Source organism: Pseudomonas gessardii (assembly GCF_001983165.1).
In the GTDB taxonomy this organism is placed as follows: domain Bacteria; phylum Pseudomonadota; class Gammaproteobacteria; order Pseudomonadales; family Pseudomonadaceae; genus Aquipseudomonas; species Aquipseudomonas gessardii.
This window is the reverse complement of record NZ_MNPU01000016.1, coordinates 1-114,672: the sequence shown is the minus strand read 5'-3', so window position 1 is coordinate 114,672 and position 114,672 is coordinate 1. Positions and strand designations below refer to the sequence as shown.

Sequence of the window (114,672 nt, the reverse complement as noted above, 5' to 3'; positions counted from 1 at the left end):
AGACCAACTGCGGGCGCTCGCGGGCGAACAACTCCACCGCTTCCTGGCCGTGACTGGCGGTGATCACCCGATGGCCCTGGCGCCGCACGATGCTCGATAGCAGCAGCAGATCGGCGGCGCTGTCTTCGGCGATCAGCACAGTCAGGGTTTCAAGAGCCTGGGCGCTCAAGTGATATCGAACAGCTTTTCGAAGTTGGAGATAGCGAGGATCTTGCGCACGTCAGAGCTGCTGTTGATCACACGCACATCGCCGCCCTCGCCACCGGCATGGTCACGCAGTAACAGCAGCATGCCCAGGGCAGAACTGTCGAGGTAGGTGGCCTCTTTCAGGTCCACGATGTAGGTCTCGGGGACCTTGTAGAACCGTTCGTAGGCATCGCGAAAAGCCTGGTGACTGCCGAAATCGAACCGGCCTTTGACGGCAATCGTCAACTGCTTCCCATCCAGGGACACTTCTGAGGTGACTGACATACGACTGCTTCCTTGTCGTGGGATGTGCAACAAGGTTTAGCAGCAGATCAGGGCACAGGCAAACTCACCCCGGCTCCTGCGGGCGTGATGAGAGGTGTGGCTAGGATTGATCCTGGCGCGGCAGGCGCTGGGACAGTTCATCGAGCAGCTTTTGCTCGCGCTTGTCTTCCAGCGCCCGAGCCTCGTCGATGTAGCGCTGCACCAGCTTGCGCAGGCCTTCGACCCGGGCGTAGGCCTGTTGCCAGCCTTCGCGGGCCTTGTCGAGGTTGTTCTGGTGCCAGACCAGACTCTGGCGCTGCTGGCCGACGGCGCTTTCCAGTTGGTTGAGAAAGTGCTGATAGTTCATCAGCCATTGCCCGGAGACGCCCTGACTACCGCGATCGATCCATTGTTGCTGGTATTCGCCCCGAAAGCGCTCCAGGTCGCCCAGCTTGCTCTCGGCCAGGCGCACCTGGCCCTGGAAATGCCCCAGGCGTTGGGCGGCGGTGCGCTCGGCACTTTCGGCCATCTCCACCACGGGAGCAAGGCGCGCGGCGCGACTGTTGGCCATGGCCGCTTAACCGCCAGGCGCAGGCGCAAACACCGACGCCAGGTGTGCTTCGCTTTCAACCATGCTGATGTTGTCGTTCAGCCCCTGGCGCAGGTAGCTCACCAGTTGCGGTTGCAGGGCAATCGCCAGGTCGGTCTCACGGTCACCACCGGCCACATAGGCGCCGACGCTGATCAGGTCGCGGCTCTGCTGGTAGCGCGACCACAACTGCTTGAACTGCTGGGCGCGAGTCATATGCTCGGCGCTGACCACCGACGGCATCACCCGGCTGATGGACGCCTCGATATCGATGGCCGGATAGTGCCCTTCCTCGGCCAGGCGCCGCGACAGCACGATATGCCCATCGAGCACGCCCCGCGCCGAGTCGGCAATCGGGTCCTGCTGGTCATCGCCTTCGGACAGCACGGTGTAGAACGCAGTGATCGAGCCACCACCGGCCTCGGCATTCCCCGCGCGCTCCACCAGCTTGGGCAGCTTGGCGAACACCGACGGCGGATAGCCCTTGGTCGCTGGCGGCTCGCCAATGGCCAGGGCGATTTCCCGCTGGGCCTGGGCGAAACGCGTGAGGGAGTCCATCAGCAACAGGACGTTCTTGCCCTTGTCGCGAAAATATTCGGCAATCCGCGTGCAGTACATGGCGGCGCGCAGGCGCATCAGCGGCGCATCATCCGCCGGGGACGCCACCACCACCGAGCGTTTGAGGCCTTCTTCACCAAGGATATGCTCGATGAACTCCTTCACCTCACGGCCCCGCTCACCGATCAGCCCGACCACGATGATGTCGGCCTCGGTAAAGCGCGTCATCATGCCCAGCAGCACACTCTTGCCCACGCCGGTACCGGCAAACAGGCCCAGGCGCTGGCCGCGGCCGACCGTCAATAATCCGTTGATACAGCGAATGCCCACGTCCAGCGGCTGGCTGATGGGGTTGCGCTTGAGCGGGTTGATGGTCGGGCCGTCCATCGGTACCCAGTCCTCGGCCTTCATCCCGCCTTTGCCGTCCAGCGCACGACCGGCGCCGTCCAGCACGCGACCGAGCATGCTCATGCCCATCGGCAGGCGCCCGGTGTCGGCCAGCGGTACGACCCGCGCGCCCGGCGCAATGCCGGCGAGGCTGCCCACCGGCATCAGGAAGATCTTACTGCCGGAAAAGCCCATGACTTCCGCCTCCACCTGCACCGGGTGGTAGCTGTCATCGTTGATCACCAGGCAGCGGCTGCCCATGGCGGCGCGCAGGCCTTCGGCTTCAAGGGTCAGGCCGACCATGCGCAGCAGGCGACCCTCAAGGATGGGCTGGCCGGGCAATTCGGTGGCTTCGATATAACCGCCCAGGCGCTTGGCGAAACTGGTGCGGTCAAGGCGCATCAGGCGCGTCCAGGTCGATGTTCAGGTCAGGCGCCGCCGGGTGCAGGGCCTGTTCGTGCAACTGGTCGAACAGCTTGGCCATGATCTGCGCGATACGTGTCTCGACCGTGGCATCGATGCGGCTGTGTTCGGTCTCGACCCGGCAACCACCGGGCTGCAATGCGGCATCCTCGACAATCCGCCAGGTTTCCTCATGGCGCTCGCGCAGGGCTTTGACCTGCTCGAAATCCTGGGGGTTGATGTACAGCCGCACATTGCCCACGCCCAGGGGCAGCAGCTTGAGGGCTTCGCGCATCACGCTTTCGATATGGCTGGAGTCCAGCACCAGTTCACGCTGGATAACCTGGCGAGTGATGTGTTCCACCAGGCCGACCATGGCTTTTTCCAACTGCGAGTCCTGCTCGGCAATCGGCGCAAACAGGTTGCCCATCAGGCGTTCGAGGCTGGCCAGCTTTACCTGGAGGGCCGCGTCGGCTTCCTGGCGGACCTTGAGGGTGGTGCTATGGAAACCCTCTTTTTCGCCGGTGGCAAAGCCTTCGTTGTATGCCTCCTGGCGGATGCTTTCGAGCTCTTCGAGGGTCAGTGGCTGGACTTCTTCCAGCGGCACTTCTTCCATTTCCACCGGCACTTCTTGCACCGGCTCGGGTTCGGGTTCGGGCTTGTGCGGATCGAAGCTGGGCAGCGACCAGACGTCGAACCCGCCGACGTCCCGGGCGCGAATCAGGTCGCTGGGCGTCTCATCATTGTTCGACATGCGCTGGGCCTTAGATCATTTCTTCGCCGCCCTTCCCGCCGAGGACGATTTCTCCGGCTTCGGCCATACGGCGGGCAATGGTGAGGATTTCTTTCTGTGCAGTTTCCACGTCGCTGACGCGCACCGGGCCCTTGGCTTCGAGGTCGTCGCGCAACAGTTCGGAGGCGCGCTTGGACATGTTCTTGAAGATTTTCTCCTTGACGCCTTCATCCGACCCCTTGAGGGCCAGCACCAGCACATCGGAGGACACTTCGCGCAGCAATGCCTGGATGCCACGGTCGTCGACATCGGAGAGGTTGTTGAACACGAACATCAGGTCTTCGATCTGTACCGACAGGGTATCGTCGATCTCGCGGATCGAGTCCATCAACTGACCTTCCACCGAACTGTCGAGGAAGTTCATGATGTCGGCCGCGCGCTTGATACCCCCCAGGGTGGTGCGTGCCGCGTTGGAGTTGCCGGAGAACTGCTTCTCCAGGATCGTGTTCAGCTCTTTCAGGGCCGCCGGTTGCACGGTGTTCAACGACGAGACACGCAGGATGATATCCAGGCGCACTTTATGATCGAAATGGCCAAGCACTTCGCCGGCCTGGTCCGGGTCCAGATAGGCCACGACAATCGCCTGGATCTGCGGGTGCTCGTAACGGATCACGTCCGCCACCGCCCGCGGCTCCATCCATTTGAGGCTGTCCAGGCCGCTGGTGTTGCCGCCCAGCAGGATACGGTCGATCAAGCCGTTGGCTTTGTCTTCGCCCAGGGCCGAGGTGAGCATCTTGCGGATGTAGCTGTCGGAGCCGACGCCCAGGCTGGTCTGGTCGCCGACGATCTCGACGAACTCGCTCATCACCTGCTCGACTTGCTCGCGGTGCACATTGCGCATCTGCGCCATGGCCACGCCGACCCGTTGCACTTCCTTGGGGCCCATATGGCGCAGCACTTGGGCCGCGTCGGTCTCACCCAGGGACAGCAACAGCACGGCGGCTTTGTCGACCCGGGTCAGCTTGGCAACAGAGGCTCGATTATCACTCATCTGCGTTGATCCACTCTTTCACGACCTGGGCCACACGGCCCGGGTCTTCTGCCACCAGACTTTTGATTGCATTCAACTGCGCGTCATACCCTTCGCTCGGGCTTGGCAGCAGAATGCTCTGCGGCCCGCCGAGGCTGACGCGGTCGTTGGCCAGTTCGCCATCCAGGCCGCCCATGCCACCCAACTCCACATCACCGAACGGCGCCAGTTGCTTCTTGCCGTGGCCGGTAATGTTGTTGAGCACAGGGCGCAGCACGCCAAACACCAGCACCAGGATGAACAACACCCCCAGCACTTGCTTGACGATGTCCCAGAACCAGGGTTGAGAGTAGAACGGAATATCGGCAATCACCTCACCGCGCTCCAGGGAGAACGGCATGTTGATCACGCTGACGCTGTCGCCACGGCTGGCATCGAAGCCTACGGCGTCCTGCACCAGGCGGGTGAAACGTGCCAATTCATCGGCACTCCACGGGGCCCGGGTGGTTTCACCGTTGGCGGCGTTGATCTTGACCTGGTCGTCCACCACCACCGACACCGACAGGCGGTTCAAGCGCCCTTGCTGTTGCTTGGTGTGGCTGATGGAGCGGTCCAGCTCGAAGTTCTTCGTGGACTGCTGGCGCTTGTCGGCCGGGTACGGCGCAAGCATCGGCTGGCCGGTGGCCGGGTCCATGATCTGCTGGCCGTTGGCATCCAGCAGCGGCTGACCTGGTTGCACGGCGCCGGCGGTCGCGGCGGCGCCACCGGTGGTTTGCGGGGCGCTGGCCGGCGCTGGCGGCTGGTTGCTCAGGGCGCCAGGCACCCCTTGCGGGCCATTGGCGGCGGTGCGTTGTTCGCTGGTCGATTGCTCGCTGCGCAGGGCCGGCTGGTCGGGGTTGAACTGTTCGGACGTCGACTCGACGGCGCTGAAGTCCACGTCGGCAGACACTTCAGCCTTGTAGCGGTCGTTGCCCAGTACCGGTTGCAGGATGTTGTGTACGCGCTGGGTCAGCATGCTTTCCATGCGGCGGCTGTAGTCGAACTGCTTGCCGGCCATGGTCAGTGCGGAGTTTTCCGCCTGGTCGGAGAGCAGGTTGCCCTTCTGGTCGACCACGGTAATTTGCGACTTGCTCAACTCAGGAACGCTGGTCGCCACCAGATTGACGATGGCCAGGACCTGACCCGGCTCCAGGGAACGCCCGGCAAACAACTCGACCAATACCGAAGCGCTGGGCTTGCGCTCGTCGCGCACAAATACCGAGCTTTTCGGGATGGCCAGGTGCACACGGGCACCCTTGACGTTGTTCAAGCTGGCGATGGTGCGCGCCAGCTCGCCTTCCAGGCCGCGACGGTAGCGGGTGGCTTCCATGAACTGGCTGGTGCCCAGGCCCTGGTCTTTATCGAGGATCTCAAAACCAATGTTGCCGTCGGTAGGCGCCACGCCGGCGCCGGCCAGCTTCAAGCGCGCACGGGCGACATCGTCAGCCTTGACCAGCAAGGCGCCGGAGTTGGGCTCGACGGTGTAGGCGATATCGGCGGCGGCCAGGGTTTCCATGACCTGCTTGGCGTCCATCCCCGCCAGGCTGCCATAGAGTGGCCGGTAATCGGGCTGCTGGGACCACAACACCACGGCAAAACCAATCGCCACGCTGGCAGCCAGGCCGACCATCAGGCCCACCTGACGCAACATGGTCATTTCGGAGAGGTTTTCCAGGAACGACAGGCCAAACAGCGGCGGCTTGCCGTCTGCCTTGGCGGGTGCGTTATCCACGACTGCTTCTGCCATGACTTAAATCTCGTCCTTAAACCGGCATCTGCATGATGTCTTGATAAGCCTGAACCAGCTTGTTACGCACCTGGGTCAAGGCCTGGAAGGAAACGCTGGCTTTCTGCGAAGCGATCATCACGTCGGTGAGGTCCACGCCGCTCTTGCCGATTTCAAAGGCGCTCGCCAGTTGGCTGGAGGCCTGCTGGGTATCGCTGACTTTGTTGATGGCTTGACCGAGCATGTCGGCAAAGCTGCTTTGGCCCAATTCCGGCACGTGCGCGACGGATTTCGGCTGGGACATGGCGTCCATTTGCATGGAACGCATATCCAACATCAACCGATTGAACTCAACACCTTGGCTCATGAACTTCTCTCTCCGACGACCCGCAATTTTTTGACACTACGCAGCGGTTAGTACGGGTGGTAGCAACAAGGGTGCCAGCTCCATGGCAAGTCGTAAGAAAAGCCGACAAACCTTGTCAGCTGATGTGTATCTCAGCTGGCGAAAAGGAACGCTTCCACGTCCATCCCGGCATCGCGCATTTGCGCCAGCTTGTAGCGCAGGGTGCGCGGGCTGATACCCAGGCGCTCGGCCGCCTCTTTGCGGCGGCCACGCTCGGCACGCAGGGTGTCGATGATCATCTGGAATTCGCGGCGACGCAGGTCGTCGCCCAGGCCGCCAGCGGCCTCGGCCGGGGCACTTTCCAGCGGGGCCGGGGCCAGGCTCGGGGTCGGCGCAGTACCCGCGCCGACCGCCAGGCAGAAGTCCTGGGGCTGGATCAGGCCGCCCTGCTGCAAAATCAGCGCGCGCTGGATCGCATTGTCCAGCTCGCGCACGTTGCCAGGCCATGGGTAGCTGATCAGACACGCCTGGGCTTCGGCCGACAGGCGCGCCTGGGCGTGCTTCATTTTATTGACGTGCTTGCTCAGCAGGCGCTCGGCCAGCGGCACGATATCGGCCGGGCGTTCACGCAGCGGGCGCCAGGCCAACGGGAAGACCGAGAGCCGGTAGAACAGATCTTCACGAAAACGCCCCGCCGCCACTTCGCCGGCGAGGTCGCGGTTGGTGGTGGCGACCACGCGGATATCCAGCTGGATCGGCTTGCGCGCGCCGACCCGCTCCACTTCACGCTCCTGCAGCACCCGCAGCAGTTTGGCTTGCAGACCCAGGGGCATTTCCGAAATTTCGTCGAGCAGGATGGTACCGCCGTCGGCCTGCTCGAACTTGCCCGCCTGGGCCGCGATGGCGCCGGTGAAGGAGCCCTTTTCGTGGCCGAACAGCGTGGCTTCGAGCATGTTGTCGGGGATCGCCGCGCAATTGATCGCGATAAAGGGCTGCTGGGCGCGCCCTGATTGCTGGTGGATATAGCGCGCCAGCACTTCTTTGCCGGTGCCCGACTCGCCGGAAATCAACACGGTGGAGTCACTGCGCGCCACGCGGGCCGCGAGCTCCAGCAATTGTGCGCTGGCCGGCTCAAAAGCAATCGGGCCGTCTGCCTCGCCGGCTGGAATCACCCCCAGGGCATGCCGCGCCACCAGTTCGATCAACGCCTTGGGCTCGAACGGTTTGACCAGGTAATCCGCCGCGCCCTGGCGCATGGCATCCACTGCGCGCTCGACGGCGCCATGGGCGGTCATCAGCAGCACCGGCAACTGCGGCTGGCGTGCGCGCAGCAGCGCGAGCAACTGATGGCCGTCCATGCCAGGCATGTTCACGTCGCTGACCACCAGGCTGAAGGCTTCTTGCTCCACCGCCGCCAAGGCGTCCTCGGCAGAACCGACCGCCCGATAGTCATGGCCCGCCAGCAGCAGCGTGTCAGCCAATGCCTCACGCAGGGCACGATCGTCTTCCACCAACAGAACCTTGATAGCCATAGCCTTTTACTCCGCGCTTGCCGCGCATGAAAACAGCGGCAAGGTCATCAATGCACAAGTGCCACGCCCCAAGCGGGAACGCAGTTGCAATTCTCCCTGATGGGCGCGCGCCACGGCCTTGACCACCGTCAGGCCGAGGCCCGTACCGTTGGTCTTGGTGGTGAAAAACGGTTCGCCCAGGCGCTGCAGCACTTGCGGCTCGATACCGCTGCCGCTGTCGCTGATGCACAGGCGCAGGGTTTGCGCACGGGCGTACACATGCACCTTGAGCCGCGCACCGGGGCCGCTGGCCTGGGTCGCGTTTTCGATCAGGTTGAGCAGCGCGCCCACCAGGGTGTCGCGGTTGCACAGCAATTCGCCTTGGTGGCTGTCGCACTGCCAGCGCACATTGGCGTCCTGCACATGGGTGGCGGCCGCCGCTTGCAACGCCTGCATCAGGCCGGACGGCGTGATGCGGTCGGTCAGCGGCAATTCGCCGCGGGCAAACACCAGCATGTCGCGCACCTGGTGCTCCAACTCATGCAAGCGCTCCTTGAGGCGTCCGGCAAAACGCTGGTGGGTGTCGGCGGGCAATTGCTCATCAGTCAAATGACTGGCGTAGATCAACGCTGCCGACAACGGCGTGCGGATCTGATGCGCCAAAGAAGCGACCATCCTACCCAGCGACGACAAGCGCTCATGGCGCGCCAGTTGGTCTTGCAGGTGACGGGTTTCAGTCAGATCGTTGAGCAGCACCAGTTGACCGGGCTCCGCGTCGAGGGAGCGAGTGGCGATGGACAAGCGGCGCCCATCCTTGAGGGAGATTTCATGGCCGTCATCTTCACGCGGCGCGAAGCAGCGGCTGATCACATGGCGCCACAGTTCGCCCTCCAACGGCAGCCCGAGCAGGTCGCAGGCGGCCGGGTTGGCTTCGCGCACACGGCCCTGGTCGTCGATGACGATCACACCGCCAGGCAACAGATCGAGCAGGTTCTGCAGACGGTTGGCCAGGCGCTCTTTCTCGGCCAGCTCTTCCATGCGCTGGGCACTGACCACCGCCAACTCGCCCTTGAGCTCGGAGACCCGCGCTTCCAGCAGGCTGTAGGAGTCAGTCAACTGGCTGGACATCTGACTGAACAGCGAGAACGCCTGCTCAAGGCCATGCCGGCTGAGCTGTTCGGCGGACGGGACAGGCCCCTGGAGTTCAGGGGCCAAAGGTAGTTGGGCGGCGTGGGGCATCATGCTCTCTCGCTTGGCTGACCGTCAGTTAAACGGAACGTTGCGAGGGCTGTAGCAATACCCGTGCCTAAAAAAATACGCTTATTTTTCAGTTAGTTGAAAAACAGGCGTCAATCATCTGCCTGTTCATCACCGTCTCGGCGGCTCATCCCGTACTTGCGCATCTTTTCCACCAGGGTGGTTCGACGGATACGCAGGCGCTCGGCCGCACGGGCGACGATGCCGTTGGCGTCGTCCAGGGCCTGCTGGATCAACCCTTGCTCGAGGTTGCCGAGGTAGTCTTTGAGGTCCAGGCCTTCCGGCGGCAGCATCGCGTTGGCACCGAAGTCCGGGGTATGGCCGTTGAAGGCAATCCGCTCTTCCATGTCGCTGCGCAGGCTGTCCACCAGATGCTCGTCTTCTTCGTCGACGTAGCGGAATTTCTTCGGCAGCTCGACCACGCCGATCACACCGTAGGGATGCATGATCGCCATGCGCTCCACCAGGTTGGCCAGCTCGCGGACGTTGCCCGGCCAGCCGTGACGACACAGGGACATGATCGCTGCCGAATTGAAGCGGATCGAACCGCGCTTTTCGTGCTCCATGCGCGAGATCAGTTCGTTCATCAGCAGCGGGATGTCTTCCACGCGCTCACGCAGCGGGGCCATCTCGATCGGGAACACGTTGAGGCGGTAATAGAGGTCTTCGCGGAAGCTGCCGACCTCGATCATGCTTTCGAGGTTCTTGTGGGTGGCCGCAATGATCCGCACGTCAACGCTCTGGGTCTTGTTGCTGCCCACGCGTTCGAAGGTGCGCTCCTGCAACACGCGCAACAGCTTGACCTGCATCGGCAGCGGCATGTCGCCGATTTCGTCGAGGAACAGGGTGCCGCCGTTGGCCAGCTCGAAACGCCCGGCACGGCTGGTGATCGCCCCGGTAAAGGCGCCCTTCTCGTGGCCGAACAGTTCGCTTTCGAGCAGCTCTGCCGGGATCGCCCCGCAATTGACCGGCACAAAGGGCCCGTCGCGGCGCTTGGAGTGATAGTGCAGGTTGCGCGCGACCACTTCCTTGCCGGTGCCCGACTCGCCGAGGATCAGCACACTGGCGTCGGTATCGGCCACTTGCTGCATCATCTGGCGCACGTGCTGGATCGCCCGGCTGGTGCCGACGAGGCTGCGGAACAGGTTGGGTTCGCGGTGACGACCGCGCTCACGGGCCTGGTCGTACATCTCGCGATAGACCTGGGCGCGGTGCAGGGAGTCGAGCAATTTGCTGTAGCTGGGCGGCATTTCCAGGGCGGACAACACCCGGCGGCGCTGATCTTCCGGCAGGTCGAGCGAAGAAATATCGCCCATCAGCAACACCGGAAGGAACTCATCCCAGGTTGACAGTGTCTTTAACAAGCCCAGAACTGCGCCAGGAGCGTTTACCGTCCCGATCAGTACACAAATGATTTCACGGCTCGAGGACAACGAGCTGACCGCCTGCTGCCAATCATGGCTACCGCAGGGCAGATTTTCTTCGCCAAGAAAATTTAAAATCACCGCTAAATCGCGGCGGCGGACGCTATCGTCATCAATCAGCAGAATTTTGGTTTCACGCCACATGCAATAGCAACTTCCCTAGTAAAACGCTCTGCCCAGAGTGCGGGCTATCTAGATGCCTGTAAGACTTCTTACCTTACTAGACGTCTGAAATCTGAAAACAGCACTAGTTAAGTCAAAAATGCTGGCACAGTCAAATATATGACGCGCCGGTCGGATTAACTGCGCCCGTTCAACCGAACAGATGGTAAACCTTTGACGCACTTTTCGCTTGGTTGATCTGCGACATCTCTTCGAAAATCGCCTGGCGCTCGCCCGTCGTCACTTCGAGCAATTGCTGATAAACCACCAGCAGGCTCTCCAACTTTTCACGCAACGCATCTTCATCCACCGGCGCCTCATTGAGCACCTGCTCGATCACGTCGCGACAGCCCATATCGAGTTCGCCAATGGCATCCCAGTTACGGTCTGCCAACGCGCCCATCAGCGCCTCACGGGTTTCATCAATGCGTTGCAGTGCATGGCTCATGACATATTCCTCAAGGCCGTCAGGCCCTTCTCTGCTGCGCCTTATTCGGTGACAGCTTGTGGCGCGGCGATAGCATCCCAGCCTTCTTTCACGGTAATCAGCAAACGAGCGACTTCGTCGATCATGTCGGCATCGTTGTGCAGGTTCGCTTCCATCAGACGGTTGGTCATGTATGCATACAGGCTTTCCAACTGCTGGACATAAGCCGGGTTATCGCTCTTTTGCGCATCCAGGCCGTCACGCAAGCCGATCACGATGTCGATGGCCTTGCCGAGCATCAAGCCCTTCTGGGCGATGTCGCCACGCGCCAGTGCGCCCTTGGCTTGGGCCATACGGTCAAGCCCGCCCTCCATCAGCATCTGCACCAGACGATGTGGGCTGGCTTCGGAGATCTGAGCATGGGAATTGACCTTCTGATATTGGCGAAGGGCTCTCATGGGATTCATGTTTCTACCTCGTGACAGGCGACAGCAAAAAGGATTTCAGTAACCAATATGTCGACTGGGTCGCAAAAAGCTTTAGCCCCAGTCATCCCGCGATAAAAAAGCCAGGCAGGTTGCCTGGCCCTTTCTATCACATAGGGATCAACTATCGGACTTGACGTTGTTCAACGCATTGAGCGTGGTCATGACACTGGTGCTTTGCTGGCGCAATTGAGCGACCAGAGTATCCATGGCGTTGTATTTGGCCGACAGGCTATTGGTGAGCAGAGTCATGCGCTCATCCAGGGAAGACTGTTGCTTGGTCAGGTCCTTCAACGTGTCGGACAGCGTGGTGGAACGCGTCGCCAGAATACCGGTGCTCGCCTTGGCGTAATCATCAGTGGCGTTTTTCATGCGCGCCAATATGCCCTTGTCACCGGTAAACATGCTGTTGATATCGGCCGAGTTGGTTTTGACCGCGGCATCCCACTTCTTGTCATTGATCGACAGCAGACCGGTGGAGGAGTCGGTGGTGACACCAAACTGAGCAAGGGACTTGAATGTGCCGGTACCCGACAGGGCGTTGAACTCATTACGGATCGCGCTTTGCAGCGAACGCATAGTCGAGTCACTGGTCAGTGCCGCCGCAGTGATGGAGCCGTCAGCGTTGGTCGTTACCTTTGTCTCGGCGTTCATCGCAGTGATCAAGGCGTTGTAGGTGTCGACAAACCCCTTCACGCCCGACTTGAGCGCGGTGTTGTTGGTACTGACCGTAATGAGCGTGGCGCTTCTCTCGGGGTTGGTGCTGGTATCGCCAGCCGTCTTGAGCGCCGAGACCGATACCAGCTTGATATCTACACCACTGAGGGCGCCGGTAATCGTGTTGGACTTGGAGACCGCAGCAATACCGTCGATGCTGTATTTCGCATCCTGAGGCGTGTCGACCACCGTGGCGCCGACATCCAGCCCGGACGTACCCGATAGCGTCAAGTCGGAGCCTACGCCCATCGTGGTGGACGTCAGAATCAAACGCGAGCCATTGGAGTCGGTCAGGATGTTGGCGCTGAGCCCGGAGGTTGAAAACTGCGTGTTGATCGAATCACGCACCTGCTGCAGCGTCGCGCCGGAAGGAATGCTTACATCGTAGTTCTTGCCGGACTGACTGATGGTCAGCGTGGTGGGCTTGTCCGTGGTATTCACCACGGTCGACGTGCCACCCGCGAACGTTGCGCTCGACAACTTCGACGGTTGGGCCAATTGGTTGACCACCAGACGGAAGCTGCCATTGGAAGCCGTGTTACTGGCGGTCATGGTGGCGACTTTTTCATCCGAAGACGAACCGGTGAGACCGGTGAAACTGCTGCCTGCGGACATACTGTCCAGCGCGCCGCGAAAGGCATCCAGCGCCGCCTGAATCTTGCCGATCGAAGACAGCGTGGTGGTCGCCTTCTGGGACGCGGTATTGATCTGCGTTTGCTTGGGCACCTTCTCGGCGTTGACCAAGGATGTCACGATCGATTGCGTATCGATGTTTGAACCGATACCACTTACCGTTGAACCCGCCATCATCTATCTCCTGTTCGGTGGCTGCCGTTATCTTGACTGGTTACGCTTCAAGTCATGACAGCAACAAGTTTCATGCCAGCTCAGGCCTTGTCGTCAAACAATACGTGACTTGCGCTGGATAGGCTCTGAGCCAGTTTCAATGCCGTTTCCGACGGAATCTGGCGAATCACTTCACCATTGTCGGTATTGATGACCTTGACCACCACGCGATGGGTGGAGTCATCAATGGAAAAATCCAGGCTGCGCTGGGCAGCTTGTACGAATTCGCGAATATCGGTTACCGCTTTTTCCAGGTCCGCACGCTCAGGCTGCTTGCCTATGGCCGGGGTTTCCTGGACTTTGGTGGCGCTTTTGTCGGTCGCCACTTGAGCAGGTGCGCTTTGAGGTGCAACCGGCGGATAAGACTGGTTCAGCTTTACACTCAGGTCCATGTCCAATCTCCTCGAAACCGAAAAACGGAAGGGCACGTAAACGCGCCCTTCCGTTAGTTACCAAGCGCGCTGATTACTGAAGCAGTTTCAGTACAGCGGATGGCAGTTGGTTAGCCTGCGACAGGATCGCAGTGGAAGCCGACTGCAGGGTTTGTTGCTTGGTCAGTTCGGCGGTTTCGGAAGCGAAGTCGACGTCCTGAACGATGGAACGTGCAGCGGTGGAGTTCTTCTGAATGTTCTGCAGGTTGTCTGCAGTGGTAGTCAGACGGTTCTGGGTAGCACCCAGGCCCGAACGAACGCTGTCGATGGTGCCGATAGCCTTGTCGATTACAGCCAGGGCGTTCTGGGCAGAAGAGGCGTCGGTCACGGTGGTGTCAGAGATGTTGGTCTTCTCTGCCACAACGCTGGCTTTACCGAACAGACCAGTTACACCATCAGCAGTACCGGCAGCCAGGGAGTAGCCTTTAGCCGAATCAAGCGATACTTGACCGGTAACGGTAGATGCTACGGTAGTAGACAGATCGGTGAACTTCTCAGCAGGTGGAGTAGCGGCATCGAATGTGTACTCGCCCTTGCCGTTTTTGGCGTTAACCGAAACAGCGTCAGCGCCGGTACCAGCACCAAATACCAGGTTCTCGCCAGAGTCGGACTTGATTTCCAGGGTGTCGTTAACTTCATCGTAGTTGACGCTGATACCCAGTTTAGCGGAGTTGGATTTCAGCTGGTCAGCCAGGCCGGCGTTATTAGTAACACCGATGAAGCTTACTTCTTTGCCATCACCAACGGTGAGCTTGAAGTTGGCAGAAGCAGGAGGTGTAGCACCAGTGGTCTTAGTGGTATCAACCTTCAGTTTGACTTCGGTGCTGGCGCTTGCAGTCAGGCCACCGATCGAACCATTGAGCTGGGCAGCGATGCTTTTTGCAGAAGCGCCTTCAAGGTAGCTTACGGTTTTGGTCTGGCCGTTACCTGTTACAGTAATGTCGCCTGCAGCCAAACCTTTCTCGGTGATAGCAACGTCAGTACTTTTAACCTGCTGCGAACCAATTTTGTTGGCAGCAACGTTTTCCAGGCTCAGGTTGATGGTTTCGTTGGCGTTGGCGCCAACCTGGATAGCTTTGGTACCGTACGAACCGTCCAGCAACTTCTGGCCACCGAAGGTGGTGGTGTTGGAGATACGGGTCAGTTCCGAAGTCAGAGCCTGGTATTCGTCGTTGTTCGACTTACGGTCGTCAGCGCTGAGGGAGCCAGTAGCGGAAGACAGAGCCAGGGTACGCATTTTTTGCAGGATGTCGGTCGAAGCCTGCATCGCGCCTTCAGCGGTCTGAGCGATGGAGATACCGTCGTTCACGTTCTTGACTGCTTGGCCCAGGCCGTTGATTTGGCTGGTCAGGCGGTTGGCGATCTGCAGGCCAGCAGCGTCGTCTTTAGCGCTGTTGATACGCAGGCCGGAAGACAGGCGCTGCATGGAAGTTGCCAGGGCGCCGCCGGCTTTGTTCAGGTTGCCCTGAGTAGTGATCGAAGCAATGTTGGTGTTTACTGTTAAAGCCATGACGAAATCCTCGTTGGATGGATACTGCGGCTTCCGGCCCTGGCAACCGCCGGGTGTGGCCTGAGAACCTACGTAATAGTTATCGTCGTGGTCGCCGGTTGCTTGAGGATTTTTTTTGATTTTTTTAATGGCGCCGTGCCACCCCTTGGATTTCAAGGGTTTGCGGCACCGTAAAGGCTTGTTTTTTTGGGGAGAGAGGCAGAAGGTCGCCGCGCAGTCCAACGCGAGGGCAAGCACGCTCTCCACAATGCAAAACGCCGGTGATCGTTCGATCATCGGCGTTTTGTTTTGCTGGCTATCGAAGCGTCACGGGCGATAGAGAATCGCCGACCCCCAAGACAGCCCCACACCGAAGCCGCTGATGGCCACACGAGTCCAGGCGGTGCCCATCACGTGCTTTTCCAGTAGCAACGGAATGCTCGACGACACGGTGTTGCCGGTCTCGACCATGTCCTTGAGAAACTTGTCCACCGGCGCGTCTTCGAAACGACGGGCCACGGCATCGACAATCGCCGCACTGCCCTGGTGGATGCAAAACGCATCGATATCGTCGGCGTTGAGATCCGACTCATTGAGCAGTTCGTGCAAATGCGCCGGCACCTTGAGCAAGGCGAAGTTGAACACCTGACGACCGTTCATAAAGAACACACCGTTGCTGACCTTCAGGTGCGGCGCGCCGGAACCATCGGTGCCAAACTTGGATTTACCCAGCAACCACGATGCGTCCTCACCCATCCAGGTGGCTGTGGCGGCGTCGCCGAACAGCATAGTGGTGTTGCGGTCTTCCGGATCGACGATCTTTGAATACGGGTCGGCGGTGACCAGCAGACCGTTCTTCAGGCCGGTGGCTTCCATGAAGCCCTTCATCGCGTAGATGCCGTAGACGTAACCGGAACACCCCAGAGAAATATCGAACGCCGCCACATGGGTAGGCAGACCCAGTTTGTCCTGGACGATCGCAGCGGTGTGGGGCAAACCCTCTTCATCGCCGTTCTGGGTGACGACGATCAGCGCGTCGATGGATTCGCGCTTCAAGTCCGGGTTGTTGGCAAACAAAGCGTTGACCGCCTCGACACACAAATCGGAAGTTTCCTGCGCGGCTTCCTTGCGCGGCAGGAACGCCGAACCGATCTTGCCAATGATGAATTCTTCATCCTTGGCGAATTTGGCACCCTGGGCGTAGTTATCGATCCCGTCTGCCGGCACGTAACTGGCGATGCTTTTTATGCCAATCATTGTGGCTTCCCAATACTAAATAGCTGGAGAACACCCTGCGGACAATGCCCGGGGCGCTGACAATAAAGGGGGTAACCCCATAAAAATCTCGCTGAAAGCCGCCTCGCAAGGACCCTGTGACGACTTATCCTTTTCACACGATACAGTGAAGATGCGCTTTATGACTCACAGGTCACCTAATTTTGTGTGCTTTGTGCAAAACCTTCAAACAATTAAGCCTCAGAAACGATAACGGCCCAGCCTGTTTCCAGGATGGGCCGCTTGACACCAGGCTGCTTACATCTTGTTGAACAGGCTCAACTGTGAAACTTTCACGAACGCCAGCTGTGAGGCTTCCAGCATGGTTTGCTGCAAGGTCAGGTTGATCGCCGCCTCGCCCATGTCGATGTTTGCCAGGGCGCTCATGGTGCTGGTGTTGGCCAGACCGACACTGGTGTTTTCGCTCTCCTGCACTTCCAGAGCGTTCTGCCGCGCACCGATGGAGCCTCGCACATTGTCGACTTGGGTAAGCGAGTTGGTAAGGTTGCTGACCGCGGCATTCAGCGCGTCCTGAAGCTTGCCCCGTGCGCCCGGGATACCGTCCGCCGGCTGCTCCAAGGCCTGGCGCAGCTGACTCAGGGTGTCAAGGGCATTCTGGGTTTTCTGGGTCGTATTGCCGACCGAAAACTGATCGCCGACTTGTGGAGTGCCGCTCAGTTCAAAAGTGACCCCCGCCGAGGTGATCGTATTCGGCGTGGTGCTGCTGTCGATCACACCATTGTCGACAATCGGCTTGCTGTTGGCGGTATACGGCTGGGCGTACACCTTGTAAGCCGTCGGGTCGGTGTCGTCGAACTTGATCAATATCCCGCTGTTGCCCGGAAAGGTGCTGGCATAGTCGGCTGAACTGCTGACCTGGGCATTGGTCAATTGCGCCGTCGATGTGTTGCTCGCGGTTCGGGCAACATTGAACGAGTCCGGCTTGGTGGTCAGGTTGAACTCGCGCCCCTTGACCAGCGCATCGGCGTCAGGCCCGGTGGCGGTGTTGGTGAGGTCGACCGTGATATCGAACTTGACCCCGCGCAGGTTGACGCTGGCGCTGCCCTCCTTGGTGGAATCGAACGTCCCGTTACCTGCAATTTCCGAGGTGATGTCGTTGTTGTTTTTATCCGTCACGACGTACTGGGTGCTGCTGGTGAAGGTCAGCTTGTACGGCTGGCCATCGGAAAACTGCTTGGTGTAATCGGTGCCCGAGGTCACGAGGCCGGCCGAGAGGGCGACCTTGTTGTCATCGACCAGCGGCGGAGAAATCGCAGGCGGCACAGGCGCAACTGTCGGCGCGATATAGGTCGACTGGGTACGGCTGGTGTTGACCGCACCTTCCAGGATGCTCTTGGCCGTATCGCCGGCACTGACGTTCAGTGTTTCGGACACCTGCAGGCTCAGGGCATTTTCGTCACCCTGGTAGCTGTAAGTGCCATCGCTGTTGCGCGAATACGGTGGCGTCTGGGTCTTGGAACCGGAGAACAAATAGTTGCCTGCCGCATCCTTGCTGTTGAGCAGCCCCATTAATTGCTCCTCAAGAGCGCCGACCTCGACCGCGATGGACTTGCGGTCGGCATCACTGGTCACACCACCGGCGCGCAACGCCAACTGACTGCCGGCCTGCACCGCCGCACTGATCGATTGCAGGATGCTTTCTTCGTTGGTCAGCGAGCTTTTCAGGCTGGTGATGTTGCCACTGTACTGGGACAGCATGTCTTTCTGCTGTTGCAGCATCAGCAAACGCTGAGCGGCCACAGGATCATCGGCGGCGGTCTGCACACGCACACCGGAACTGGCCTGCTGCTGGGCCTGTACCACGCTGGAATAGTTGCTCTGATACTTGCTGGAGCTGGTGTCGAAATATTGCTGTGTAGAAATGCGCATCGGCCCAGACTCCCTTAAAGACTATTGATCAGCGTACTGAAGGTTTCTTGCGCAGCCTTGATGATCTGCGACGACGCAGTGTAGTACTGCTGGAACTTGATCATGTCGCCCGCCTCTTCATCCAGGTTGACCTGGGACACCGAGTTGCGCGCGTTCTTGTTGGCCGTCAACAGCGCGTTGGTGGCCGTGGTGTCGGTCGTGGCCGCTGCGGCCTTGGCGCCGACGGTCGAGACCAGCTTGCTGTTGGCCCCGACCAGGCTGGTGCCGCCCGTGCCGTCTGAAGCCACGCCCACGGTTGCCTTGGTCTGCAGGCTCAGCAGTTGCTGGGCGTTACGGTTGTCGGACACGCCGGTGGCATTGAACGAAAACGAGGTGCTGTCGCCATCGGATGGCGAACCCGCCACCGTGGTGTCGAAACTGAAGCTCTTGGCCGGAACCACCAGCGCACCGCTGGCATCGCGCATCGGCACATTGATGGTGATCTTGTTGTCCTGCCCCGGGATGATGCTGCCGGAACCGAGCGACTCACCCTTGGCATTATTGAGGGTGTAGGTCTGGGTACCATCGGCCGCTGGCGCGCCAAACACCATTTTCACCGGCAAGGAGTTCTGAATCCCGGCACGCAGTTGGGCGGTGTCGGCGCCGCCCTGGATATCGATGGGCACCGTCAAGGTTGGCGGCGTGAACGTACCGGTCCCCTGATTGGTCTTGCCGGCTTCGCCCTGCAATGGCGCGGCGAAGGCGACCTTGCTCGGGTCGGCGAGCACGGTGCCGATCTCTTTGGCGCCGTTGGCGGTCGGGCTGACCTTGAAGCTGTCCCCTGCCTGCATCGGGCCGCCAGTGAGGGCCAGGGTGAAACCGTCGATCACCGACGGCGGCGTGGCCGTGATGTCGAAGGCGCCCATGGCCTTGCCGTCGGAACGCAGCACGGTCACTTTGCTCGGGTCGGTGGCGTCGCTGAAGGTCACCTTGTAATCGAAGCTGGTCAGTTGGCTGCTGTCCTCGATCGTCACCCCCAAGCTGCCGGAGCCCTGGTTGCCTTGCGCGGCCAGGCTGCGCAGCGCGACGGAAGCTGCACTGTTGATGTCCTTGAACATCGAGGCACCGAACTCGCCGTTCAGGTCGATACCCTGACCCAGCTGGCTGTTGATCGTGTCGGCGGTGACAATGGCAATGCGCCCCAAATCGTTGATCGCCGGCATCAATACATCGCTGCGATAACGCAACAGCCCACCGATGCTGCCACCGCTGACCACATTGCCGATGTCCACCGCGGTGTTGCCGGGCATGTTGATCTGGATGGTGTACTGGCTGGTGTCGGCCTTGCTCGGCACAGCGGAAATAGTGTTGGACTGATCCCCCAGCACCAGGGATTGACCAGTACCGGTGCTGACGCTGAACACGCCGTTTTTCTCGACGGCGGTCACACCGATCAACTCGTTGAGCGAGCGCACGGCTTCGGCACGCGAGTCCAGCAGGTTGGCCGGGGTGGTGTTGGTGGAACCCTGCACCTGGGCAATCTGCTTGTTGAGGGACGCAATCGACGAGGTCAGTTGGTTGACCTGATCACTCATGGAGGTCAACTGGCTGTTGATGGTTTCTTTCTGCTGGCTCAACTGCGTGGAGATCGCATTGAACCGGTTACTCAACGTCTGGGCGCTGGTGAGCAGGATCTGGCGAGCCGACGTGTCGCTCGGCGTGGCCGACGCGGTCTGCACGGCGGCGAAAAACGAACTGAGTACAGCCGACATGCCGGTGGTCTTATCCGACAGAGTCTTGTCGACGGCGCTGACCTGGTCCAGATACGCCGCCGCATCGCTGTTGAGCGAGGTGCTGTTCTGGTAAGCCGTGTCCAGGTACTCGTTGTACACCCGGCGCACGTCGGCCAGGGTCGTGCCGCTGCCGATGAACACGCCGCCGTACTGGTTCGACGCGTTCGCGCTCTGAGTGGTCTGCTGACGCGAGTAGCCTGCGGTATTGGCGTTGGCGATGTTGTTACTTAAGACCGACAACGATCCTTGAGCGGCGTTTAGCCCCGACATCCCGATATTGAGCAAACTCATGGTTCAGACCTTATAAATGAGTGGTCGCGCCCGCGACAGCGTAGTTCTGGTAACTGTTCATCGTTTTTGCGATCTGCGAAATCTTGCTGGCGTAATCCGGATCGGTGGCATACCCGGCTTTTTGCAACTCGCGCACAAACTGTTCCGGGTTGTCGGCTGACTTCACAACTTCTTTATAGCGATCATTGCTTTGCAACAACGTCACCAGGTCATGGAAGCTGTCCTGGTAGGAATCGTAGGAACGGAACTGCGCCGTTTCCTTGACCATCGCGCCATCGCGAAACTCGCTGGTGATCGCGCGGGCCTGGCCGCCCTGCCAGCTCTGGCCGGCCTTGATACCGAACAGGTTGTGGCTGCTGCTGCCGTCGTCGGCGCGCATCACCGACTTGCCCCAACCGGTTTCCAGGGCGGCCTGGGCCACCAGGTACTTCGGATCGACACCAATACGCGCCGCGGCAGCCTTGGCCATCGGCAACATGGTGGCGACAAATTCGTCCTGGGAACTGAAGGCTTTCTTCGCCGGGGCCAACGGCGGCTGGGCCACGGCGCGGCCGTAGACCTGCATGCGGCCGCTGGGCACGGCAAAACTGCGTGCACTGCTGTTGATCACGTTGTCATCGGCGACGCTGTTACGCAGTGGCGCGCGATTGGCATCGATCGCGACCGGCGCGCTCGGCACGATGCCGGCGAGCAGTCGATCGGTCAGTTTGCTCGGCAAGGCGAGACGGCGCTGGTTCATCAGAGCCACGTCGTTGGTGTGAGCGCTGGCGCCTTCGGGGACTGCCACGCGGTAGGCCCACAGCGGGCGCTGGCCATTGGAGCGGCCCAGCGGCCCGGTCGCCTGGGTGCCGGCGGCGATTTCCGTCGGTACGTCGACTTTCTTCACCGGCTCAGCCGCCGCCGGGCCCTGCAAGGTGGCCGCCTGGGCGTCCACCGGCTTGTTCTTCTGCATCTGACGCATCAGCACGTCGGCCAGGCCGATACCACCGCCTTCGCGGGACATCGAGACAGCCAACTGCTGGTCGTACATTTCCTGGTACTGCTTGGCGGCCGGAGTGTTCAGCGGATTGCCCTTACCCAGGGCGTCGGTGGCCGAGCGCATCGACTTGAGCATCTCGCTGAGGAACAGCGACTCGAACTCCTGCGCCACTTTGCGCATGTTGCCGTCGCTGTTCTTGTCGGCGCCGACCTTGAGCTGGTTAAGCCGGTTCAGGTCGGAATAAGACCCCGAGTCCGCCGTGCTGCTGATCCCGCTGTTGCGCATATCCATGGCCATGGCCTCAGATCACAATCAGGTCGGCTTGCAAGGCGCCGGCCTGTTTCAAAGCTTCGAGGATCGCCATCAAGTCGCCGGGCGCCGCGCCCACCTGGTTCACCGCGCGGACAATCTCGTCCAGGGTGGTGCCGGGGCCGAACTTGAACATTGGCTTGGCTTCTTGCTGGGCGTTCACCCGCGAGCGCGGTACCACGGCGGTCTGGCCATTGGACAATGGCCCAGGCTGGCTGACGATCGGGTCTTCGGTAATGGTCACGGTCAGGCTGCCGTGGGTCACCGCGGCCGGCGACACTTTGACGTTCTGGCCGATCACGATAGTGCCGGTGCGCGAGTTGATAATGACTTTGGCCACTGCCTGGCCGGGGTCGACCTCGAGGTTTTCCAGGATCGACAGGTAATCCACGCGCTGGCTTGGGTCCAGCGGCGCGGTGACCCGGACCGAGCCACCGTCGATAGCCTGGGCGACGCCAGGGCCGAGCATGTCGTTGATCTTGTCGACCACACGCTTGGCGGTGGTGAAGTCGGAACGGTTGAGGTTCAGGGTCAGGCTGTTGCCCTGGTTGAAGCCGCTGGGCACGGTGCGTTCAACCGTGGCGCCGCCAGGGATGCGTCCGGCCGATGGCACGTTCACCGTAATCTTCGAACCGTCGCGGCCTTCAGCGTCAAACCCGCCCACCACCAGGTTGCCCTGGGCGATGGCGTAGACGTTGCCGTCAATACCTTTGAGCGGCGTCATCAACAGGGTACCGCCGCGCAGGCTTTTCGAGTTACCGATGGACGACACGGTAATGTCCACCACCTGACCCGGCTTGGAGAACGCCGGCAAGTCGGCACTGATGGACACGGCCGCGACGTTTTTCAGCTGCACGGTGCCCGAGCCCGACGGCACCTTGATGCCGAACTGCGAGAGCATGTTGTTGAAGGTCTGCAGGGTGAACGGGGTCTGGGTGGTCTGGTCACCCGTACCGTTAAGCCCGACCACCAGGCCGTAGCCGATCAACTGGTTAGAACGCACGCCGGAAATGCTGGCGATGTCTTTCAGGCGTTCAGCCTGGGCGACTGCGCTCAGGGACAGCAACAGTGCCGCCGCCATCAGCTGTTTGAATTTCAAAGTGGCCACCTAGAAAGGGAACAGCGGGCTAAGGAAGAAACGGTCGAACCAGCCCGGCTGACTCGCATCAGCAAACGAACCCGTACCCGAGTAGGTAATGCGCGCATCGGCAATACGCGTCGAAGGCACCGTGTTGTCGGTGGCAATGTCATCGGCACGGACCATGCCGGCGATGCGTACCAGCTCGTCACCACTGTTGAGGGTCATCCACTTCTCACCGCGCACGGCGATGATGCCGTTGGGTAATACATCGGCCACCGTCACGGTGATCGAACCGGTCAGGCTGTTGTTCTGCCCAGCGGAGCTCTTGCCGTTGGTGGCGCGGTCACCGCTGTAGCCTGCGCTCAAACTCAAGTCGCCACTGCCCAAGGGGTTGTTGGTGTTCGGCACGGCACCAAACAACGAGGTCAGGCCAATGCCGGTCTTGCTGGTCTTGTCCACCTGGGAGTTGGCGTTCTTGCTGGCCGTGGTCTTCTCGTTGAGGGTGATGGTGATGATGTCACCGACCCGGAACGCCTTGCGGTCGCTGTACAGGTTCTGTTCGAAACCGGCCTGGTAGATCGAGCCATTGTTGGCCGCCGCCGGCAGCGGCGTGCGTGGCAACACCGGCGCGTAGTACGGGTCATTGGGTTTTGGCGTCGGGGCGACACAGCCCGCGAGCACGGCAATCCCACTCAATGCCAGAACGGAAACATAGCGATTCATGACCCTAACCTCACGGTGTTGCAGGCGCCCTCAGGAGCGCCCCATAGACTTGATTACAGATTCTGCGTAACGAACGAAAGCATCTGGTCGGCGGTGGAAATCACCTTGGAGTTCATCTCGTAGGCGCGCTGAGTGGTGATCATGTTGACCATTTCTTCCACGGTGCTGACGTTGGAGGTTTCCAGGGTGCTTTGCAGGGTGGTGCCAAACCCGTTGAGACCCGGGGTGCCGACTTGCGGCGCGCCGCTGGCGGCGGTTTCCAGGAACAGGTTGTTGCCGGTGGCTTGCAGGCCTGCCGGATTGATGAAGTCGGCGGTCTGCAGGTTACCGATCACTTGGGAGGCCGGGTTGCCGGCAATGGTGATGGATACGGTACCGTCGGCGCCGACCGTAAAGGTCTGGGCATCGTTGGGCACGACAATCGCCGGCTCCAGGGCAAAGCCGTTGGCCGTCACGACCTGGCCGTTGGAGTCCAGGTGGAAAGTACCGTCACGGGTGTAGGAAGTAGTGCCATCCGGTTGCAGGATCTGGAAGAAGCCACGGCCGTTGATCGCCATGTCCAGCGGCTGTCCGGTCTGTTGCAGGTTGCCGGCGGTGAAGTTCTTCTGGGTACCGACGATGGACACACCGGTACCCACTTGCAGGCCCGACGGCAACTCGCTGTCCTGGGTCGACTGGGCACCCGGCTGACGCTTGATCTGATAGAGCAGGTCCTGGAACTCGGCGCGATCACGTTTGAAGCCCGTGGTCGAAACGTTCGCCAGGTTGTTGGAAATAACGGTCAGGTTGGTGTCCTGGGCGGACAGACCGGTTTTGGCAACCCATAGAGCCGGAAGCATGCTGTTCTCCTTCGTGCGCCTGTTTGTTGGCGCCGCGTTACGAAATTGGTAATCAGTGGTGCTGCAATCAGCTCATCTGCATGACGCGGGTCATGGCCTGGTCGTCTTCTTTGGCGCTGTTCATCATTTTCACGTGCAGCTCGAACTGCTTGGACAGGGCCAGCACGGCGGTCATTTCTTCGACGGCGTTGACGTTGCTCGACTGCAGGAAGCCCGAGTTCACCTTGACGCTGGCATCGGCCACTGCCGGCTGGCCGTCCTTGGTGTGGATCGCGCCGTCCAGGCCCTTGGTCATGTTGGCCAGGTCCGGCTTGACCAGCTTGATACGGTCCACTACAGCCATCACCCGCGGGCCTTCACCCATGGCGCGGATACTGATGGTGCCGTCTTCGCCGACCTCGACCTTCTGCTCGGGCGGCACCGAAATCGGCCCGCCATTGCCCATGATCGGCATGCCGTTGCCGGCCCGCAGCACGCCGAGTGCATCGATATTCATGCTGGCGGTGCGCACGTAGGCTTCGCCGCCATCTGGGGTTTGCACCGCGATCCAGCCATCACCACCGACGGCAACGTCCAGGTCACGACCGGTCTCGACCATCGAGCCAGGGGAAAAATCAGTGCCTGGGCGCTCGGTCAGGGCAAAGGCCCGCGCCGGAAAGCTGTCACCAAACACCGGCATCGAGCGGGCCTGTTCCAGGTCACGCTGAAAACCGTTGGTGGAAATGTTCGCCAGGTTGTTGGCATGGGCCTTTTGCGCCAGCGCATTCTGGCTGGCGCCGGTCATTGCCACATAAAGGTACTTGTCCACGCTCATTCCTCTTACTGACGGACGCTTGCCGCCCACCGATGTACTGAGGAGTCTTTAGCAATTTGCGCACCAACTTTTTAAAAGTGGGGGAAAGCCAGGTGGGGCAAGGGGTTGCGTAGGATTGAAGGTGGATGAGGGGATGGCAGGGAGTCGGAAAAACGGCGGAGTTCTGCCGCTTGCGGCAAGCACCGGTCTTGGCCTTGACACAGGTCCATTGTGGGAGCGGGCTTGCTTGCTCCCACATTTTTACCGTGTTGGGCCAGGGGCTTATTTGTCGGCCTTGAGCACTTCGTAATCACGCAACTTATTGGCGATAGTGGTGTGGGACACCCCCAGGCGCTTGCCCAGCAGCCGACTGCTGGGGTGCTCGGCATACAAACTCTCCAGCACCGCCTTTTCAAACCGCCCGACAATCTCTTCCAAGCCGCCCTCCAGGGAAAAATCACCCAGCGGCTGGCGCACGCCGTAATCCGGCAAGCGAATATGCTCAGCCTTGACCGTGCCACCCTCACACAGCGACACCGCCTGGAACAGCACGTTTTCCAACTGCCGCACATTGCCCGGCCAATGGTAGTGACTGAGCCGTTCCATGGCCGCCGGTGCCAGCTTGGGCAACGGGCAACCAATCAAGCGGCTGGCCTGGTCGATAAAGTGCTCGACCAGCGGCGGCAAACCGTCGAGGCACTCGCGCAGCGGCGGGATATGCAACGACAACACATTGAGCCGGTGATACAGGTCCTGACGAAACTCCCCGCGGGCACACAGTTCCGACAAGTCCACCTGGGTCGCGCAGATCACCCGCACATCCAAGTAGACCTCTTCATCGCTGCCTACGCGACGAAAGCAACCGTCCTGCAGAAAGCGCAGCAACTTGACCTGCAACCGCGCGCTCATTTCGCCCACGCCATCGAGAAACAACGTACCGCCCGCCGTCAGCTCCAACAGCCCCAGCTTGCCCTCCGCCCGTGCCCCTTCAAACGCGCCTGGACCATAGCCAAACAGCTCGGTCTCGGCCATCGACTCCGGCAGCCCCGCGCAGTTGAGCGCCATCAGCGGCGACTGCCCGCGCGGGCTGGCCAGGTGACAGGCGCGCGCCAGCAGCTCCTTGCCGGTGCCGGTCTCGCCTTCTATTAATAGGGGCGCATCGAGGGGCGCCATACGCCGCGCTTCACGCACCACAGCAGCCATGACTCTGGAGCTTTGGAAAATGCTGTCAAAGCCCCGCAGCTCCTGCTTGCGCACATTGTAGATCCGCTCACCGACGCGGTCGGCACGGTGCAGGGTCAGCACGGCGCCGGCCATGGCTTCGCTGTCGTCATGCTCGGAAGATTGCAACGGGGCGATGTCGGCCAGGAACACATCGCCCTTGACCTTGACCCGCAAGCCATTGATCCGCGACTTGCTCGCGCGCACCAGCTCCGGCAGGTCGAAATCCTCGGCGTAGCGCGACAAGGGAATGCCTGGCACTTCGTCCACCCGCACCCCGAGCAACTGCGCCGCCGCGCGGTTGGCCGCGACAATCGAGCCGCCCATGTCGATGGACAGCACCGGGAACTCCAACGCCCCGAGCAAGGCGTTGAGTTCCATATGCCGACGCTCGCTGGGCATCAGCCCTACCCGCTTGACGCCAAACACTCCGGCAATCGCCTCGAACTGCGGGCGCAAGGCCTGGAACTGCATGTTCACCAGGTTCGGGCAATACAGGTAAATGGCATTGCCGTGCTCACCGCCAACCTCGCCCTTGGCCACGTTGACGCCGTATTCCACCAACAGGTTGAGGATGTCCCGCAGGATGCCGATGCGGTTCTGGCAATGCACTTTAATACGCATGTAAAGGCCCGGTTTGTTGTAGGAGGGCTGATCGGGCTGCGTCTTTTTGTCGCCGGACGCAGATAGTCGTCAAGATTATGTGACAGCCAACCGCCTTTTCAAACCCGAAAATCCCAATGCCAGGTGCGCAACGGCCAAATCGTAACGAATACTTTACGAAAAATACCGATTTTTCCTACATCCATCCCTTAGAACCAGGTGGAATCCACGGCCAGGCGGAGTATCAATAAGCCCATAGCAGGACATAACAAGAACGAATGCCTAGCAGGAGAGCCGTATGAAGCAGACGCAATACGTGGCCCGCGAGCCCGATGCGCAAGGTTTTATCCACTACCCGCCCGAAGAACATGCGGTGTGGAACACCCTGATCACTCGCCAGCTGAAAGTGATCGAGGGTCGCGCCTGCCAGGAATACCTGGACGGCATCGACAAACTCGGCCTGCCCCATGACCGCATTCCGCAACTGGCGCAAATCAACAAAGTGCTGGCCGAAACCACCGGCTGGCAAGTGGCGCGGGTGCCGGCACTGATCCCCTTCCAGACCTTCTTTGAATTGCTTGCCAGCAAGCAGTTTCCGGTGGCGACCTTTATTCGCACCCGTGAAGAGCTGGACTACCTGCAAGAACCGGATATTTTCCACGAGATTTTCGGCCACTGCCCACTGCTGACCAACCCCTGGTTCGCCGAATTCACCCACACCTACGGCAAGCTCGGCCTCGCGGCCACCAAGGAGCAACGGGTGTACCTGGCGCGCCTGTACTGGATGACCATCGAGTTCGGCCTGGTGGACACGCCTGAAGGTCGGCGCATCTACGGTGGCGGCATCCTGTCGTCGCCCAAGGAGACGGTGTACTGCCTCTCGGATGAGCCCAAGCACCAGGCCTTCGACCCGCTGGAAGCCATGCGCACGCCGTATCGCATCGACATCCTGCAGCCGCTGTATTTCGTCCTGCCCAGCCTCAAGCGCCTGTTTGAAGTGGCCCAGGAAGACATCATGGGCATGGTCGAGCGCGGTATGCAGTTGGGTCTGCACGCGCCGCTGTTCCCGCCCAAGCCCAAGGCGGCTTGAACTGATGCTTTAAAGGCCAGGTGAGCCTGTTCCCTGGCCGCGTGTTGCTTTAGGGTGACGCGACTGGCAACCGAATTCCACATACTCGATTTCAGGAACACCTTTATGACCACCTTGAACCAAGCCCATTGCGAAGCCTGCCGCGCCGACGCCCCGCAAGTCAGCGACGAAGAACTGCCGGTACTGATCAAGCAGATCCCTGACTGGAACATCGAAGTGCGCGACGGCGTGATGCAGCTGGAAAAAGTCTTCCTGTTCAAGAACTTCAAATTCGCCCTGGCCTTCACCAACGCCATGGGCGAGATCTCCGAAGCCGAAGGCCATCACCCAGGCCTGCTGACCGAATGGGGCAAAGTCACCGTGACCTGGTGGAGCCACTCCATCAAGGGCCTGCACCGCAACGACTTCATCATGGCCGCCCGCACCGACGAAGTGGCCAAGGATGCCGAGGGCCGCAAGTGATGCATTTCGCCGCGATTGGCCGGGTGCCTGGTGATCCGATCCTGGGGCTGATGGAGTCCTATGCCAAGGACACCAACCCGCAAAAATTCGACCTCGGCGTGGGCGTCTACAAAGATGCCCAGGGCCTGACCCCGATCCTGCAGGCGGTAAAACGTGCCGAGCAGCGCCTGGTCGAGCAGCAAACCACCAAGACCTACATCGGCGGGCATGGCGACCCGGCTTTCGGTCGCCTGGTCAGTGAACTGGTGCTCGGCGCCGGCTCGGCGCTGCTCAAGGCACAACGCGCCGGCGCCACGCAAACCCCGGGGGGCACCGGTGCCCTGCGCCTTGGCGCCGACTTTATCGCCCACAGCCTGCCCGGCCGTGGCGTGTGGTTGAGCAACCCGACGTGGCCGATCCACGAAACCATCTTCGCCAAGGCCGGGCTCAAGGTCAGCCATTACCCCTACGTGGGCAGTGACAACCGCCTGGACGTGCCAGCCATGCTCGCCACCCTGGCCACCGTGCCCGATGGCGACGTGGTGGTGCTGCACGCCTGCTGCCATAACCCCACCGGTTTCGACCTGTCCCAGGACGACTGGCGCCAGGTGCTGCAGATTGTGCGCGAGCGCCAACTGCTGCCGCTGATCGACTTTGCCTACCAGGGTTTTGGCGATGGCCTGGAGCAGGACGCATGGGCGGTGCGTTTGTTTGCCGAGGAGCTGCCTGAGGTGCTGATCACCAGTTCCTGCTCGAAGAATTTCGGCTTGTACAGCGACCGTGTCGGCGCGCTGATCGTATGCGCCAACGATGCGCAGAAGTTGCTGGATGTACGCAGCCAACTGGCGTTTATCGCACGCAACCTGTGGTCGACACCACCGGATCACGGGGCCGCCGTGGTCGCGACCATTCTCGGGGATACCGCGCTCAAACAACTCTGGAGTGCAGAAGTCGAAGGCATGCGCTCGCGCATCGCGCAACTGCGTTCGGGCCTGGTCGAAGCACTGGTGCCCCATGGGCTGTCCGAACGGTTTGCCCATGTGGGCGTGCAGCGCGGGATGTTTTCCTATACCGGCCTGAGCGCCGAACAGGTCAAACAACTGCGGGAAAAACACAGCGTGTACATGGTCAGTTCCGGCCGGGCCAACGTGGCCGGGATTGATGAGACGCGCCTGGGGCTGCTGGCCGAGGCCATTGCAGACGTTTGTAAGCCCTAAGGCAAAACACCATCCAACATGTGGGAGCGGGCTTGCTCGCGAATGCGGCGGATCAGTGCTGGATATGCTGACTGATACACCGCATTCGCGAGCAAGCCCGCTCCCACATTTTTGACCGAGGCGATCTTCAGCCTGCAACCATCTCGGCCTTGACCTGCGCCTCTTTGGCCTGGGCGTCGGCCAGCCGATACAGCTCGATATGCCCATCCCAGTGCTCGATCAACGCCGTGCACGACTCCACCCAATCCCCGCAATTGAGGTAATCCACCTCGCCCACCTTGCGAATCTCGGCGTGATGGATATGCCCGCACACCACGCCATGCAACTCGCGCTTGGTCACTTCATGGGCGATGGCTTCCTCGAAATCGCTGATAAAGCTCACCGCCGTCTTCACCTTGTGCTTGAGGTACGCCGACAGCGACCAGTAGCCATACCCGTAGCGCGCCCGCCAGTGGTTCAGCCAACGGTTGAGGGTCAGGGTGAATTCGTAGGCCCAATCCCCCAGAAACGCCAGCCAGCGGTGATAGCGGGTGATCACGTCGAACTGGTCGCCATGAATCACCAGCAAATGCCGGCCATCGGCGGTCACATGCACCGCTTCGTCCACCAACTGGATATTGCCCAGGATCAGCTTTGAGTAGCGGCGCAGGAACTCGTCGTGGTTGCCGGTGACGTAGATCACCTCGGTGCCGCGCTTGCTCATGGTCAGCAGGCGACGGATCACGTTGGTGTGGGCCTGGGGCCAATACATGCCGCCGCGCATTTTCCAGCCGTCGATGATATCGCCCACCAGGTAGACCTTGTCGGCGTGGTAGCCCTTGAGGAACTGCGACAGATGTTCGGCCTGGCAGTCCCGGGTGCCCAGGTGCACGTCGGAGATCCACAGGGTACGGACACGTTGCTTGCGGCTGGGTTTGGCGAGCTCGGCGCTGGTCATGGCATACCTCAAGGGTGTTTTCGCCAGCTTGCTCCCGGGCAATTAACAGCCCATGACACTCTTGCGTCAGTCAGATGACAGCGCCCACCGCCCGTCGGGCGGTGTAAACTGCCGGCCTGCCCGGGAGATTGCGATGAGACCGACCCTCACGCTGCGCCATTACACCCACGACCTGATCGCCCATAGCCATGACCACGCGCAACTGGTGTTTGGCCTGGCCGGCCGCCTGGATTTCGAGGTGGAAGGCATCGGCGGCGAAGTTTGCCCGCAAGGGGTGATGGTCCTGCCTTTCTCCACCCATCACAGCTGTGGCAGCCCCCGGGGCAGCCAGTGCCTGGTGCTGGATGTGCCCGACGAACAGTGGGTGATGCACTCGCTGGGCGAGCACGCAGAGTCCAGTCGCCGCCTGCTGGACCAGCCGGCACGGGTGAACCTGGATGCCCGCCAGGGCCAATTGGTCAACTGGCTGGCGAGCAGCGCACTGGATGACCCGCTGATCGCCCAGCAAGGTGCGGTGCTGTTATTGGCGACCCTCAATGGCCAGTCGCCAGCGCACGCGGGCCCGCGGCGCCTGCCTTATGGTGCATTCAATGCACATATCGACCAGCATGCGGCCTACCCGCTGCAAGTCGCTGATCTGGCGCGGCTGGCAGATATGTCCGTCGCCCGCCTGCACGCACGCTTTGTCACCGAATGCGGGCTGACACCCATGGACTACATCCGCAACCGGCGCCTGCACATGGCCCGCGGGTTATTGCGCGACAGCCTCCTGCCCATTGGCGAGATTGCCGCGCGGGTCGGCTATGGTTCACAAAGTGCGTTTGCTGCAGCGATGCTGCGCGAGTTCGGCCGCTCGCCCGGGGCCCTGCGCCGGCTCGACAATGGGCGCTAGTCTTGCGCTAAAACCGGCGATTCGCGCGACAGACACCCCCGCGCACTGCGCTCTAGACTGGATGCCTGCCTGCTGACTGCTTTAAGGACTGTCATGACTCCCCGCACTGCCCTCGGCGCCCTGCACATCGGTGCATTGATGTTTGGCCTTACCGGCGTCTTCGGCAAGCTTGCCGTTGCATCGCCGAGCATTATCGTGTTTGGGCGTGCCGCTTTCGCGGTACTCGCCCTGGTGCTGTTTGCCCGTTTTGCCAGCAACACACCTTGGCAAAAACTGTACCGCGCCGACCTGCGCCGCCTGCTGCTCAGCGGCTTGCTGCTGGCCGGGCACTGGGTGAGCTTCTTTATTGCGGTGAAAGTGGCAGGCGTGGCGATTGCGACGCTGGGATTTGCCACGTTCCCGGCGTTCACGGTGATCCTCGAAGGCCTGATCTTCCGCGAGCGGATTCGCGCCAATGAAATGGTGCTGGTGGTACTCGTCAGCGTCGGCCTGGTGCTGGTCACCCCGGACTTCGACCTCGCCAGCCAGGCCACCAGCGGCCTGATCTGGGCCGTGCTCTCGGGCCTGTTGTTCTCGCTGCTCTCGTTGAACAACCGGGCCAGCGCCAGCATTCCCCCGGTGCAGGCAGCCCTGTGCCAGAACGTGGTGGTCGCCCTGTGCCTGCTGCCCGTCGCAGCTGAAGGCCTCGGCGAAGTGCGCGCCCTCGACTGGCTATGGATCGGCCTGCTGGGGGTGTTCTGTACCGGCCTGGCCCACAGTCTGTTTGTCGCCAGCCTCAAGGTGCTCAAGGCGCGGACCGCCGCGGTGGTGTTCGCCATGGAGCCGGTCTACGGCATCACCGTGGCCTGGCTGCTATTCAGCGAAACCCCGACCCTGCGTATGCTGCTGGGCGGCTCGCTGATCATTGCCGCCATCGTCGTCTCCGGCCTGATGAGCCGCCCCGCCAAGGCCCGACAGCCGGCGGCTGCGGCCTGATCTATACTTTTTTGTATCCGCAACAGTCAGCAGTCGTTCAACGGATACAGACTCCTCGACGACAGCCGTGATCCTTGAAGTTGCTGCATGCGAGTGGTCGCTCCCCTAACGCAATGCAGGAGTTTCACCATGGACATGTTCATCACCCTGATCATTCAGATCATCAGTGGCGCGGTCGGCGGCAACATCGCCGGCCTGAGCAAGCAAGGCCTGGGCTCCGGGCTCAATACGGTACTCGGCGGCGTCGGCGGCCTGGTGCTGGGGCAGATCATCACAGCCATCAGCGGCATGCCCGCCGGCGGGGCGCTGGACGTTGCCGCCGTCGGCAGCAATATTGTCGGCGGTGGCGTGGGCGGCCTGGTTTTGACGCTCGTCGTCGGCTGGATCAAAAACAAGATGGCGGCCAAGTAAACCGCCCGTCACTGCCGGCTCCGCGCCGGCAGTGCCTTTTACTGCACCCGATCGTTGTGCCCCAGGTCGCGCTGTGGATCGATCTGGTCGCGCACCCGCTGCTTGAGCACCTTGGCCTCCGGGAAACCGCCATCGACCTTGCGCTCCCAGATCTGCACACCCTCGCAGGTGATGCGAAACACCCCGCCTGTCGCCGGCTCCAGGGCCACTTTGCCAAGGTCGTCGGCAAACGTGCTCAGCAACTCCTGGGCCAGCCACGCCGCGCGCAGCAACCACTGGCACTGGGTGCAATAGGTGATAACAATCTCGGGCTTGGACGCAGACATAAAATGAAGAACTCCTGAGATGACGAGACCGGTGGATCGGATGGCTATAATACCGGCCTTTGCCGCCCAGCCCCGAGATTGATGATGCGCCGCCTGCTGTCCTGCCTGTTGCTGTGCCTGCTCCCTGTCCTTGCCCAAGCCGTTGAAGCGCCACGCCCGAAGATCGGCCTGGTGCTCTCCGGCGGTGCCGCCCGTGGCCTGGCGCACATTGGCGTGCTCAAGGCCCTGGAAGAGCAAGGCATTCACATCGACGCCATTGCCGGTACCAGCATGGGCGCGGTGATTGGCGGGCTGTACGCCTCGGGCTACAAGATCGACGAGTTGGAAAAGCTGGCACTGAGCATCGACTGGCAGTTGGCGCTGTCCGACGCCCCGCCCAGGGAAGACGTACCGTTCCGGCGCAAGCAGGATGACCGGGACTTCCTGATCAAGCAGAAACTGAGCTTTCGCGATGACGGCAGCCTCGGCCTGCCCCTGGGCGTGATCCAGGGCCAGAATCTGGCACTGCTGCTGGAGAGCATGTTTGCCCACAGCAGCAACACCCGCGACTTCGACAAGCTGCCGATTCCATTCCGCGCCGTGGCCACCGATATCACCAGCGGCGAGAAAGTAGTGTTTCGCAAGGGCCACCTGCCCCTGGTGATTCGCGCCAGCATGTCGATCCCGGCGGTATTCGCCCCGGTGGAACTGGACGGCCGGCTGCTGGTGGATGGCGGCATGACCGATAACATCCCGCTGGATGTGGCGCGTGAGATGGGGGTCGATATGGCCATCGTGGTGGATATCGGCACACCGTTGCGCGGCCGCAAGCAACTGGCGACGGTGGTGGATGTACTCAACCAGTCCATCACCTTGATGACCCGCCGAAACTCGGAGGAGCAACTCAAGGCCCTGCATCCCGGCGACGTGCTGATCCAGCCACCGCTGGCCGCCTATGGCGTGACGGATTTTGGCCGTGCCAAAGACATGATCTACGCAGGCTACCGCGCCACCCGTGCACTGGATGCCCGTATGGCACTCCTGCGCCCGACAGGCTCAGTAGACGCCGAATTGACTGCCGCCCGCACACCGGGCCAGCGCAATCCGACGATCACCGCCATCAAGGTCGAGAACGACTCGAAAGTCGGCGACGACGTGATCCGCTACTACATCCGCCAACCCATCGGCGAACCGCTGAACCTGGCACGCCTGCAATCCGACATGGGCACCCTGTACGGCCTGGATTACTTCGAGCAGGTGCAATACCGCGTGGTGAAAAAAGGCCCGGACAACACCCTGGTCATCAGCGCGCGCGGCAAACGCAGCGGCACCGACTACCTGCGCCTGGGGCTCAACCTGTCCGACGACATGCGCGGCGACAGTGCCTTCAACCTCGGCGCCAGCTACCGCGTCAACGGCATCAACCACCTCGGCGCCGAATGGCTCACAAGGGTGCAGATCGGAGATCGCCAGGAACTGTACAGCGAGTTCTACCAGCCGATGGATACCGGCTCACGTTATTTCGTCGCGCCCTACATCAGGGCGCAGGCGCAGAACGTCGAACTGATCATGGATAACGACCCCATCTCCGAATACCGCCTGGAGCGCTATGGTTTTGGCCTGAACGTCGGCCGGCAGATTGGCAACAGTGGCGAAATCCGCTTCGGCGTCGGCGAAGCCTGGGGCAAGGCCGATGTGCGCATTGGCGATCGCGACTTGCCAAGCGTGAGCTTCAGCGAGGGCTTCTACGAATTGAAGTACTCGTTCGACTCCCTGGACAACGTGTACTTCCCTCACACCGGTGAAGATATCGGCCTGGCCTACCGGGAATTCGAACCCGGCCTGGGCTCCGACCAGCGCTACCGCCAATGGGAGTTCAAGCTGGACAAGGCCATGAGCCACGGCCCGGACACCCTGGTGCTGGGTGGGCGCTACGGACGTACCCTGGATGATTCCGACGTGGTGATTTCCAGCTTCCTGCTGGGCGGTGCGCGGCAGCTGTCAGGGTTCCGCCAGGATGCGATTTCCGGGCAGAACATCAGCCTGATGCGCGCGGTGTACTACCGCCGCCTGACCCCACGCTCGTACTTGCCGCTGGACTTCCCACTGTACCTGGGTGCCTCCCTGGAACGGGGGCGAGCATGGAACAACGACAATGAGTTCGACAGTGGCTACATCAACGCCGCGAGCATCTTCCTCGGGTTTGATACGCCGCTGGGGCCGTTGAACTTCAGCTATGGGTTTAATGATGACAATCAGAAGGCGGTGTACCTGAACCTCGGCCAGACCTTCTAAGAACAACACTTGGCCGAAGTGGAGCAGGCTTGTGTGGGAGCGGGCTTGCCCGCGAAGACGGTGTATCAGTCAAGTATTTATCAATTGACCCTCCGCCATCGCGGGCAAGCCCGCTCCCACATGTTGATCAGCGGCGCAACCGGGTCAGGTCTTTTCCAGATTAGCCAGAATATGCCCATGCACGCGCATGCACACCCGCATATCTTCTTCATCGACCCCCACAAACAGCTCCTGGCGCAAGGCTGTGGCAATGGTCTCGATCTGCTCGATCAATGGCCTGGCGGTATCGCACAGCAGGATGCGTTTGGCACGACGGTCTTCCACCACAGCCTGGCGTTGCACCAGGCCCTGGCTTTCCAGGCTATCGAGCAAGCGCGCCAATGTGGGCCCTTCTACCCCGACACTCTGGGCCAGTTCGCGTTGGGTGGGTGCTTCTTCAAAACGGGCCAGATGCAGCAGCACCAGCCAGCGCGCCTGGGACAACCCCAGCCCCGCCAGGCGGCGATCCAGTTCGGCGCGCCAGCCACGGGACATTTGCGCCAACTGCATGCCAAAGCGGTGTTGATCGGTTAACGGCATAAAAAACTCATGGGTTAGACTGAAAATTAAGTGTGGCTAATTATTAGTCAGCTAAGCATGACCCATGACAGTAGGCAAGGCTTGCAATGTACTGATTCGTTACATTGTCGTAATTGACACATCAAATCTCGAATTCCGACTGCAAAGCGGCCCGTACACAGTACAAAACCCCCTCTGGCACCCGGCCGGTAAACAACGGGGCTATGTCGCTAACCGGTGGCAACTCGCCTTCGCCGTCGAGAAATGCATCCTGGATTTCACCGAGCAAGTCCTCCGGCAAATCAAGGGCCTGCTCCAGGGACAATTGCTGCTTGCCAATGGACTCGGCCAGCAACGTGTAGACGTTCTTTTCTGAACACTGCAATTGCCCCGCGATCTGGATCGGCGTCATGCCTGCGCGGGCCAGGCTGATGAGCTCGTGACGGATATCGGCGACTTCCTTCGGTGCCTCGGCCTGGCCGCCAAGGACTTCCAGGAACGCCTGGCCATAACGCTCCAGCTTGCGCGCGCCGACGCCTCCAACCCTGGCCATTTCCGCCAGAGTGGTGGGCTGCTCACGCAGCATTTCCAGCAAGGTGGAGTCGGGGAATATGACGTAGGGCGGCACGCTGTGCTCTTGTGCCAACTTGCGACGCAAGGCACGCAGGGCTTCCCACTGTTCGCGCTCTTCGCCACGCACCAGTTGGCTGGCCTGGCTGGTGCTGCTGGACTTGGCAGTGGTCTGCGGCTTGAGGTCGCGGCGCAGTTCCAGGCTGACCTCACCCTTGAGCAGCGGCCGGCAACTGTCATTCAGGCGTAAGCCGCCATAGCCTTCCAGGTCGATATCCACTAGGCCGCGGGCGACCATCTGGCGGAACAGCGAACGCCATTCGCCTTCAGCCCGCGCCTTGCCCACGCCATACACCGAGAGGTGCTGATGACCAAAGCTGCGGACTTTTTCGTTGTCCTTGCCCAGCAATACATCCACCAGATGACCGACGCCATAACGCTGGCCAGTCCGGAAGATCGCCGACAGCCCCTGGCGTGCTGGCTCAGTGGCATCCCAGGTCTGCACGCCATCCACGCAGTTGTCGCAATGCCCACAGGGCTGGGGCATGTCTTCGTCGAAATAAGCGAGCAAGGTCTGGCGGCGGCAGCGGGTTTCTTCACACAGCGACAGCATGGCATCGAGCTTGTGCTGCTCCAGGCGCTTGTGACGCTCATCGCCCTCGGAGTTCTGCAGCATCTGCTTGAGCATCACCACATCCTGCAGGCCATAGACCATCCAGGCATCCGCCGGCAGGCCATCGCGGCCGGCACGTCCGGTTTCCTGGTAGTACGCCTCCAGGGACTTGGGCAGGTCCATATGGGCCACGAAGCGCACGTTGGACTTGTCGATGCCCATGCCAAACGCAATGGTCGCCACCATGATCAGGCCTTCCTCGTTGAGGAAGCGCTTCTGGTGATAAGCCCGCAACTCGTTGGGCAGGCCGGCGTGGTAAGGCAGTGCGGGGTAACCCTGCTCGCACAGGAACGCCGCCACTTCATCGACCTTCTTGCGTGACAGGCAGTAGACAATCCCGGCATCGCTGCGCCGCTCGGAGAGGAATGCGAGCAACTGCTTGCGCGGCTGTTCCTTGGGCACGATGCGATAAAAGATATTGGGGCGGTCGAAACTGGAAAGAAAACGCTCGGCGTTCTGCAGGTGCAGGCGCTCGACGATTTCTTCGCGGGTGCGCTTGTCGGCCGTGGCCGTCAGGGCAATGCGCGGCACATTGGGGAACAGCTCGGCCAGTTGCCCCAATTGCAGGTATTCACGCCGAAAATCGTGGCCCCACTGGGAGACGCAGTGGGCCTCGTCGATGGCAAACAGGGAGATATCCAGGCTTTGCAGGAACGCCAGCATCCGCGGCTGGACCAAACGCTCGGGCGCCAGGTAGAGCATCTTCACTTCGCCACGGCGGATCCGCGCCGCCAGGTCGCGTTGCTGTTCGGCGCTCAGGGTGGAGTTCAAGGCGGCGGCGGCAACGCCCAACTCTTCCAGGGTAGCCACTTGATCGTCCATCAGCGCGATCAGCGGCGAGACCACCACCGCCAGCCCTTCACGCAGCAGTGCCGGCACCTGGAAGCACAATGACTTGCCGCCGCCGGTAGGCATCAGGACCAGCGCATCACCGCCGCTGGCCACGCGCTCAATGATCGCACCCTGGCGGCCACGAAAGCTGTCGTAGCCGAAGATGTCCTTGAGGACGCGTTGAGCCTGTTCAAGCATGAAAAACTCCAAATTCCACCGAAATCCCTCTGTACAGGCTGGCTGAAAAAGCGCGCCTGCCCGGAAAATAATCCGTAAGCGAACTTTTCCCGCAACCGCCTCCGGCCTGTAGGGGCATCACAAAACGCGGCAGTATACCCGAGCACTCCTCGGCAAAGGGTGCCACTGACGAATAGCGGCCCATCTGAAAACCTTGCAAATATGCCGTGCGGCTGGCCTGTGCGCTCAAGAAGGCCTAGAATTCAGCATCGTTTATTCCCAAGGTAGTCTTTCAATGTCCTTCGCTGAGCAACTAAACCGCCTGCAAGCCTTCCTCGATGCCGATGAGCTGCATGACGAGGCGCTGGACTACGTGGCCGCCCACGGCTACCTGACCGCCCTGTCGATCTGCTCTGAACCGGTGCCTGATCGCGAATGGATCGACGCCCTGTTCGCCGAAGAGCCGCACTACAAGGACGAGGCCCAGCGCACCGAAATCGAAGAAACCCTGCTCCAGCTCAAGGCCCACATCTCCCGCCAACTGGCGTCCGATGAAGAGTTCGAGCTGCCTTGCGAGCTCGACCTGGGCGAAGAGCCGGATGACTCCGACCTGCGCGGCTGGTGCATTGGCTTTATGGAAGGGGTGTTCCTGCGTGAAGCGGCCTGGTTTGAAACCGCCGAGGAAGAAGTCAGCGAAATGCTGCTGCCGATCATGGTCGGTTCCGGCCTGTTCGACGACCAGCCTGAGTTCGCCGATATCGCCAGCGACGCCAACCTGATGGACGACATGATCGTACAGATCCCGGAAGCCCTGACCGCCCTGTACCTGCTGTGCAACGCCCCCGACGAAAAACCGGCGATCCTCAAGCCTCGCCATCACTAAGTCCCCCGCCCGTGGCGCCCATGGGCAACCGCTCCCCGATTGTGCGCTACGTTCTATTGGCCATTGGCTGGTTGAGCGTGGTGCTCGGGGTGATCGGGATTTTCCTGCCGGTCTTGCCGACCACCCCTTTCCTGCTCTTGGCTGCCGGCTGCTTTGCCCGTAGCTCCCCGCGTTTCTACCACTGGCTGGTGAATCACCCGCGCCTTGGCCCGTGGATCTGTGATTACCTGGATGGCAACGGTATTCCATTAAAAGGCAAGGTGTATGCCATCGGCCTGATGTGGTTGAGCATCGGCCTGTCCTGCTACCTGGTGCCACTGCCCTGGGCACGTGGCTTCATGTTGACCAGTGCAGTGCTGGTGACAATCTACCTCTTGCGCCAGAAAACCCTGCCTCCGCGCTCGTAGGAACCGCCCCTACACGACCTTCGTCGACACTGACTAACCCCGGCCAGCATGCGAGACTGTCGTCCCGGGCCTGGAATGCCTGGGTGTTCTTATGCCTGGAGTACTCATGACGCTGTCCAGCGGGCTGATCGCCGCCGTTGCCCTGGCCTATATGGCCATTATGTTTGCCATCGCCTTCTACGGTGACCGTCGCCACGCGCCGCTGCCGCCACGGGTGCGTGCCTGGGTGTATAGCCTGTCGCTGGCGGTGTATTGCACCAGTTGGACCTTCTTCGGCGCTGTAGGCCAGGCCGCCGAACAGTTGTGGGCATTTTTACCGATCTACCTGGGACCGGTCCTGCTTCTAGTACTGGCGCCCTGGGTCCTGCAAAAGATGGTGCTGATCAGCAAGCAGGAAAACATCACCTCCATCGCCGACTTTATCGCTGCACGCTATGGCAAGTCCCAGTCCCTGGCGGTGGTGGTGGCGCTGATCTGCCTGGTGGGCGTGCTGCCTTATATTGCCCTGCAACTCAAAGGCATCGTGCTGGGGGTCAACCTGCTGATTGGCGCTGGCGCCGATGCCACCGGCACCCGGGCCCAGGACACCGCCTTGATCGTGTCCCTGGTGCTGGCGCTGTTCACCATCGTGTTCGGCACGCGCAACCTCGACGCCACGGAGCACCACCGCGGCATGGTGCTGGCGATTGCCTTCGAGTCCCTGGTCAAGCTGTTCGCCTTTCTTGCCGTGGGTGCGTTTGTGACCTACGGCCTGTACGACGGTTTCAACGATCTGTTCAGCCAGGCGATGCTCGCGCCGAGGCTGGAGGAATACTGGAAAGAGACCGTCAACTGGCCATCGATGGTGGTGCAGACCGGCGTGGCGATGATGGCGATCATCTGCCTGCCCCGTCAGTTCCACGTCACCGTGGTCGAGAACATCGAGCCTCAGGACCTGCGCCTGGCCAAGTGGGTGTTCCCGGCGTACCTGGTGCTGGCGGCGCTGTTTGTGGTGCCGATTGCCCTGGGCGGCAAGATGTTGCTGCCCAGCTCGGTACTGCCGGATTCCTACGTGATCAGCCTGCCCCTGGCCGAAGCCCATCCGGCCCTGGCGTTGCTGGCGTTTATCGGTGGCGCATCGGCGGCGACCGGCATGGTCATCGTCGCGAGCGTAGCGTTGTCGACCATGGTTTCCAACGATATGTTGCTGCCGTGGCTGCTGCGCCGCACCAACGCCGAGCGCCCGTTTGAAGTCTTCCGCCACTGGATGCTCTCGGTACGCCGGGTGAGCATCGTGATTATTCTGCTGCTGGCCTATGTCAGTTATCGCCTGCTCGGCTCCACCGCCAGCCTGGCAACCATCGGCCAGATCGCCTTTGCCGCGGTGACCCAACTGGCACCGGCGATGCTCGGCGCGCTGTACTGGAAGCAGGCCAACCGGCGCGGCGTGTTTGCCGGCCTGGCGGCGGGCACCTTCCTGTGGTTCTACACCCTGGTGTTGCCGATTGCCGCCCATAGCCTGGGCTGGTCGCTGAATATCTTCCCGGGCCTGGCCTGGCTGCACGGCAACCCGCTGGGGCTGCCGATCACCCCGCTGACCCAGGGTGTGGTGCTGTCTTTGGCCGGTAACTTCACCCTGTTTGCCTGGGTCTCGGTGCTGTCGCGTACACGGGTGTCGGAGCATTGGCAGGCCGGGCGCTTTATCGGCCAGGAAACCAGCCAGCGCGCCAGCGCCCGCTCCATGCTGTCGGTGCAGATCAATGACCTGCTGAGCCTGGCAGCGCGCTTTGTCGGCGAAGAACGCGCGCAACAGAGCTTCATCCGCTTCGCCTACCGCCAGGGCAAGGGCTTTAACCCCAACCAGAATGCCGACAACGACTGGATCGCCCACACCGAGCGGCTGCTGGCTGGCGTGCTGGGGGCATCCTCGACGCGGGCGGTGGTGAAAGCGGCGATTGAAGGCCGGGAAATGCAACTGGAGGACGTCGTCCGTATCGCTGACGAAGCCTCCGAAGTGCTGCAATTCAACCGCGCGCTGTTGCAGGGCGCGATCGAGAACATCACCCAGGGCATCAGCGTGGTGGACCAGTCCCTCAAGCTGGTGGCCTGGAACCGCCGCTACCTGGAGCTGTTCAACTACCCCGACGGCCTGATCAGCGTCGGCCGGCCGATTGCCGACATTATTCGCTACAACGCCGAGCGCGGGCTGTGCGGCCCGGGCGAGGCCGAAGTCCATGTGGCGCGGCGCCTGCACTGGATGCGCCAGGGCCGGGCACATACGTCGGAACGGCTGTTCCCCAACGGTCGGGTGATCGAGCTGATCGGCAACCCGATGCCCGGTGGCGGGTTTGTCATGAGTTTCACCGACATCACCGCGTTCCGCGAGGCCGAACAGGCCCTGACCGAGGCCAATGAGGGCCTGGAACAGCGGGTCACCGAGCGGACCCATGAACTGTCGCAACTGAACGTGGCCCTGACCGATGCCAAAGGCGTGGCCGAATCGGCCAACCAGTCGAAAACCCGCTTCCTCGCCGCGGTCAGCCATGACCTGATGCAGCCGCTGAACGCGGCGCGACTGTTCTCCGCCGCCCTCTCCCACCAGAGCGAAGGTTTGTCCGGCGAGGCCCGGCAACTGGTGCAGCACCTGGACAGTTCGCTGCGCTCGGCCGAAGACCTGATCAGCGACCTACTGGATATCTCCCGCCTGGAAAACGGCAAGATCAACCCCCAGCGCCAGCCGTTCGCCTTAAATGAACTGTTCGACGCCCTGGGCGCGGAGTTCAAGGTGCTGGCCCAGGAACAAGGCTTGCGTTTCCGCCTGCGCGGCAGCCGCTTGCGCGTCGACAGTGATATCAAGCTGCTGCGGCGAATCCTGCAGAACTTCCTGACCAACGCCTTCCGCTATGCCCACGGCCCGGTACTGCTGGGTGTGCGACGGCGGCGTGGCGAACTGCGCCTGGAGGTGTGGGACCGTGGCCCGGGCATACCGCTGGATAAACAGAAAGTCATCTTTGAAGAGTTCAAGCGCCTGGACAGCCACCAGACCCGTGCCGAGAAGGGCCTGGGGCTGGGCCTGGCCATCGCCGACGGCCTGTGCCGGGTGCTCGGGCACCGCTTGCGGGTGCGTTCGTGGCCGGGCAAGGGCAGCGTCTTCAGTGTCAGCGTGCCGCTGGCCAAGGCGCAAACCAGCGTGCAGGTGCCGGCCACCCCAGAAAAAGGCCTGCCACTGAGCGGTGCCCAGGTGCTGTGCGTGGACAACGAAGACAGCATCCTGATTGGCATGCGCAGCCTGTTGAGCCGTTGGGGCTGCCAGGTCTGGACCGCCCGCGACCAGGCGCAATGCGCGGCGTTGCTGGCCGAGGGCATGCGCCCGCAACTGGCCCTGGTGGATTACCACCTGGACCATGGCGAGACAGGCACCGAGTTGATGGGCTGGCTGCGCGCGCAACTGGCGGAGCCGATTCCCGGGGTGGTAATCAGCGCCGATGGCCGGCCGGAAATGGTGGCCCAGGTGCATGCGGCGGGGTTGGATTACCTGGCCAAGCCGGTCAAGCCGGCGGCATTGCGGGCGCTGTTGAACCGGCATCTGCCTTTGTAATCAGCCGCGTATCCGATCAAATGTGGGAGCGGGCTTGCTCACGATAGCGGAGTGTCAGCCACCGAATAAATCGACTGGTTCACCGCTATCGCGAGCAAGCCCACTCCCACATTTGGGTTCTGCGTTTAGTCAGGGAGTTGGGCGACGCCATCTTCATCGGTCATCGCTTTTTCCAACAGATCGGCAGGCAAGCCTTTGCTGGCCCGTGCGCCCAGCAGCTTCAACTGCTCGACCCGACTGACCAGATTTCCGCGACCATCTGTAAGCTTATTGCGCGCCGCACTGTAGGCGTTATCCAACTGCTGTAATCGATTACCCACTTCATCCAGATCTTGGATAAACAATACGAACTTGTCGTACAGCCAGCCGGCGCGTTCGGCGATTTCCCGGGCGTTCTGGCTTTGCCGCTCCTGCTTCCACAGGCTGTCGATCACCCGCAGGGTCGCCAGCAACGTGGTAGGGCTGACGATCACGATATGGCGGTCGAAGGCTTCCTGGAACAGGTTCGGCTCAGCCTGCAAGGCCGCCGCAAACGCAGCTTCGATGGGCACGAACAGCAACACGAAATCCAGGCTGTGCAGGCCTTCCAGACGTTTATAGTCCTTGCCGGCCAAGCCTTTGACATGATTGCGCAACGACAGCACATGCTGCTTGAGGGCGGCCTGGCCGATCACCTCGTCATCAGCCGCCACATACTGCTGATAGGCGGTCAGGCTGACCTTGGAATCCACCACCACCTGCTTGTCGCCCGGCAACATGATCAGCACGTCCGGCTGGAAACGCTCGCCATCCGGGCCCTTGAGGCTGACCTGGGTCTGGTACTCACGGCCTTTCTCCAGGCCGGCATGTTCCAGCACCCGCTCCAGAATCAACTCGCCCCAGTTGCCCTGGGTCTTCTGCCCCTTGAGGGCACGGGTGAGGTTGGTGGCCTCGTCCGACAGGCGCAGGTTCAATTGCTGTAGGCGCTCCAGCTCCTTGGCCAGGGAAAAGCGCTCACGTGCCTCATTCTGATAGCTTTCTTCCACACGTTTTTCAAACGACTGGATGCGTTCCTTCAATGGGTCGAGCAATTGCCCCAGGCGCTGCTGGCTGGTTTCGGCAAACCGCTGCTCGCGCTCGTCGAAGATTTTCCCGGCCAGCTCGGCGAACTGCGCACGCAGCTCATCCCGCGAGCCTTGCAGGTCGTTGAGGCGTTGTTGATGGCTGTCCTGCTGCTCGCGCAGTTCGGCGCGCAGGGCGGCCGACAAGGCATCCAGGCGGCGCAGTTCGCCTTCCTTGGCAGAGCGTTCGATATTCCAGGCGTGGGCCGCATCACGGGCGTTATCACGGTCGATTTGCAGCAGTTCGACTTCCCGGCGTACCGCCGCCAGATCCGCCTGTTTGGCGGCATTGGCCTGGCTCAGGTCGCTGATCTCGTCGCGGCTGGCGTCCAGTTGCGCGGCCAGCCCTTCCTGGGCCAATTGCGCGGTGGCCAGGCGTTCTTCCAGCAGTTCCCAACCGGCGCTGCGGGCGTTCAGGCGGCGCTGGATCTGCCAGCACAGGACCAACAGAGGCAACGCCGCAGCGGCGAGACCCAATGCCACACTGGTCCAGTCAAAAGCCATAGCCATTCCCGCCATTACGGTAAAAGAGGAAGGTTAACCAAGCGAGTGCTTTGTGGACAGCTCAGTCTTTGATCTGGCCCAGTGCACGCTGGGCGCCAGGGTCGCCGGCACGGGCGGCCTGGCGCAGGAGGTCGTGGCCGATGCGGCGGTCCCGGGCATTGCCGCACTCGCGACACATCAACAGGCCCAGGCGGCTCTGTGCCGCGACCACGCCTTCACGGGCCGGCTGCTTGAGCAAACGCCCGGCGAAATGCTTGATATTGGGGTTATCGCCAATGCGCGGGTTATCCAGCAGCCACAGGGCGACTTTCAAGGAGAAGCGCTTGGGTGGGGTAACACTCGGAGGATTGTCGGTAACAGAGGGTGATACTGAGCGAAACTTCATAAAGCACTGTAGGGCAGAACGGAAGGCGCGCCACTCTACTCCTTTTTTCGTACGGGTAAAGCTGAAAAAACCCTGCACGCCCGTTCTAGAGCAAGCGCTTGGGACAATCCACAGAAGCTGTGGATAACTCAGTGGACAACCGTGCTTTAACTCGCGCAAAGGCCCATGGAATGGGGGCCGCGCTTAAACTGACGATTTTTTCACCAATAAAAAAAAGCCAGATTTTTCATTGACTTAAATTTTTGATGCAGGCATTCGTGGGCTCATCCGGCAGCGCGTCGACCCGGTGACACACGGCGCAACCAATGTGCACAACTACCTGCCGGGTGGTTATATCCCCATCGCTTTGCGGTCCAAAACGTTACAGCCCAGACACAAACGCGGGCGGGGCCAGAGGGGGCGGGTAAAGTATTTTGGCTAACACACTTGCTTTACTGGTTTCAAGCCATTACTATCTGCGGCGTTAGTACCAAGCTGAAAGTCAATTCTGGTCGAACAAATCCCCGCGACGTAGCTTCCCTAAAGAGAGGTTCTGTCAATCTTGATGGGATCGACCACCTCGATGGTTTCCAGGTATCACTTGCGACGACACGGCCTTTGAACAATGCAAAGGGTGTCGCGAAGTTTCCATACTCTGACCGAACCAACCTGCAAATTGATCAGGATCTTCACCCTGGGCCCAGAACCTTTGCCCCTGTTGTGTTGCCTGCCCTCCTAAGTACCTACCTGCCAGCCCAAGCGCGCCAAACTATTCAGCGCTTCAAACTGGCTGCTTTGTTCCAGTCGGGTTCTTCGCATGATCAATGGTGATCAGCGTCACTGGAACGTTTTAACGTTGCACGGTTCTTATCCGTGTCATTTGTAGGAACACCCATAATATGTCCACTCAAATCCATACTCAGGATGCCATTCGCACCCTCACCAATGCTTTTGCTCCAATGAACTGCCTGATCATGGCCGCTCGCAAAGGCTGCTTCAGCTTCACCCTGGTCAACGAACACGGCATCGCTCGTCACAGCGAACGCCTGTACCCCGATCAATACTCCAGCGCAGAGCCGCTGCAGGCCGTGATCGAGCGTACCCGTCAGGCCCTGGTTGCCTGATTGACCCGACGCTGAACATCGAAAACCCTGCCCGCAAGGCAGGGTTTTTTATTGCCCGCGATTTGGTTTTTTGTCGGTTTGCTTTAGGTCAAACAGATATAACGCTTATAACCACAAGCTAGAAATATTTTAAAAACAGGCCTTTACGTCGTAAATCTGACACTAAACTTCAAGTCAGGCGGCTGGTTCCGCCTCCGACGAGCCTGAGATCCGATCCACCGCTGCCAAGCCCCCACCGTCTCAGGCCTCGTCGACCACTTTCAAGGTTTCGAGGGTTTTATGGGCATTGCCGCCAGCGAATTGTGTCGTTATGTGATCCGACCCACGCTGATTTACCTGGGTTGCCACAGCCACACTGCCGAATCCCTGCTGCTGGGGGTTGCCGCCAGCCAATCGGGACTGGGCTCGGCCTTGCACGACCGGCGTGGCCACGGCCTGTATCGCATTACCGAGCCGCGCCACCGGGCCCTGTGGGACGACTACCTGGCCCTCGACCCGGAACGTGCCAGCCTGGTGCGCGGCCTCGCCAGCCAGCATGCCTTCCTCAGCGGGCCGCAGTTGGAGCTGGCGGTCAATTTGCGTTACGCCACTGCCATCGCCTGGTTGCTGGTGGAACAACAACGCCCCGAACTGCCTCGCCCCGACGACCTGCTGGGCATGGCGCGTATCTGGAAAGAAATATTTCATCCCCAGGGCCGGCTGCGCGATTACACCCAGGCCTGGCAAACCTGTGTATCCCCCATGAAACAGGTCGCCTGCTGATCGGGCACTTTGCAAGATTCGGCTAAAAGCAGCAATTTTGGTCGGATTGTCCTACAAAACAGCTCTATCTCCTACATTACAGCCTATAGCGCTAAGTGAATTTTATTGTTACTTTCCGCAGCGGTGATCACCACGGAGTTCTAATAATGAAAAAAGTAATGCTCAAGACCACACTTAGCCTCGCCGTTGCCATGGCCTCTTCCCAACTGTTCGCAAGCGGCTTTGCCCTCAACGAACAAAGCGTCAGCGGGATGGGTACCGGTTTCGCGGGCCGTTCCTCTTCTGCCGATGATGCAAGCACTGTTTTTGGCAACCCTGCCGGTATGGCTCGCCTTGAAGGCCAGCAAGTCACTGGCGGTGTTGCAGTGATTGATGCCTCCACCGATATCAAAGATGTCAGCGGTCGCTCCCGCGGCACCAACAAAGGCGACATGGTCCCCTTCACGGCGGTACCGTTCGGCTTCTACACCAACAAACTCAATGACCAGTGGGCTGTCGGCTTCGGTGTGTATGCACCGTTCGGCCTGATTACCGACTACGAGAGCAAATATCAGGGCCGCGGCTTCGGCAGCAAAAGCGAAGTGCAGGTCATCACGTTCCAGCCAACGGTCAGCTACGCCTTCAACGACCGGGTTTCCATCGGTTTTGGTCCAACCTTCAACCGCATTGCCGGCACCCTGGAATCAGAGCTGACACTGAACCCTGCCGCGCCTGACACCCGGATCAAGATCAAGGGCGACGATACCGCCATTGGCTTCAACGCCGGCGTGCTGGTCCAGGCAACCGACACCACCCGTGTGGGCCTGACCTACCACTCGAAGGTCAAGTACAAGCTGGAAGGCCACACCGAAGTCAACGCGCCTGCGGCGACCTCCGGTGCCCTGGCTACCGGGCGCTATGATGCATCGCTGAAAATCGACACGCCTGAATCCTGGGACCTGTCGGTGACCCAGGACATGAACGACGCCTGGAAGCTGTATGCCGGTGCAACCTGGACGCGCTGGAGCCGTCTGAAAGACATCACCGTCGACAACAAAGGCGTGACAAGCGCCGGTGGCGGCCTGGCACCCGGCTTGGTGGGCACCATCAAGGAAGAGCAGAACTGGCACGATACCTGGGCCTATGCCGTGGGCACCTCGTACCAGCTGACCAAGCAGGTTGTGCTGCGTACCGGCTTGACCTTCGACCAGTCGCCCACCAACAACACGGATCGTTCGCCGCGTATTCCTACCGGCGACCGGACCATCTTCAGTGTTGGCCTGGGCTACGCCGTCATGGATAACATGACCATCGACCTGGCCTACTCCTACCTCAAGGAAGAAGAAGTCAGCGTCAACCGCTCCAACGCTCTGGCAAGCTACAACGCCAAGTACAAAAACAGCGCCAACGGTTTTGGCCTGGGCATGACGTACAAGTTCTGATCCAACGCCGTATAAAAAAGCCCCGCTCTCCTGCACAGGAGGCGGGGCTTTTTAGTGGCCGCCAATCAGGGCTTGGAAGCCAGCGCCTGCTCCACAGCCTTGATCAGCTCCGGGCTGTCAGGCTTGGTCAGGCTGGAGAAGCTGGCGATCACCCGGCCCTGGCGATCCACCACGTACTTGTAGAAATTCCACTTCGGCGCATTGCTCTGCTCGGCCAGGACCTTGAACAGGTGCACGGCATCCGCCCCCCTGACCTTCTGTGGCTCGGTCATGGTGAAGGTCACGCCGTAGTTCACATAGCAGACCTTGGCCGTCTCCTCGCCCGTCTTGGCTTCCTGCTTGAAGTCGTCGGAAGGCACGCCAATCACTTCCAGGCCGTCGCCCTTGTAACGCTGATACAGCGCCTCCAGGCCCTTGAACTGCGGAGCGAACCCACAAAAACTGGCGGTGTTGACGATCACCAGGGGCTTGCCGGCAAACCGCTGGCACAGCGCGATGGATTCCTTGGCGCGCAACTTCGGCAATTGGCCTTCGAGCAACGGCGGGCAATCGGCGGCCATGGCCACACCGCCAAAAGCCACCGCCAGGGCGGGTACTGCGAGCCAGCGCATCAACATGTCGGATGTCCTTGGGCAAAGTCAGGCAAGCAACTTAACAGATCGCCATACCCAGTTGCATCAACGCCAGCCCGCTGCGCTGCCAGCCCCACCAGGCCAGTAGCAACAGCGCCAACAGGCCGGCGGCGCCTAACCAGTACCCGATTGAGTTCATGCGACCCCCATCTGCGCCTGCAACCTGGCCACCGGCCGCTCACGCACGGGCCAGTTAAGGGCGGCTGCGAGCAGGCTCAAGACAATCGCCACCTGCCAGATCAAATCGTAGTTGCCGGTTCGATCATAGACCACGCCCCCCAGCCAACCGCCGAGGAACGAGCCTAACTGATGGAACAGGAACACGATCCCACCCAGCATCGACAGGTTTCTCACGCCAAACAAGGTCGCCACCGTACCGTTGGTCAGGGGCACGGTCGACAGCCACAAAAAGCCCATGGCCATGCCAAACAGATAGGCGCTCATCTGCGTCACCGGCGCCCACAGGAACAACACGATCACCACCGCCCGCAACAGGTACAACGCGGTGAGCAAGCGTGGCTTGGACATCCGCCCGCCGAGCCAGCCGGCGGTGTAGGTGCCGACGATATTGAACAGGCCGATCAGCGCCAGCACCGTGGTGCCGACAGTCGCCGGCAGATGCTGATCCACCAGGTACGCCGGCAGGTGCACGCCGATAAACACCACCTGGAACCCGCAGACAAAAAAACCGAAGGCCAGCAACCAGAAGCCGGAATGGGAACAGGCTTCCTGCAAGGCTTCGCGCAGGGTTTGCTGGCCGGCCATGACCGGCAGCGGGCGATCCTTGATCATCGTCACCAGCGGCACGATCAGCGCCACCAGCAGGCCCAGCACCAGCAAGGCGGCGGACCAGCCCAGCCAGCCAATCAGGCCCAGGGTGCCCGGCAACATGGCGAACTGGCCGAAAGAGCCGGCGGCACTGGCAATGCCCATGGCCATGCTGCGTTTTTCCGGGGCCACGGCACGCCCGACCACGCCGAGGATCACCGAAAACGAGGTGCCCGACAGGCCGATACCGATCAGCAAACCAGCACTCAGGGACAACGACCACGCCGAATCCGACAAGCCCATGAACACCAGGCCCAAGGCATACAGCACGCCGCCGATCATCACCACTTTGGCCGCACCAAAGCGGTCGGCCAGGGCCCCGGTAAACGGCTGTGCCAGGCCCCAGATCAGGTTTTGCAGGGCGATGGCAAAGGCAAAGGTTTCACGCCCCCAGCCGAACTCGGCGCTCATCGGCGCCAGGAACAGGCCAAAGCCATGCCGCACGCCCAGGGAAAGGGCCAGGATCAGCGCACTTCCGACAAGAATCCAGCCACTGGTACGCCACATCGAGGTCATTATTATTCTCCGCTTGCGGGTATATACCCGCTTGTAGTCGAACAAGCCCGCGTTTAAGCGAGTTCGTCCAGCAAGGCCAACAGGGTTTCGCGTTTTTGCACGCCCAACTTATCGATCAGTTTCTGCTGCGCCGCTTCCCAGGCCGGCAACGCAGCCGCCAGGCGCTGTTTGCCTTCTTCCGTGAGCACCACCAGGCGATTGCGCAGGTCATTGCCCTCGACCCAGCGCACCAGGCCTTCACCCTCCAGCACCCGCAGGTTACGCCCCAGGGTGCTGCGGTCCAGGCCCATGGCATCGGCCAGGCTGGAAATGCTCGGTTGATTCAGACGCTGCAGGTTACACAGCAAGGAATACTGGGCGACGTTGATCCCGAAGCCATCGAGGGCGCCGTCATAGTGCCTGCTGACGCCACGGGCGGCACGACGCAGGTTGATACATAAACATTGGGAGGCAAGCATGGAGCGTGTATATACCCGCGATTAAGGAAATGCAAGAAAGTGTTACAGAACCAGGCCAATCAACACCGCCACTTCCAGCAGTTCCAACAAGGCGCCGGCCGTGTCACCGGTGGTGCCGCCCAGTCGATTGATCATCACCTGCCGCAAGCCCACAAAGCAGATGGCCGCCAGCAACACCGCAATCCCGCCGCTGAAACCGCCGATCAACACACACGCCAGGCCACTGAGGATCAGCACCTGCTGCCCGACAATCCGTGGCAAATGGTCAGCCAGCGCCTGGCCCAGGCCCCCGGTGCGCACGTAACGGGTGGTGAGAAACAGTGCCAGCAGCGAGCTGCGACCGATCAACGGCGCGAGGATCAATGCGGCGCCATTGTGTTGCTCAATCAGGGCCACCAGGGCGCTGAATTTGAGCAGCAGCACCAAGCCCAGGGTGACCACGGCAATCGGGCCGCTGCGCGGGTCCTTCATGATGCTCAGGGTGCGTTCGCGGTCGCCAAAGCCACCCAGCCAGGCGTCAGCGCTGTCCGCCAGGCCATCCAGGTGCAGGCCACCGCTGAGCAACACCCAGGCCGTCAGCAGCAGGGCCGCGTGCAACAGCAACGGTGCGCCCATCAACAGCGTGTTCAGGCCCCATAGCAGCAGGCCGAACAACAACCCCACCAGCGGATAAAACAGCAGCGAGCGCCCCAGTTCCTGGGGTTGCGGCATGCCTGGCAAGCGAATCGGCAGGCTGCTGAGAAACTGCAGGGCAATCCAGAACGGCAGCATTCAGGCGCCCTCGCTCAACACACCATCGGCCTCGACCCGCAGGCTGAACAAGCCGCCGTGGCCCACCTCGACATTCAGCAACTGTTCACGGGGCAAGCCACGGGCCTCGGCCAGCAGTAAACGCATGACGCCACCATGACTGATCAACAGCACCCGTTGACCGGCATACAGTTGATGCAAGCGTAGGACTGCACCGCGTACGCGCTGGGAAAACGCCGCGACAGGCTCGCCATCCGGTGGAGTAAAGCGATAGGGATCGGCCCAGAACAGGCCCAATGCCTCGGCATCGGTTTCCATCAACTGCGCCGCACTCTGCCCTTCCCAAGCGCCGAAATGCAGCTCCTGTAGAGCCTGTTCCAGGCTCACCGGCAGGTTCAGGCGTGCGCCCAACTCTTCAGCGAAACGTGCACAGCGTTGCAGCGGTGAGCTGACCAGGCGATCCCACGGCCCGTGCTCCCGCACGGCCTCGCGCATCTGCGCCCAACCCTTGGCCGTCAGCGCATCATCCAGGCTGCCGCGCAAGCCGCCGCCCAGTTCGGTTTCGCCATGGCGCAGCAGGTCCAGGTGCAAGGTCATGCCGGGCGATCCGCCACGGCGGCTTCTGCGAACGTGGCCATCTGCCCGTGCAACGCACAGGCCAGGCGCAACAGGGGCACTGCCAGCGCCGCGCCACTGCCCTCGCCCAGGCGCAGGCCCAGTTCCAGCAGCGGCTCGGCGCCAAGGCTTTGCAACACATGGCGATGGCCCGGCTCGGCGCCCCGGTGGCCAAACAACAGCCAAGGCCGGCACGACGGATTGAGGCGCGTGGCAACCAGGGCCGCGACGGTGCAGATAAACCCGTCGACCAGCACCACCACCCCCGCCTGGGCGCAGGCCAGATACGCCCCCACCAACCCGGCAATCTCCAGGCCACCAAGATTGAACAAGGTCTGCAACGGGTCGCCGCGCTGCCCAGCATGCACTGCCAGGGCGCGCTCGATCACCGCCACTTTATGGCTCACGCCCTGGGCATTCAGGCCGGTGCCGGGACCGGTCAGGTCGCTGACCGGGCAATCGAGCAAGGCACAGGCCAGCGCACTGGCGGCGGTGGTATTGCCGATGCCCATCTCGCCGCCAATAAACAACTGCGCACCGGCGTTGAGTGCGCGCTGCACACTGGCACGTCCCGCCGCCAGGGCCAGCCGGCCCTGGGCCTCGGTCATGGCCGCGCCCAGCACGAAATTGGCCGTGCCCGGGGCGATATTCAGGTGACGCACGCCCGGCAGGTCGAGCGCTGGGGTCACGGTGCCCAGGTCCACCACTTCCAGTTGTGCATCCAGTTGCCGGGCCAGCACGCTGATCGCCGCACCGCCGCTGACAAAGTTGTGCAGCATCTGCGCGGTGACTTCCTGGGGATAGGCCGAGACCCCTTCGGCGACCACGCCGTGATCGCCGGCAAAGATAGCGATCCACACCTGCTCGACCGTCGGCTTGAGCCGGCCCTGCAAGCCGGCCAGTTGCACCGCCAGCGCCTCCAGTTGCCCCAGGGACCCGGCGGGCTTGGTCAGTTGCTGCTGGCGGGCCAGGGCTTGTTCATAGGCCGCGGCGTCCAGCGCCTTGCACGGGTCCAGCCACCAGGATGGGCTCATAACGCAGTACCTTTCAAAGTCAGGGGCAGGCCCGCAACAGTCAGCACAACACGCTGACAGCGCTCGGCCAGGGCTTGATGCAGCCAACCGGCTTCATCCACATAGCGGCGAGTCAATTCGCCCAGCGGTACGACACCCAGTCCGGTCTCGTTGCTGACAAAAATGATTTCCCCCGGCAGCGACGCCAGGCAGTCCAGCAAGTGTTCGCGCTCGCCCCCCAGGCGCTGCGGGTCGTCCAGCATCAGCAGGTTGGTAAGCCACAGGGTCAGGCAATCGACCAGCAGGCAATGCCCAGGGGCGGCGTTTTCACGCAGAACCCGCGCCAGTTCCAGCGGCTCCTCGACCAGCCCCCACTCACGTGGGCGACGCTGGCGATGCAGGGCCACGCGCGCGTTCATTTCACCATCCTGGGGCTGGCTGGTGGCGATATAGGTGACGGGCATGGCGCTGTCGCTGGCGAGTTTTTCCGCCAGGCGGCTTTTACCGGAGCGGGCGCCGCCGAGGATCAATTGCAACATGGTCAAGCCCTCAAATCCCACATAACTGGCGCAGCAACCGGGTATCCAAATGCTGCTCCACCAAATCCGCCAAGCGCTCGATATCGCGCTCGCGCAGGCCGTGGTAATCGACGTCCTGCACCTCCTGCAAACCGGCCCAGCGCAACAAGGCGCTGCAGGCGGCGGGCGTCTCGAACAGGCCATGCAGATAAGTGCCGAGGATCTGCCCGTCATCGCTACAAGCACCGTCGCTGCGGCCATCATCCAGACGCACCGCTGGCTGCTCCAGGGCGGCACCTCGGGTCACGCCCGCATGGATCTCATAACCGCTGACCGGTGCCTCTTCCAACGCCAAGCGGCCCCGCACATTGCGCAATTGTTTCTCGGCCTCCAGGGTGGTGCTCAAGGCCAGCAGGCCCAGGCCAGCACTGGAACCCGGCATGCCTTCCAGGCCCAGCGGGTCGTGGACCTGCTCGCCCAGCATTTGCAGGCCGCCGCAGATGCCCAGCACCTTGCCGCCGTAACGCAGGTGCCGGGCAATGGCAGTGTCCCAGCCATTGGCGCGCAGGTAGGCCAGGTCGCTGCGCACGCTTTTTGAACCGGGCAGGATGATCAGGTCGGCGGCGGGGATTGCCTGGCCCGGGCCGACAAACTGCAAATCCACCTGGGGATGCAGGCGCAGCGGGTCGAAGTCGGTGTGGTTGCTGATGCGTGGCAACACCGGCACCACCACTTTGAGCACCTGCGCCGCCTTGTCGATCTGGCGCTGGTCGATGCCATCCTCGGCTTCCAGGTGCAGGTCCATCACGTAAGGCAACACGCCCACCACCGGTTTGCCGGTGCGTGCCTCAAGCCAGTCGAGGCCCGGTTGCAGCAGGGCGATATCGCCACGGAAGCGATTGATGATAAAACCCTTGACCCGCGCTTGTTCCGACGGCGACAGCAACTCCAACGTACCCACCAGATGGGCGAACACCCCGCCGCGATTGATATCGGCGATCAGCAGCACCGGGCAATCCACCGCTTCGGCAAACCCCATGTTGGCGATGTCATTGGCCCGCAGGTTGATCTCGGCCGGCGAGCCTGCGCCTTCGACCATCACCACCGGGTAGGCCGCGCTCAAGCGCCCGTGGGACGCCAGTACCGCCTGCATGGCGATGGCCTTGTAGTCGTGATAGGCCACGGCATTCATGCTGGTCACGGCGTGGCCATGGATGATGACCTGGGAGCCGGTGTCACTGTTGGGCTTGAGCAGCACCGGGTTCATATCGGTGTGCGGCGCCAGGTTGGCGGCCTGGGCCTGCACGGCCTGGGCGCGGCCGATCTCGCCACCTTCGGCCGTGACTGCGCTGTTGAGCGCCATGTTCTGCGGCTTGAACGGCACCACCGGCACGCCCTGGCGCACGACCCAACGGCATAGCGCGGTCACCAGGGTGCTTTTGCCCGCGTCAGAGGTGGTGCCTTGCACCATCAGGGTGGTCATGAGGCTTGCTTCCAGGCAATCAGCGCTTGTTCAAAGCGCGCCCAATCGGCGTCCGTCCCGGGCAGGCCAAAGCGCAGGCTGCTGTCGTGGGCAAACAGGCGCAACAGGATGCCGCGCTGGGCCATGAACTCATGTAGCTGCTCAGCGCGCTCGGTGATCAGCCACTGGAACAGCGCGCAACCGCCTTGCGGGCGCAGGCCGTAGTGCTCCAGCAGCCCGAACAGGCGCTGGCTGGCCTGATCACAGCGCCGGCGTTGCTGTGTATGGCCAGCAGGGTCTTTCAGGCAGGCCTGCCCCAACACCCGCGTCGGCCCACTGACCGCCCATGGCCCGACCTGTTCAGCCAGCAGCTTGAGCAGTTTGCGTTCGGCCAGCACAAAGCCCAGGCGAACCCCGGCCAAGCCAAAAAACTTGCCGAACGAACGCAACACAATCAACCCCACCTGATGGCTCTGGCTCGCCAGGCTCAACTGCGGGGTGTTGTCCATAAAGGCTTCATCCACCACCAGCCAGCCACCGCGCTGGGCCAGCCGCGCATGCCAATCCAGCAGGCGCTGGGGCGCAAGGCTCAGGCCGGTGGGGTTGTTGGGGTTGACCACCACCAGCACGTCGAGGCTGTCGAGGAAGAAGTCGACTTCCTGCTCCAGCACTTCACGCACGATATAACCGGCGCGGCGCCAGGCTTCGGCATGCTCGGCATAGCATGGCGACAACACGCCGACCTTGCCCGTGCGGCGCAGGCGCGGCAGCAACTGGATGGCCGCCTGGGATCCCGGCACCGGCAATACCTGGGCTGCGCCGTAGTAGTGGCAGGCCGCCTGCTCCAGGCCGTCATCGGTCTCGGGCAGACGTGCCCAGGCCCGTAGTGGGATGGGCGGGATGGGCCAGGGCCAGGGCGCGAGGCCACTGGACAGGTCCAGCCAGTCTTCCTGGGCGATGCCGTACCGCATCGCCGCCTTGCGCAGCCGTCCACCGTGTTCAAGCATAAAATTGCGCCCCCGCACACAGGATCAACACCCACAACCACACGCCGCGCTGCACCAGTTGCCAGCCACGCTCGATGGAATCGGCATCGGCCACGGGCCCTTCGCCGAGGGGTGGACGCTGGTGCAACTCACCGTGATAAATCGCCGCCCCGCCCAGCTCGACACCCAGGGCGCCCGCACCTGCGGCCATCACCGGCCCGGCATTCGGGCTGTCCCAGGTCGGGCCCTGGCGGCGCCAGCAGGTGAGTGCCAGGCGTGTCTTGCCCAGCACAGCGTAGGTCAAGGCGACCAGGCGGGCGGGGATGTAATTGAGTACGTCGTCAATCTTCGCCGCCGCCCAGCCAAAGCGTTCAAAGCGTTCGTTGCGATAGCCCCACATGGCATCCAGGGTATTGCTCAGGCGGTACAGCACCACGCCCGGCACGCCGGCCACGACAAACCAGAACAGCGCGGCGAACACCGCGTCGCTGCCGTTTTCCAGCACCGATTCGGTGGCGGCCCGCGCCACTTCAGTGCTGTCCAGTTCACGGGTTTCGCGGCTGACCAGGTAACTGACGCGCGTGCGCGCCTCGTCCAGGTCACCACTGCGCAGGGCCCGGGCCACCGGCAACACATGCTCACCCAGGCTGCGCATACCCAGGGCCAGGTACAACGCGAGGATCTCGATCACCCAGCCGAAATAAGGCGCCCAGGACAAGGCCGTGGCCAGCAAGGTCAGGGGTATCACGCAGATAAACCACGCGGTCACGCCATGGCTGCGCCAGCCGCGCCCTGCGGAGTTGAAACGTTGCTCGATGCGCCCGGCAAAATTGCCGAACGCCACCAGCGGATGCCAGCGCCTGGGCTCGCCCAGCAGCGCATCCAGCGCCACTGCAGCGACACTCAGCAAGGCCACACTCATTGACTCACTCCCCAATAATTTTCATACAGCATGTCACTCAGCGGACGCGGTTGGGTCCAGCCTTCGAGTTGCAACATCGGTGCCGGGTAGAACTCGGTCACCGGGCCCAGGCACAGCACGGCCAGGGGCTTGGCGCCGGGCGGCAGGCCCAGCAGGTCGGCCAGGTCCCGGGGCTCGAACAACGACACCCAGCCCAGGCCCAGGCCTTCGGCGCGGGACGCCAGCCATAGATTCTGGATCGCGCAGGACAGCGAGGCCAGGTCCATTTCCGGCAAGGTCCGGCGCCCGAAAATATGCCGCTCGCGGTCATCCATCAACGCCGCCACCAGCACCTCGGCGCAGTCGTGGATGCCTTCGACCTTGAGCCTCATGAAATCGTCCGAGCGCTCGCCCAGGGCTTGCGCGGTGCGGATGCGTTCGGCTTCCACCAACTGCTGGATCTGCCCGCGCAGGTTGCGGTCGCTGATGCGGATAAAGCGCCAGGGCTGCATCAGGCCGACGCTGGGGGCCTGGTGCGCGGCTTGCAGCAGGCGCTGCAGCAGCTCCGGGGCGACGGTGCCGCCGCTGAAGTGGCGCATGTCACGACGTTCGGCGATGGCGCGGTAGATCGCGTCGCGCTCGGCCTGGGGGTAGGCGTGGTCGGTCATGGCCCTATCGCGGGCAAGCCCGCTCCCACATTTGCACCGTGGTGGTCTGCGATAACGGCTTGCCGGTCTGGCGCAAACAACGCGGCCACTGCAACCGGGTTCGACGGGAAATAAAAGTGCACATAGGAGGCCGTCATCCGCCCCTGGCGATACACCGCCTCGGCGCCACGCCCGCCATTGGGGCTCAGGCCACGGGCAATCGGCTGCCACTGCGTGCTGGTCAGGGAGTGATGATAGGTATGGCCGCGCAGCACGCCTTCTGGCAGCTCGACCGTTTGCAGGGCCAGGGCCGCCAGGCGTTTCTGCATGACCGCATCGCCTTGCAGCAGGCCCAGTAGTTCGGCGCGGGAGCCCTCGACATCGGTCAAGGAGTCGAGCAGGTAGAGCATGCCCCCGCATTCGGCCAGCAACGGTTTGCCGGCAGCGTGATGGGCGCGGATCGCCTGCAGCATCGCGGTGTTTTGCGACAGCGCCTGGTGATGCAGCTCCGGGTAGCCCCCGGGCAGATAAAGGCTGTGGGCATCGGGCAACACGCGGTCATGGATCGGCGAGAAGAAGTGCAACTGCGCGCCCATCGCCCGCAACAAGTCGAGGCTGGCGCCGTAGGTGAAGGCAAAGGCTTCGTCACGGGCTACGGCAATCCGCACCCCGGCCAGCAAGGGCTGGGCCTCGATTACCTCGGGCGCGGCGAATGCCACCGGCGGTGGCAGCGCTACCTCGCAACTGCTGGCCAGGGCGGCAGCGGCGGCATCCAGGCGCAGGTCCAGGTCATTCAACTCGCTGGCCTGCACCAGGCCCAGGTGGCGGCTGGGTAACTCAATGCCGGTTTCCCGGGACAGCGCGCCGTACCAGCGCAGGCCTTCGGTCAGGCTGCCTTCGAGCAACTGCGCATGGCGCACGGTGCCGACGCGGTTGGCCAAGACCCCGGCGAACGGCAGGTCCGCCTGGTAACGCGCCAGCCCCAGCGCCAGGGCGCCGAAGGTCTGGGCCATGGCGGTGCCGTCGATCACCGCCAGCACGGGCACGCCAAAATGGCGGGCCAGGTCGGCGCTGGAGGGGGTGCCGTCGAACAGGCCCATCACGCCCTCGATCAGGATCAGGTCCGCCTCCCCCGCGGCTTCCCACAGCAGGCGGCGACTTTCCTGCTCGCCGACCATCCACATGTCCAATTGATAGACCGGCGCACCGCTGGCGCGCTCATGGATCATCGGGTCGAGAAAGTCCGGGCCGCACTTGAACACCCGGACCTTGCGCCCCAGGTTGCGGTGCAAGCGGGCCAGGGCGGCGGTGACGGTGGTCTTGCCCTGGCCTGACGCCGGCGCGGCGATCAGCACGGCAGGGCAATGGCGCGGCGGGTTCAAAGTTCGATGCCTTTCTGTGCCTTGATACCGGCCTGGAACGCGTGCTTGAGCATGCCCATTTCGGTGACGGTATCGGCCATTTCCATCAGCTCCGGCTTGGCGCCACGCCCGGTGACCAGCACGTGCTGCATCGGTGGGCGGGCTTGCAGGTCGCCAAGCACCTGGTCCAGGTCAAGATAGCCGTGCTTGAGCGCGATGTTCAGCTCATCGAGCACCACCAGGCCGATGGACGGGTCCTGCAACATTTCCCGGGAGACTTGCCAGGCCGCTTCGGCGGCGGCGATATCGCGCTGGCGGTCCTGGGTTTCCCAGGTAAAGCCCTCGCCCATCACATGAAAGCGTACCTGCTCGGGGAAGCGCCGGAAGAACAGCTCCTCACCGGTGCTGTTACGGCCCTTGATAAATTGCACGACGCCGCATTGCATACCGTGCCCCATGGCCCGGGCCAGCATGCCAAACGCCGAGCTGCTCTTGCCTTTGCCATTGCCGGTCAATACCAGCAGCAAACCGCATTCATTCGGTGAATTGGCAATGCGCTCGTCAATCACCGCTTTTTTACGCAGCATGCGCGCCAGGTGGCGTTCGTCACGATCAGGGGAATCAGTCATGGCAGCTCTCCGTTGGGGCTGGACAAAAACGGCGGGCAGGAAAAGACAACAACATGAAGCCAAGCATCGCCCACCGTGATGCTGTTGGATGGATCAGGCCGGTCTCCGGGCTCATGAGGGGTGCCCTGTTGACCAGGGCAAACCGACGATGCACCTTCCCATATCGCGGGCGATACAGTGGCAAAAGCAGCGTCTTGACTCATTTACCGTTGCGGGGGCAGCGCCGGGATCGTGGCCGCACTGTAGAAAAGTGCGCGCACTCACCGGCTTCCCTGTTTCACTCGGTCGACGCGTACGTCACCGAGCACCTGAAACAAGCGGCGAAGGTTAGTGGGTTGGGGGTACAGCGTCAATTAAAGCCGGCCATACACTTGAACCATCGCCACGCGCCAGGCCTCTATGGCTACAGGCTTTGAGGATAAAAACATGCACAAGACCCGATGCGCCGGACTATGCCGTAGGGCCGCACACCGCATCGCTGGGCCTGACCTTCGCTGAAGGCAACACGCTGCCGGCGCAATTTGCCCAGGGGGCGTTTATTGGCCAACACGGCTCGTGGAATCGCAAGCCACACAGTGGTTACAAGGTGATCTTTGTGCCGTTCGAGGGCGGCAAGCCGAAGGGGCAACCGGTGGATGTGCTGACCGGGTTTCTCAACAGTGACCAGAAAGCCATGGGCCGGCCGGTGGGCGTGGTGATCGACCAGCAAGGCGGGTTGCTGGTGGCGGACGATGTGGGGAATAAGGTGTGGCGGGTGTCTTCGGCCCAATAACCGGACCCAACAACACCACAAAACCAATGTGGGAGCGGGCTTGCTCGCGATAGCGGTGGGTCAGTTTGCACATCTGATACCTGATACACCGCTATCGCGAGCAAGCCCGCTCCCACATTTTTTGATCGGTACAGGTCTTAGGGGTTACGCGCCAGGTGCTCGGCCGGCAACACGCGCTTGGCACTCAGGTAGGCATTCTGCCAATAGGCCTTGGACAAGGTATCCAGCTTCACCGTACCGCCGGTTTGCGGGGCATGGACAAAGCGCCCTTCCCCCACATAAATGCCGGCATGGCTGACCTGCGAACCGCCACCCGTGGCGAAGAACAGCAGGTCGCCGGTCTGCAGCGCATCTTCACGCACGTCCTGGGCCCGCATCACGATCAGCTCGCGGGTGGTGCGCGGTAGGGAGATGCCAGCGGCATCGCGGTAGACAAAACCAATCAGGCCACTGCAATCAAACCCGGAGTCCGGGGTATTGCCGCCCCAGCGGTAAGGCGTGCCGACCAGGCCCAGGGCGCGAAACAGCACGTCTTCGGCAGCAGGCGAAAAATTCTGGGTGGCGTAGTTGAAGACCGGCTTGGGCTTGGCCGCCACAGGCGCGGGTGCAGGACGGCTGGCGCAGGCACTGAGCAGTGCGGCGCAAACAACAAGAATTAGGCGGGCCGAGGTCGACATGGGCAGAACAATCCTGATCTGGATGCGGCTTTCGCTGCCGAACGCTGAAAACTAGACCGCGCAAGCAAGCTTGCGCGGTCAGGTTCGCAACAATATCTCAGGATTCTAGCGCTTACGCGTCAAACTTCAAGTATCACTTTAACTTTACTTGCGAGCGGTAACGGTAGTCGGGGCCATCGCCAAAGCGCGTTTGGCTTCGATGAAGGTTTTGCTCCAATAGCTGTCGCCCAGCTTATCGACCCGCACCCCGCCGCTGCGGCGGCTGCTGGAGTGGATGAACTGGTCATCGCCCAGGTAGATACCGGCGTGGCTGACGCGGCCACGGCCATTGGTACTGAAGAAAAGCAGATCGCCGGGCTTGAGGTTGTTTCGTGCGACCAACGGTGCATTCACGTTGATCATTTCGCGGGTGGAGCGCGGCAGGTTCATGCCGGCTTCTTCACGAAACAGGTAACCGATAAAACCACTGCAGTCGAAGCCGGCTTCAGAGGTACCGCCGAAACGGTAGCGGGTCCCGATCAAGGACATGCCGCGCTCAAGAATGCTGTCGGCCAGCAAAGGCAGCTGATAAGGCTTGCTATCGGAGAATTCGGCCAGTTCCTTCTCGGTTGCGAGCTCTTCCTCGTAAACAGAAGAAGACTGCGTTGCAACGAATTTGGCCTGGTGCTGTTGTTGTGGTTGTGGTTTTTGCTGCTCTGCCACTTGTTGAGGGTGGGTGGCGCAACCAAACAACAGGGTAACGAGTGCGAGAGGCACGAGGGGTGCGAAGCGATTTAGCATGGGCACGACCGTGGCTGATAGGTAAAGAAGCCGAGACTATGCCCTCTATCACATCGATTTGCAAATTCAATCGTGATCTATGTGACTTCTTGTTTGACCTATGTCATCTAAGCCCTTAATCCCCATTTAGACCCTTTTGCGTGGCCAGAGCGGCCCAAACGCAGGTTTTCTGGCGCCTGGAATTTGCCAGGAGCCCCGGTTTCAAAGGGCTGGCTACCAGCCGAGGGTTTCTTTGAGGAAGGGGATGGTGAGCTTGCGCTGGGCCTGCAAGGAGGCCTGGTCGAGCTGTTCGAGCAAGTCGAACAACGCACTCATGCTGCGGGTGCCACGGGTGAGGATAAAATGCCCGACTTCATCGGTCAGGTGCAGGCCACGGCGCGAGGCGCGCAGCTGCAAGGCCCGCAATTTGTCTTCATCGGACAAGGGGCGCATCTGGAAGATCAGCGCCAGGGTCAGCCGCGACTTGAGGTCGGCCAGCTTGACCGGCAATTCCCGAGGCGAAGTGGAGGCGGCAATCAACAGGCGCCGGCCACTGTCGCGCAAGCGGTTGAACAGATGGAACAGCGCTTCTTCCCAGTCCGCCCGGCCGGCGACCGCTTGCAGGTCATCCAGGCACACCAGTTCGTATTGCTCAAGGTTGTCGAGGATACCGATGCCGCGGTCCAGCAGCTCGGCCAACGGTAGGTACACCGCCGGCTCGCCCAACTGCTCAAAGCGCAGGCAGGCGGCCTGCAACAGGTGGGTGCGCCCCACGCCGTCCTTGCCCCAGAGGTAGATCAGGCTTTCCGTCCACCCGGCGTCGGCTTCGCAGAGCCGCTCGACATAGCCGAGTGCAGCGGCATTGGCGCCTGGGTAGTAATTGATGAAGGTGGCATCGTCACGCAGACGCACACCTAGGGGCAGCTGAATCGGTTTCATGCTGACTGAACGGTTCCAATCGAACCGTTAGTGGCCTCTGTGAAAAGTTTGCAAAGTTTATACCCGTGACGCCGGGCGCACAATGCAACAGACCACAAGCAAAATCAAAGGTTTGCGTTAACTCATTGGATTTTTTGGAGATTGTTTGACGCGATGGCTAAATGCCAAGCCCCACAGGCAACAAACCCGGCCTTGAGCCGGGTTTGTGATGAGCCTTACGGCTGGGGGTCATCGGCGCCCGTATAGACGTCCGAATCCTTGTACACATCATGCACATGGCGCACCAGCACCATGATCACCGCCGCGACCGGCAGCGCCAGCAGGATCCCGGTAAAGCCGAACAACTCGCCGCCGGCCAGGATCGCAAAGATCACGGCCACCGGATGCAGGCCGATGCGGTCGCCCACCAGCAACGGCGTCAGCACCATGCCTTCCAGGGCCTGGCCGACCATGAACACCGCGACAATCCCCAGCATCGGGTACAGGTCGCCGCCAAACTGGAACAGGCCGGCCACCAGCGCCGCGCCAATCCCGATGACAAAGCCCATGTACGGCACAATCGCCGCCAGGCCGGCAATCATGCCGATCAACAGGCCCAGCTCCAGGCCAATCGCCATTAGCCCGCCGGCATAGATAATCCCCAACGCCACCATCACCAGCAATTGCCCGCGAACAAAGGCGCCCAGCACCTCATGGCACTCCTCGGCCAGGGACACAATGCGCTCCTCGCTCTCACGGGGCAGCAGGCTGCGGATCTTGGCCATCATGATGTCCCAGTCACGCAGCAGGTAGAACGCCACCACCGGGATCAACACCAGGTTGGTCAGCCAGCCGATCAGCGCCAGGCTGGAGGCCGTGGCCTGGCTGAGGATCACCCCGACGATATCGGTGGTCTGGCCCATGTGCTCGCTGATCGCGGCCTTGACCTTGTCGAACTTCCAGAAGCCATCGGCCAGGCCGAGCTTGGACTGTGCCCATGGCATGGCCGTGTGTTGCAGCCAATCGAGCATCTGCGGCGCCAGTTCGTACAGGCGAAACATTTGCTTGGCCAGCATCGGCACCAGCACCAGCAACAGCGCCATGACGATCAGGGTAAACAGCGCAAACACCGCCACCACCCCCCAGGTGCGCGACAGCCCGGCCTTTTCCAGGCGATCCACCACCGGATCGAACAGATAGGCCAGCAGCAAGGCGACCAGGAACGGCGTCAGGATCGAATGCAGCAAGAACACAAAGACGCACAGCAGGACAATCCCGCCAAGCCACACCCAACGACGCGTATCCGCCATAAACCACTCCATCTGTTATTTGCTTCTATATAAGGAAGAACATTTACCAACGGAAACGCAGTTGCGGCTCGGGCTCAGCCGGCGGCACAGGCGCAGGTGATGCGCCTTCGGCCACGGGCGGCGGCACAGGTTGTGGCGCAAGCGCTTCACCGGCCGGCACTTCCTGCAACCTGGCCAGGCTCAACTGGCTGCGCAACTGCTCGCTGCTGCCATTAACCCGATAGACGATCCGATCGCCATCCACCCGCTGCAACTGCGCGCCAAACGGCTCCAGCAAATGACCAAGGGCGGCGTAGCGCTCCAGGGTCATGCCCTGCACTTGCAGCAACTGCTCGCTGGACACCCCGGCTTTTACGGCAAAACGGGGCGCCAGACGCTCACTGACCGCCAGCAAGACGGCATCGGCCAACGCGGCGGGGTCGGCGCCCTGTGCGGTGCCCTGCTCGGCCTTGTCCCCCAGCCACAGGCGCCATTTGGCTTGCCATTGGCCCGCGTCTTCACGGGCATGCACCGCCAGCAGGGCATCGGCGCCATAACGCTCGGAGGCCGAACGCAGGGGCGCGGGATCTGCACTTTCAAGATTAGGGCCGGTGGCAACGATCTGTTCATCGAGGTCGCCCAGCGGCAGGCGCAACGGCAAGCCACGATGCTGGGCCGCACGGCGCAGCGGCTCGGCGGCGGCCTGGCCATCACCGACCAGGCTGCTGCCTTCGGTGGAATCGCTCAGCCACCAGCCAAGGATCGACGGCCGATTGCTGCCCCACAGCGCCAGGCCGGCATCGCGCAGGGCGCGGTCGGTGCTGACCGGGTCGAAATCCACTTGCAGGCTTTCCGGTGGGCCGGCGTCGTAGCCGTATTGGCTGATGATCTGTTGCGGATCCTTGCGGATCGCCGCCAGGCCAGGGCCCTGGGCGGCCTTGGCATCGCCGGTGAGGCGGATCACCAGGGTTTCCAGGGCGCGCTGGGTGGCTTGCGCGCGCTCCTCCGGCGCCTGGTTGCTGACCGGCTCCAGCACTTGATAGAGACCATTGAGGGTTTCGGCATGACTCGCCAGGCTGATACACGACAAACAGCCGACCAAAAAGTATCTACTCAGACCCATGAAAAAAGATTCCCGAACGACAAAAAAGCGGCTGGAACAGACCGCGTGAAGAAGGTTAGGCAAGGCTGTGACCACAGCGACCGGCAAAACATTCACAAGGCCCCGGTAAGTTTTCGTACTGTCATAACGATAGCGGGTTAAAGGCTATACCTTAATACAGGCGATCGCGGCGCCGATTAAGGTTTTTTTAGCAGCATATGCCCCTGCCCGTCGGCCCGAGGATGGCCGCTGCCCCTCAAGCCTGATAAAATCGCGCGCCTTCGCAGACCGTCAACGGCTGGGCGTCCTGAAGTATTCGACTTCCGTACCCCCACCGCATCGGTCGTTACCCCTGAATCCCCCCCTAAAGGCCTGGATCATGAGCAAGCAACCCTCCCTGAGCTACAAGGACGCCGGTGTAGACATCGACGCCGGTGAAGCATTGGTCGAACGCATCAAGAGCGTCGCCAAGCGCACTGCGCGCCCCGAAGTCATGGGCGGCCTGGGCGGTTTCGGCGCCCTCTGCGAGATCCCGGCCGGCTACAAGCAGCCTGTGCTGGTCTCCGGCACCGACGGTGTGGGCACCAAGCTGCGCCTGGCGCTGAACCTGAACAAGCACGACACCATCGGTATCGACCTGGTCGCCATGTGCGTCAACGACCTGGTGGTGTGCGGCGCCGAGCCGCTGTTCTTCCTCGACTACTACGCCACCGGCAAGCTGAACGTGGAGACCGCTGCACAAGTGGTCACCGGTATCGGCGCTGGCTGCGAACTGTCGGGTTGCTCCCTGGTCGGCGGCGAAACCGCTGAAATGCCGGGCATGTACGAAGGCGAAGACTACGACCTGGCGGGCTTCTGCGTCGGCGTCGTGGAAAAAGCCGAGATCATCGACGGCTCCAAGGTAGCGGCCGGTGACGCCCTGCTGGCCCTGCCATCGTCCGGCCCGCATTCCAACGGCTACTCGCTGATCCGCAAGATTATCGAAGTGTCCGGTGCCGACATCGAGAACACCCAGCTCGACGGCAAGCCTTTGACCGACCTGCTGATGGCCCCGACCCGCATCTACGTCAAGCCGTTGCTCAAGCTGATCAAGGACACTGGCACAGTCAAGGCCATGGCCCACATCACCGGTGGCGGCCTGCTGGACAATATCCCGCGCGTGCTGCCAAAAGGCGCCCAGGCCATCGTCGACGTGGCCAGCTGGCAGCGCCCGGCGGTCTTCGACTGGCTGCAAGAGAAAGGCAACGTCAACGAGACCGAAATGCACCGCGTGCTGAACTGCGGCGTGGGCATGGTCATCTGCGTGGCTCAAGAGCACGTGGAAACCGCGCTGAATGTACTGCGTGAAGCCGGCGAACAGCCCTGGGTGATCGGCCAGATCGCCACGGCTGCCGAAGGTGCGGCCCAGGTTGAACTGAAGAACCTCAAGGCTCACTGATGCCCGCAACCTGTGATGTGGTGGTGCTGCTCTCCGGCACCGGCAGTAACTTGCAGGCCCTGATCGACAGCACGCGCGCCGGCGACAGCCCGGTGCGCATCGCTGCGGTGATTTCCAACCGCAGCGACGCCTACGGCCTGCAACGTGCCCAGGACGCGGGTATCGATACCCGCGCCCTGGATCACAAGGCGTTCGACGGTCGCGAGGCCTTCGATGCAGCCTTGATCGAACTGATCGACGCCTTCAATCCCAAACTCGTGGTCCTCGCCGGTTTCATGCGCATTCTCAGCGCTGATTTCGTACGCCATTACCAGGGGCGCCTGCTGAATATCCACCCTTCCCTACTGCCCAAATACAAAGGGTTACACACCCACCAACGGGCCCTGGAGGCCGGCGATACGGAGCACGGCTGCAGCGTGCACTTTGTTACCGAGGAACTCGATGGCGGGCCTCTGGTCGTACAGGCAGTAGTTCCGGTAGAGTCTACGGACTCAGCGCAGAGCCTTGCGCAACGGGTTCACACCCAGGAACACAGGATTTACCCGCTGGCGGTTCGCTGGTTTGCCGAAGGACGCTTGGTTCTCGGTGACCAGGGTGCAGTGTTGGACGGCCAGTTACTTGCGGCCAGCGGCCACTTGATTCGTACCTAGGAGATTTTATGCGTCGCGCCCTGCTCTTCGCTTTTGCTCTGTTTGCCCTGCCTGCCGTGCACGCGGCAGACCTTCAGCCTTTCTCCGCCAGCTACACCGCCGACTGGAAGCAGTTGCCCATGAGCGGCACCGCGGAACGCAGCCTGGAAAAAAACGCCGACGGTACCTGGAAGCTCAGCTTCAAGGCCTCGATGATGATCGCCAGCCTGACCGAAACCAGCACCTTGACCCTGGACAAGGATACTTTGCTGCCACAGTCCTACCACTTTGAACGGGGTGGGCTGGGTAAAGCCAAGAAAGCCGACCTGGACTTCGATTGGACCGCCAAGATGGTCACCGGCACCGATCGCGGTGATGCGGTGAAGATCCCGCTGAACCGCGGCATGGTCGACAAATCCACCTACCAGTTGGCCCTGCAGCATGATGTGGCCGCCGGCAAGAAAACCATGAGCTACCAGGTGGTGGATGATGGTGAAGTCGACACCTATGACTTCCGCGTGCTGGGTGCCGAGAAAGTCGATACCAAGGCCGGCAAGATCGACGCCATCAAGGTTGAACGCGTGCGCGACCCGACACAAAGCAAACGTACCACCGTGATGTGGTTTGCCAAGGACTGGGACTACCTGCTGGTTCGCCTGCAGCAAGTCGAAACCGACGGCAAGGAATACAACATCATGCTGTTGGACGGCACGGTCAACGGCAAGGTTGTGAAAGGCAGCTGATCGTTAGCTGATTGAAAGAGCCTCGCTGAATGCGGGGCTTTTTTTCGCCTGAAGTTTGTGGTGAGACGACTGGCGCTATCGCAGGCAAGCCAGCTCCCACAAGTGAGCGCACTCCAAGGTGGGAGGCCCGGCACAAGGCCAAAGCCTTGCTCGAATATGAAACATTTTTCATAAAATCCCAGCCCCTGTGGCGCAATGTCGCGGCTTACGTGGCCTGGAGCATTGTTGCGTTTACTGCAATGAATTGTTGCACGCAAAGTCAGTTTACTTAGCAAGCTAACAAAATATATAACAAAGGCCTGCGACGCCTTGCCGCAGATCAACCAGAGACTGGAGCAAGCAGATGACTGTAAAAGTAACTGAACGCGACGATGCCCATATGTCCCACGAGGCCCTGGGCCATGGGATTCATATCTGGGATGTGCATCAGCAAGACCTACTGGTCGGCATGTTTCACAATGAGTGCGACGCTCATAATTATAAAAACGAGCTCGAAACCCTTGAAACGAGACGCCAGGCATCAAGTTCCTGAACAGCTGAAATCCCATAGCCACCCGGCCCACGCAGCCGCAGTGTCTATAAACACAAACCCCGCCTTTTGAGCGGGGTTTGTTGTTTTTAACGCCTTACCACATCAGATCGTCAGGGATCTGATAAGCGGCGTACGGATCATCTTCATCCGGCACCTGGGCCTCGGTGAGGATGTTCATCTGCACGATACGCTCAGGCGCGCGCTCCTGGATTTTCAGCGCGGCCTCCCGTGGGATGACTTCGTAACCGCCGCCGTGATGGACAATCGCCAACGAGCCGTTGCTCAGCTTGTTGCGCATCAAGGTATTGACCGACAGGCGCTTGACCTTCTTGTCGTCCACGAAGTTGTAGTAGTCCTCGGTGGTCAACTTGGGCAGGCGCGAGGTTTCGATCAATTGCTTGACCTGCGCGGCACGGGCCTTGGCCTCGACCTTTTCCTGCTGCTGGCGGTTGAGCTCCTGGTCGCGCTTGACCTTCTCGGCCTGCGCTTCCAGGGCCAGGCGCTGCTGGGTGTCATCGGCCTGGGCCTGGCCTTTGTGAACCAGGCGCTGCTGCTTCTGCTTGTCTTTGCCGACCTGCTTGGCCTGCTTCTGATTGACCAGGCCTGCTTTGAGCAACTGGTCGCGAAGGGAAATGCTCATGGTGCTTACTCACTTAGGCAACTGCTCAACCGCAGTTGGACACATTCTTTTCCTGGCGTTTGGCTTCGCCCCACAGGGCGTCCAACTCTTCGAGGGTGCAATCTTCCATGGGACGGTGGGTGTCGCGCAATGCCTGTTCGATAAATCGGAATCGCCTTTCGAATTTGGCATTGGCACCGCGCAGGGCGGTTTCCGGGTCCACCTTGAGGTGCCGAGCCAGGTTGACCGCTGCAAACAGCAGGTCACCGACCTCTTCAGCGATGGCCACCGAATCGTTATCGGCCATCGCTTCGAGCACCTCATCGAGCTCTTCACGCACGTTATCCACCACCGGCAACGCCGCTGGCCAGTCGAAACCGACCTGGCTCGCGCGTTTTTGCAACTTGGCGGCGCGGGACAGGGACGGCAAGGCGTTGGGCACGTCATCGAGCAGGGACAGTTGCTGTGGGGCGTCGGATTTTTCTGCGCGCTCCTCTGCCTTGATGGCTTCCCAGCGTTCCTTGACCTGTTCTTCGCTCAGTTGCGGGATATCCAGCGGCGCATACAGGTCGCCAGTGGGAAACACATGGGGATGGCGGCGAATCAGCTTGCGGGTGATGCTGTCGACCACCCCGGCGAACTCGAAGCGCCCTTCTTCCCGGGCCAGTTGGCTGTAATACACCACCTGGAACAACAGGTCGCCCAACTCGCCTTGCAGATGGTCGAAATCCCCACGCTCGATGGCGTCGGCGACTTCGTAGGCTTCTTCCAGGGTGTGGGGCACGATACTGGCGTAGGTTTGCTTGATGTCCCACGGGCAACCGTACTGCGGGTCACGCAGGCGGTTCATCAGGTGTAGCAGGTCTTCAAGTGAATACATCGGTCAATCTCTGTTCGGGGAGCGCTGAAGATCAAATGTGGGAGCGGGCTTGCTCGCGATGCAGGCAACTCGGTCTATCTGGTATACCGAGGTGATGCTATCGCGAGCAAGCCCGCTCCCACACAAGCCCGCTCCCACATTTTAAACTGCGCTGATCCAGCGCTTCATGGCGTGCGGTTACGCCGGGTCTCGATGATGTTCGGCAACTGGGAGATACGCCCCAGCAACCGCCCCAATGCGTCCAGCCCCGGGATCTCGATGGTCAGGGACATCAGCGCCGTGTTGTCCTCCTTGTTCGAGCGGGTGTTGACCGCCAGGACGTTGATCCGCTCGTTGAGCAGCACCTGCGAGACATCCCGCAGCAACCCCGAGCGGTCGTAGGCGCGGATGATGATGTCCACCGGGTAGGTGAGCACCGGCACCGGGCCCCAACTGACCTGGATGATCCGCTCCGGCTCGCGCCCGCCCAGTTGCAACACCGAGGCACAATCCTGGCGGTGAATGCTCACCCCACGGCCCTGGGTGATGTAGCCGACAATGGCGTCGCCCGGCAACGGCTGGCAGCAGCCGGCCATCTGGGTCATCAGGTTGCCCACGCCCTGGATCTGGATATCGCCGCGCTTGCCCGGCTTGTAGCCGGTGGCCTTGCGTGGGATCAGCTCCAGTTGCTCGCTGCCGCGCTCCGGCTCCACCAACTGCTGGGCCAGGTTGACCAGTTGCGCCAGGCGCAGGTCGCCGGCACCAAGGGCGGCGAACATGTCTTCGGCAATCTTCATATTGGCTTTTTCGGCCAACTTGTCGAAGTCCACCTGGGGCAGGCCCAGGCGCCCCAGTTCGCGTTCGAGCAAGGTCTTGCCGGCGGCGACGTTCTGGTCCCGCGCCTGCAGCTTGAACCAGTGGACAATCTTCGCCCGCGCCCGCGACGTGGTGATGTAGCCCAGGTTCGGGTTCAGCCAATCGCGGCTCGGCGTGCCGTGCTTGCTGGTGATGATCTCGACCTGTTCACCGGTCTGCAGGCTGTAGTTGAGCGGCACGATGCGCCCGTTGATCTTGGCGCCACGGCAGTTGTGGCCGATCTCGGTGTGCACGCGGTAGGCGAAGTCCAGCGGCGTCGCGCCCTTGGGCAAGTCGATGGCGTGGCCGTCGGGGGTGAAGATATAGACCCGGTCGGGCTCGATATCCACCCGCAACTGTTCGGCCAGGCCGCCGATATCGCCCAGTTCTTCGTGCCACTCCAGTACCTGGCGCAGCCAGGAGATTTTCTCTTCGTACTGGTTGGAACCGGCCTTGACGTCGGTGCCCTTGTAGCGCCAGTGCGCGCAAACGCCCAGCTCGGCTTCCTCGTGCATGGCATGGGTGCGGATCTGCACTTCCAGCACCTTGCCCTCGGGGCCGATCACCGCGGTGTGCAGCGAGCGGTAGCCGTTTTCCTTGGGGTTGGCGATGTAGTCGTCGAATTCCTTGGGAATATGCCGCCACAGGGTGTGGACGATGCCCAGCGCGGTGTAGCAATCGCGCATTTCCGGCACCAGCACACGCACGGCGCGCACGTCGTAGATCTGGCTGAAGGCCAGGCCCTTGCGCTGCATTTTGCGCCAGATCGAATAGATGTGCTTGGCCCGGCCGCTGATATCGGCTTCGACACCGGTGGCCTGCAACTCCGAGCGCAACTGGCCCATCACATCGCTGATAAAGCGCTCACGGTCCAGCCGCCGCTCATGCAGCAGGGTGGCGATCTGTTTGTATTGATCGGGTTCCAGGTAGCGGAAGGACAGGTCCTCCAGCTCCCACTTGATATGGCCAATCCCCAGGCGGTGGGCCAGGGGCGCGTAGATATCGAAGACCTCGCGGGCGACGCGGTTGCGCTTTTCGTCATCGGCGGTTTTCACCGCACGGATCGCACAGGTGCGTTCGGCCAGCTTGATCAGCGCCACGCGTACGTCGTCGACCATCGCCACCAGCATCTTGCGCAGGTTTTCCACCTGGCCCTGGGTGCCCAGCACCATCGACTGGCGCGGGCTGAGGCTGGCGCTGATGGCCGCCATGCGCAGCACGCCGTCGATCAGCTTGGCCACCACCGCGCCGAACCGCTGGCTGACCAGGGGCAACGCAATATGCCCTTCGCGCACGCCGCGATAGAGCACCGCGGCGATCAGCGAGTCCTGATCCAGCTTGAGGTCGGCGAGGATCTCGGCGATTTCAAGCCCGGTGCGAAAACTGGAGGTGCCTTCGGCCCACAGGTTCTTGGCCGCATTGTCTTGCTGTTCTGCCTCGCGAGCGAACTCGCAGGCGGCTTTCAAGGCTTCACGGTCCAGTGCCGGATCGACACTGACGGCATGATCCAGCCATGCCTCGAGATTGATACTGCCGTCGGTGTTGATCGGCTGGTGTGCTCTCACCTGTACCATCTTGCTTACCTTCCCTACGACGCGCCTGTAGCGCGTCAAAATCGCTGACCCTTGTAACGCGAACTCCCTGGCAGGTCACAGGCCCTGGAGAACGCAGGCCAGTCGGACTAAACGAGCATCCTAGCTCGCCTCAAATAACGCCATCGCCTCGACATGCGCAGTTTGCGGAAACATATCGAGGATCCCGGCACGTTTTAGCCGGTAGCCTTGCTTGACCAACTCGACAGTGTCCCGCGCCAGCGTGGCAGGGTTGCAGGACACATACACCAGGCGCTCAGCCCCCAGAGTGGCCAGCTTGCGCACAACCTCCAGGGCACCGTCGCGAGGTGGGTCCAAGAGTACCGCACAAAAGCCTGCTTTGGCCCATGGCGCATCACTCAAAGGCTGGGACAAATCAGCCTGAAAAAACTGCACATTATGCAGATTATTGCTGAGGGCGTTGACGGCCGCGCGATCCACCATGGCCTGCACGCCTTCTACCGCCACCACTTCACGCACCTGGCCCGCCAGGGGCAAGGCAAAGTTGCCCAGGCCGCAGAACAGGTCCAGCACCCGTTCGTCGGCGCGCGGTGCCAGCCAGTCCAGGGCCTGGGCCACCATCGCCTCGTTGACCCCGGCATTGACCTGCACAAAATCCCCTGGCCGGTAAGCCAGTTCCAGGTCCCACTGCTCAAGACGATAGCCCAAGGCCTGCCCGGCCGCGAACGGCTGCGGCTCGCCTTCGCCATGCAGCCACAGCTGGGCGTCATGGAATGCGCAGAATTCTTGCAGCACCACCAGGTCGGCGTCCGACAGCGGCGCCATATGCCGCAGCAACACGGCAATCGACGAGCCACTGAACAACTCGACATGCCCCAGGGCCTGAGGCTTGCTCAGGCGCCGCAGCATGTTGGGCAGGCGCTGCATGATCGGTTGCAAGGCCTGTACCAGCACCGGGCAATCGTCGATGGCCACGATGTCCTGGCTGGCCACGGCGCGAAAGCCCACATCCAGGCGCTTGGCCTTGGCGTCCCAGCGCACGGCGACCCGCGCCCGGCGGCGGTAGCCGAACTCGGGGCCGCTCAACGGCGCCGCCCATTCCTGGGGCTCGACCCCGGCGACACGGGACAATTGCTCGGCGAGCATGCGCTGTTTCAGGGCAAGCTGTTCGGCATGGGGCAGGTGTTGCAGGCTGCAACCGCCACAACGGCCGGCATGGGCGCACGGCGCCGGGCGGCGCAGTTCGCTGGCCTGGAACACCCGTTCGGTGCGGGCCTCGACCACTTTGCCATGGGCCCCCAGCACCCGCGCCTCGACCTCTTCGCCGGCCAGGGCGCCCACCACAAACCAGGTGCGACCTTCAAAAAACACGATCCCCCGGCCATCGTTGGCCAGGCGCTCGATGGTCAGGCGTTGCTTCTTGCCGACCGGGACTTGGGGCGCCCGGCTGCCGCCCGTAGGCTGGAAACGCAGGCCTCGCTCTTGCTTGGCCATCAGTTGGGCGCGTCGAAAATGCCGGTCGACAGGTAGCGGTCGCCTCGGTCACAGATGATCGCGACGATCACCGCGTTTTCCAGTTCTGCAGACAGGCGCAACATGCCGGCCACGGCACCACCGGAGGACACGCCACAGAAGATGCCTTCTTCACGGGCCAGGCGGCGGGTGGTGTCTTCGGCTTCGCGCTGGGCCATGTCGATGATGCGATCGACGCGGGCGGCGTTATAGATCTTGGGCAGATACTCTTCGGGCCAGCGACGGATCCCCGGGATCGCCGCGCCGTCCATCGGTTGCAGGCCAACGATCTGGATCGCCGGGTTCTGCTCCTTGAGGTAGCGCGAGTTGCCCATGATGGTGCCGGTGGTGCCCATGGAGCTGACGAAATGGGTGATGGTGCCCTGGGTCTGGCGCCAGATCTCCGGGCCGGTGCTGGTGTAGTGCGACTCGGGGTTGTCCGCGTTGGCGAACTGGTCCAGGACCTGGCCACGGCCTTCGGCGGCCATGCGCTCGGCCAGATCGCGCGCGCCTTCCATGCCCTCTTGCTGGGTCACCAGCACCAGCTCGGCGCCATAGGCGGTCATCGCCGCCTTGCGCTCGGCGCTGCCGCTGTCGGGCATGATCAGGATCATTTTGTAGCCCTTGATCGCGGCAGCCATGGCCAGGGCAATCCCGGTATTGCCGGAAGTGGCTTCGATCAGGGTGTCACCCGGCTTGATCTGCCCACGCAGCTCGGCGCGGGCGATCATCGACAGCGCCGGGCGATCCTTGACCGAGCCTGCCGGGTTATTACCCTCAAGCTTGAGCAGCAAGGTATTGCTGGTGTTACCCGCCATGCGTTGCAAGCGGACCAGGGGGGTGTTGCCGACGCAATCGGCGATGGTGGGGTATTGCAAGGTCATGGCGTATTCGCAATCCAGGCTGCGGGGGCGCCTATCATACCGGCAAACGCTGGCGGGCCATATCACGCAATTCGCGGTTCTTATAGCTGCAAGTTATAAGCTGCAAGCGGCAAGCTTGACGCTGACAACTTGCAGCTTGCCGCTGTCATCAGACCGTATCCACCTTCAACGAATGGTCATTCAACATCCCATTGATGATCGTCGCCGTATCCGCCCCACCCGCAATCAACCCACCCACGCCCGGTGTCACACCGTAGTGGGTCGCCAGGTTGACCCCGGCCAGGTCGAGGGTCTGGGTCGGCGTGGCACCGGCCACGGCGCTGATGTCGATAGTGGTCATACCGCCCAGCACCTTGAAGTGCAGATAGTCATCCAGGGACGCCGATGTCGCGTTCTCCCCCAGCAGCAACTGCGAGAGGTCCAGCTTGTCGCTGCCCACCGTAAAGTCGGTAATGACGTCGTGCCCACTATTGCCGGCCAGGTACTGGAAGGTATCGGCGCCAGGGCCGCCAGTCAGGGTGTTGGTGCCCGGGCCGCCGACCAGGAGGTCATCGCCGCCCTCGCCCTTGAGGGTGTCATTGCCCAGCCCGCCGGAGATCAGGTTGTTATTGCCGTCGCCGGTGAGCACATCATTGAAGTTGGAGCCGATCAGGTTTTCCAGGGCCTGCAAGGTATCGGTGCCGGCGCCGCCGGTGACTTGCGCGCCCCCCAGGCCAAGGTTGACGGTCACGCCTGCCGTGGCATGGGCATAGCTGACGGTATCGATGCCCGCCCCGCCATCGAGCAGGTCGTTGCCGATCCCGCTGAACAGCAGGTCATTGCCATTGCCGCCGTGCATCTGGTTATTGCCGGTGCCGGCGCTCAGTACATCGTTGCCATCCCCGCCATTGAGGAGGTTGCTGCCCGGCCCGGCCATGAGGATGTCATCGCCATTGGTGCCGGTCAGGGTGCTGCCGGCCTGGTAGCTGATGTCCACGGCGGCGCTGTCACTGCCACCGTGGTTGTCGCTGACCGCGTAATTGCCGTGGTATTGCGGCGTGTAGTCCTGGGCGCCGGCGTAGTTGATGGTCATGGTCAACTGGTAGTTTTCGACGGCATTGGCATTCCCGGTGGGGTTGGGGACGTTGGTGAGATGGATCTGGTACTCGCCCGTCGCCCCTGCCGTAAAGGTGCCGTTATCGAGGATCGGGGTTTCGCTGCCACCATTGAAGGAGTACGCCATGACCATGCGCGTGTCCGTCAGGTTATGGTTCAGGTTCAGGGTTTCCCCCTGATGCAGGGTGACGATGATGCGGTCTTCATCGTTAGCATTGCTGCCACTGACCATGCCCAGATAGCCGGTGACCAGCAGCGTAGCGGTCATGCCCGTGGCGCCCATGAAGGCTGTGCGCACATCCGCCAGGTTCTGGTTGGCGAAATTATCCGGTTGGCCGTTGAACGTGCGGCTGCCCGTCCCGGTAAAGCTGCCCCCCTTGACCATCCAGCCCGTTGCAAAACTGGTGGGCACAGGCGTCAGGGTGTCATGGTTGGCATCGCTGTCATTGGCCAGCAACAACTCGGCAGGCACCACAATATTGCCCGCCAGGATATTGGTGATCACATGATCATCACCGGCCACCGGTGCCACGTTCGGGTTGACCTTGACCACCAGGCTGGAGGTGGCGAGATCGCCGTCGTTGTCGCTGACGGTCACGCCGAAGGTTTCGGTGATCAGCGACCCCGTCAGCGTCGGCGGGGTGTAGCGGAACTCGCCGTTGTCCATGTCCACCACCAGCGTGCCGCCCTGGTTGGTGGTGATGGTGACACTGTTGCTCAGCGTATCGAACGTACCGTGGCCGCCCGGCAGGTTGGCACTCATCGAGCCCCCCGCCGCCGGGTTGTAGGTGTAGACGATCCCATCCACCGCAAGGGATTTGACGAAGCCGCCATCGGCGCCAAATGTGCCGTCCGTCAGCAGACTGCCGGTGACCGGTGCGCCCTGTACCGTGCCGGCCAGCACCGCGTCCAGGCCCGCCAAGTTGGCCACCACCACCGCGTTGGTGTTGGTGTGGGTGCTGCCGTCGTAGGCCACCGGGTCCAGGTAAATGCTGTTGACCCCCGCGCCCAGGCCAATGGCATAGGCCTTGATGCCGTTGGCGTCGAGGAAGGCCCGCCATACACCTTCTTCAGTAACGTCGATCCCGTCGCCGTATTCCGGGTTGACCACGTTGCCGGGGTTGTTCGGGTTATTGGTGTTGGACGTGGTGGGGTTACCGTCCGAGAAGAAATACGCCACGTTCTGCGCGCCCTCCAGCTTGCCGGCGGTGCCATAGGCGGTCTGTGCGGTGCCGAGGGCCGAATCGTAGTTGGTGCCGTTGAACGCGGTAAGGCCGTTGACCAGGGTCTTGGCCGTGGCGACGCTGACCCATTGGCTGCTCAATTGCTGGGAGCTGTCATTGAAGGTCACGATCTGCACCTTCACATCGCCCATGTCGTCATAACGGTTGAGCAACTCGGTGATGGAGGCCTTGGCCAGGTCGAGCCGCGTACCGCCGGCCCCTGACGCGTCGTTCATGCTGCCGGAGATATCGATGATCAGCAGCAGGTTGGAATCCACCTCCGTCGCCGTGACCTCACGCGCGCTGGACACCACGTTGGGCACGTCATCGACAATGCTCACCACGATGCTGCTGTTGGCGGTATTGCCCAACAGGTCCGTGACCTTGTAGGTGAAGGTCTCGGTCAGCACATTCGGCCCATCGTTGCTATTGGGCAAGGTCTTGGGTGCCGAGGTCAGGGTGTAGGTGTAGGTGCCGTTGGGGTTGAGCAGGATCTGCCCGTAGGTGCCAGTAGCACTGCCCACCAGACTGAAACTTAGCGGGCCACTGCCGCCGGTTACCGAATCTGCGAGGTTGCCGCTGGCGGTTTCCGTGGTGGCCGTCGGGTCGCTGCCGACCACCGTGCCAGGCGCCAGGTCCTGGCCGTCCAGGTTAAGGTCCAGGGCTTTTTCGTAGACCGTGACATCGCCATCGGTCAGCGCTTTCAGGCCACTGTCGGTCAGCGTAATGGTCAGGGTCGTGGTGCTGATATCTCCGTCGGCATCACGCACGGTATACACGAATGTATCCGTCGCGCCTGGTGGCGTCACCGAGTTGGGGTTGCTGTGGTACACGGCGTTGCCGTTCGCATCCAGGGTCAGGTAACCGAAAGCCCCGTTGATATTGCTGCCCAGGCCACCACTGGCCGGGGTGCCGGTATTGCTCCCCGCCCGCACCCCGACCACCGCGCCGGCCAACGTGGGGCTATCGGCGCCGCCCACGTCATTGCCCAGCACATTGGCGCTGACCACACCGCCTTCTACCACCGAGCGCACGTCAGGGTTGGCGGTGGGCAGGTCATCGATGATGTTGATATCGATCGTGCCCGTGGCCGTATGGGTGTCGTAATCGCTGGCCGTGACCGTAATGTGCTCGGACAGGCTGTTGTCGCCGTTGGCATTGGGGTGTGCTTCATTGTCGAGCAAGGTGTAGCGGTAACTGACCACCCCGGTGTTGGGGTCGTAGCCGGTAACAACAAAGTTATTGCCCAGCAGGGTGCCTTCCGACAGCGGGAAGGTGGCAACCACGCCGTTGGTCACCACGTTCAAGCCGCCGACCGTGAGGTTTTTCAAACCGTCCAGGGCGGTGACCGTGAAGGTGCCGGTCTGGGTCAGTGCGGGGATATTCGGGTTGCTGCCGTCGAACAGGTTTTTTTCATAGACGGTCAACTCGCCGCCGGTGAGATCCAGGCCGGTCAGCACTACCGGGTCGTTGTTGTTGTGTACCTGTAGCACCAGCTTGGCGGTGCTGGTATCGCCGTCGCTGTCGTTCAACTGATAGGTGAAGGTCTCGGTACCGTTACCCCCGCCGTGAAGGGCGATAAATTGTGGATCAGTCTTGTCCAGGGTGTAGATGTAGCTGCCATCGGCAAACAGTTGCAGGGTGCCATAGGTGCCGATGATGGTGTTCGGCGTGACCGGGCCTGTGGCGATGCGGTCGGCGCCTTGCACATCGTTGCCCAGCACGCTGCCGCTCAGGGTCAGCAAGCTTTCAGAGGCCACTTGTCCATTGCTGTCATCGACTGCGGTCGGTACATCGTCGACCACATTCACGTCCAGCGAGCCATTGGCGCTGCTGTTGTCGTTGTCGGTGGCGACCACCGTGAACGACTCGCTGATGCTATTGGTGCCCGCGCCCGATGGATGGCTATCGGTGCCATTGAGGGTATAGCTGTAGCTGATTACACCGGTGCTGGCGTTGTAGCCGGTGATGGTCAGGGTGTTGCCCAAGCCAGTGGGTTCCGACTGCGGAAACGTAGCGGCGACGCCGTTGCTGACGACGCTGATACCACCCACAGTCAGGTTTTTCAGGCCGTCCAAGGCGGTCACAGTAAAGGTGCTGGATTGGGTTAATGCAGCCCCGTCGATAGCACTGCCCAGCGGCAGGTTTTTCTCGTAGACCGTGACCTCGCCGCCATTCACCTCAAGGCCCGTCAACACCACCGGGTCGTCGTTGTTATGCACCTGCAAGACAAGGTTGGCGGTGCTGGTATCCCCATCGCTGTCGTTCAGTTGATAGGTGAAGGTTTCAGTCCCGCTGCCACCGCCATTCAGGGCCATAAACTGCGGATCAGTCTTATCCAGGGTGTAGACATAGCTGCCATCGGCAAATAACTGCAATGTGCCGTAGGTGCCGATGATGGTGTTCGGCGTGACCGGCCCGGATACCACCCGATCCGCACCTTGCACATCATTGGCCAACACCGTGCCGCTCAGGGTCAGCAAGCTTTCAGACGCCACTTGTCCATTGCTGTCATCGACTGCAGTCGGTACATCGTCGACCACATTCACGTCCAAAGAACCGCTGGCGGTGCTGTTGTCGTTGTCGGTGGCGACCACCGTGAACGACTCGCTGATGCTATTGGTGCCTGCGCCCGATGGATGGCTGTCGGTGCCATTGAGGGTATAGCTGTAGCTGATTACGCTGGTGCTGGCGTTGTAGCCGGTGATGGTCAGGGTGTTGCCCAAGCCAGTAGGTTCCGACTGCGGAAAAGTGGCGGCGACGCCGTTGCTGACGACGTTGATGCCGCCCACAGTCAGGTTTTTCAGGCCATCCAGTGCGGTTACGATGAAGGTGCTGGATTGGGTTAATGCAGCCCCGTCGATAGCACTGCCCAGCGGCAGGTTTTTCTCGTAGACCGTGACCTCGCCACCATTCACTTCAAGGCCCGTCAACACCACCGGGTCGTCGTTGTTATGCACCTGCAAGACAAGGTTGGCGGTGCTGGTATCGCCGTCGCTGTCGTTCAGTTGATAGGTGAAGGTTTCAGTGCCGCTGCCACCGCCATTCAGGGCCATGAACTGCGGATCAGTCTTATCCAGGGTGTAGATGTAGCTGCCATCGGTGAACAGTTGCAGGGTGCCGTAGGTGCCGATGATGGTGTTCGGCGTGACCGGCCCGGATACCACCCGATCCGCGCCTTGCACGTCATTGCCCAGGACGCTGCCGCTCAGGGTCAGCAGGCTTTCAGACGCCACTTGTCCATTGCTGTCATCGACTGCGGTCGGTACATCGTCGACCACGTTCACGTCCAGTGAACCGCTGGCGGTGCTGTTGTCGTTGTCGATAGCGGTCACCGTGAACGACTCGCCGATGCTATTGGTGCCCGCGCCCGCTGGATGGCTGTCGGTGCCATTGAGGGTATAGCTGTAGCTGATTACGCCGGTGCTGGCGTTGTAGCCGGTGATGGTCAGGGTGTTGCCCAAGCCAGTGGGTTCCGACTGCGGAAACGTAGCGGCGACGCCGTTGCTGACGACGCTGATACCACCCACAGTCAGGTTTTTCAGGCCGTCCAGTGCGGTTACGATGAAGGTGCCGGATTGGGTTAATGCAGGCCCGTCGATAGCACTGCCCAGCGGCAGGTTTTTCTCGTAGACCGTGACCTCGCCACCATTCACCTCAAGGCCCGTCAACACCACCGGGTCGTCGTTGTTATGCACCTGCAAGACAAGGTTGGCGGTGCTGGTATCCCCATCGCTGTCGTTCAGTTGATAGGTGAAGGTTTCAGTGCCGCTGCCACCGCCATTCAGGGCGACAAATTGTGGGTCGGTCTTGTCCAGGGTGTAGATGTAGCTGCCATCGGTGAACAGTTGCAGGGTGCCGTAGGTACCGACAATAGTGCTCGGCGTTACCGGGCCCGTGGCAATGCGGTCGGCGCCTTGCACGTCATTGCCCAGGACGCTGCCGCTGAGGATGAGCAGACTTTCGGAGGCAGTACCAGCAGGATTGTCATCGACGGCTTTTGGCACATCGTCGACCACATTCACGTCCAAAGAACCGCTGGCGGTGCTGTTGTCGTTGTCAGTAGCGGTCACCGTGAACGACTCGCTGATGCTATTGGTGCCCGCGCCCGATGGATGGCTATCGGTGCCATTGAGGGTATAGCTGTAGCTGATCACGCCGGTGCTGGCGTTGTAGCCGGTGATGGTCAGGGTGTTGCCCAAGCCAGTGGGTTCCGACTGCGGAAAAGTGGCGGCGACGCCGTTGCTGACGACGTTGATGCCGCCCACAGTCAGGTTTTTCAAGCCATCCAAGGCAGTCACGGTAAAGGTGCCGGATTGGGTTAACGCAGGCCCATCGATAGCGCTGCCCAACGGTAGGTTTTTCTCGTAGACGGTGACTTCCCCACCATTCACTTCAAGACCCGTCAATACCACCGGGTCGTCGTTGTTATGCACCTGCAAGATGAGGTTGGCGGTGCTGGTATCGCCATCACTGTCATTCAATTGATAAGTGAAAGTCTCAGTGCCGTTGCCACCGCCATTCAGGGCCATGAACTGCGGATCAGTCTTGTCCAGGGTGTAGACATAGCTGCCATCGGCAAATAACTGCAATGTGCCGTAGGTGCCGATGATGGTGTTCGGCGTGACCGGCCCGGATACCACCCGATCCGCACCTTGCACATCATTGGCCAACACCGTGCCGCTCAGGGTCAGCAGGCTTTCAGACGCCACTTGTCCATTGCTGTCATCGACTGCGGTCGGTACATCGTCGACCACGTTCACGTCCAGTGAACCGCTGGTGGTGCTGTTGTCGTTGTCAGTAGCGGTCACCGTGAACGACTCGCCGATGCTATTGGTGCCCGCGCCCGCTGGATGGCTGTCGGTGCCATTGAGGGTATAGCTGTAGCTGATTACGCCGGTGCTGGCGTTATAGCCGGTGATGGTCAGGGTGTTGCCCAAGCCAGTGGGTTCCGACTGTGGGAAGGTCGCGGCGACGCCGTTGCTGACGACGCTGATACCGCCCACAGTCAGGTTTTTCAAGCCGTCCAAGGCAGTCACGGTGAAGGTGCCGGATTGGGTTAATGCAGGCCCGTCGATAGCACTGCCCAGCGGCAGGTTTTTCTCGTAGACCGTGACCTCGCCACCATTCACTTCAAGGCCCGTCAACACTACCGGATCGTCGTTGTTATGCACCTGCAAGACGAGGTTGGCGGTGCTGGTATCGCCGTCGCTGTCGTTCAGTTGATAGGTGAAGGTTTCAGTGCCGCTGCCACCGCCATTCAGGGCCATGAACTGCGGATCAGTCTTATCCAGGGTGTAGACATAGCTGCCATCGGCAAATAACTGCAATGTGCCGTAGGTGCCGATGATGGTGTTCGGCGTGACCGGCCCGGATACCACCCGATCCGCACCTTGCACGTCATTGCCCAGGACGCTGCCGCTCAGGGTCAGCAGGCTTTCAGACGCCACTTGCCCATTGCTGTCATCGGCGGCTGCCGGAACATCGTCCACCACGCTGATATGCAGCGTGCCAGTGGCCGTGCTGTTGTTGGTATCGCTGGCGATCACATTGAAGCTTTCGGTCAGCGCATTTACCCCACCCGCCGCGGGATGCGCCTCGGTGCCGGTCAGGGTGTAGCTGTAGCCGACCACCCCGGTGGCCGGGTCAAAGCCGGTGATGGTCAGGGTATTGCCCAGGCCGGTGGCGATCGATTGCGGGAAGCCGACGACAACACCGCCGGACATCACGCTGATACCGCCCACGGACAGGTTCTGCAAACCGTCCACGGCCGACACGCTCAGGCTGCCGGTGCGGGTCAGTGCGCCAGCGTCGGGGCTGCTGCCATCCACCAGGTTTTTTTCATAGAGGGTCAGGTCGGCACCATTCACGCTGATGCCACCGATCACCACCGGGTCGTCGTTGTTGTGCACGTGCAGCACCAGGTTGGCGGTGCTGCTGTCGCCATCGGCGTCGGTCAGGGTGTAGGTGAAGGTTTCGCTGCCATTGCCGCCGCCGTGCAGCGCGACAAAATCAGGGTCGGCGGAGTTCAGCGTGTAGGTGTAGCTGCCATCGGCCGCCAGCACCAGGGTGCCGTATTGGCCGGTGAATGTACCACCGGTGATCGGGCCACTGGCGACGCGGTCGGCGCCCTGGGTGTCGTTGTCCAGGACGTTGCCGACAAGGCTCAGCAGGCTTTCCGATGCGCTGCCTTCATGGCTGTCAGCCACCGCCTTGGGGACATCGTCGATAACCGTGATATCCAGCGAACCCGTGGCGGTATCGTTGTCGCTATCGGTGGCAACCACCGCAAAATTTTCGCCGAGGCTGTTGGTGCCGGCACCCGACGGATGGGCCTCATTGCCCGTCAATGTGTAGCTGTAGCTGATCACCCCGGTGGTCGCGTTATACCCGGTAATACTCAAGGTATTGCCCAACCCGGTGGTAATGCTTTGCGGGAAGCTGCTGGCCACCCCGCCGCTGACCACGTTGATGCCGCCCACCGTCAGGCTTTGCAGGCCATCGGGCGCCGAGACGTTGAAGGTGCCGCTTTGCACCAGTGCCACCGGGTTGCTGGCCGAACCTTGGGCAAGATGGGCCTCGTTGAGCGTCAGTTCGCCGCCTTCGACCTCCAGCCCGCCCAGGCTCACCGGGTTGTCGGGGGGCACCACCACGGGCTGGTCGTTGCCGGTATCTGGCTGGCCGGCGACCTGGAACAACGGAAACTCAGGAATCGCGCCAAACCCTGCCGTGGGAAAGCCGATAACCGGCTCCACCCGCCCGGCGACTTCAGTCAGCAGCACAAAGGAGTGCCCACCGCCCAATTCACCCGCCGCCGTGCTGCCGGCCTGGCCGGCGGCCGTGGCTTCGGCGGTCTGGGTTGGGTCGGCCCCTGCGGCAATGGCTTTTTGCAGTTGCTGCACATCGGTCAACTGCGCCTGGCTCGCGGCGAGATCTTCCGAGGCATGAATCTGCGGCGCCTGGCCGGCCAGCAGTTGCGGGGAAAGACCCAGGCTGCTGTCGCGCCCCAAGGTCAGCTCCTGGCCGTTGGTCAATTGCACCGCTACCGCACCGGCTGCGCCGGTCTGCAGTTGCTCGCCGGCAAACAGTCGGTCGCCTTCGATCAGGCTACGGCGGCTGCCATCCCCGGCCACGGCAAAGACTTCCCCAACCACCTTGCTGACAACACCGATTAACTTGGCCATGTGCTTATCTCCCTGTCCGACCCCAGTAGTCGGCACCTCGGTTACGTGCACAAGTGCAGTGGATCAGATGCCCGGCCGGTCATTGAACGTGGCACAAAACCGATTCAAATCAGTTACCCATCCACGCCTCGACCCGGTTACAGAGAGCCTCCCAAGGGGGCAAGCGACAAAAAACCGTCACCTGTAAATTCCCCTTTTTTCCGCTCCCCCTTCCTCCGCCTGCACTTGCGATTGAACTTTCCCCGAGCCGAAAAACGCGCCAAAGCGCACATAACTCAAGGCTTACGCTTTGAACAATGTATTGCTTCGCGCCGAACGCATAAGTTTTTTTGGACATAAATATTATGAGAAATCCTTCTTAGCTCCTCTCGCAAATGTTCTTAGCTCTGTTGTTACAAGCCTGAGACGGTTTGACCCCATAAATTCGTCAAATAAATGGCGACAGACCAGTAACACTGACTACAGGGAGAAGTACCCATGCGCGTCTTGACCCCCCTCTGCAGCGCGATTCTGATCGCCATGGCATGCGCCAATACCCAAGCGATGTCGTTGACCCAAGCGATCCAAAGCACGCTGGACACTCACCCGGAACTCAATGCCAGCCGTAACAGCCGGCTTTCGGCCGATGAAGATGTAAAAGTCGCCAAAGGCGGCTTCTACCCCAGCCTCGATCTCAATGCCGCCTACGGCCGCGGCTACAGCGACAACAGCAGCACCCGCGCCCGGGGCGGCAACCACCACACCGAGACCGACAACTACACCCAGTCGGAACTGCGCCTGCGCCAGATGCTGTTCGACGGTTTCAACACCTCCAACGAAGTGCAGCGCACCGGGGCGGTGGTCAACTCCCGTGCCTACTACACCCGTGGCACCGCCGAAAGCCTGGCCCTGCGCACCGTCGAGGTGTACCTGGAAGTGCTCAAGCGCCGCGACCTGCTGACCCTGGCCAAGAACAACCTGCAGGCGCACCTGCGCGTCACCGACCAGATCGGCCTGCGTACCGAGCGCGGCATCGGCAGCACCGCCGACCGCGACCAGTCCACCGCCCGTCGGGCCCTGGCAGATAACAACTACCAGACCGCCATGGTCGACCTGCAAGACGCCGAATCGAACTTCTACAGCGTGGTCGGGCGCATGCCGGACGAACTGGAAAGCCCGGCCTCGATCAAGGGCGAGCTGCCCAGCGACCAACTCGGCGCCCGGCGCAGCATGCTGGAGAACAACCCCTACCTGAAATCCGCGCAATCGGATGTGATGGCCGCCGAGAGCCAATACGAAGTGGCCAAGTCGCCGTTCTATCCACGCTTCGATGCCGAGGCGGCGGTGGGCGCCAATAACAATGTGCAGGGCGACCTTGGCCACGACAACGAATGGCGGGTGGGTGTGGTAATGAACTACAACCTGTTCCGTGGCGGCAGCGACAAAGCCCGCCTGGCGTCGGACTCGCACAAGATCAACCAGGCCATGGACATCCGCAACAACGCCCTGCGCATGCTCAACGAGAACCTCAACCTGGCCTGGCACGCCATGGACAACGCGCGCATCCAGACCCCCACCGCCCGCGAATACGCCGAGACCACCCAACGCGTACGTGCGGCCTACCAGGACCAGTTCGGCCTGGGCCAACGCACCCTGCTGGACCTTTTGGACAGTGAAAACGAGCTGTACAACGCCAATCGGCGCTACACCGAAGTGCGCTACACCGAAGAGTTCTCCATGTACCGCGTGCTGGCCAACATGGGCGAGCTGCTGAACAAGGAGCGCGTGGTGGTGCCGGCCGAAGCCATTGCCCAGTCGGAAGTCAAAAGCGAAGCCCACCTGCCTGACCTGAAGTAGCCACGACCTGGAGCCGATCGCCGTGAGCCAGATGGAACCGCTGAACCCGGGTGTCGACCCGCGCCAGAGCTTTGATGACCCATTGCTCGACGGCCTGCTGATCCTGTGCAAGCTGCACGGCCGTACCGTCAGCCGTTCCAGCCTGAGCGCCGGCCTGCCCTTGGCAGAGCAACGCCTGGGCCTGGACTTGCTGCCACGGGCAGCGGCCCGGGCCAGCTTGCAGGCGCGGGTCTTGCGCCGGGACTTAAAGGCCATCTCGGCGCTGAACCTGCCGGTACTGCTGCTGCTCAACGCCGGCCGCTGCGCGGTGCTGCGGCGCTGGGGCGAGGATGGCCAGGCGCTGATCCTGCCCAGCGAAGCCGAAGGCGGCGAACAGTGGGTCAGCCGCGAGGAGCTCGAAGCGGCCTACAGCGGCCAGGCCCTGTTCGCCCGGCCCCGCCACGAGATCGAAGACCTGCGTGCGCCGCTGGTGCCGCGGGTCGAGGCGTGGTTTCGCGACACCCTGAAGCTGTCGCGCTGGCTGTACAGCGACGCGATTCTCGCCAGTTTACTGATCAACCTGCTGGGCCTGATGGTGCCGCTGTTCGTCATGCAGACCTACGACCGCGTGGTGCCGAACCAGGCCATCTCGACCTTGTGGGTACTGGTGATCGGCCTGCTGATCGGCACGGGCTTCGAGCTGGTGCTGCGGGTGGTGCGTGCCCATCTGCTGGACACCGCCGGCAAGAAGACCGACGTGATCCTGTCGGCGACCCTGTTTGAGCGCATCACCGGTATGTCGATGAAAGCACGCCCCGCGACCATCGGCGGTTTTGCCCAGAGCATCCATGACTTCCAGGGCCTGCGCGAATTCCTCACCGCCGTGACCCTCACCAGCCTGATCGATCTGCCCTTCGCCGTGCTGATGCTGGTGGTGATCGGCCTGCTCGGCGGCTGGCTGGTGATCATCCCTTTGTGTGCGTTCCCGCTGACCATCGGCTTTGCGATGCTGATCCAGGCGCGCCTGCGCGACACCGTGCAAAAAAGCCTGAGCCTGGGCGCCGAACGCCAGGCGCTATTGATCGAAACCCTCAGCGGCCTGGAAACCCTCAAGGCCTGCAGCGCCGAAAGCGAGCGCCAGCACCAGTGGGAAAGCACCCATGGCGCCCTCACCCGCCTCGACAGCCATGCGCGCAACCTCTCGGCGCTGGCCACCAATGGCACGCTGTTCATCCAGCAGTTTTCCGGGATGGCGACCATTGTTGCCGGGGTGTACAGCATCATCGCCGGCAGCCTCAGTGTCGGCGCGCTGGTGGCCACCTACATGCTCGGCAGCCGGGTATTAGCGCCGCTGGGGCAGATCGCCGGGTTGATCACCCGCTACCAGCAGGCGCAATTGACCATGCGCAGCACCGATGCGCTGATGGCCCTGCCCCAGGAGCGCGACCCGCAGCAGCGCCCACTGGAACGCACACAACTGAGCGGCGCCCTGGAAGTCAGCCAGGTCACCTTCCGCTACGCCGGGCAAAACGCCCCGGCCCTGAGCCAGGTCAGTTTCCAGCTCAAGGCCGGCGAGCGCGTGGGGATTATCGGCCGCAGCGGCTCGGGCAAAAGCACCCTGGGCCGGCTGGTGATGGGCTTTTACGCGCCAGAAGAAGGCCAGCTGCTGCTTGATGGCCTCGACCTGCGCCAACTGGATGTGGCCGACCTGCGCCAGCAAGTGGGTTATGTGGCCCATGATCTGCCGCTGTTGGCCGGCAGCCTGCGCGATAACCTGACCCTGGGCGCGCGCTATATCAGCGATGCGCGGATGCTCGAAGTGGCCGAACTGACTGGCGTCAGCGAACTGGCCCGCCAGCACCCCCAAGGCTTCGACCGGCCGGTGGGCGAGCGCGGGCAACTGCTTTCCGGCGGCCAGCGCCAGGCGGTGTTGCTGGCCCGCGCGCTGCTGCTCGACCCGCCGATCCTGTTGCTGGACGAGCCCACCAGCGCCATGGACAACAGCAGCGAAGAAACCCTGCGCCAGCGCCTGGAGCTATGGGTCAGGGGCAAGACATTGCTGCTGGTCACGCACCGCACCTCGATGCTCAGCCTGGTCGACCGCCTGATCGTGCTGGACAACGGCCGCATCGTGGCCGACGGCCCCAAAGAAAGTGTGATCGATGCTCTGCGCAAGGGCCGTGTCGGCTCGGCCGCCGTCTAGGAGCCCCACCATGTCAGGCACTCCCGCGTCATCGGGTTATTTCAAGAGTTTTGGCAAAACCGCCGACAGCGAATTCATGCCCGAACTGGCGGGCGCTGCGCTGCAGGACTCGCCGCGCCGTTCACGGATTATCGTGTGGCTGACCGCCGGCCTGATCATCTGCGCCCTGCTGTGGGCCAACTTTGCCGTGCTCGATGAAGTGACCATGGGCGAAGGCAAGGCCATCCCGTCGAGCAAAGTGCAGGTGATCCAGAACCTGGAGGGCGGCATCGTCACCCAGATCTACGTGCGCGAAGGGCAAATGGTGGACAAGGGCGACAAACTGCTGCAACTGGACGACACGCGGTTCCGCTCGAACAAGGGCGAAAGCGAAGTCGACCGGTATGCCCTCACCGCCCAGGTCGAACGCCTGTCGGCCGAGGCCGAGGGGCGGCCGTTCAAACTGTCCGATGAAGTCATCGCCAAGGCTCCGCAAGTGGCTGAAGACGAGCGCTCACTGTTTGAACAACGCCAGCGGCGCTTGAGCAGCGAGCAACGGACCTTGAGTGAACAATTGCGGCAGAAAACCCAGGAGCTGGCGGAGTTCCGTTCCAAGCAGGGCCAATTCAGCTCCAGCCTGGCGCTGCTGCAACAAGAGATGAACATGTCGGCGCCGCTGGTGGGCACCGGCGCGGTGTCGCCGGTGGAAATCCTGCGCCTCAAACGCAGCGCCGTGGAGATCCGTGGCTCGCTGAACGCCACCACCCTGGCGATCCCCCGGGCGGAATCGGCGATCAATGAGATCAAGAGCAAAATCGACGAGTCGGTGCAAAGCTTCCGCTCGGAAGCGGCCAAGGAACTCAACGAAAAACGCACCGACCTGTCAAAAATCACCGCCTCGAGCATCGCCATCGATGACCGCGTCAGCCGCACCACCGTGGTCTCCCCGGTGCACGGGGTGATCAAGCAATTGAAGGTCAACACCATCGGCGGCGTGGTCCAGCCGGGCAGCGACATGGTGGAAATCGTTCCGCTGGAAGACAACCTGCTGATCGAGGCCAAAGTACGGCCCCAGGACGTGGCGTTCTTGCATCCGGGGCAAAAGGCGATGGTCAAGTTCAGTGCCTATGACTACACCATCTACGGCGGGCTGGCGGCGAAACTGGAGCTGATCGGTGCCGATACGATTACCGACGACAAGGGCAACAGCTTCTACCTGATCCAGGTGCGCACCGATAAGAACCATCTGGGCGGGGAGAAAAAACCGCTGCTGATCATCCCGGGGATGGTGGCGACGGTGGATATTATTACCGGGGAGAAAAGCGTGTTGGATTACTTGCTCAAGCCGGTGTTGAAGGCACGGACGGAGGCGATGCGTGAGCGTTAGCGGTGTTTGGGCGGGCGCCATCGCCGGCAAGCCGGCTCCCACATTTGACCGCACATGTCTTGAGCGGCGCGGTCAATGGGGGAGCTGGACCTCGGTGAACCGGCTAATCACCCCCATGATTACGCTGAAAAACCGCCTCCCCCATCGCCGCAATCTGCCCCTCGATCAACGCCTCGAACGGCCGCAACAACGGCTCGAATGACTGCGGCGCCTCCAGCACCTGCAACGCCTGCACAATCGCCTCTACTGTCGATAAAGCCCCCGGCCCCGGCGCCTTGCGCAGCCGGTAGCGAGACACCGCGCCCGCCGCCAGCGTCACCCGGGGCAACGCCGCCAGCAGCGGGTTGAGGTGCAGCAGCTTGCGCGCCTTGCGCCAGGTGCCGTCGGGCACTACCAACAACAAGGGTTCGTCGGATGGGCTGTAGGCCTGCAGCGGTTGCGCCTCTTCGGCGGGAAACAGCAGCCGCGCCTGATACCCCGGCGGGTTGAGCAAGGTGGGCAAGTCCTCGAAGACTTCACCCACCACCAGTTGCGCATTCATCAGGCCCAGCGCAGCCAGGCGCGCGGTATTGAGTGCATGGTTGACCTCGCTGGGATGCTGCAACAGCAACACCCGGGTGCGGCTGTCCAGGCTCGGGATCAGGGCACACAGGCAGTGAGTGGTCGGCCGCAGGCAGCGGGGGCATTGGGGTCTGGACATATTCAGGCCTGATTGAGCTGTGCTTTGAGTAAATCGCGGAAGGTCTGGATCAACGGCTCGCGGCTGCGCCCACGGCGCATGATCAGCGAAAACGGCGCCTGGTAGCCAAAGGTCGCCGGCAATAGCACCCGCAAGTCGCCTTTGTCGACCCAGGCCTGGGCGTAGTGTTCGGGCAAGTAGCCGATGTAGGCGCCGGACAGCACCAGGATCAACTGCGCCTCCATGCTTTCCACGGTGGCGGCGCTGTGTTTGAAGCCGTGGCGCGCCAGTTCCGCCTGGCTCCAGTAACCGCGCCCGACCATGCGTTGCTGGGTAATCACCGGTTCCGGGATGCGCCGCTCGCTGAACAGCGGGTGGCGCGAGCTGCAATAGAGCCAGTGCTGTTCGCGGTACAGCGGCATGTAGAGCAAGCCGCTCATGCGGTTGGAGAAGGCACCGATGGCCAGGTCCAGGCGATTGTCCTGCACCCCCAGTTGCAGTTCGTAGGGGCTCATCACCGACAAGTGCAAATGCACCGCCGGGTGCTCAAGGCTGTAGGCGCCGATGACTTCGGCGAATGGCAGGGCCTTGTCGCTGACGGTCGAATCAAGCACGCCCAGTTTGAGTGTGCCGCGCAGTTCGCCCTTGAGCGCCGCCGCGTATTGCTCGAAGCCCTCCAGTTCGCCCAGCAGGCGCAAGGTTTCCTGGTGAAACAACTCACCCTTGCTGGTCAGGCTGAAGCCGCCACGCCCGCGATGGCACAGCACCAGGCCCAACGCGCCTTCCAGCTGGCTCATATAAGTGCTGATGGCCGAGGTCGACAGGTTGAGCTCGTGCTGGGCACTGGCAAACCCTTGGTGGCGCACCACGCTTGCGAAGATGCGCAGCAGTTTCAGGTCGGGCAAGGCATTAGCCATGGGCGCTCCAGGCAAAAAATCAGCTGACAGGTCGGTGGAGTCTACCCCAGGCATTAGTTCAGAAAAATCTGAACTAAGTATTTCCCCACAGCGATTCTTCCCTTGCCTGGCATTTCGCAGAATCGGCCTCTGATAACCACAACAACGATGAGGCACTGCCGTGGACAAGATTTTTCACCAACCACTGGGCGGCAACGAAATGCCGCGCTTTGCCGGCATCGCCACGATGATGCGCCTGCCCCACCTGCAAACCGCCGCCGGCCTGGATGCGGCCTTTGTCGGCGTGCCCCTGGATATCGGCACCTCGCTGCGCGCCGGCACCCGCTTCGGGCCGCGTGAAATCCGTGCCGAGTCGGTGATGATCCGCCCCTACAACATGGCCACCGGCGCCGCGCCGTTCGACTCGCTGTCGGTGGCCGATATCGGCGATGTGGCGATCAACACCTTCAACCTGCTGGATGCCGTGCGCATCATCGAAGAGTCCTACGATGAAATCCTCAAGCACGACGTGATCCCGCTGACCCTGGGCGGCGACCACACCATCACCCTGCCGATCCTGCGGGCGATCCACAAGAAGCACGGCAAGGTCGGGCTGGTGCATATCGATGCCCATGCCGACGTCAACGACCATATGTTCGGCGAGAAAATCGCCCACGGCACCACCTTCCGCCGGGCCGTCGAAGAGGGCCTGCTCGATTGCGACCGCGTGGTGCAAATCGGCCTGCGCGCCCAGGGCTATACCGCCGAAGACTTCAACTGGAGCCGCAAACAGGGGTTCCGCGTGGTCCAGGCCGAAGAGTGCTGGCACCACTCCCTCGCGCCGTTGATGGCCGAAGTGCGGGAAAAGGTCGGCGGCGGCCCGGTGTACCTGAGTTTCGACATCGACGGCATCGACCCAGCCTGGGCGCCCGGCACCGGCACCCCGGAAATCGGCGGGCTGACCACCATCCAGGCGATCGAGATCATCCGTGGCTGCCAGGGCCTGGAGCTGATTGGTTGTGACCTGGTGGAAGTTTCGCCGCCCTACGACACCACCGGCAATACCTCGTTGCTGGGTGCCAACCTGCTGTACGAAATGCTCTGCGTGCTGCCTGGCGTCACGCACCGTTGATGTAGTGCGCCACCTGATCAGTCAATAAAAACAATAACTGGAGAGCGCCACCATGGCCCTGGATCTATTCATCGTATTTATCTACGCCGCCGGCATGCTCGTGCTCGGCTATTTCGGCATGCGCCGCGCCAAGACCCATGAAGACTATCTGGTCGCCGGGCGCAACCTGGGGCCGACGCTGTACATGGGCACCATGGCTGCGACGGTACTGGGCGGCGCGTCCACGGTGGGCAGCGTGCGCCTGGGTTATGTACATGGCATTTCCGGTTTCTGGCTCTGCGCAGCGCTAGGTACGGGGATCATTGCGCTGAACCTGTTTCTCGCCAAACCCTTGCTCAAGCTGAAAATTTTCACCGTGACCCAGGTCCTGGAGCAACGCTACAACCCCACGGCCCGCCAGGCCAGCGGGCTGATCATGCTGGCCTATGCGCTGATGCTGGCGGTGACCTCGATCCTGGGGATCGGCACCGTACTGCAAGTGATGTTCGACCTGCCGTTCTGGGCCGCCATCCTGCTGGGCGGTGGCGTGGTGCTGGTGTATTCGACCATCGGTGGCATGTGGTCGCTGACCTTGACCGATATCGTGCAGTTCGTGATCAAGACCGTCGGCCTGATGTTTATCCTGCTGCCGATCTGCCTGTACCGCGTGGGCGGCTGGGATGAACTGGTGGCCAAGCTGCCGGCAGCCAGTTTCAGCTTTACCAGCATCGGCTGGGACACCATCATCACCTACTTCATGATCTACTTTTTCGGCATCCTGATCGGCCAGGACATCTGGCAACGGGTGTTTACCGCCCGTGACGCAAAGGTCGCCCAGTATGCGGGGACCTTCGCCGGGTTCTACTGCATCCTCTACGGCCTGGCCTGTGCCCTGATCGGTATGGCCGCCCATGTGCTGATCCCGGACCTGGACAACGTCAACAACGCCTTCGCCGCCATCGTCAAACTGTCGTTGCCCGACGGCTTGCGTGGCCTGGTGATCGCGGCGGCGCTGGCGGCCATGATGTCCACCGCCAGCGCCGGCCTGCTCGCCGCCTCCACCGTGCTGACCGAAGACCTGCTGCCACGCCTGCGCGGCGGCAAGCAGTCGAGCCTGAACATCAACCGCCTGTTCACCCTGCTGACCGGCATCGCTGTACTGGGTATCGCCCTGGTGGTCACCGATGTGATCAGCGCCTTGACCCTGGCCTACAACCTGCTGGTCGGCGGCATGCTGATCCCATTGATCGGGGCGATCTACTGGAAACGCGCCACCACCTCGGGCGCGATCAGCGCCATGGCATTGGGGTTTGTCACGTCCCTGGTGTTTATGATCAAGGATGGTTTGGAGGCCAACACCCCGATCTACTACAGCCTGGGCGTGAGTGTGGTGAGTTTTGTGCTGGTGAGTGTGCTGTCGCGGCGGCCAGAGGCCACGACGGCCGACGTGGCTTGAGTCAAGCTTGCTTGAGCGGGTGCGACGAGGGGCGTCGCATCCGTTTTTTGTTTAACTCCCAGGGCTTTCAAACAGGTCACCGCACTCGTCACAAGCAAAGTACTGCTCTGCCGCCGAACACCGGATGACCCCAGTGGCTCCCGCCCTCACCTGCCATGTACATATATGCCCGTTGTACTTCAGGTTGCCCTCCAGATAACAAGGCGCCCACTCGTAACGGTCATGCAGGGCGCGGCTATCAATCTTCGACGCCCGTTGGAAAAACGCCTGCACATGGCTTGGGTCGAGGGGCACGTCAGAAGACCGGCAACTCTCGGGCTCCTGGGATTGGAAGCTTGAGATAACAATATTTTCAAGGTTGGGGGCGTGCAGATCCGTACATCCCGCAAGAACCAGTAATGCACCTATCGGCCACGCTTTGATGGTTATCATTCCCACACCGCACTACTGGCTTCACCCGGGTTTTTATAGGATATCTGCGGGTGCCTGTAGACATCACCCGAGGACAGGTTGAAATGAACATATAACTCGTTGACGAGCCATTGAAGGGATTGGTTTTGCACGAGGGTAACGGTCTCATACCGAGAGGTATCCAAGTGTTTGCCCACCAATTCGATGCCAATAGAGTCGGAGTTCACAGGATAGCGTTCAGGGTAGCTTTTTGCTCGCTCATATGCGTCCAACGCCTTGATCTGCGCAGTCCACGATAACGCTTGAATGCGGGCCATCTGAGCGCTGTCACATGATTTTTTATCAATTGCCAGACACTTCGAGCGAATGAGCTTTCCAACGTGGTAGCAGCGTTTTTTCAAGCTAGCCGTTTGGTAAATAAAGCCATTTTTATCAATCAGAAAGTGCGCACCGCTGCCTTTGGCGAGGTAGCCGTTGAACGTATGTTGCGCCGTAGGTGCATCCGTCTGGTGGACAACTAAAGCATGTACCGTCTGCAAATCCCCATGTTCAATCGCGTAAAACCGACGCAGTACCACTTTGTCGGAAACCAGCATTCCATCACTGTTAACAAACGACATAGCCCTGTCTTCCTTCCTTGAAGAGAGCAGGAATATAAAGCGTCCAAATACGAAAAAGGTCGGGGGAGCAGACAAAAGGAAACGTCCGACCAGAATACTTCCAGGGTCAGACAAAGCGAGCGCAACTTAATTTAGAAACCGGGTCTTCGACTGGTGCGCAGCTATCACATACAAGCGCGCCCACCTACCGTGTTCCCGGGACAGTGTGACGAGTAATCGCGCCCAAACACCAATGCCTGAGCGCTTTTCCGGGCTTACCTGCGACGCGGGCGGCGCTGTTCGTCATCGGTGCGGATAGGCACCGGTTGCAGCGGTGGCTCGATCAAGCCGAGTGCGACGCCGAGGTCGTGCAGCCAGTTTTGCAGTTTCTCTTTCATGGTGCCCCCTTTGAGGGTAGTGCCGAGCAGCTGGAATTCTGTGGCTGCTTCCTACAGATAGTAGTACTAAGTCCCACGTAATGCTTGCCTGAAACCGCAACGAACCATTACTGAATTGATACAAATCCTGACGGGGCGGTCAGGCAAGCGCCCGGGTCTCTTGTACAGGCCGCGTCTTGCCCGCTTGCTGCCGCTCAATCCATGCATTGAGATTAGCCCCAAGCCTGCCTTTGCGCCACATCAGCCAGGGGGCATGGGCAACAATCGACATGCAGTCCGATAGTAGCGGGCTTACGGCAAGGGGCAATCAGCTCAGTTCAATGCGGTCGGCATGAATCACAATCTGACCCTGCTTGTACAGCGCACCAATAGCCTTCTTGAAGTTACCCTTGCTCACGCCAAACAAGTTGCTGATCACGCTCGGGTCGCTCTTGTCGCTGACCGGCAAGCTGCCGTTGTTTTCCCGCAACTTGGCGAGGATCTTCGAGTTCAGGCTGGACGCCGCTTGCTCGCCGACCGGTTGCAGGCTCAGGCTGATATTGCCGTCGGCGCGGATTTCCTTGATGAAACCCTTCTCTTCCTTGCCCGGACGCAGGAACTTGAACACTTCGTTCTTGTGGATCAGGCCCCAGTGCTTGTTATTGATGATCGCCTTGAACCCCATGTCGGTGGCTTCGGCAACCAGCAGGTCGACTTCCTGGCCCACGGTGTAGTTGGCTGGCGTCTTGTCCAGGTAACGGTCCAGGCGCGCCGTGGCGGTGATGCGTTTGGTGTGTTTGTCGAGGTAGACGTGCACCACGCAGTACTCACCGGCGGTCAGTTGGCGCTTTTCCTCGGAGTAAGGCAACAACAGGTCCTTGGGCAGGCCCCAGTCGAGGAAGACCCCGATGCTGTTGACTTCAACCACTTTCAGGCTGGCAAACTCGCCCACCTGCACTTTTGGTTTTTCAGTGGTGGCGATAAGTTTGTCATCGCTGTCCAGATAAATAAAAACGTTAAGCCAGTCTTCATCTTCACTGGGAATATCTTTGGGAATATAACGATTGGGCAAAAGGATTTCACCTTCTTGCTCACCGTCCAGATACAAACCAAAGTTAGTGTGTTTAACCACTTGCAAACTGTTGTAGCGCCCGACTAAAGCCATTTCCAATACCCTCATTGCGTGGGCGGCATTCTACCCGAGTTGAAGGCGGCGGTCCCGTGTCCGGGCGCGCAACCCTGAAAAAACGCGGGTTTGCCGGGCAGTGGTCGGCAATTGCCCCGCTCGTCAGGTCGAGCCCCTGCCGTGCTGCGATGGCCAGGGGCTATTTTTACCCATGGGTTTCTATTTAAAACAGCGAGTTAGGACCTCGATCAAAGACCAACTTCGGGCGTTTATAATCGCGCCGCTTATTCCTGGGAGATATTTACCAAGCAATTGTCAAGCATTTCATGTACGATGCCTGGCCAAGTTAATTTTCTACAGGTTAGTGGCCGCCATGCGCGTAAAAGCATCCAACAGCAAAGCAAAGCCAGCTCCCGCCGTTGAAACCAGCGAATCGATCAACAACCAAATCGCCGCGTTCCTCAAGTCCGGCGGTGAAATCCAGCAGATCGCCAAGGGCGTGAGCGGCCAGACCTTCGGCCCGTCCAAGCAGATCACCCTGGGTAAGAAGTAAGCGCGCAAAGCCGCCTACGCACCCCACCTGGTCCCTAAGCGCCTTGCCTATCAAGGCGCTAGGACTAGAGCCAGCAACATCCCCCCGACACACATTCAACCACGCCAATCGACGAACGGGCCTCAATCCCTGGCTTTCGCCGGTATGCTTGCACACGTCTAGACCGGGCGTTTGCCCGATTCCTTCGGTTACTGCTCCTCGCTTTTCATGGAGTGATGCATGCTCAAAACCTGCATTTTCCTGGTCAGCGCCCTGCTCGCCAGCCCCCTCGCCCAAGCGCAGGTTTTCCAGCGTGAACTGGGCGATTTCGACTTGAAGCTGGGGACCACGCCCAGCCGCAGCATGGCCCAGGGCCTGGTCAAACCCACTGCCCCGGGCAGCAATGCGTTCCACGGCGGCCTCGACCTCACCCACGCCAGCGGCCTGTATTTCGGCCAGTTTTCACCGAGCATGGGCCTGTCGCCTGCCAACAACCTGGAAGTCGACTCCTATATGGGTTTCAAGCGCCCGTTCGACCAGACCCTGGGCTATGAACTGGGGATGATCCACTACAGCTACCCCAAGCTGAGCCCCCTCGACAGCCAGGCGTTCTACGGCGGCTTGAACCTACTGGGCAATCGGTTTGGCGTGTCACTGGGCAACGACCCCGACCGCCGCGACAGCACCCTGTTTGCCGACCTGGGCGGCACCCAACCGTTTGGCATTGGCGTGAGCATGAAGTACACCACTCATCAGTTAGGCGCCCCGGCCTCGGTGGAGGGCGGCTCGATCCGTGGCTTCAGCGATTGGTCGGTGAAATTCTCCCGACCGTGGATGGGCATGGACCTGGACCTGATCTACAGCGACTCCAGCCTCAGCGGCAGCGACTGTTCGGCCTACTCTGGACACAATTCGCAATGCGATGGCCTGTTGACCCTGAAGGCCGAGCGGTCGTTTTATTGATGGGCTGAACTGTCACGCCCCCAACGGGTTCAGATAAACATCCCTGGTCTGCGCAAGGACTCGCCCATGCTGCGTCGGTTAAGAATCCTGGTGGCCTTGCTGGTCCTGAGCCTCCTGCTTGCCGGTTGCAACCGCGTGGGCCTGGCCTACCGCAACCTCGACGTGATCATCCCCTGGACCCTCAACGACTACCTGGACATGAATGCCGGGCAGAAAAGCTGGTTCAACGACACCCTCAAGGAACACCTCGCCTGGCACTGCACCACCCAGTTGCCCGGCTACCTGGACTGGCTCGACCGCCTGCAACAGATGGTCGACCACCAGCAAGTCAGCGATGTCGCCCTGCAAACCCGCACCCTCGAAGCCAAGCAGGCAATCGCCGACGTCGCCCGGCAAATCACCCCATCGGCCATCGAACTGCTGCGCGGGCTGGATGAGCAACAGGTGCGCGAGATGGAGGCAGCGCTGGCCAAGGACCTGCGCAAACGCCAGGACGAATACCTCAAGCCGCCCCTGGAGCAACAGATCAAGGACCGCAGCACGCGCATGAGCAAACGCCTGGATGCCTGGTTGGGCCCGTTAAGCGCCAGCCAGCAAGCGCGGGTGCTGGCCTGGTCCACCGCCCTCGGCGCGCAGAACCAGCAATGGATCGGCAACCGCGCCCAGTGGCAGGCGCAGTTCATCGCCGCGGTCCAGCAACGGGCCAGCAACGATTTCCCACGCAAGATGGAGCAACTGCTGGTAGACCGTGAAAGCCTGTGGACCGCGGACTATCGCCAGGCCTATGCCCAGACCGAAGCCGCCGCCCGCAGCCTGCTGGTGGACGTGATGGCCCAAAGCACGGCGCAGCAACGCCAGAAGCTGGTGCAGAGAATCGATAAGGTGCGCAGCGACTTCCAGTCCCTCAAGTGCCTCAAGGGCCGCGCAGCCTAGTCGGACGACATCGGGCCCAATGTCCCCAGCCCTGCCACCAACCCCAGGATCAGCAGCACCGCGCCAAACTCCAGGCTCAAACTGCGGCGCAGGGCACGACAGGCCATTGCCTGCTCGCCGGTCTCCACCGCCCGCAGCAGAAGCGGGCTCAGATGGAAGCGGTTGAGTGCCGCCATGGCCAACATCACCCCAAACAACGCCAGTTTCAGGCTGAATAAAATGCCGTAGGTGCTCTGGGTAATCCCGTCCAGCGTCGCCCCGACCACCAACAGGTAATTCACCACGCCAGTGACTATCAACACCGCCACCAGCACCGCGCCGACCACCTCAAAGCCGGTCAGCGCCCTGGCCAGGCTCCTCACTGGCGCAATGTCCTGCGTGTTTCCAGGCAGCAACAGCAACCCAAACGCCGCCAATGCCCCGAACCAGGCGCCGGCCGCCAACAGGTGTGCGCTGTCGGCCATCAAGTGCCAGACGCGCAGCGCCCCGTCACTCATCGCGCCGTGACCGGCCCAGGCCAGTGTCGCCAGGGCGACCCCGGCGGCCCAGGTCGCCAGCCATAGACTGCCGGTGGGCCATGCCGCACCGGTCATAACAGCCAGCACCGCGACCCACAACGCCCCGATACGCAGCATCCAGGTCAAGCCCAGCTCGGTCTGCCACAGCATCATCTGCACATGCGGCCCAAGGGCCTGCCACGCTTGCTCGCCGCTCATGGCCCGCGTCATCACCAGCAACGAAGCCATTGAAAGCAGCACCCCCAGGATGGCAGTGCCGGCCAGCCAGCCCTTGATATTCAAGACCACACCGGACACTCGTTCCGACGCCTTCAAGCCATACAGAGCAAACAACCCCAAGCCAAACAGCAGCATCAGGTCCAGGTACAACGCAAACCGCAAGGCGATACCCAGTAAGTCACTCATGGCTGGACGCTGAACACCACATTACCGGTGATGGGATGGGTATCCGACGACACCGCACGCCAGTCCACCCTGTAGGTCCCGACCGGCAGCGGCGCCGTGGGCTTGATCAACATCACCTTAGGATCGCTGCCGCCCGACACACTGGCCTTGACCGGCATAGGCGAATGAGCCATGCCGGGCATCGCGGTCATGATCAGTTTGGCCCCGGAGAACTGCGTTATCAGGTTCTCCGAAAAATGCAGCTCGATGGTTGCGGGGGCAGCGCCCTTGGCCCCGTCGGCTGGCGATGAAGACAACAACGTCGGATGTGCCAATACCGGCACGCTCATCAACAGTCCAGCACACAGCGCAACCGCTTTAAACACAGACATGCAAGGCTCCTGGCCGCTCATGACGGCAGGTTATTAGTAAAGTGGTGTCCATCAGAACCACAGGCGTACACCCAGGACCCAGCGCACCTCGTTGCGGTCCTCGCCCTCATCCCTGGCGTATTCGGCCGTCTGGCCGTAGGCGCGATTCCAGGTCACGCCGACATAAGGCGCAAACTCGCGCCGGATTTCGTAGCGCAGCCGCACCCCGAGCTCGGTGTCTGCCAGGCCGGAACCGATCCCGCGCCCGGGGTCGTTTTTCCCATAGAAGTTGGCTTCGGCGGTGGGCTGCAAGACCAGCCGGTTGGTCAGCAAAATGTCGTAGTCACCTTCCAGGCGCGCGGCGCTCTGGCCGCCTTCGCCAACAAACAGCGTGGCCTCGGCTTCAAAGTTGTACAGGGCCATGCCTTGCAGGCCGAAGGCCGCCCACGTCTGACTGTCGCCTGGCTTGAAGTCCTGGCGCATACCGGCCACCACATCCCACCAGGGACTGATGGCGTGCCCCCATAACGCCTGGACCTCGGCCTTTTCGGTCTTGCCCTTGGCGCGCTCGCCCTCGGTGCGCAACCACAGGCGATCAATATCGCCGCCCACCCAGCCGTTGACATCCCACCCCAGGGCATTGCCATCGTCGGAGCCCTGCCATTCCAACTGATTGATGACAAACAACGAGTTGATCCCGCTGTCATGCACCTTGTGCCCACCCGGTGCGTTGTAGACCGCTGCACGGTCTGCGTTGGTCAACACCGGGATCGGCGTGCGACTGTGGCTGGTGGCCGCCGGCTTGGCGGGCGCCATGCCCTGCATCTGGCTGTGATCCATGGTTTGGGCAGTCGCCAACGCCACCGGTGCACAGGTGGCGATCAGCAGTGCAACAGGTCGAAATAGATGGTTCATGGTCGGCTCCTCACTCTTGCACCCGGACTTCACGGAACATGCCCATTTCCATGTGGTACAGCAGATGGCAGTGGAAGGCCCATCGCCCCAGGGCATCGGCCGTCACCCGATAGCTGCGACGCGAGCCCGGCGGCATGTCGATCGTGTGTTTGCGCACCATGAACTGGCCGTTTTCGTCTTCCAGGTCGCTCCACATGCCATGCAGGTGAATCGGGTGGGTCATCATGGTGTCGTTGACCAGCACCAGCCGCACCCGCTCGCCATACGTCAGCCGCAGCGGCTCGGCATCGGAGAACTTCACCCCATCGAAGGACCAGGCGAACTTCTCCATATGGCCGGTCAGGTGCAACTCGATCGTGCGGCCGGGCTCGCGGCCATCGGGGTCTTCAAAGGTGCTGCGCAAGTCGGCATAGGTCAGGACCTTGCGTCCGTTGTTTCGCAGGCCAATCCCCGGGTCGTCGAGCTTGGGCGAGGTGCTCATCGCCTGCATGTCCACCAGCGGGTTGTTGCTTTCGCTGGCTGGATGGCTTTGCATCGGCATCGACATCCCCGCCATCGCGCTGTGGTCCATGCCGGGCATCGCACTGTGGTCCATGCCTGCCATGCTCTGGCCATCCATGCCGGACATGCCTTGCATCGCCCCGCCGTCCATCCCGGTCATCTGTCCATGGTCCATGCCCGGCATATCGCCCATGGCGCCGTGGTCCATGCCGCCCATCCCCATATCGTCCATGGTCAACCAGGGGCGCGGGTCCAGCGCTGGAACCGGCGCCAGCAATCCCGGCTGGTGGCTGAGGGTGCCGCGTGCATAGCCGGTACGGTCCATGGCTTGGGCAAACAGGGTGTAGGCCGCCTCGCTTGGCTCGACGAGCACGTCATACGTCTCGGCCACGGCAATGCGTAACTCATCCACATTGACCGGCTTTACCGGCAAGCCATCAGCCGCCACCACCGTCATCTTCAAGCCTGGAATACGCACATCGAAGTAGCTCATGGCCGAGCCGTTGATAAAGCGCAGGCGGATTTTCTCACCGGCGCGAAACAGCCCGGTCCAGTTTTGCGCAGGGGCCTGGCCGTTCATCAAATAGGTGTAGGTGGTGCCACTGACGTCCGCCAGATCCGTGGGGTTCATCTTCATTTGCGCCCACATCAGGCGGTCGGCAGCCGTGGCCGACCAGCCCTTGTCGGCCACATCCTTGATGAAGTCGCCCACGGTGGGTTTATGCAGGTTGTAGTAATCGGACTGTTTCTTCAGGGTTTTCATCAGGGCGGCGGGATCTTCGTCGGTCCAGTCGCTGAGCATCACCACGTAGTCACGCTGGTAAGTGAAGGGTTCGGGCTCCTTGGGGTCGATCACCAGCGGGCCGTAGACCCCTTGCTGCTCCTGGAGCCCGGAGTGGCTGTGATACCAGTAGGTGCCGTGCTGGTTGACCTTGAACTGGTAGACATACACCCCGCCCGGCTCGATCCCCTTGAAACTCAGCCCCGGCACACCGTCCATGTTCGCCGGCAGGATAATGCCGTGCCAGTGGATCGACGTCGGCTCCGCCAGGCGATTGCGCACGCGCAGGGTCACGGTATCGCCTTCACGCCAGCGCAGCAGCGGGCCCGGCAAACTGCCGTTGATCGTCAGCGCGGTGCGCACGTTACCGGTGATATTGACCGGGGTCTGGCCGATAAACAGCTCAAACTCGCTGCCCGCCAGCACACCCGGTTGCCCGGGGCTGGCCAGGGCCCAGACCGGCGGCCGCCACAGGCCCGCGCCGCCCAGCAGGCTGGCCGCGGCCAGGCCTTTGACGAAGGTTCGTCGAGAAGTGTTGGAGTACATGCCGATTCCGTTCCCGTCAATTGAATGACCGCAGAGTAGGGATCGACGCCTGTCAGTTGGCTTAGTGCCAGATTACCGATTTGACAGTTTCAACGGGCCCGGAGGCGATTGAGCTGAACTTCCTGCTGGCCGGCACCGCTCAAGGAACTGAAGGAAACGGCGGCCAAGGCGAAAAACTGAGGGCATAAAAAAACCGGACATTGTCCAGTTTTTTATGGCGCCACTTTTATTCAGCAGCCGGTGCTTCTGGCTTGCGGCGCTTGAGCGGCGCCATGCCGTCCTTGCTGACCAACGACAGGTTGTCGGTCTTCGGCCGGTTGGCGATCTTGCGCTTGGTCGGCGCCTTGGCACCGGTTTTTTTCTTGTCGCCCTTGGCGTCGACCTTTTTCTTCTTCACGCCCACAGCCTTGCCCGAGGCCTTGACCTTCTTCGGCCCGCTGTAGGTGCCTTTGACTTCCTTGATGGTACGGCGCTCGAACGACTGCTTGAGGTAGCGCTCGATGCTCGACATCAGGTTCCAGTCGCCATGGCAGATCAGCGAGATGGCCAGGCCATCGTTGCCGGCACGCCCGGTACGGCCGATACGGTGCACATACTCGTCGCCGCTGCGCGGCATATCGAAGTTGATCACCATGTCCAGGCCTTCCACGTCCAGGCCGCGCGCGGCGACGTCGGTGGCCACCAGGATCTTCACGCCGCCCTGCTTGAGGCGGTCGATGGCCAGCTTGCGGTCCTTCTGGTCCTTCTCACCGTGCAACACAAACGCCTTGTACTCCTGAGCCACCAGGCGCCCGTAGATACGGTCGGCCATGGCCCGGGTGTTGGTGAACACAATGGCCTTCTGATAGGTCTCGTTGGCCAGCAGCCAGTTGAGGATCTGCTCTTTGTGCACATTGTGGTCAGCGGTGATGATCTGCTGGCGGGTGGTCGAGTTCAGGTCGCTGACGTTATTGACCTGCAGGTGCTCGGGGTTGTTCAGGACCTTGGCGACCATCTCGCGCAGGGTCGAACCGCCGGTGGTAGCAGAGAACAGCATGGTCTGCTGGCGGTTGACGCACTCTTCGACCAGGCGCTGCACGTCGTCGGCAAAGCCCATGTCGAGCATGCGGTCGGCTTCGTCGAGCACCAGCACTTCGACTTCCTTGAGGTCCAGGTTGCCGGCGTTCAGTTGCTCGATCATCCGCCCCGGGGTGCCGATCAGGATATCCGGGACCTTGCGCAGCATGGCGGCCTGGACCTTGAAGTCTTCGCCACCGGTGATCAGGCCGGACTTGATGAAGGTGAACTGCGAGAAGCGCTCCACTTCCTTCAAGGTCTGCTGGGCCAGCTCACGGGTAGGCAGCAGGATCAAGGTCTTGATGCTGACGCGCACCTTGGCCGGGCCGATCAGACGGTTGAGGATCGGCAGGACGAAAGCGGCGGTCTTGCCACTCCCGGTTTGCGCCGTCACCCGCAGGTCACGCCCTTGGAGCGCGAGCGGGATGGCCGCGGCTTGCACAGGCGTAGGCTCGACAAATTTAAGCTCGGCCACGGCTTTGAGCAGGCGTTCGTGCAGGGCGAATTGGGAAAACACGGGTGCTACCTCGAAGAAATACAAAAAATCAGCTGCATAGGGTAACGGTTTCGGGCGCCCAGGCCGAGTTTCTTTACGCGAAGTGGGCCAAACAGATGATTTTTTGTCAGGTGATTTGTCTGCCTGCACAACTTTGTAGCACTTAAATGCTCTAATCGCCCCGTCATGTCTTACAGAAGAATCGCGTTAAACCATGGATATCAAACAGCTCTGGCTCAACGTTCAAGACCTCTGGGGTGCCCTGGACCAACACCCGCTGCTGCATTCAAGCCTGGCTTTGCTGGTGCTGTTGGTGGTGGCCCTGCTGGTCGGACGGGTGGCACGCTACCTGATCCTGCACGCCGTCAAATTGCTTGGCCGCCAACCCGCCCTGCATTGGCTCAATGACCTGCGCCACAACAAGGTCTTCCATCGCCTGGCACAGATGACGCCGTCGCTGGTGATCCAGTTCGGCCTGCACCTGGTGCCAGAGCTGAGCAAGACCAGTGCGCTGTTTATCGGCAACGTGGCGCTAGCGTTCACTATCCTGTTCCAGGTCTTGGCCATGAGCGCCCTGCTCAACGCCCTGCTGGACATCTACGCACGCACCGAACATGCCCGCACGCGCTCGATCAAGGGCTACGTGCAGTTGGCGAAAATGGTGTTGTTCGTGTTTGGCGCGATCATCATCGTCGCGACATTGATCGACCGCTCGCCGCTGTTGCTGCTGTCGGGCCTGGGTGCCATGTCGGCGGTGATCCTGTTGGTGTACAAGGACACGCTGCTGTCGTTTGTCGCCAGCGTGCAATTGACCAGCAACGACATGCTACGGGTCGGCGACTGGATCGAAATGCCCCAGGTCGGCGCCGATGGCGATGTGGTGGACATCACCCTGCACACGGTCAAGGTGCAGAATTTCGACAAGACCATCGTCTCGATCCCTACCTGGCGCCTGATGTCCGAATCGTTCAAGAACTGGCGCGGCATGCAGGCCTCGGGCGGGCGGCGGATCAAGCGCAGCCTGTTTATCGACGCGGCGGGCGTGCGCTTCCTGCGCGACGATGAAGAAGTGCGCATGACCCAGGTGCACCTGCTGACCGACTACATCAGCCGCAAGCAGGCGGAACTGAAGGCCTGGAACGAAGCCCAGGGCCACAGCGCGCAACTGTCGGCCAACCGCCGGCGCATGACCAACCTGGGCACCTTCCGTGCCTATGCCCTGGCTTATCTGAAGAGCCATCCAGATATCCAGCCGAACATGACCTGCATGGTGCGCCAGATGCAGACCACCTCCCAGGGCGTACCGCTGGAAATCTACTGTTTTACCCGCACCACGGCGTGGGCCGACTACGAGCGGATCCAGGGGGATATCTTTGATTACCTGCTGGCGGTGCTGCCGGAGTTTGGCTTGAGCCTGTACCAGCAACCCAGTGGCAATGACCTGCGGGCCGGGGTGCTGCCGGCGGTGTTGGGGGCCAGTCACCTGCCTGCCCCCGAAACAGCCGCACTGTAGATCGTTCCCACGCTCTGCGTGGGCACGCCTCCTGGGGCGCTCCGCGCCCCGCCATCTGGCCTGAGACGCGGAGCGTCACGGGCTGCATTCCCACGCAGAGCGTGGGAACGATCATTGCAGCAGCGCCCCACCTTTGGGAACGATCATTGCCGGCAGAGTGGCGTAGGGCGAATCCCCAACCGGCTGATCCACACCGCCGCCACAATCACCGCCCCGCCCAGGAACAACCGTCCCAACGGCTCATGCTGGTTCCAGATCAGCAGGTTGAGCAGCAGCCCCACCGGCACATGCAGGTTGTTCATCACCGCCAAGGTGCCGCCGTTGACCAGGCAGGCGCCCTTGTTCCACCAGTACAAACCCAACGCGGTGCTGACCAGGCCCAGGAATACCAACACCCCCCATTGCAACGGCGCTTCAGGCAGGAAGTTGGCCTTGCCAAACAGCAGGAACGCCGGCAACACCACGGCCAATGCCCCCAGGTAGAAATAACCAAAACGCCGGTAGTGCGGCAGGTCGCTCGGGTGCCGCGCCACCAGGCGCCGGTACAGCACTTGCCCGGCGGCGTAGGTGAAGTTGGCCAGTTGCAGCAGCAGGAACCCCATGAAGAAGTCCGGGCTGATCTGGTCAAAGCGGATCACCGCCGCCCCCGCCACCGCCACCAGTGCGGCAATCAACGCCCAGGGGTTGAAACGCCGGTTCAGCGCATCTTCGATCAACGTCACATGCAACGGTGTGAGGATGGTGAACAGCAGCACCTCCGGCACCGTCAACACGCGGAAGCTCAAATACAGGCACACGTAGGTCACGCCGAACTGCAACGCGCCGATCAGCAGCATGCCGCGCATGAAAGCAGGCTCCACCGAGCGCCAGCGGGTCAGCGGGATAAACACCAGCCCGGCCAGCAGCACGCGCACCAGCACGGCGAAATAGCTGTCGACATGACCGGCCAGGTATTCGCCGATCAGGCTGAAGGAAAACGCCTGGATCAGCGTGACAATCAGTAAATAGCCCATGTGCGCCTCGTATTGGAATGGGCGCGACAGTAGCGTTTTTCGCGGCGGGACGAAACTCAAGGCAAAAAAAACCCGACTTCGCTAAAGCGGCAGTCGGGCAGGAGCACTCAGGAGCAACGAGCGCAAAGGGAGGTTCGATACGCGAACTTGAAGGGCTGCGTGGTGTTATAGAAACATCACGCGATTATCTGGCGATTAACGCCTCAGGCCACCTGTGCCAGCAACGCCTTGGCGTGGTTCACGCCCTTTTCCTGGAAGTCGCCCCCCAGGTTCACCCCTTCGGCATGAATGAAGGTGACGTCATGGATGCCGACAAACCCCATGACCTGCCGCAGGTAAGGTTCCTGGTGATCACTGCTCGCGCCGGTGTGGAGGCCACCACGGGCGGTCAATACAAAGGCGCGCTTGCCGGTCAACAGGCCCTGGGAGCCGGTGGCGGTGTACTTGAAGGTCACGCCGGCCCGCAACACATGATCGAGCCAGGCCTTGAGGGTGCTGGGGATGGCAAAGTTGTACATCGGCGCGGCCATCACCAGCACGTCGGCAGCCAGCAGTTCGTCAGTCAGGTGGTTGGAGCGGTCCAGGGAAGCCTGCTCATCGGCGCTACGCCGTTCAACCGGCTTCATCCAGCCGCCCAACAGGTTGGCGTCCAGGTGCGGCACCGGGTTGACCGCCAAGTCCCGCACGCTGATCTGATCGGCCGGGTGGGCAGCCTGCCATTGGCTGATGAACTGCTGGGTCAGTTGACGGGAAACCGAATCCTGCTGGCGGGCGCTGCTTTCGATGATCAGAACGTTGGACATGGCTTTGTAAGCTCCATCGGTAATTGCTGTAAGTCAATGACGCGAAGGTTAAACAGAGCCCGTTCGATAAAAAAGCGTAAAAAACTGCTATAAACCATCTATAAAGTTGTTTATAAGCGGAGCACAGTCACAGGGCTGCGCAGCGCGTTACTTGGGTTCGCAGGTCAGCTTGATGCGCATCTTGATAATCGCGCGGCTGAACTTGACCGTGGTATTGGTGCTTTTCCCGGCGGGCACGCTGACCTTGCGCACCCGCGCCGGCTCAGGGCCATTGGTAAACGCTACCGTACACGCGGCGTCGTTAGTCCCGTAGTTACTGAGCCGGATAGAGCTGATATCGCCGTCCACATCAGACGCGTTGTAATCGACGCTGACGCCTTTGATCGATTTCGACACATCGATCGGGTAGGCAAACGCACTCAACGGCAACAGTGCCAGCAACACACAACAGAATTTTCTCATTCGCCAGTCTCCAGTAAGGACTGCCAGCTTAGGACAACAGGAGCTCATCTTGAAAGCGCCCCGCGTGACCCTTGATCAATGGCGCACATTGCAAGCCGTGGTCGACCATGGCGGCTTCGCCCAGGCGGCCGAAGTGCTGCACCGTTCGCAATCCTCGGTGAGCTACACCGTGGCCCGCATGCAAGACCAATTGGGCGTGCCCCTGTTGCGCATCGACGGGCGCAAGGCCGTGCTCACCGACGCCGGCGAAGTGCTGTTGCGCCGCTCCCGGCAACTGGTGAAAAACGCCAGCCAGCTGGAAGACCTGGCCCACCATATGGAACAAGGCTGGGAAGCCGAAGTGCGCCTGGTGGTCGATGCCGCCTACCCCAACGCCCGCCTGGTACGCGCCCTCACCGCCTTTATGCCGCAAAGCCGTGGCTGCCGCGTGCGCCTGCGCGAAGAAGTGCTGTCCGGGGTCGAAGAGCTGTTGATCGAAGGGGTGGCGGACCTGGCGATCTGCGGCTTCAATATTCCCGGCTACCTGGGCACGGAAATGAGCAACGTGGAATTTGTCGCCGTGGCCCATCCCGAACACCCACTGCACCGGCTTAACCGCGAGTTGAGCTTCCAGGACCTGGAAAGCCAGATGCAGGTGGTGATCCGCGACTCCGGTCGCCAGCAACCGCGGGACGTCGGCTGGCTCGGCGCCGAACAGCGCTGGACCGTGGGCAGCCTGGCCACCGCCGCCACCTTCGTCGGCAGCGGCCTGGGGTTTGCCTGGCTGCCCCGGCACTTGATCGAGCGCGAACTCAAGGAAGGCGTGCTCAAGCAACTGCCCCTGGAGCAAGGCGCCAGCCGCCACCCGACGTTCTACCTGTACTCGAACAAGGACAAGCCCCTGGGCCCGGCGACGCAGATTCTCGTCGAACTGCTGCGCACCTTCGACACCGCACCGCTGGACGCCCCCTTTGCCGCCCCCCGGCAAGCCTGACACGGAGTTCACCCATGGCCTATTTCGAGCATGAAGGTTGCACCCTGCATTACGAGGAATATGGCCACGGCGTGCCGCTGATCCTGATCCACGGCCTGGGCTCCAGTTGCCAGGATTGGGAGTTGCAGATACCGGTGCTGGCCCGGCACTACCGCCTGGTGCTGCTGGATGTGCGCGGTCACGGGCGCTCCGACAAGCCCCGGGAGCGCTACAGCATCGCCGGCTTTACCGCCGACCTGGTGGCGCTGATCGAACACCTGCAACTGCCTGCCGCCCATGTGGTGGGCCTGTCGATGGGCGGGATGATCGCCTTTCAACTGGCGGTCGACCAACCGCAGAGGCTCAAGAGCCTGTGTATCGTCAACAGCGCGCCCGAGGTCAAGGTGCGCAGCGCCGATGACTATTGGCAATGGGCCAAGCGCTGGAGCCTGGCGCGTGTGCTCAGCCTGGATACCATCGGCAAGGCACTCGGCGACCGGCTGTTCCCCAAGCCCGGGCAGGCCGACCTGCGACGTAAAATGCGCGAACGCTGGGCAAAAAACGACAAACGTGCTTACCTCGCCAGCTTCGATGCGATTGTGGGCTGGGGGGTGCAGGAACGACTTTCGAGGATCACCTGTCCAACCCTGGTCATCAGCGCCGACCATGACTACACCCCGGTGGCGCAGAAACAAATCTATGTAAAACTGCTGCCCGATGCGCGCTTGGTGGTGATCGAGGATTCGCGCCACGCCACACCGCTGGACCAACCCGAAACCTTCAACACCACCCTGCTCGATTTTCTCAAGACCGTTCAAACCACTACTCAGGATCACTGACCCATGCTGAAAAAAATCGCCCTCTTTGCCGGTTCTGTTCTGTTTGCTGCCAACCTGATGGCGGCTGACGCCAAGGCACCGCATGTCTTGCTGGACACCAGCTTTGGCAAAATCGAAATCGAACTGGACCCGGTCAAGGCGCCGATTTCCAGCAAGAACTTCCTGGAGTACGTCAACAGTGGTTTCTATACCAACACCATCTTCCACCGTGTGATTCCAGGCTTCATGGTCCAGGGCGGTGGTTTCACCCCACAAATGGTCCAGAAAGACACCAAGGACCCGATCCGCAACGAAGCCAGCAACGGCCTGCATAACGTGCGCGGTACCTTGTCGATGGCACGCACCTCCAACCCCAACTCGGCGACCAGCCAGTTCTTCATCAACGTTGTCGACAATGCCTTCCTTGACCCGGGTAGCGATGCTGGCTACGCGGTCTTCGCCAAAGTTGTCAGTGGCATGGACGTGGTAGACCAGATCGTCAACTCGCAGACCACCACCAAGCAAGGCATGCAAAACGTGCCCATCGATCCTGTGCTGATCAAGTCGGCCAAAGTCATCGACTGAACGACCGGGAGTCTCGCGCGCGGCCCACAAGGCTGCGCGCGCATTTAACAAGGAGAGCCCGCGCGGCGGGCGTCAGACCTAATGCTCTATCGTCGCTTTGAACAACTGATCGATATTTTCCGCGACGCTCCCAGCGCGGCCCCTCCCGATAAAGTCCTGCCCTTCTACCTTTATTACCTGCGCCAGGTGTGGCCGTGCTTTGCCGCGCTGCTGGTGGTGGGCCTGATCGGCGCGCTGATTGAAGTGGCGCTGTTCAGCTACCTGAGCCGCATCATCGACCTGGCCCAGGGCACGCCACCGGCCAATTTCTTCCAGCTCCACGCCACCGAGTTGATCTGGATGGCCGTGGTCGCCCTACTGCTGCGCCCGATCTTCGGCGCCCTGCACGACCTGCTGGTGCACCAGACCATCAGCCCGGGCATGACCAGCCTGATCCGCTGGCAGAACCACAGCTATGTGCTCAAGCAGAGCCTGAATTTCTTCCAGAACGATTTTGCCGGGCGTATTGCCCAGCGCATCATGCAGACCGGCAACTCGCTGCGCGACTCGGCCGTCGCCGCCGTCGATGCCATCTGGCACGTGGCGATCTACGCCATCAGCTCCCTGGTGCTGTTCGCCGAGGCCGACTGGCGCCTGATGATCCCGCTGGTCACCTGGATCATCGCCTACAGCCTGGCCTTGCGTTACTTCGTGCCACGGGTCAAGGAACGCTCGGTGATCTCGTCCGAGGCGCGCTCCAAATTGATGGGGCGCATCGTCGATGGCTACACCAACATCACCACCTTGAAGCTGTTCGCCCACACCCAGTCCGAACAGGAGTACGCCAAGGAAGCGATCATCGAGCAGACCGAAAAAACCCAACTGGCCAGCCGCGTGGTCACCAGCATGGACGTGGTGATCACCAGCATGAACGGCCTGCTGATCGTCACCACCACCGGCCTGGCCCTGTGGCTGTGGACCCAGTCGCTGATCTCGGTCGGCGCCATTGCCCTGGCCACTGGCCTGGTGATCCGCATCGTCAACATGTCGGGCTGGATCATGTGGGTGGTCAACGGCATCTTCGAGAATATCGGCATGGTCCAGGACGGCCTGAAAACCATCGCCCAGCCGCTGGCGGTGATCGACCGCGAGAACGCCCCGCGCCTGAGCGTGCCCCAGGGCGAAGTGCGCTTTGAACAGGTGGATTTCCACTACGGCAAAAGCAGCGGCATCATCGGTGGCCTGAACCTGGTGATCGCGCCAGGGGAAAAAATCGGCCTGATCGGCCCATCCGGGGCTGGCAAGTCGACCCTGGTCAACCTGCTGCTACGCCTCTACGACCTGCAAGGCGGGCGCATCCTGATCGACGGCCAGAACATCGCCGAAGTGGCCCAGGAAAGCCTGCGCGAACGCATCGGCATGATCACCCAGGACACCTCGTTGCTGCACCGCTCGATCCGCGACAACCTGCTGTATGGCAAGCCCGATGCCACCGACCAGGAACTCTGGGACGCGATCCGCAAGGCGCGCGCCGATGAGTTTATCCCGCTGCTGTCGGACGCCGAGGGCCGCACCGGCCTGGACGCCCACGTGGGTGAGCGCGGGGTGAAACTCTCCGGCGGGCAACGCCAGCGCATCGCCATCGCCCGGGTCCTGCTCAAGGACGCCCCTATCCTGATCATGGATGAAGCCACTTCGGCCCTGGACTCGGAAGTGGAAGCGGCGATCCAGGAGAGCCTGGAAACCCTGATGCAAGGCAAGACAGTGATTGCCATCGCCCACCGCCTGTCCACGATTGCGCGAATGGACAGGCTGGTGGTCCTGGAAAAAGGCCAGATCGCCGAAAGCGGCAGCCATGCCCAATTGCTGGCTCACGGCGGCCTCTACTCGCGACTGTGGCAACACCAGACGGGAGGGTTCGTGGGGATCGACTGATTCTGGACTACTAACGGCGTTATCAATTCCGAACAATTCTGACAGTTTTTTCTATCTCGCTGGCCGTCTATCACAATCCTGCTGTACTGCACTCAGGGTCCAGGAGGACCCTGATATCAGGCTGCAGGGAAGCATTACCGACCAGTTGATTTAGAAGGACGCATTCATGTCTCTGTTCAAACGTTCCGTTACAGAAGGGTTAGGTACGTTTTGGCTGGTGTTGGGTGGCTGCGGGAGTGCCGTTCTGGCCGCTGCGTTCCCCGATGTCGGAATCGGCCTGCTGGGGGTATCGCTGGCCTTCGGGCTTACTGTGTTGACCATGGCATTTGCCATTGGCCATATCAGCGGCTGTCACCTCAACCCGGCGGTCACCGTGGGGTTGGTGGTCGGCGGCAGGTTTCCAGCCAAGGAGATGCCTGCGTATATCGTCTCGCAAGTCATTGGCGGCGTGGTGGCAGCGGCCCTGCTGTACTTCATTGCCAGCGGCAAACCGGGTTTTGAACTGGCTTCGGGGCTGGCGTCCAATGGCTATGGTGAACACTCGCCAGGTGGCTATTCAATGGCGGCAGGGTTTGTCACTGAACTGGTGATGACCGCGATGTTCGTGCTGATCATCCTCGGCGCCACTGACCGTCGCGCACCGGCTGGCCTGGCGCCCATCGCCATTGGCCTGGGGCTGACGCTGATCCACCTGATCTCCATCCCGGTCACCAACACCTCGGTCAACCCGGCCCGCAGCACCGGGCCTGCACTGATTGTCGGCGGTTGGGCGATCCAGCAACTGTGGCTGTTCTGGCTGGCGCCGATCCTTGGCGCGGTGATCGGTGGCATCACCTACCGGTGGTTGGGCAAGGAAGAAAAGGCCTGATCCAACCGCATCAATCCACCCTGTAGGAGCGAGCTGGCTCGCGAAGAACTCACGTACACCGCGTTCATCCTGGATAAACGCGGCGCCCTCAGTTTTTTCGCGAGCAAGCTCGCTCCTACATGAGCGTTATTCCTGCCGATACGGCAACGCCGACCGCGCTTCTTCGGCATACGCCAGAATCCCCACCCGCTCGCGCTCCAGGAAATCCGCCACAGCGGTTTTCAAGCCCGGATGGCGCAAGTAGTGCCAGGAACGGGTAATCACCGGCTCAAACCCACGAATCAACTTGTGCTCGCCCTGGGCACCCGCGTCGAAACGTTGCAGGCCATTGGCGATCGCGTAATCCATGCCTTGATAGAAACAGGTTTCAAAATGCAGCCGGTCGAACTCGCCCAGGCAGCCCCAATAGCGGCCATATAGGCTGTCGCCACCGACCAGGCTGAACGCCATGGCCACCGGCCGCGTCCCTTGCTTGGCCAGCACCACCCGTATTGCCTGCGGCATGCGTTCGGCCAGCAGGCTGAAGAACTCGCGGGTCAGGTACGGCGACTGCCGGCGCACGGCGTAGGTGTTGGCGTAGCAGGCGTAGACAAAATCCCACTGGGTCTCGCTCAACTCATGGCCGTGCAGCCACTCGAACTCGATCCCCTGCCCCGCCACTTGCTCGCGCTCCTTGCGCATCTGCTTGCGCTTGCGCGAACTCAGGGCGTCGAGGAAGTCCTGGAAATCGCGATAACCACGATTCTGCCAATGAAACTGGCAACCCAGGCGCGCAAGCCAGCCGGGTTGCTGGCCCAGGGCGGCATCGGCCATGGCATCGGTGAAGTTGATATGGGCACTGGAAAGCCCTTCGATCTCCAGGTAACCGGGCAGGCTCTTGAGCAATTCAAGGCCGTCCGCGCCATTGGCCACCAGCAGGCGCGGCCCGCTGACCGGGCTGAAAGGCACCGCTGTCAGCAGCTTGGGGTAGTACTCGATGCCCGCACGCGCACACGCATCAGCCCAGCCATGGTCGAACACATATTCGCCATAGGAGTGCCATTTGCGATAGCTGGGCAGCGCCGCCACCAGCTGCTCCCCCGCGTAATGCAGCAGGTGCTCCGGCTGCCAGCCAGTGTGCCGGCCAAGGCTGGCACTGTCTTCCAGCGCACTGAGGAACGCATGGCGCAGAAACGGCTGATCCTCGGGGACCAACGTATTCCATTCATCAGGCGATATTTCGGACAGGCTATTCAAACGTTTCAACGGCATGCCATTCCCCGACGGTAAACGCTCGCTCACGATATTCGGGCCATTCTGACAGAACCCGCCGCCCGCGCGGGCAGATCGAGTAGGAGGCGGATTCACATCCGCCGTCCTCTCACACCACCGTACGTACGGTTCCGTATACGGCGGTTCAGGTTATACGGTTAAGTCGGTTTATCGTATCCAGTATCGAGACCAGCCCGAGG

Annotated in this window: 100 protein-coding genes, 2 pseudogenes and 1 riboswitch (1 of these 103 only partly in view); of the genes and pseudogenes, 32 read left to right on the top strand and 70 right to left on the bottom strand. The window is 61.5% G+C overall.

From position 1 onward, the window contains the following. The 25 genes from BLL38_RS13645 to BLL38_RS13525 all read right to left on the bottom strand — a co-directional run. On the bottom strand, window positions 1-169 hold the start of the coding sequence (locus BLL38_RS13645; protein ID WP_038446978.1) for an ATP-binding SpoIIE family protein phosphatase. Its footprint begins 1,544 nt before the window's first position; only the first 169 of its 1,713 coding nucleotides appear in the window; it begins with the start codon at window positions 167-169; its stop codon lies off the left edge, out of view. Next, window positions 166-471 carry an STAS domain-containing protein gene (locus tag BLL38_RS13640; protein ID WP_038446976.1) on the bottom strand — a complete coding sequence of 102 codons (306 nt, stop codon included), beginning with the start codon at window positions 469-471 and terminating at the stop codon, window positions 166-168. Before BLL38_RS13640 ends, BLL38_RS13645 begins: the two co-directional genes overlap by 4 nt. 100 nt (window positions 472-571) lie before the next feature. After that, a complete protein-coding gene (gene fliJ, locus BLL38_RS13635) occupies window positions 572-1,021 on the bottom strand; it encodes a flagellar export protein FliJ (RefSeq protein WP_038446974.1) in 450 nt (149 codons plus the stop codon). 6 nt (window positions 1,022-1,027) lie between these two features. Continuing rightward, entirely contained in the window at window positions 1,028-2,386 is a 1,359-nt protein-coding gene (gene fliI / locus BLL38_RS13630) for a flagellar protein export ATPase FliI (RefSeq protein WP_038446972.1), read from the bottom strand. Beyond that, entirely contained in the window at window positions 2,376-3,140 is a 765-nt protein-coding gene (fliH, locus tag BLL38_RS13625) for a flagellar assembly protein FliH (RefSeq protein ID WP_038446970.1), read from the bottom strand. The genes fliI and fliH overlap by 11 nt, the downstream gene beginning before the upstream one ends. Before the next feature lie 10 nt (window positions 3,141-3,150). Next, window positions 3,151-4,170, bottom strand: coding sequence for a flagellar motor switch protein FliG (gene fliG, locus BLL38_RS13620; protein ID WP_029292514.1), 1,020 nt, complete (start codon window positions 4,168-4,170; stop codon window positions 3,151-3,153). Beyond that, entirely contained in the window at window positions 4,163-5,935 is a 1,773-nt protein-coding gene (fliF, locus tag BLL38_RS13615; RefSeq protein ID WP_038446968.1) for a flagellar basal-body MS-ring/collar protein FliF, read from the bottom strand. Before fliF ends, fliG begins: the two co-directional genes overlap by 8 nt. A 16-nt stretch (window positions 5,936-5,951) precedes the next feature. Then, complete coding sequence (fliE, locus tag BLL38_RS13610) at window positions 5,952-6,281, bottom strand: flagellar hook-basal body complex protein FliE (RefSeq protein WP_038446966.1); 330 nt, start codon at window positions 6,279-6,281, stop codon at window positions 5,952-5,954. A gap of 131 nt (window positions 6,282-6,412) precedes the next feature. Then, the gene (locus tag BLL38_RS13605; RefSeq protein WP_076963046.1) at window positions 6,413-7,792 is read right to left on the bottom strand and encodes a sigma-54-dependent transcriptional regulator; all 1,380 of its coding nucleotides are present in this window, start codon (window positions 7,790-7,792) and stop codon (window positions 6,413-6,415) included. A 6-nt stretch (window positions 7,793-7,798) separates the two neighbouring features. Continuing rightward, window positions 7,799-9,010 carry a sensor histidine kinase gene (locus BLL38_RS13600; RefSeq protein WP_076963048.1) on the bottom strand — a complete coding sequence of 404 codons (1,212 nt, stop codon included), beginning with the start codon at window positions 9,008-9,010 and terminating at the stop codon, window positions 7,799-7,801. Between the two features lie 110 nt (window positions 9,011-9,120). Beyond that, window positions 9,121-10,596, bottom strand: a complete 1,476-nt coding sequence (locus BLL38_RS13595; RefSeq protein ID WP_017845374.1) for a sigma-54 dependent transcriptional regulator — start codon at window positions 10,594-10,596, stop codon at window positions 9,121-9,123. Window positions 10,597-10,765: 169 nt separating this feature from the next. Then, entirely contained in the window at window positions 10,766-11,062 is a 297-nt protein-coding gene (gene fliT, locus BLL38_RS13590; protein WP_076963045.1) for a flagellar protein FliT, read from the bottom strand. Window positions 11,063-11,103: 41 nt separating this feature from the next. Beyond that, window positions 11,104-11,508, bottom strand: a complete 405-nt coding sequence (gene fliS / locus BLL38_RS13585) for a flagellar export chaperone FliS (protein ID WP_076963044.1) — start codon at window positions 11,506-11,508, stop codon at window positions 11,104-11,106. Window positions 11,509-11,646: 138 nt separating this feature from the next. Continuing rightward, on the bottom strand, window positions 11,647-13,050 hold the full coding sequence (gene fliD / locus BLL38_RS13580; protein WP_076963043.1) for a flagellar filament capping protein FliD: 1,404 nt from the start codon (window positions 13,048-13,050) through the stop codon (window positions 11,647-11,649). Between the two features lie 80 nt (window positions 13,051-13,130). Beyond that, complete coding sequence (locus tag BLL38_RS13575; RefSeq protein WP_076963042.1) at window positions 13,131-13,481, bottom strand: flagellar protein FlaG; 351 nt, start codon at window positions 13,479-13,481, stop codon at window positions 13,131-13,133. Between the two features lie 73 nt (window positions 13,482-13,554). After that, window positions 13,555-15,030 carry a flagellin N-terminal helical domain-containing protein gene (locus BLL38_RS13570; protein ID WP_076963041.1) on the bottom strand — a complete coding sequence of 492 codons (1,476 nt, stop codon included), beginning with the start codon at window positions 15,028-15,030 and terminating at the stop codon, window positions 13,555-13,557. Between the two features lie 306 nt (window positions 15,031-15,336). Next, window positions 15,337-16,266 carry a ketoacyl-ACP synthase III gene (locus tag BLL38_RS13565; RefSeq protein WP_076963040.1) on the bottom strand — a complete coding sequence of 310 codons (930 nt, stop codon included), beginning with the start codon at window positions 16,264-16,266 and terminating at the stop codon, window positions 15,337-15,339. Window positions 16,267-16,542: 276 nt separating this feature from the next. Next, window positions 16,543-18,174, bottom strand: a complete 1,632-nt coding sequence (locus BLL38_RS13560; protein WP_076963039.1) for a flagellar hook-associated protein 3 — start codon at window positions 18,172-18,174, stop codon at window positions 16,543-16,545. A gap of 14 nt (window positions 18,175-18,188) precedes the next feature. After that, a complete protein-coding gene (flgK, locus tag BLL38_RS13555; protein WP_076963038.1) occupies window positions 18,189-20,237 on the bottom strand; it encodes a flagellar hook-associated protein FlgK in 2,049 nt (682 codons plus the stop codon). 10 nt (window positions 20,238-20,247) lie between these two features. Further along, the gene (flgJ, locus tag BLL38_RS13550) at window positions 20,248-21,513 is read right to left on the bottom strand and encodes a flagellar assembly peptidoglycan hydrolase FlgJ (RefSeq protein ID WP_076963037.1); all 1,266 of its coding nucleotides are present in this window, start codon (window positions 21,511-21,513) and stop codon (window positions 20,248-20,250) included. A gap of 4 nt (window positions 21,514-21,517) precedes the next feature. Further along, window positions 21,518-22,606, bottom strand: coding sequence for a flagellar basal body P-ring protein FlgI (locus tag BLL38_RS13545; RefSeq protein ID WP_162231513.1), 1,089 nt, complete (start codon window positions 22,604-22,606; stop codon window positions 21,518-21,520). Between the two features lie 27 nt (window positions 22,607-22,633). Continuing rightward, window positions 22,634-23,329 (bottom strand): flagellar basal body L-ring protein FlgH, encoded by a 696-nt coding sequence (gene flgH, locus BLL38_RS13540; protein ID WP_076963036.1) that lies wholly within the window; start codon window positions 23,327-23,329, stop codon window positions 22,634-22,636. Between the two features lie 53 nt (window positions 23,330-23,382). Next, window positions 23,383-24,168, bottom strand: coding sequence for a flagellar basal-body rod protein FlgG (gene flgG / locus BLL38_RS13535; RefSeq protein WP_032858999.1), 786 nt, complete (start codon window positions 24,166-24,168; stop codon window positions 23,383-23,385). Between the two features lie 67 nt (window positions 24,169-24,235). Continuing rightward, the gene (locus tag BLL38_RS13530) at window positions 24,236-24,976 is read right to left on the bottom strand and encodes a flagellar basal body rod protein FlgF (protein ID WP_038448191.1); all 741 of its coding nucleotides are present in this window, start codon (window positions 24,974-24,976) and stop codon (window positions 24,236-24,238) included. A gap of 267 nt (window positions 24,977-25,243) precedes the next feature. Next, window positions 25,244-26,806 carry a sigma-54-dependent phenylalanine hydroxylase transcriptional regulator PhhR gene (locus BLL38_RS13525; protein WP_038446941.1) on the bottom strand — a complete coding sequence of 521 codons (1,563 nt, stop codon included), beginning with the start codon at window positions 26,804-26,806 and terminating at the stop codon, window positions 25,244-25,246. Window positions 26,807-27,083: 277 nt separating this feature from the next. Between BLL38_RS13525 and phhA the strand changes: the two genes are divergently transcribed. The 3 genes from phhA (at window position 27,084) to BLL38_RS13510 (ending at window position 29,533) form a co-directional block, all read left to right on the top strand. After that, window positions 27,084-27,875, top strand: coding sequence for a phenylalanine 4-monooxygenase (gene phhA, locus BLL38_RS13520; RefSeq protein ID WP_038446939.1), 792 nt, complete (start codon window positions 27,084-27,086; stop codon window positions 27,873-27,875). 105 nt (window positions 27,876-27,980) lie between these two features. Continuing rightward, window positions 27,981-28,337, top strand: coding sequence for a 4a-hydroxytetrahydrobiopterin dehydratase (locus tag BLL38_RS13515; RefSeq protein ID WP_017134918.1), 357 nt, complete (start codon window positions 27,981-27,983; stop codon window positions 28,335-28,337). Continuing rightward, window positions 28,334-29,533: an amino acid aminotransferase gene (locus BLL38_RS13510; RefSeq protein WP_162473192.1), complete on the top strand. Its 1,200-nt coding sequence runs from the start codon at window positions 28,334-28,336 to the stop codon at window positions 29,531-29,533. Before BLL38_RS13515 ends, BLL38_RS13510 begins: the two co-directional genes overlap by 4 nt. Before the next feature lie 127 nt (window positions 29,534-29,660). On the opposite strand, the gene BLL38_RS13505 is transcribed toward BLL38_RS13510, so the two are convergent. Then, on the bottom strand, window positions 29,661-30,470 hold the full coding sequence (locus tag BLL38_RS13505; protein WP_038446934.1) for a UDP-2,3-diacylglucosamine diphosphatase: 810 nt from the start codon (window positions 30,468-30,470) through the stop codon (window positions 29,661-29,663). 133 nt (window positions 30,471-30,603) lie between these two features. Between BLL38_RS13505 and BLL38_RS13500 the strand changes: the two genes are divergently transcribed. The 3 genes from BLL38_RS13500 to BLL38_RS13490 all read left to right on the top strand — a co-directional run bounded on the left by BLL38_RS13500 (window position 30,604) and on the right by BLL38_RS13490 (window position 32,748). Next, window positions 30,604-31,362, top strand: coding sequence for a helix-turn-helix transcriptional regulator (locus BLL38_RS13500; RefSeq protein WP_038446932.1), 759 nt, complete (start codon window positions 30,604-30,606; stop codon window positions 31,360-31,362). Window positions 31,363-31,455: 93 nt separating this feature from the next. Then, window positions 31,456-32,337: a DMT family transporter gene (locus BLL38_RS13495; protein WP_038446929.1), complete on the top strand. Its 882-nt coding sequence runs from the start codon at window positions 31,456-31,458 to the stop codon at window positions 32,335-32,337. 129 nt (window positions 32,338-32,466) lie between these two features. Then, complete coding sequence (locus BLL38_RS13490; protein WP_038446927.1) at window positions 32,467-32,748, top strand: hypothetical protein; 282 nt, start codon at window positions 32,467-32,469, stop codon at window positions 32,746-32,748. A gap of 38 nt (window positions 32,749-32,786) precedes the next feature. Here BLL38_RS13490 and BLL38_RS13485 read toward each other — a convergent pair whose 3' ends face one another. Next, on the bottom strand, window positions 32,787-33,074 hold the full coding sequence (locus BLL38_RS13485; RefSeq protein WP_038446925.1) for an Rdx family protein: 288 nt from the start codon (window positions 33,072-33,074) through the stop codon (window positions 32,787-32,789). An 84-nt stretch (window positions 33,075-33,158) separates the two neighbouring features. Between BLL38_RS13485 and BLL38_RS13480 the strand changes: the two genes are divergently transcribed. Beyond that, a complete protein-coding gene (locus BLL38_RS13480; RefSeq protein ID WP_038446923.1) occupies window positions 33,159-35,348 on the top strand; it encodes a patatin-like phospholipase family protein in 2,190 nt (729 codons plus the stop codon). A gap of 144 nt (window positions 35,349-35,492) precedes the next feature. Here the strand turns inward: BLL38_RS13480 and BLL38_RS13475 are convergent, their stop codons facing one another. Next, on the bottom strand, window positions 35,493-35,927 hold the full coding sequence (locus tag BLL38_RS13475; RefSeq protein WP_038446921.1) for a MarR family transcriptional regulator: 435 nt from the start codon (window positions 35,925-35,927) through the stop codon (window positions 35,493-35,495). Window positions 35,928-36,048: 121 nt separating this feature from the next. Continuing rightward, window positions 36,049-38,178 (bottom strand): DNA helicase RecQ, encoded by a 2,130-nt coding sequence (recQ, locus tag BLL38_RS13470; RefSeq protein WP_076963035.1) that lies wholly within the window; start codon window positions 38,176-38,178, stop codon window positions 36,049-36,051. A 274-nt stretch (window positions 38,179-38,452) separates the two neighbouring features. Here recQ and BLL38_RS13465 point away from each other — a divergent pair, with 274 nt between their 5' ends. The 3 genes from BLL38_RS13465 to BLL38_RS13455 all read left to right on the top strand — a co-directional run bounded on the left by BLL38_RS13465 (window position 38,453) and on the right by BLL38_RS13455 (window position 43,024). Continuing rightward, the gene (locus tag BLL38_RS13465) at window positions 38,453-39,040 is read left to right on the top strand and encodes a UPF0149 family protein (RefSeq protein ID WP_076963034.1); all 588 of its coding nucleotides are present in this window, start codon (window positions 38,453-38,455) and stop codon (window positions 39,038-39,040) included. A gap of 20 nt (window positions 39,041-39,060) precedes the next feature. After that, window positions 39,061-39,447 (top strand): YbaN family protein, encoded by a 387-nt coding sequence (locus BLL38_RS13460; protein ID WP_076963033.1) that lies wholly within the window; start codon window positions 39,061-39,063, stop codon window positions 39,445-39,447. A 106-nt stretch (window positions 39,448-39,553) separates the two neighbouring features. After that, entirely contained in the window at window positions 39,554-43,024 is a 3,471-nt protein-coding gene (locus tag BLL38_RS13455) for a hybrid sensor histidine kinase/response regulator (protein ID WP_076963032.1), read from the top strand. 125 nt (window positions 43,025-43,149) lie between these two features. Here the strand turns inward: BLL38_RS13455 and BLL38_RS13450 are convergent, their stop codons facing one another. Continuing rightward, entirely contained in the window at window positions 43,150-44,514 is a 1,365-nt protein-coding gene (locus tag BLL38_RS13450) for a DNA recombination protein RmuC (protein ID WP_162843716.1), read from the bottom strand. A gap of 175 nt (window positions 44,515-44,689) precedes the next feature. Next, window positions 44,690-45,013, bottom strand: coding sequence for an SEL1-like repeat protein (locus tag BLL38_RS13445; RefSeq protein ID WP_076963030.1), 324 nt, complete (start codon window positions 45,011-45,013; stop codon window positions 44,690-44,692). A gap of 878 nt (window positions 45,014-45,891) precedes the next feature. Between BLL38_RS13445 and BLL38_RS13435 the strand changes: the two genes are divergently transcribed. The 3 genes from BLL38_RS13435 to BLL38_RS13425 all read left to right on the top strand — a co-directional run bounded on the left by BLL38_RS13435 (window position 45,892) and on the right by BLL38_RS13425 (window position 48,299). Continuing rightward, window positions 45,892-46,116, top strand: a complete 225-nt coding sequence (locus BLL38_RS13435; RefSeq protein ID WP_007898912.1) for a hypothetical protein — start codon at window positions 45,892-45,894, stop codon at window positions 46,114-46,116. 279 nt (window positions 46,117-46,395) lie between these two features. Continuing rightward, window positions 46,396-46,878: a hypothetical protein gene (locus BLL38_RS13430; RefSeq protein ID WP_076963029.1), complete on the top strand. Its 483-nt coding sequence runs from the start codon at window positions 46,396-46,398 to the stop codon at window positions 46,876-46,878. Window positions 46,879-47,024: 146 nt separating this feature from the next. Beyond that, on the top strand, window positions 47,025-48,299 hold the full coding sequence (locus BLL38_RS13425; protein ID WP_076963028.1) for an OmpP1/FadL family transporter: 1,275 nt from the start codon (window positions 47,025-47,027) through the stop codon (window positions 48,297-48,299). Between the two features lie 65 nt (window positions 48,300-48,364). On the opposite strand, the gene BLL38_RS13420 is transcribed toward BLL38_RS13425, so the two are convergent. The 13 genes from BLL38_RS13420 to cobO form a co-directional block, all read right to left on the bottom strand. After that, the gene (locus tag BLL38_RS13420; protein ID WP_076963027.1) at window positions 48,365-48,916 is read right to left on the bottom strand and encodes a glutathione peroxidase; all 552 of its coding nucleotides are present in this window, start codon (window positions 48,914-48,916) and stop codon (window positions 48,365-48,367) included. A gap of 150 nt (window positions 48,917-49,066) precedes the next feature. Further along, on the bottom strand, window positions 49,067-50,266 hold the full coding sequence (locus BLL38_RS13415) for an MFS transporter (protein WP_162493904.1): 1,200 nt from the start codon (window positions 50,264-50,266) through the stop codon (window positions 49,067-49,069). 62 nt (window positions 50,267-50,328) lie between these two features. Beyond that, window positions 50,329-50,733 (bottom strand): MarR family winged helix-turn-helix transcriptional regulator, encoded by a 405-nt coding sequence (locus BLL38_RS13410; protein WP_076963025.1) that lies wholly within the window; start codon window positions 50,731-50,733, stop codon window positions 50,329-50,331. 42 nt (window positions 50,734-50,775) lie between these two features. Continuing rightward, on the bottom strand, window positions 50,776-51,504 hold the full coding sequence (locus BLL38_RS13405) for an adenosylcobinamide-GDP ribazoletransferase (RefSeq protein WP_076963024.1): 729 nt from the start codon (window positions 51,502-51,504) through the stop codon (window positions 50,776-50,778). After that, window positions 51,505-52,080 (bottom strand): alpha-ribazole phosphatase family protein, encoded by a 576-nt coding sequence (gene cobC, locus BLL38_RS13400; protein WP_076963023.1) that lies wholly within the window; start codon window positions 52,078-52,080, stop codon window positions 51,505-51,507. Further along, window positions 52,077-53,132 (bottom strand): nicotinate-nucleotide--dimethylbenzimidazole phosphoribosyltransferase, encoded by a 1,056-nt coding sequence (gene cobT / locus BLL38_RS13395; RefSeq protein WP_076963022.1) that lies wholly within the window; start codon window positions 53,130-53,132, stop codon window positions 52,077-52,079. The genes cobC and cobT overlap by 4 nt, the downstream gene beginning before the upstream one ends. Further along, a complete protein-coding gene (cobU, locus tag BLL38_RS13390) occupies window positions 53,129-53,650 on the bottom strand; it encodes a bifunctional adenosylcobinamide kinase/adenosylcobinamide-phosphate guanylyltransferase (RefSeq protein WP_076963021.1) in 522 nt (173 codons plus the stop codon). The genes cobT and cobU overlap by 4 nt, the downstream gene beginning before the upstream one ends. 10 nt (window positions 53,651-53,660) lie before the next feature. Next, complete coding sequence (locus BLL38_RS13385; RefSeq protein ID WP_076963020.1) at window positions 53,661-55,112, bottom strand: cobyric acid synthase; 1,452 nt, start codon at window positions 55,110-55,112, stop codon at window positions 53,661-53,663. Continuing rightward, the gene (gene cobD, locus BLL38_RS13380) at window positions 55,109-56,098 is read right to left on the bottom strand and encodes a threonine-phosphate decarboxylase CobD (RefSeq protein ID WP_076963019.1); all 990 of its coding nucleotides are present in this window, start codon (window positions 56,096-56,098) and stop codon (window positions 55,109-55,111) included. Before cobD ends, BLL38_RS13385 begins: the two co-directional genes overlap by 4 nt. Next, on the bottom strand, window positions 56,091-56,999 hold the full coding sequence (gene cbiB / locus BLL38_RS13375; protein ID WP_076963018.1) for an adenosylcobinamide-phosphate synthase CbiB: 909 nt from the start codon (window positions 56,997-56,999) through the stop codon (window positions 56,091-56,093). The genes cobD and cbiB overlap by 8 nt, the downstream gene beginning before the upstream one ends. Further along, window positions 56,996-57,646 (bottom strand): 5,6-dimethylbenzimidazole synthase, encoded by a 651-nt coding sequence (gene bluB / locus BLL38_RS13370; RefSeq protein WP_076963017.1) that lies wholly within the window; start codon window positions 57,644-57,646, stop codon window positions 56,996-56,998. Before bluB ends, cbiB begins: the two co-directional genes overlap by 4 nt. Further along, the gene (locus tag BLL38_RS13365) at window positions 57,643-59,007 is read right to left on the bottom strand and encodes a cobyrinic acid a,c-diamide synthase CobB (RefSeq protein ID WP_076963016.1); all 1,365 of its coding nucleotides are present in this window, start codon (window positions 59,005-59,007) and stop codon (window positions 57,643-57,645) included. Before BLL38_RS13365 ends, bluB begins: the two co-directional genes overlap by 4 nt. After that, a complete protein-coding gene (gene cobO, locus BLL38_RS13360; RefSeq protein ID WP_076963015.1) occupies window positions 59,004-59,615 on the bottom strand; it encodes a cob(I)yrinic acid a,c-diamide adenosyltransferase in 612 nt (203 codons plus the stop codon). Before cobO ends, BLL38_RS13365 begins: the two co-directional genes overlap by 4 nt. 79 nt (window positions 59,616-59,694) lie before the next feature. After that, window positions 59,695-59,942, bottom strand: a riboswitch (cobalamin riboswitch). A gap of 115 nt (window positions 59,943-60,057) precedes the next feature. Between cobO and BLL38_RS13355 the strand changes: the two are divergent. Further along, window positions 60,058-60,387, top strand: a pseudogene (locus BLL38_RS13355) (sorbosone dehydrogenase family protein); the annotation flags it as partial. Between the two features lie 137 nt (window positions 60,388-60,524). On the opposite strand, the gene BLL38_RS13350 reads toward BLL38_RS13355, so the two are convergent. The 5 genes from BLL38_RS13350 to BLL38_RS13330 all read right to left on the bottom strand — a co-directional run bounded on the left by BLL38_RS13350 (window position 60,525) and on the right by BLL38_RS13330 (window position 65,153). Next, complete coding sequence (locus BLL38_RS13350; RefSeq protein WP_076963014.1) at window positions 60,525-61,064, bottom strand: C40 family peptidase; 540 nt, start codon at window positions 61,062-61,064, stop codon at window positions 60,525-60,527. Window positions 61,065-61,208: 144 nt separating this feature from the next. Beyond that, window positions 61,209-61,844, bottom strand: a complete 636-nt coding sequence (locus BLL38_RS13345; protein WP_076963013.1) for a C40 family peptidase — start codon at window positions 61,842-61,844, stop codon at window positions 61,209-61,211. 213 nt (window positions 61,845-62,057) lie between these two features. Then, complete coding sequence (gene hda / locus BLL38_RS13340; RefSeq protein ID WP_029292403.1) at window positions 62,058-62,762, bottom strand: DnaA regulatory inactivator Hda; 705 nt, start codon at window positions 62,760-62,762, stop codon at window positions 62,058-62,060. Between the two features lie 215 nt (window positions 62,763-62,977). Further along, on the bottom strand, window positions 62,978-64,051 hold the full coding sequence (locus tag BLL38_RS13335) for an AI-2E family transporter (RefSeq protein WP_076963012.1): 1,074 nt from the start codon (window positions 64,049-64,051) through the stop codon (window positions 62,978-62,980). Between the two features lie 43 nt (window positions 64,052-64,094). Continuing rightward, window positions 64,095-65,153, bottom strand: coding sequence for a DUF2066 domain-containing protein (locus BLL38_RS13330; RefSeq protein ID WP_076963011.1), 1,059 nt, complete (start codon window positions 65,151-65,153; stop codon window positions 64,095-64,097). Between the two features lie 358 nt (window positions 65,154-65,511). On the opposite strand from BLL38_RS13330, the gene purM reads away from it, so the two are divergent. From purM to BLL38_RS13310, 4 genes are all read left to right on the top strand, one after another. Then, window positions 65,512-66,570, top strand: a complete 1,059-nt coding sequence (purM, locus tag BLL38_RS13325; RefSeq protein WP_076963010.1) for a phosphoribosylformylglycinamidine cyclo-ligase — start codon at window positions 65,512-65,514, stop codon at window positions 66,568-66,570. After that, window positions 66,570-67,220 carry a phosphoribosylglycinamide formyltransferase gene (gene purN / locus BLL38_RS13320; RefSeq protein WP_076963009.1) on the top strand — a complete coding sequence of 217 codons (651 nt, stop codon included), beginning with the start codon at window positions 66,570-66,572 and terminating at the stop codon, window positions 67,218-67,220. The genes purM and purN overlap by 1 nt, the downstream gene beginning before the upstream one ends. Before the next feature lie 8 nt (window positions 67,221-67,228). Next, window positions 67,229-67,942 (top strand): DUF3108 domain-containing protein, encoded by a 714-nt coding sequence (locus BLL38_RS13315; protein ID WP_076963008.1) that lies wholly within the window; start codon window positions 67,229-67,231, stop codon window positions 67,940-67,942. Window positions 67,943-68,285: 343 nt separating this feature from the next. Then, window positions 68,286-68,474: a hypothetical protein gene (locus tag BLL38_RS13310; protein ID WP_076963007.1), complete on the top strand. Its 189-nt coding sequence runs from the start codon at window positions 68,286-68,288 to the stop codon at window positions 68,472-68,474. Between the two features lie 94 nt (window positions 68,475-68,568). On the opposite strand, the gene BLL38_RS13305 is transcribed toward BLL38_RS13310, so the two are convergent. From BLL38_RS13305 to BLL38_RS13280, 6 genes are all read right to left on the bottom strand, one after another. Beyond that, on the bottom strand, window positions 68,569-69,114 hold the full coding sequence (locus BLL38_RS13305) for a DUF2058 domain-containing protein (protein WP_076963006.1): 546 nt from the start codon (window positions 69,112-69,114) through the stop codon (window positions 68,569-68,571). Window positions 69,115-69,139: 25 nt separating this feature from the next. Beyond that, on the bottom strand, window positions 69,140-69,973 hold the full coding sequence (mazG, locus tag BLL38_RS13300; protein WP_076963005.1) for a nucleoside triphosphate pyrophosphohydrolase: 834 nt from the start codon (window positions 69,971-69,973) through the stop codon (window positions 69,140-69,142). Window positions 69,974-70,137: 164 nt separating this feature from the next. Then, window positions 70,138-72,381 carry a GTP diphosphokinase gene (gene relA, locus BLL38_RS13295; protein WP_038446847.1) on the bottom strand — a complete coding sequence of 748 codons (2,244 nt, stop codon included), beginning with the start codon at window positions 72,379-72,381 and terminating at the stop codon, window positions 70,138-70,140. Between the two features lie 120 nt (window positions 72,382-72,501). Further along, window positions 72,502-73,854: a 23S rRNA (uracil(1939)-C(5))-methyltransferase RlmD gene (gene rlmD / locus BLL38_RS13290; RefSeq protein WP_076963004.1), complete on the bottom strand. Its 1,353-nt coding sequence runs from the start codon at window positions 73,852-73,854 to the stop codon at window positions 72,502-72,504. Beyond that, window positions 73,854-74,756: a cysteine synthase CysM gene (cysM, locus tag BLL38_RS13285; protein ID WP_076963003.1), complete on the bottom strand. Its 903-nt coding sequence runs from the start codon at window positions 74,754-74,756 to the stop codon at window positions 73,854-73,856. Before cysM ends, rlmD begins: the two co-directional genes overlap by 1 nt. Before the next feature lie 148 nt (window positions 74,757-74,904). Next, window positions 74,905-84,258 carry a retention module-containing protein gene (locus tag BLL38_RS13280; protein ID WP_076963002.1) on the bottom strand — a complete coding sequence of 3,118 codons (9,354 nt, stop codon included), beginning with the start codon at window positions 84,256-84,258 and terminating at the stop codon, window positions 74,905-74,907. Between the two features lie 477 nt (window positions 84,259-84,735). On the opposite strand from BLL38_RS13280, the gene BLL38_RS13275 reads away from it, so the two are divergent. Genes BLL38_RS13275 through BLL38_RS13265 form a run of 3 tightly spaced genes read left to right on the top strand, consistent with a single transcriptional unit; the run spans window position 84,736 to window position 89,642 of the window. After that, window positions 84,736-86,094 carry a TolC family outer membrane protein gene (locus BLL38_RS13275; RefSeq protein WP_076963001.1) on the top strand — a complete coding sequence of 453 codons (1,359 nt, stop codon included), beginning with the start codon at window positions 84,736-84,738 and terminating at the stop codon, window positions 86,092-86,094. A 22-nt stretch (window positions 86,095-86,116) separates the two neighbouring features. Continuing rightward, entirely contained in the window at window positions 86,117-88,276 is a 2,160-nt protein-coding gene (locus tag BLL38_RS13270) for a type I secretion system permease/ATPase (RefSeq protein ID WP_076963000.1), read from the top strand. 10 nt (window positions 88,277-88,286) lie between these two features. After that, the gene (locus BLL38_RS13265) at window positions 88,287-89,642 is read left to right on the top strand and encodes an HlyD family type I secretion periplasmic adaptor subunit (protein WP_076962999.1); all 1,356 of its coding nucleotides are present in this window, start codon (window positions 88,287-88,289) and stop codon (window positions 89,640-89,642) included. 103 nt (window positions 89,643-89,745) lie between these two features. On the opposite strand, the gene BLL38_RS13260 is transcribed toward BLL38_RS13265, so the two are convergent. Both BLL38_RS13260 and BLL38_RS13255 read right to left on the bottom strand, forming a co-directional pair. Then, on the bottom strand, window positions 89,746-90,342 hold the full coding sequence (locus tag BLL38_RS13260; RefSeq protein ID WP_076962998.1) for a tRNA-uridine aminocarboxypropyltransferase: 597 nt from the start codon (window positions 90,340-90,342) through the stop codon (window positions 89,746-89,748). A 2-nt stretch (window positions 90,343-90,344) separates the two neighbouring features. Further along, window positions 90,345-91,238: a LysR family transcriptional regulator gene (locus tag BLL38_RS13255; RefSeq protein ID WP_076962997.1), complete on the bottom strand. Its 894-nt coding sequence runs from the start codon at window positions 91,236-91,238 to the stop codon at window positions 90,345-90,347. A 160-nt stretch (window positions 91,239-91,398) separates the two neighbouring features. Here BLL38_RS13255 and speB point away from each other — a divergent pair, with 160 nt between their 5' ends. After that, the gene (speB, locus tag BLL38_RS13250) at window positions 91,399-92,349 is read left to right on the top strand and encodes an agmatinase (RefSeq protein ID WP_076962996.1); all 951 of its coding nucleotides are present in this window, start codon (window positions 91,399-91,401) and stop codon (window positions 92,347-92,349) included. A gap of 52 nt (window positions 92,350-92,401) precedes the next feature. After that, the gene (locus BLL38_RS13245) at window positions 92,402-93,784 is read left to right on the top strand and encodes a sodium:solute symporter family protein (protein ID WP_076962995.1); all 1,383 of its coding nucleotides are present in this window, start codon (window positions 92,402-92,404) and stop codon (window positions 93,782-93,784) included. 428 nt (window positions 93,785-94,212) lie between these two features. Here BLL38_RS13245 and BLL38_RS13235 read toward each other — a convergent pair whose 3' ends face one another. The 4 genes and pseudogenes from BLL38_RS13235 to BLL38_RS13230 all read right to left on the bottom strand — a co-directional run bounded on the left by BLL38_RS13235 (window position 94,213) and on the right by BLL38_RS13230 (window position 96,336). Next, a complete protein-coding gene (locus BLL38_RS13235; protein ID WP_076962993.1) occupies window positions 94,213-94,815 on the bottom strand; it encodes a peptidoglycan recognition protein family protein in 603 nt (200 codons plus the stop codon). Between the two features lie 254 nt (window positions 94,816-95,069). Further along, entirely contained in the window at window positions 95,070-95,192 is a 123-nt protein-coding gene (locus BLL38_RS31670; RefSeq protein WP_003210728.1) for a PA1414 family protein, read from the bottom strand. A gap of 139 nt (window positions 95,193-95,331) precedes the next feature. Further along, window positions 95,332-95,439, bottom strand: a pseudogene (locus BLL38_RS31745) (LysR family transcriptional regulator); the annotation flags it as partial. A gap of 60 nt (window positions 95,440-95,499) precedes the next feature. Further along, on the bottom strand, window positions 95,500-96,336 hold the full coding sequence (locus tag BLL38_RS13230) for a CvfB family protein (RefSeq protein WP_076962992.1): 837 nt from the start codon (window positions 96,334-96,336) through the stop codon (window positions 95,500-95,502). 334 nt (window positions 96,337-96,670) lie between these two features. Here BLL38_RS13230 and BLL38_RS13225 point away from each other — a divergent pair, with 334 nt between their 5' ends. From BLL38_RS13225 to BLL38_RS13215, 3 genes are all read left to right on the top strand, one after another. After that, window positions 96,671-96,850, top strand: coding sequence for a hypothetical protein (locus BLL38_RS13225; RefSeq protein ID WP_007946007.1), 180 nt, complete (start codon window positions 96,671-96,673; stop codon window positions 96,848-96,850). Window positions 96,851-97,069: 219 nt separating this feature from the next. Continuing rightward, window positions 97,070-97,792, top strand: coding sequence for a TorF family putative porin (locus BLL38_RS13220; RefSeq protein ID WP_076962991.1), 723 nt, complete (start codon window positions 97,070-97,072; stop codon window positions 97,790-97,792). 66 nt (window positions 97,793-97,858) lie between these two features. Next, complete coding sequence (locus tag BLL38_RS13215; protein WP_076962990.1) at window positions 97,859-98,725, top strand: DUF6279 family lipoprotein; 867 nt, start codon at window positions 97,859-97,861, stop codon at window positions 98,723-98,725. Here the strand turns inward: BLL38_RS13215 and copD are convergent. The 5 genes from copD to BLL38_RS13190 all read right to left on the bottom strand — a co-directional run bounded on the left by copD (window position 98,722) and on the right by BLL38_RS13190 (window position 104,314). Continuing rightward, window positions 98,722-99,648, bottom strand: a complete 927-nt coding sequence (gene copD, locus BLL38_RS13210) for a copper homeostasis membrane protein CopD (protein WP_076962989.1) — start codon at window positions 99,646-99,648, stop codon at window positions 98,722-98,724. The genes BLL38_RS13215 and copD overlap by 4 nt on opposite strands. Beyond that, window positions 99,645-100,019 carry a copper homeostasis periplasmic binding protein CopC gene (copC, locus tag BLL38_RS13205; RefSeq protein WP_076962988.1) on the bottom strand — a complete coding sequence of 125 codons (375 nt, stop codon included), beginning with the start codon at window positions 100,017-100,019 and terminating at the stop codon, window positions 99,645-99,647. Before copC ends, copD begins: the two co-directional genes overlap by 4 nt. Window positions 100,020-100,070: 51 nt before the next feature. Beyond that, the gene (locus BLL38_RS13200; RefSeq protein WP_076962987.1) at window positions 100,071-100,913 is read right to left on the bottom strand and encodes a copper resistance protein B; all 843 of its coding nucleotides are present in this window, start codon (window positions 100,911-100,913) and stop codon (window positions 100,071-100,073) included. 10 nt (window positions 100,914-100,923) lie between these two features. After that, window positions 100,924-102,741, bottom strand: a complete 1,818-nt coding sequence (locus BLL38_RS13195) for a copper resistance system multicopper oxidase (protein WP_076962986.1) — start codon at window positions 102,739-102,741, stop codon at window positions 100,924-100,926. A 226-nt stretch (window positions 102,742-102,967) separates the two neighbouring features. Continuing rightward, window positions 102,968-104,314 (bottom strand): DEAD/DEAH box helicase, encoded by a 1,347-nt coding sequence (locus BLL38_RS13190; RefSeq protein ID WP_076962985.1) that lies wholly within the window; start codon window positions 104,312-104,314, stop codon window positions 102,968-102,970. A 193-nt stretch (window positions 104,315-104,507) separates the two neighbouring features. Here BLL38_RS13190 and BLL38_RS13185 point away from each other — a divergent pair, with 193 nt between their 5' ends. Beyond that, a complete protein-coding gene (locus tag BLL38_RS13185) occupies window positions 104,508-105,806 on the top strand; it encodes a mechanosensitive ion channel family protein (RefSeq protein ID WP_076962984.1) in 1,299 nt (432 codons plus the stop codon). A gap of 143 nt (window positions 105,807-105,949) precedes the next feature. Here the strand turns inward: BLL38_RS13185 and BLL38_RS13180 are convergent, their stop codons facing one another. The 3 genes from BLL38_RS13180 to BLL38_RS13170 form a co-directional block, all read right to left on the bottom strand. Beyond that, window positions 105,950-106,819 (bottom strand): carboxylate/amino acid/amine transporter, encoded by an 870-nt coding sequence (locus BLL38_RS13180; protein ID WP_076962983.1) that lies wholly within the window; start codon window positions 106,817-106,819, stop codon window positions 105,950-105,952. 203 nt (window positions 106,820-107,022) lie between these two features. After that, window positions 107,023-107,622 (bottom strand): FMN-dependent NADH-azoreductase, encoded by a 600-nt coding sequence (locus tag BLL38_RS13175; RefSeq protein WP_076962982.1) that lies wholly within the window; start codon window positions 107,620-107,622, stop codon window positions 107,023-107,025. A gap of 147 nt (window positions 107,623-107,769) precedes the next feature. Continuing rightward, window positions 107,770-108,084, bottom strand: coding sequence for a 3-phosphoglycerate kinase (locus BLL38_RS13170; protein WP_076962981.1), 315 nt, complete (start codon window positions 108,082-108,084; stop codon window positions 107,770-107,772). Window positions 108,085-108,133: 49 nt separating this feature from the next. Here BLL38_RS13170 and BLL38_RS13165 point away from each other — a divergent pair, with 49 nt between their 5' ends. From BLL38_RS13165 to aqpZ, 5 genes are all read left to right on the top strand, one after another. Then, on the top strand, window positions 108,134-109,057 hold the full coding sequence (locus BLL38_RS13165; protein WP_076962980.1) for a PA3225 family LysR-type transcriptional regulator: 924 nt from the start codon (window positions 108,134-108,136) through the stop codon (window positions 109,055-109,057). Between the two features lie 14 nt (window positions 109,058-109,071). Next, entirely contained in the window at window positions 109,072-109,875 is an 804-nt protein-coding gene (locus tag BLL38_RS13160) for an alpha/beta fold hydrolase (protein ID WP_076962979.1), read from the top strand. 3 nt (window positions 109,876-109,878) lie between these two features. After that, window positions 109,879-110,439 carry a peptidylprolyl isomerase gene (locus BLL38_RS13155; protein WP_076962978.1) on the top strand — a complete coding sequence of 187 codons (561 nt, stop codon included), beginning with the start codon at window positions 109,879-109,881 and terminating at the stop codon, window positions 110,437-110,439. An 81-nt stretch (window positions 110,440-110,520) separates the two neighbouring features. Next, the gene (locus tag BLL38_RS13150) at window positions 110,521-112,353 is read left to right on the top strand and encodes an ABC transporter ATP-binding protein (protein ID WP_076962977.1); all 1,833 of its coding nucleotides are present in this window, start codon (window positions 110,521-110,523) and stop codon (window positions 112,351-112,353) included. 166 nt (window positions 112,354-112,519) lie between these two features. Further along, window positions 112,520-113,221, top strand: a complete 702-nt coding sequence (gene aqpZ, locus BLL38_RS13145; protein ID WP_076962976.1) for an aquaporin Z — start codon at window positions 112,520-112,522, stop codon at window positions 113,219-113,221. A gap of 126 nt (window positions 113,222-113,347) precedes the next feature. On the opposite strand, the gene BLL38_RS13140 is transcribed toward aqpZ, so the two are convergent. Beyond that, on the bottom strand, window positions 113,348-114,472 hold the full coding sequence (locus tag BLL38_RS13140) for a GNAT family N-acetyltransferase (RefSeq protein ID WP_076962975.1): 1,125 nt from the start codon (window positions 114,470-114,472) through the stop codon (window positions 113,348-113,350). Window positions 114,473-114,672: the final 200 nt, after the last annotated feature.

What these genes read in the sequence shown, in the direction of transcription:
- BLL38_RS13640 (WP_038446976.1), bottom strand. Translation starts at nt 471, where the DNA reads ATGTCAGTCACCTCAGAAGTGTCCCTGGATGGGAAGCAGTTGACGATT.
- fliJ (WP_038446974.1), bottom strand. Translation starts at nt 1,021, where the DNA reads ATGGCCAACAGTCGCGCCGCGCGCCTTGCTCCCGTGGTGGAGATGGCC.
- fliI (WP_038446972.1), bottom strand. Translation starts at nt 2,386, where the DNA reads ATGCGCCTTGACCGCACCAGTTTCGCCAAGCGCCTGGGCGGTTATATC.
- fliH (WP_038446970.1), bottom strand. Translation starts at nt 3,140, where the DNA reads ATGTCGAACAATGATGAGACGCCCAGCGACCTGATTCGCGCCCGGGAC.
- fliG (WP_029292514.1), bottom strand. Translation starts at nt 4,170, where the DNA reads ATGAGTGATAATCGAGCCTCTGTTGCCAAGCTGACCCGGGTCGACAAA.
- fliF (WP_038446968.1), bottom strand. Translation starts at nt 5,935, where the DNA reads ATGGCAGAAGCAGTCGTGGATAACGCACCCGCCAAGGCAGACGGCAAG.
- fliE (WP_038446966.1), bottom strand. Translation starts at nt 6,281, where the DNA reads ATGAGCCAAGGTGTTGAGTTCAATCGGTTGATGTTGGATATGCGTTCC.
- BLL38_RS13605 (WP_076963046.1), bottom strand. Translation starts at nt 7,792, where the DNA reads ATGGCTATCAAGGTTCTGTTGGTGGAAGACGATCGTGCCCTGCGTGAG.
- BLL38_RS13600 (WP_076963048.1), bottom strand. Translation starts at nt 9,010, where the DNA reads ATGCCCCACGCCGCCCAACTACCTTTGGCCCCTGAACTCCAGGGGCCT.
- BLL38_RS13595 (WP_017845374.1), bottom strand. Translation starts at nt 10,596, where the DNA reads ATGTGGCGTGAAACCAAAATTCTGCTGATTGATGACGATAGCGTCCGC.
- fliT (WP_076963045.1), bottom strand. Translation starts at nt 11,062, where the DNA reads ATGAGCCATGCACTGCAACGCATTGATGAAACCCGTGAGGCGCTGATG.
- fliS (WP_076963044.1), bottom strand. Translation starts at nt 11,508, where the DNA reads ATGAATCCCATGAGAGCCCTTCGCCAATATCAGAAGGTCAATTCCCAT.
- fliD (WP_076963043.1), bottom strand. Translation starts at nt 13,050, where the DNA reads ATGGCGGGTTCAACGGTAAGTGGTATCGGTTCAAACATCGATACGCAA.
- BLL38_RS13575 (WP_076963042.1), bottom strand. Translation starts at nt 13,481, where the DNA reads ATGGACCTGAGTGTAAAGCTGAACCAGTCTTATCCGCCGGTTGCACCT.
- BLL38_RS13570 (WP_076963041.1), bottom strand. Translation starts at nt 15,030, where the DNA reads ATGGCTTTAACAGTAAACACCAACATTGCTTCGATCACTACTCAGGGC.
- BLL38_RS13565 (WP_076963040.1), bottom strand. Translation starts at nt 16,266, where the DNA reads ATGATTGGCATAAAAAGCATCGCCAGTTACGTGCCGGCAGACGGGATC.
- BLL38_RS13560 (WP_076963039.1), bottom strand. Translation starts at nt 18,174, where the DNA reads ATGCGCATTTCTACACAGCAATATTTCGACACCAGCTCCAGCAAGTAT.
- flgK (WP_076963038.1), bottom strand. Translation starts at nt 20,237, where the DNA reads ATGAGTTTGCTCAATATCGGGATGTCGGGGCTAAACGCCGCTCAAGGA.
- flgJ (WP_076963037.1), bottom strand. Translation starts at nt 21,513, where the DNA reads ATGGCCATGGATATGCGCAACAGCGGGATCAGCAGCACGGCGGACTCG.
- BLL38_RS13545 (WP_162231513.1), bottom strand. Translation starts at nt 22,606, where the DNA reads ATGGCGGCGGCACTGTTGCTGTCCCTGAGCGCAGTCGCCCAGGCTGAA.
- flgH (WP_076963036.1), bottom strand. Translation starts at nt 23,329, where the DNA reads ATGAATCGCTATGTTTCCGTTCTGGCATTGAGTGGGATTGCCGTGCTC.
- flgG (WP_032858999.1), bottom strand. Translation starts at nt 24,168, where the DNA reads ATGCTTCCGGCTCTATGGGTTGCCAAAACCGGTCTGTCCGCCCAGGAC.
- BLL38_RS13525 (WP_038446941.1), bottom strand. Translation starts at nt 26,806, where the DNA reads ATGCGTATTAAAGTGCATTGCCAGAACCGCATCGGCATCCTGCGGGAC.
- phhA (WP_038446939.1), top strand. Translation starts at nt 27,084, where the DNA reads ATGAAGCAGACGCAATACGTGGCCCGCGAGCCCGATGCGCAAGGTTTT.
- BLL38_RS13515 (WP_017134918.1), top strand. Translation starts at nt 27,981, where the DNA reads ATGACCACCTTGAACCAAGCCCATTGCGAAGCCTGCCGCGCCGACGCC.
- BLL38_RS13505 (WP_038446934.1), bottom strand. Translation starts at nt 30,470, where the DNA reads ATGACCAGCGCCGAGCTCGCCAAACCCAGCCGCAAGCAACGTGTCCGT.
- BLL38_RS13500 (WP_038446932.1), top strand. Translation starts at nt 30,604, where the DNA reads ATGAGACCGACCCTCACGCTGCGCCATTACACCCACGACCTGATCGCC.
- BLL38_RS13495 (WP_038446929.1), top strand. Translation starts at nt 31,456, where the DNA reads ATGACTCCCCGCACTGCCCTCGGCGCCCTGCACATCGGTGCATTGATG.
- BLL38_RS13490 (WP_038446927.1), top strand. Translation starts at nt 32,467, where the DNA reads ATGGACATGTTCATCACCCTGATCATTCAGATCATCAGTGGCGCGGTC.
- BLL38_RS13485 (WP_038446925.1), bottom strand. Translation starts at nt 33,074, where the DNA reads ATGTCTGCGTCCAAGCCCGAGATTGTTATCACCTATTGCACCCAGTGC.
- BLL38_RS13480 (WP_038446923.1), top strand. Translation starts at nt 33,159, where the DNA reads ATGCGCCGCCTGCTGTCCTGCCTGTTGCTGTGCCTGCTCCCTGTCCTT.
- BLL38_RS13475 (WP_038446921.1), bottom strand. Translation starts at nt 35,927, where the DNA reads ATGCCGTTAACCGATCAACACCGCTTTGGCATGCAGTTGGCGCAAATG.
- recQ (WP_076963035.1), bottom strand. Translation starts at nt 38,178, where the DNA reads ATGCTTGAACAGGCTCAACGCGTCCTCAAGGACATCTTCGGCTACGAC.
- BLL38_RS13465 (WP_076963034.1), top strand. Translation starts at nt 38,453, where the DNA reads ATGTCCTTCGCTGAGCAACTAAACCGCCTGCAAGCCTTCCTCGATGCC.
- BLL38_RS13460 (WP_076963033.1), top strand. Translation starts at nt 39,061, where the DNA reads ATGGGCAACCGCTCCCCGATTGTGCGCTACGTTCTATTGGCCATTGGC.
- BLL38_RS13455 (WP_076963032.1), top strand. Translation starts at nt 39,554, where the DNA reads ATGACGCTGTCCAGCGGGCTGATCGCCGCCGTTGCCCTGGCCTATATG.
- BLL38_RS13445 (WP_076963030.1), bottom strand. Translation starts at nt 45,013, where the DNA reads ATGAAGTTTCGCTCAGTATCACCCTCTGTTACCGACAATCCTCCGAGT.
- BLL38_RS13435 (WP_007898912.1), top strand. Translation starts at nt 45,892, where the DNA reads ATGTCCACTCAAATCCATACTCAGGATGCCATTCGCACCCTCACCAAT.
- BLL38_RS13430 (WP_076963029.1), top strand. Translation starts at nt 46,396, where the DNA reads ATGGGCATTGCCGCCAGCGAATTGTGTCGTTATGTGATCCGACCCACG.
- BLL38_RS13425 (WP_076963028.1), top strand. Translation starts at nt 47,025, where the DNA reads ATGAAAAAAGTAATGCTCAAGACCACACTTAGCCTCGCCGTTGCCATG.
- BLL38_RS13420 (WP_076963027.1), bottom strand. Translation starts at nt 48,916, where the DNA reads ATGTTGATGCGCTGGCTCGCAGTACCCGCCCTGGCGGTGGCTTTTGGC.
- BLL38_RS13415 (WP_162493904.1), bottom strand. Translation starts at nt 50,266, where the DNA reads ATGTGGCGTACCAGTGGCTGGATTCTTGTCGGAAGTGCGCTGATCCTG.
- BLL38_RS13410 (WP_076963025.1), bottom strand. Translation starts at nt 50,733, where the DNA reads ATGCTTGCCTCCCAATGTTTATGTATCAACCTGCGTCGTGCCGCCCGT.
- BLL38_RS13405 (WP_076963024.1), bottom strand. Translation starts at nt 51,504, where the DNA reads ATGCTGCCGTTCTGGATTGCCCTGCAGTTTCTCAGCAGCCTGCCGATT.
- cobC (WP_076963023.1), bottom strand. Translation starts at nt 52,080, where the DNA reads ATGACCTTGCACCTGGACCTGCTGCGCCATGGCGAAACCGAACTGGGC.
- cobT (WP_076963022.1), bottom strand. Translation starts at nt 53,132, where the DNA reads ATGAGCCCATCCTGGTGGCTGGACCCGTGCAAGGCGCTGGACGCCGCG.
- cobU (WP_076963021.1), bottom strand. Translation starts at nt 53,650, where the DNA reads ATGTTGCAATTGATCCTCGGCGGCGCCCGCTCCGGTAAAAGCCGCCTG.
- BLL38_RS13385 (WP_076963020.1), bottom strand. Translation starts at nt 55,112, where the DNA reads ATGACCACCCTGATGGTGCAAGGCACCACCTCTGACGCGGGCAAAAGC.
- cobD (WP_076963019.1), bottom strand. Translation starts at nt 56,098, where the DNA reads ATGCTTGAACACGGTGGACGGCTGCGCAAGGCGGCGATGCGGTACGGC.
- cbiB (WP_076963018.1), bottom strand. Translation starts at nt 56,999, where the DNA reads ATGAGTGTGGCCTTGCTGAGTGTCGCTGCAGTGGCGCTGGATGCGCTG.
- bluB (WP_076963017.1), bottom strand. Translation starts at nt 57,646, where the DNA reads ATGACCGACCACGCCTACCCCCAGGCCGAGCGCGACGCGATCTACCGC.
- cobO (WP_076963015.1), bottom strand. Translation starts at nt 59,615, where the DNA reads ATGACTGATTCCCCTGATCGTGACGAACGCCACCTGGCGCGCATGCTG.
- BLL38_RS13350 (WP_076963014.1), bottom strand. Translation starts at nt 61,064, where the DNA reads ATGTCGACCTCGGCCCGCCTAATTCTTGTTGTTTGCGCCGCACTGCTC.
- BLL38_RS13345 (WP_076963013.1), bottom strand. Translation starts at nt 61,844, where the DNA reads ATGCTAAATCGCTTCGCACCCCTCGTGCCTCTCGCACTCGTTACCCTG.
- hda (WP_029292403.1), bottom strand. Translation starts at nt 62,762, where the DNA reads ATGAAACCGATTCAGCTGCCCCTAGGTGTGCGTCTGCGTGACGATGCC.
- BLL38_RS13335 (WP_076963012.1), bottom strand. Translation starts at nt 64,051, where the DNA reads ATGGCGGATACGCGTCGTTGGGTGTGGCTTGGCGGGATTGTCCTGCTG.
- BLL38_RS13330 (WP_076963011.1), bottom strand. Translation starts at nt 65,153, where the DNA reads ATGGGTCTGAGTAGATACTTTTTGGTCGGCTGTTTGTCGTGTATCAGC.
- purM (WP_076963010.1), top strand. Translation starts at nt 65,512, where the DNA reads ATGAGCAAGCAACCCTCCCTGAGCTACAAGGACGCCGGTGTAGACATC.
- purN (WP_076963009.1), top strand. Translation starts at nt 66,570, where the DNA reads ATGCCCGCAACCTGTGATGTGGTGGTGCTGCTCTCCGGCACCGGCAGT.
- BLL38_RS13315 (WP_076963008.1), top strand. Translation starts at nt 67,229, where the DNA reads ATGCGTCGCGCCCTGCTCTTCGCTTTTGCTCTGTTTGCCCTGCCTGCC.
- BLL38_RS13310 (WP_076963007.1), top strand. Translation starts at nt 68,286, where the DNA reads ATGACTGTAAAAGTAACTGAACGCGACGATGCCCATATGTCCCACGAG.
- BLL38_RS13305 (WP_076963006.1), bottom strand. Translation starts at nt 69,114, where the DNA reads ATGAGCATTTCCCTTCGCGACCAGTTGCTCAAAGCAGGCCTGGTCAAT.
- mazG (WP_076963005.1), bottom strand. Translation starts at nt 69,973, where the DNA reads ATGTATTCACTTGAAGACCTGCTACACCTGATGAACCGCCTGCGTGAC.
- relA (WP_038446847.1), bottom strand. Translation starts at nt 72,381, where the DNA reads ATGGTACAGGTGAGAGCACACCAGCCGATCAACACCGACGGCAGTATC.
- rlmD (WP_076963004.1), bottom strand. Translation starts at nt 73,854, where the DNA reads ATGGCCAAGCAAGAGCGAGGCCTGCGTTTCCAGCCTACGGGCGGCAGC.
- cysM (WP_076963003.1), bottom strand. Translation starts at nt 74,756, where the DNA reads ATGACCTTGCAATACCCCACCATCGCCGATTGCGTCGGCAACACCCCC.
- BLL38_RS13280 (WP_076963002.1), bottom strand. Translation starts at nt 84,258, where the DNA reads ATGGCCAAGTTAATCGGTGTTGTCAGCAAGGTGGTTGGGGAAGTCTTT.
- BLL38_RS13275 (WP_076963001.1), top strand. Translation starts at nt 84,736, where the DNA reads ATGCGCGTCTTGACCCCCCTCTGCAGCGCGATTCTGATCGCCATGGCA.
- BLL38_RS13265 (WP_076962999.1), top strand. Translation starts at nt 88,287, where the DNA reads ATGTCAGGCACTCCCGCGTCATCGGGTTATTTCAAGAGTTTTGGCAAA.
- BLL38_RS13260 (WP_076962998.1), bottom strand. Translation starts at nt 90,342, where the DNA reads ATGTCCAGACCCCAATGCCCCCGCTGCCTGCGGCCGACCACTCACTGC.
- BLL38_RS13255 (WP_076962997.1), bottom strand. Translation starts at nt 91,238, where the DNA reads ATGGCTAATGCCTTGCCCGACCTGAAACTGCTGCGCATCTTCGCAAGC.
- BLL38_RS13245 (WP_076962995.1), top strand. Translation starts at nt 92,402, where the DNA reads ATGGCCCTGGATCTATTCATCGTATTTATCTACGCCGCCGGCATGCTC.
- BLL38_RS13235 (WP_076962993.1), bottom strand. Translation starts at nt 94,815, where the DNA reads ATGTCGTTTGTTAACAGTGATGGAATGCTGGTTTCCGACAAAGTGGTA.
- BLL38_RS31670 (WP_003210728.1), bottom strand. Translation starts at nt 95,192, where the DNA reads ATGAAAGAGAAACTGCAAAACTGGCTGCACGACCTCGGCGTCGCACTC.
- BLL38_RS13230 (WP_076962992.1), bottom strand. Translation starts at nt 96,336, where the DNA reads ATGGCTTTAGTCGGGCGCTACAACAGTTTGCAAGTGGTTAAACACACT.
- BLL38_RS13225 (WP_007946007.1), top strand. Translation starts at nt 96,671, where the DNA reads ATGCGCGTAAAAGCATCCAACAGCAAAGCAAAGCCAGCTCCCGCCGTT.
- BLL38_RS13220 (WP_076962991.1), top strand. Translation starts at nt 97,070, where the DNA reads ATGCTCAAAACCTGCATTTTCCTGGTCAGCGCCCTGCTCGCCAGCCCC.
- BLL38_RS13215 (WP_076962990.1), top strand. Translation starts at nt 97,859, where the DNA reads ATGCTGCGTCGGTTAAGAATCCTGGTGGCCTTGCTGGTCCTGAGCCTC.
- copD (WP_076962989.1), bottom strand. Translation starts at nt 99,648, where the DNA reads ATGAGTGACTTACTGGGTATCGCCTTGCGGTTTGCGTTGTACCTGGAC.
- copC (WP_076962988.1), bottom strand. Translation starts at nt 100,019, where the DNA reads ATGTCTGTGTTTAAAGCGGTTGCGCTGTGTGCTGGACTGTTGATGAGC.
- BLL38_RS13200 (WP_076962987.1), bottom strand. Translation starts at nt 100,913, where the DNA reads ATGAACCATCTATTTCGACCTGTTGCACTGCTGATCGCCACCTGTGCA.
- BLL38_RS13195 (WP_076962986.1), bottom strand. Translation starts at nt 102,741, where the DNA reads ATGTACTCCAACACTTCTCGACGAACCTTCGTCAAAGGCCTGGCCGCG.
- BLL38_RS13185 (WP_076962984.1), top strand. Translation starts at nt 104,508, where the DNA reads ATGGATATCAAACAGCTCTGGCTCAACGTTCAAGACCTCTGGGGTGCC.
- BLL38_RS13180 (WP_076962983.1), bottom strand. Translation starts at nt 106,819, where the DNA reads ATGGGCTATTTACTGATTGTCACGCTGATCCAGGCGTTTTCCTTCAGC.
- BLL38_RS13175 (WP_076962982.1), bottom strand. Translation starts at nt 107,622, where the DNA reads ATGTCCAACGTTCTGATCATCGAAAGCAGCGCCCGCCAGCAGGATTCG.
- BLL38_RS13170 (WP_076962981.1), bottom strand. Translation starts at nt 108,084, where the DNA reads ATGAGAAAATTCTGTTGTGTGTTGCTGGCACTGTTGCCGTTGAGTGCG.
- BLL38_RS13160 (WP_076962979.1), top strand. Translation starts at nt 109,072, where the DNA reads ATGGCCTATTTCGAGCATGAAGGTTGCACCCTGCATTACGAGGAATAT.
- BLL38_RS13155 (WP_076962978.1), top strand. Translation starts at nt 109,879, where the DNA reads ATGCTGAAAAAAATCGCCCTCTTTGCCGGTTCTGTTCTGTTTGCTGCC.
- BLL38_RS13150 (WP_076962977.1), top strand. Translation starts at nt 110,521, where the DNA reads ATGCTCTATCGTCGCTTTGAACAACTGATCGATATTTTCCGCGACGCT.
- aqpZ (WP_076962976.1), top strand. Translation starts at nt 112,520, where the DNA reads ATGTCTCTGTTCAAACGTTCCGTTACAGAAGGGTTAGGTACGTTTTGG.
- BLL38_RS13140 (WP_076962975.1), bottom strand. Translation starts at nt 114,472, where the DNA reads ATGCCGTTGAAACGTTTGAATAGCCTGTCCGAAATATCGCCTGATGAA.